The 113,530-nt window shown below is 67.3% G+C and carries 101 protein-coding genes, 1 tRNA gene, 1 other RNA gene and 2 pseudogenes (1 of these 105 cut by a window edge); 30 read left to right on the top strand and 75 right to left on the bottom strand.

What is annotated here, in order from left to right; translation table 11 throughout:
* Positions 1 to 1,802, bottom strand: the 5' portion of a protein-coding gene (locus tag QKY98_RS22100; protein WP_144957505.1) for a DNA translocase FtsK. The gene continues 682 nt to the left of window position 1, outside the view; 1,802 of the gene's 2,484 nt are visible here — the first part of the coding sequence; its start codon is at positions 1,800 to 1,802; its stop codon lies off the left edge, out of view.
* 256 nt (positions 1,803 to 2,058) lie between these two features.
* Here QKY98_RS22100 and aat point away from each other — a divergent pair, with 256 nt between their 5' ends.
* From aat to infA, 3 genes are all read left to right on the top strand, one after another.
* Positions 2,059 to 2,748 carry a leucyl/phenylalanyl-tRNA--protein transferase gene (gene aat / locus QKY98_RS22095; RefSeq protein ID WP_027597794.1) on the top strand — a complete coding sequence of 230 codons (690 nt, stop codon included), beginning with the start codon at positions 2,059 to 2,061 and terminating at the stop codon, positions 2,746 to 2,748.
* Between the two features lie 35 nt (positions 2,749 to 2,783).
* Positions 2,784 to 3,491 carry an arginyltransferase gene (locus QKY98_RS22090; RefSeq protein ID WP_007162300.1) on the top strand — a complete coding sequence of 236 codons (708 nt, stop codon included), beginning with the start codon at positions 2,784 to 2,786 and terminating at the stop codon, positions 3,489 to 3,491.
* A gap of 94 nt (positions 3,492 to 3,585) precedes the next feature.
* Positions 3,586 to 3,804: a translation initiation factor IF-1 gene (gene infA / locus QKY98_RS22085; RefSeq protein WP_002553999.1), complete on the top strand. Its 219-nt coding sequence runs from the start codon at positions 3,586 to 3,588 to the stop codon at positions 3,802 to 3,804.
* Between the two features lie 71 nt (positions 3,805 to 3,875).
* On the opposite strand, the gene clpA is transcribed toward infA, so the two are convergent.
* Positions 3,876 to 6,146, bottom strand: a complete 2,271-nt coding sequence (gene clpA / locus QKY98_RS22080) for an ATP-dependent Clp protease ATP-binding subunit ClpA (protein WP_007162299.1) — start codon at positions 6,144 to 6,146, stop codon at positions 3,876 to 3,878.
* Positions 6,147 to 6,211: 65 nt separating this feature from the next.
* The gene (clpS, locus tag QKY98_RS22075) at positions 6,212 to 6,568 is read right to left on the bottom strand and encodes an ATP-dependent Clp protease adapter ClpS (RefSeq protein WP_007162298.1); all 357 of its coding nucleotides are present in this window, start codon (positions 6,566 to 6,568) and stop codon (positions 6,212 to 6,214) included.
* 222 nt (positions 6,569 to 6,790) lie between these two features.
* On the opposite strand from clpS, the gene cspD reads away from it, so the two are divergent.
* The gene (gene cspD / locus QKY98_RS22070; RefSeq protein WP_007162297.1) at positions 6,791 to 7,066 is read left to right on the top strand and encodes a cold shock domain-containing protein CspD; all 276 of its coding nucleotides are present in this window, start codon (positions 6,791 to 6,793) and stop codon (positions 7,064 to 7,066) included.
* Between the two features lie 2 nt (positions 7,067 to 7,068).
* On the opposite strand, the gene QKY98_RS22065 is transcribed toward cspD, so the two are convergent.
* A complete protein-coding gene (locus tag QKY98_RS22065; protein WP_044342334.1) occupies positions 7,069 to 7,389 on the bottom strand; it encodes an Rdx family protein in 321 nt (106 codons plus the stop codon).
* 71 nt (positions 7,390 to 7,460) lie between these two features.
* Between QKY98_RS22065 and QKY98_RS22060 the strand changes: the two genes are divergently transcribed.
* Positions 7,461 to 9,659, top strand: coding sequence for a patatin-like phospholipase family protein (locus QKY98_RS22060; protein ID WP_284671601.1), 2,199 nt, complete (start codon positions 7,461 to 7,463; stop codon positions 9,657 to 9,659).
* Here the strand turns inward: QKY98_RS22060 and QKY98_RS22055 are convergent, their stop codons facing one another.
* The 3 genes from QKY98_RS22055 to recQ all read right to left on the bottom strand — a co-directional run bounded on the left by QKY98_RS22055 (position 9,660) and on the right by recQ (position 14,748).
* Positions 9,660 to 11,858: a FimV/HubP family polar landmark protein gene (locus QKY98_RS22055; protein WP_284671600.1), complete on the bottom strand. Its 2,199-nt coding sequence runs from the start codon at positions 11,856 to 11,858 to the stop codon at positions 9,660 to 9,662.
* 240 nt (positions 11,859 to 12,098) lie between these two features.
* Entirely contained in the window at positions 12,099 to 12,536 is a 438-nt protein-coding gene (locus QKY98_RS22050) for a MarR family transcriptional regulator (protein WP_284671599.1), read from the bottom strand.
* A 73-nt stretch (positions 12,537 to 12,609) separates the two neighbouring features.
* Positions 12,610 to 14,748 (bottom strand): DNA helicase RecQ, encoded by a 2,139-nt coding sequence (gene recQ, locus QKY98_RS22045; protein WP_284671598.1) that lies wholly within the window; start codon positions 14,746 to 14,748, stop codon positions 12,610 to 12,612.
* Positions 14,749 to 14,910: 162 nt separating this feature from the next.
* On the opposite strand from recQ, the gene QKY98_RS22040 reads away from it, so the two are divergent.
* Together QKY98_RS22040 and QKY98_RS22035 are read left to right on the top strand one after the other, a co-directional pair.
* The gene (locus QKY98_RS22040; protein ID WP_284671597.1) at positions 14,911 to 15,495 is read left to right on the top strand and encodes a UPF0149 family protein; all 585 of its coding nucleotides are present in this window, start codon (positions 14,911 to 14,913) and stop codon (positions 15,493 to 15,495) included.
* A 3-nt stretch (positions 15,496 to 15,498) separates the two neighbouring features.
* Positions 15,499 to 15,897, top strand: coding sequence for a YbaN family protein (locus QKY98_RS22035; RefSeq protein WP_007162290.1), 399 nt, complete (start codon positions 15,499 to 15,501; stop codon positions 15,895 to 15,897).
* A 70-nt stretch (positions 15,898 to 15,967) separates the two neighbouring features.
* Here the strand turns inward: QKY98_RS22035 and QKY98_RS22030 are convergent, their stop codons facing one another.
* The 5 genes and pseudogenes from QKY98_RS22030 to QKY98_RS22015 all read right to left on the bottom strand — a co-directional run bounded on the left by QKY98_RS22030 (position 15,968) and on the right by QKY98_RS22015 (position 19,440).
* Positions 15,968 to 16,135, bottom strand: a complete 168-nt coding sequence (locus QKY98_RS22030; protein WP_007162289.1) for a hypothetical protein — start codon at positions 16,133 to 16,135, stop codon at positions 15,968 to 15,970.
* Positions 16,136 to 16,194: 59 nt separating this feature from the next.
* Complete coding sequence (locus QKY98_RS22025; RefSeq protein WP_007162288.1) at positions 16,195 to 16,806, bottom strand: tRNA-uridine aminocarboxypropyltransferase; 612 nt, start codon at positions 16,804 to 16,806, stop codon at positions 16,195 to 16,197.
* A 61-nt stretch (positions 16,807 to 16,867) separates the two neighbouring features.
* Complete coding sequence (locus tag QKY98_RS22020; protein WP_502945100.1) at positions 16,868 to 18,010, bottom strand: methyl-accepting chemotaxis protein; 1,143 nt, start codon at positions 18,008 to 18,010, stop codon at positions 16,868 to 16,870.
* A 93-nt stretch (positions 18,011 to 18,103) separates the two neighbouring features.
* A pseudogene (locus tag QKY98_RS24100) lies at positions 18,104 to 18,433 on the bottom strand (PAS domain-containing protein); the annotation flags it as partial.
* Positions 18,434 to 18,540: 107 nt separating this feature from the next.
* On the bottom strand, positions 18,541 to 19,440 hold the full coding sequence (locus QKY98_RS22015) for a LysR family transcriptional regulator (protein WP_044342329.1): 900 nt from the start codon (positions 19,438 to 19,440) through the stop codon (positions 18,541 to 18,543).
* Positions 19,441 to 19,575: 135 nt separating this feature from the next.
* Between QKY98_RS22015 and speB the strand changes: the two genes are divergently transcribed.
* From speB to QKY98_RS22000, 3 genes and pseudogenes are all read left to right on the top strand, one after another.
* Positions 19,576 to 20,526, top strand: coding sequence for an agmatinase (gene speB, locus QKY98_RS22010; protein ID WP_027601158.1), 951 nt, complete (start codon positions 19,576 to 19,578; stop codon positions 20,524 to 20,526).
* Positions 20,527 to 20,663: 137 nt separating this feature from the next.
* Positions 20,664 to 22,169 carry a purine-cytosine permease family protein gene (locus QKY98_RS22005; protein WP_284671595.1) on the top strand — a complete coding sequence of 502 codons (1,506 nt, stop codon included), beginning with the start codon at positions 20,664 to 20,666 and terminating at the stop codon, positions 22,167 to 22,169.
* Positions 22,170 to 22,232: 63 nt separating this feature from the next.
* Positions 22,233 to 23,611: pseudogene (locus QKY98_RS22000) on the top strand (sodium:solute symporter family protein).
* On the opposite strand, the gene QKY98_RS21995 reads toward QKY98_RS22000, so the two are convergent.
* Positions 23,608 to 24,870, bottom strand: a complete 1,263-nt coding sequence (locus tag QKY98_RS21995) for a cytochrome P450 (RefSeq protein ID WP_284671594.1) — start codon at positions 24,868 to 24,870, stop codon at positions 23,608 to 23,610. The pseudogene QKY98_RS22000 and the gene QKY98_RS21995 overlap by 4 nt on opposite strands.
* A gap of 202 nt (positions 24,871 to 25,072) precedes the next feature.
* On the opposite strand from QKY98_RS21995, the gene QKY98_RS21990 reads away from it, so the two are divergent.
* Positions 25,073 to 25,726 (top strand): DUF2238 domain-containing protein, encoded by a 654-nt coding sequence (locus QKY98_RS21990; RefSeq protein WP_284671593.1) that lies wholly within the window; start codon positions 25,073 to 25,075, stop codon positions 25,724 to 25,726.
* Here QKY98_RS21990 and QKY98_RS21985 read toward each other — a convergent pair.
* Complete coding sequence (locus QKY98_RS21985) at positions 25,723 to 27,420, bottom strand: dihydroxyacetone kinase family protein (RefSeq protein WP_284671592.1); 1,698 nt, start codon at positions 27,418 to 27,420, stop codon at positions 25,723 to 25,725. The genes QKY98_RS21990 and QKY98_RS21985 overlap by 4 nt on opposite strands.
* Positions 27,421 to 27,631: 211 nt before the next feature.
* Between QKY98_RS21985 and msrP the strand changes: the two genes are divergently transcribed.
* Positions 27,632 to 28,642: a protein-methionine-sulfoxide reductase catalytic subunit MsrP gene (gene msrP / locus QKY98_RS21980; protein WP_027601163.1), complete on the top strand. Its 1,011-nt coding sequence runs from the start codon at positions 27,632 to 27,634 to the stop codon at positions 28,640 to 28,642.
* Complete coding sequence (gene msrQ / locus QKY98_RS21975; protein WP_093249011.1) at positions 28,642 to 29,250, top strand: protein-methionine-sulfoxide reductase heme-binding subunit MsrQ; 609 nt, start codon at positions 28,642 to 28,644, stop codon at positions 29,248 to 29,250. The genes msrP and msrQ overlap by 1 nt, the downstream gene beginning before the upstream one ends.
* 106 nt (positions 29,251 to 29,356) lie before the next feature.
* Here the strand turns inward: msrQ and QKY98_RS21970 are convergent, their stop codons facing one another.
* Positions 29,357 to 29,956 (bottom strand): START domain-containing protein, encoded by a 600-nt coding sequence (locus QKY98_RS21970; RefSeq protein ID WP_007162268.1) that lies wholly within the window; start codon positions 29,954 to 29,956, stop codon positions 29,357 to 29,359.
* A gap of 50 nt (positions 29,957 to 30,006) precedes the next feature.
* The gene (locus tag QKY98_RS21965) at positions 30,007 to 30,261 is read right to left on the bottom strand and encodes a YkgJ family cysteine cluster protein (protein WP_027597778.1); all 255 of its coding nucleotides are present in this window, start codon (positions 30,259 to 30,261) and stop codon (positions 30,007 to 30,009) included.
* A 185-nt stretch (positions 30,262 to 30,446) separates the two neighbouring features.
* Between QKY98_RS21965 and QKY98_RS21960 the strand changes: the two genes are divergently transcribed.
* Together QKY98_RS21960 and ppnP are read left to right on the top strand one after the other, a co-directional pair.
* Positions 30,447 to 30,998, top strand: coding sequence for a 3'-5' exonuclease (locus tag QKY98_RS21960; protein WP_007162266.1), 552 nt, complete (start codon positions 30,447 to 30,449; stop codon positions 30,996 to 30,998).
* Between the two features lie 82 nt (positions 30,999 to 31,080).
* On the top strand, positions 31,081 to 31,362 hold the full coding sequence (gene ppnP, locus QKY98_RS21955) for a pyrimidine/purine nucleoside phosphorylase (protein ID WP_027597776.1): 282 nt from the start codon (positions 31,081 to 31,083) through the stop codon (positions 31,360 to 31,362).
* A 110-nt stretch (positions 31,363 to 31,472) separates the two neighbouring features.
* Here the strand turns inward: ppnP and pdxB are convergent, their stop codons facing one another.
* Positions 31,473 to 32,636 (bottom strand): 4-phosphoerythronate dehydrogenase PdxB, encoded by a 1,164-nt coding sequence (gene pdxB, locus QKY98_RS21950; RefSeq protein ID WP_284671591.1) that lies wholly within the window; start codon positions 32,634 to 32,636, stop codon positions 31,473 to 31,475.
* Between the two features lie 130 nt (positions 32,637 to 32,766).
* Here pdxB and QKY98_RS21945 point away from each other — a divergent pair, with 130 nt between their 5' ends.
* The 3 genes from QKY98_RS21945 (at position 32,767) to QKY98_RS21935 (ending at position 37,114) form a co-directional block, all read left to right on the top strand.
* A complete protein-coding gene (locus QKY98_RS21945; RefSeq protein WP_150338523.1) occupies positions 32,767 to 34,128 on the top strand; it encodes an MATE family efflux transporter in 1,362 nt (453 codons plus the stop codon).
* A gap of 93 nt (positions 34,129 to 34,221) precedes the next feature.
* Positions 34,222 to 36,375, top strand: coding sequence for a mechanosensitive ion channel family protein (locus tag QKY98_RS21940; RefSeq protein ID WP_284671590.1), 2,154 nt, complete (start codon positions 34,222 to 34,224; stop codon positions 36,373 to 36,375).
* Between the two features lie 88 nt (positions 36,376 to 36,463).
* Positions 36,464 to 37,114: an SGNH/GDSL hydrolase family protein gene (locus QKY98_RS21935; RefSeq protein WP_284671589.1), complete on the top strand. Its 651-nt coding sequence runs from the start codon at positions 36,464 to 36,466 to the stop codon at positions 37,112 to 37,114.
* Positions 37,115 to 37,496: 382 nt separating this feature from the next.
* Here the strand turns inward: QKY98_RS21935 and QKY98_RS21930 are convergent, their stop codons facing one another.
* The 3 genes from QKY98_RS21930 to rlmM form a co-directional block, all read right to left on the bottom strand.
* Positions 37,497 to 38,078 (bottom strand): Sbal_3080 family lipoprotein, encoded by a 582-nt coding sequence (locus QKY98_RS21930; RefSeq protein WP_042136367.1) that lies wholly within the window; start codon positions 38,076 to 38,078, stop codon positions 37,497 to 37,499.
* 74 nt (positions 38,079 to 38,152) lie between these two features.
* The gene (tusA, locus tag QKY98_RS21925) at positions 38,153 to 38,392 is read right to left on the bottom strand and encodes a sulfurtransferase TusA (protein ID WP_284671588.1); all 240 of its coding nucleotides are present in this window, start codon (positions 38,390 to 38,392) and stop codon (positions 38,153 to 38,155) included.
* Positions 38,393 to 38,448: 56 nt separating this feature from the next.
* A complete protein-coding gene (rlmM, locus tag QKY98_RS21920; protein ID WP_027597770.1) occupies positions 38,449 to 39,510 on the bottom strand; it encodes a 23S rRNA (cytidine(2498)-2'-O)-methyltransferase RlmM in 1,062 nt (353 codons plus the stop codon).
* Positions 39,511 to 39,707: 197 nt separating this feature from the next.
* Here rlmM and acnA point away from each other — a divergent pair, with 197 nt between their 5' ends.
* From acnA to QKY98_RS21905, 3 genes are all read left to right on the top strand, one after another.
* On the top strand, positions 39,708 to 42,407 hold the full coding sequence (acnA, locus tag QKY98_RS21915) for an aconitate hydratase AcnA (protein WP_027597769.1): 2,700 nt from the start codon (positions 39,708 to 39,710) through the stop codon (positions 42,405 to 42,407).
* A gap of 159 nt (positions 42,408 to 42,566) precedes the next feature.
* A complete protein-coding gene (locus tag QKY98_RS21910) occupies positions 42,567 to 42,743 on the top strand; it encodes a YhfG family protein (RefSeq protein WP_143008566.1) in 177 nt (58 codons plus the stop codon).
* Positions 42,740 to 43,336, top strand: coding sequence for a Fic/DOC family protein (locus QKY98_RS21905; RefSeq protein WP_027597768.1), 597 nt, complete (start codon positions 42,740 to 42,742; stop codon positions 43,334 to 43,336). The genes QKY98_RS21910 and QKY98_RS21905 overlap by 4 nt, the downstream gene beginning before the upstream one ends.
* 6 nt (positions 43,337 to 43,342) lie before the next feature.
* Here QKY98_RS21905 and QKY98_RS21900 read toward each other — a convergent pair whose 3' ends face one another.
* The 16 genes from QKY98_RS21900 to QKY98_RS21825 all read right to left on the bottom strand — a co-directional run bounded on the left by QKY98_RS21900 (position 43,343) and on the right by QKY98_RS21825 (position 59,623).
* Positions 43,343 to 44,233, bottom strand: coding sequence for a LysR family transcriptional regulator (locus QKY98_RS21900; RefSeq protein ID WP_284671587.1), 891 nt, complete (start codon positions 44,231 to 44,233; stop codon positions 43,343 to 43,345).
* A gap of 75 nt (positions 44,234 to 44,308) precedes the next feature.
* Complete coding sequence (locus QKY98_RS21895) at positions 44,309 to 45,274, bottom strand: ABC transporter substrate-binding protein (RefSeq protein WP_502945099.1); 966 nt, start codon at positions 45,272 to 45,274, stop codon at positions 44,309 to 44,311.
* Positions 45,275 to 45,277: 3 nt separating this feature from the next.
* Positions 45,278 to 46,459, bottom strand: coding sequence for an acyl-CoA dehydrogenase family protein (locus tag QKY98_RS21890; protein WP_284671585.1), 1,182 nt, complete (start codon positions 46,457 to 46,459; stop codon positions 45,278 to 45,280).
* Positions 46,460 to 47,785 (bottom strand): LLM class flavin-dependent oxidoreductase, encoded by a 1,326-nt coding sequence (locus QKY98_RS21885; protein WP_284671584.1) that lies wholly within the window; start codon positions 47,783 to 47,785, stop codon positions 46,460 to 46,462.
* Positions 47,782 to 48,729 carry an ABC transporter substrate-binding protein gene (locus tag QKY98_RS21880; RefSeq protein ID WP_284671583.1) on the bottom strand — a complete coding sequence of 316 codons (948 nt, stop codon included), beginning with the start codon at positions 48,727 to 48,729 and terminating at the stop codon, positions 47,782 to 47,784. Before QKY98_RS21880 ends, QKY98_RS21885 begins: the two co-directional genes overlap by 4 nt.
* A 70-nt stretch (positions 48,730 to 48,799) precedes the next feature.
* On the bottom strand, positions 48,800 to 49,888 hold the full coding sequence (locus QKY98_RS21875) for an LLM class flavin-dependent oxidoreductase (protein WP_284671582.1): 1,089 nt from the start codon (positions 49,886 to 49,888) through the stop codon (positions 48,800 to 48,802).
* Positions 49,889 to 50,530: 642 nt separating this feature from the next.
* Positions 50,531 to 51,397 (bottom strand): ABC transporter permease, encoded by an 867-nt coding sequence (locus QKY98_RS21870; protein ID WP_027597761.1) that lies wholly within the window; start codon positions 51,395 to 51,397, stop codon positions 50,531 to 50,533.
* A gap of 15 nt (positions 51,398 to 51,412) precedes the next feature.
* Entirely contained in the window at positions 51,413 to 52,294 is an 882-nt protein-coding gene (locus tag QKY98_RS21865; RefSeq protein WP_027601178.1) for an ABC transporter ATP-binding protein, read from the bottom strand.
* A gap of 14 nt (positions 52,295 to 52,308) precedes the next feature.
* The gene (locus tag QKY98_RS21860) at positions 52,309 to 53,190 is read right to left on the bottom strand and encodes a TauD/TfdA dioxygenase family protein (RefSeq protein ID WP_058792811.1); all 882 of its coding nucleotides are present in this window, start codon (positions 53,188 to 53,190) and stop codon (positions 52,309 to 52,311) included.
* 26 nt (positions 53,191 to 53,216) lie between these two features.
* Positions 53,217 to 54,227 (bottom strand): ABC transporter substrate-binding protein, encoded by a 1,011-nt coding sequence (locus QKY98_RS21855; protein ID WP_502945098.1) that lies wholly within the window; start codon positions 54,225 to 54,227, stop codon positions 53,217 to 53,219.
* Positions 54,228 to 54,390: 163 nt separating this feature from the next.
* Positions 54,391 to 55,074, bottom strand: coding sequence for a TerC family protein (locus QKY98_RS21850; RefSeq protein WP_108582022.1), 684 nt, complete (start codon positions 55,072 to 55,074; stop codon positions 54,391 to 54,393).
* 162 nt (positions 55,075 to 55,236) lie between these two features.
* Positions 55,237 to 55,974, bottom strand: coding sequence for an ABC transporter substrate-binding protein (locus tag QKY98_RS21845; protein WP_284671580.1), 738 nt, complete (start codon positions 55,972 to 55,974; stop codon positions 55,237 to 55,239).
* A 118-nt stretch (positions 55,975 to 56,092) separates the two neighbouring features.
* The gene (locus QKY98_RS21840) at positions 56,093 to 56,809 is read right to left on the bottom strand and encodes an ABC transporter ATP-binding protein (protein WP_027597755.1); all 717 of its coding nucleotides are present in this window, start codon (positions 56,807 to 56,809) and stop codon (positions 56,093 to 56,095) included.
* Positions 56,809 to 57,615, bottom strand: a complete 807-nt coding sequence (locus QKY98_RS21835; RefSeq protein WP_037007561.1) for an ABC transporter permease — start codon at positions 57,613 to 57,615, stop codon at positions 56,809 to 56,811. The genes QKY98_RS21840 and QKY98_RS21835 overlap by 1 nt, the downstream gene beginning before the upstream one ends.
* Positions 57,616 to 57,623: 8 nt before the next feature.
* Positions 57,624 to 58,622 (bottom strand): aliphatic sulfonate ABC transporter substrate-binding protein, encoded by a 999-nt coding sequence (locus QKY98_RS21830; protein WP_027601184.1) that lies wholly within the window; start codon positions 58,620 to 58,622, stop codon positions 57,624 to 57,626.
* A 17-nt stretch (positions 58,623 to 58,639) separates the two neighbouring features.
* Entirely contained in the window at positions 58,640 to 59,623 is a 984-nt protein-coding gene (locus tag QKY98_RS21825; protein ID WP_284671579.1) for an aliphatic sulfonate ABC transporter substrate-binding protein, read from the bottom strand.
* 259 nt (positions 59,624 to 59,882) lie between these two features.
* Between QKY98_RS21825 and QKY98_RS21820 the strand changes: the two genes are divergently transcribed.
* A complete protein-coding gene (locus QKY98_RS21820) occupies positions 59,883 to 61,250 on the top strand; it encodes an LLM class flavin-dependent oxidoreductase (protein ID WP_284671578.1) in 1,368 nt (455 codons plus the stop codon).
* A 17-nt stretch (positions 61,251 to 61,267) separates the two neighbouring features.
* A complete protein-coding gene (locus tag QKY98_RS21815; protein WP_042137641.1) occupies positions 61,268 to 62,053 on the top strand; it encodes a MetQ/NlpA family ABC transporter substrate-binding protein in 786 nt (261 codons plus the stop codon).
* A 40-nt stretch (positions 62,054 to 62,093) separates the two neighbouring features.
* On the opposite strand, the gene QKY98_RS21810 is transcribed toward QKY98_RS21815, so the two are convergent.
* From QKY98_RS21810 to QKY98_RS21740, 15 genes are all read right to left on the bottom strand, one after another.
* Complete coding sequence (locus QKY98_RS21810; RefSeq protein WP_027597749.1) at positions 62,094 to 62,696, bottom strand: class I SAM-dependent methyltransferase; 603 nt, start codon at positions 62,694 to 62,696, stop codon at positions 62,094 to 62,096.
* 29 nt (positions 62,697 to 62,725) lie between these two features.
* Positions 62,726 to 63,472: an ABC transporter ATP-binding protein gene (locus QKY98_RS21805; protein ID WP_284671577.1), complete on the bottom strand. Its 747-nt coding sequence runs from the start codon at positions 63,470 to 63,472 to the stop codon at positions 62,726 to 62,728.
* Positions 63,473 to 63,475: 3 nt separating this feature from the next.
* Complete coding sequence (locus tag QKY98_RS21800) at positions 63,476 to 64,798, bottom strand: ABC transporter substrate-binding protein (protein WP_027597748.1); 1,323 nt, start codon at positions 64,796 to 64,798, stop codon at positions 63,476 to 63,478.
* 56 nt (positions 64,799 to 64,854) lie between these two features.
* Positions 64,855 to 65,901, bottom strand: coding sequence for a branched-chain amino acid ABC transporter permease (locus QKY98_RS21795; protein ID WP_350030292.1), 1,047 nt, complete (start codon positions 65,899 to 65,901; stop codon positions 64,855 to 64,857).
* 10 nt (positions 65,902 to 65,911) lie between these two features.
* Positions 65,912 to 66,793, bottom strand: coding sequence for a branched-chain amino acid ABC transporter permease (locus QKY98_RS21790; RefSeq protein ID WP_284671576.1), 882 nt, complete (start codon positions 66,791 to 66,793; stop codon positions 65,912 to 65,914).
* Between the two features lie 170 nt (positions 66,794 to 66,963).
* Positions 66,964 to 67,755 carry an ABC transporter ATP-binding protein gene (locus QKY98_RS21785; RefSeq protein WP_150338506.1) on the bottom strand — a complete coding sequence of 264 codons (792 nt, stop codon included), beginning with the start codon at positions 67,753 to 67,755 and terminating at the stop codon, positions 66,964 to 66,966.
* A gap of 3 nt (positions 67,756 to 67,758) precedes the next feature.
* Complete coding sequence (gene sfnG, locus QKY98_RS21780) at positions 67,759 to 68,850, bottom strand: dimethylsulfone monooxygenase SfnG (RefSeq protein WP_284671575.1); 1,092 nt, start codon at positions 68,848 to 68,850, stop codon at positions 67,759 to 67,761.
* 226 nt (positions 68,851 to 69,076) lie between these two features.
* A complete protein-coding gene (locus tag QKY98_RS21775; RefSeq protein ID WP_074584498.1) occupies positions 69,077 to 70,261 on the bottom strand; it encodes an ABC transporter substrate-binding protein in 1,185 nt (394 codons plus the stop codon).
* Entirely contained in the window at positions 70,258 to 71,247 is a 990-nt protein-coding gene (locus QKY98_RS21770) for a CobW family GTP-binding protein (protein ID WP_027601196.1), read from the bottom strand. The genes QKY98_RS21775 and QKY98_RS21770 overlap by 4 nt, the downstream gene beginning before the upstream one ends.
* Positions 71,244 to 71,543, bottom strand: a complete 300-nt coding sequence (locus QKY98_RS21765; RefSeq protein WP_027597742.1) for a hypothetical protein — start codon at positions 71,541 to 71,543, stop codon at positions 71,244 to 71,246. Before QKY98_RS21765 ends, QKY98_RS21770 begins: the two co-directional genes overlap by 4 nt.
* Before the next feature lie 9 nt (positions 71,544 to 71,552).
* Entirely contained in the window at positions 71,553 to 72,302 is a 750-nt protein-coding gene (locus QKY98_RS21760; protein WP_058768334.1) for an SDR family NAD(P)-dependent oxidoreductase, read from the bottom strand.
* A gap of 10 nt (positions 72,303 to 72,312) precedes the next feature.
* On the bottom strand, positions 72,313 to 73,083 hold the full coding sequence (locus QKY98_RS21755) for an SDR family NAD(P)-dependent oxidoreductase (RefSeq protein WP_042137659.1): 771 nt from the start codon (positions 73,081 to 73,083) through the stop codon (positions 72,313 to 72,315).
* Between the two features lie 11 nt (positions 73,084 to 73,094).
* The gene (locus tag QKY98_RS21750; protein ID WP_284671574.1) at positions 73,095 to 74,453 is read right to left on the bottom strand and encodes an MFS transporter; all 1,359 of its coding nucleotides are present in this window, start codon (positions 74,451 to 74,453) and stop codon (positions 73,095 to 73,097) included.
* A 25-nt stretch (positions 74,454 to 74,478) separates the two neighbouring features.
* Positions 74,479 to 75,360 carry a polysaccharide deacetylase family protein gene (locus tag QKY98_RS21745; RefSeq protein ID WP_027601201.1) on the bottom strand — a complete coding sequence of 294 codons (882 nt, stop codon included), beginning with the start codon at positions 75,358 to 75,360 and terminating at the stop codon, positions 74,479 to 74,481.
* Positions 75,361 to 75,433: 73 nt separating this feature from the next.
* Entirely contained in the window at positions 75,434 to 76,789 is a 1,356-nt protein-coding gene (locus tag QKY98_RS21740; protein WP_284671573.1) for an amidase, read from the bottom strand.
* A gap of 286 nt (positions 76,790 to 77,075) precedes the next feature.
* Here QKY98_RS21740 and QKY98_RS21735 point away from each other — a divergent pair, with 286 nt between their 5' ends.
* Positions 77,076 to 78,089 (top strand): GntR family transcriptional regulator, encoded by a 1,014-nt coding sequence (locus QKY98_RS21735; RefSeq protein WP_284671572.1) that lies wholly within the window; start codon positions 77,076 to 77,078, stop codon positions 78,087 to 78,089.
* Positions 78,090 to 78,262: 173 nt separating this feature from the next.
* Here QKY98_RS21735 and QKY98_RS21730 read toward each other — a convergent pair whose 3' ends face one another.
* From QKY98_RS21730 to QKY98_RS21700, 7 genes are all read right to left on the bottom strand, one after another.
* Complete coding sequence (locus QKY98_RS21730) at positions 78,263 to 78,916, bottom strand: methionine ABC transporter permease (protein WP_027597735.1); 654 nt, start codon at positions 78,914 to 78,916, stop codon at positions 78,263 to 78,265.
* A complete protein-coding gene (locus tag QKY98_RS21725) occupies positions 78,909 to 80,003 on the bottom strand; it encodes a methionine ABC transporter ATP-binding protein (protein WP_042137666.1) in 1,095 nt (364 codons plus the stop codon). Before QKY98_RS21725 ends, QKY98_RS21730 begins: the two co-directional genes overlap by 8 nt.
* On the bottom strand, positions 80,000 to 80,842 hold the full coding sequence (locus QKY98_RS21720; RefSeq protein WP_284671571.1) for a MetQ/NlpA family ABC transporter substrate-binding protein: 843 nt from the start codon (positions 80,840 to 80,842) through the stop codon (positions 80,000 to 80,002). The genes QKY98_RS21725 and QKY98_RS21720 overlap by 4 nt, the downstream gene beginning before the upstream one ends.
* A gap of 63 nt (positions 80,843 to 80,905) precedes the next feature.
* A complete protein-coding gene (locus QKY98_RS21715; RefSeq protein WP_284671570.1) occupies positions 80,906 to 81,934 on the bottom strand; it encodes an ABC transporter substrate-binding protein in 1,029 nt (342 codons plus the stop codon).
* A gap of 204 nt (positions 81,935 to 82,138) precedes the next feature.
* Positions 82,139 to 83,104: an ABC transporter substrate-binding protein gene (locus tag QKY98_RS21710; protein WP_027597731.1), complete on the bottom strand. Its 966-nt coding sequence runs from the start codon at positions 83,102 to 83,104 to the stop codon at positions 82,139 to 82,141.
* A gap of 5 nt (positions 83,105 to 83,109) precedes the next feature.
* The gene (locus QKY98_RS21705; RefSeq protein ID WP_284671569.1) at positions 83,110 to 84,063 is read right to left on the bottom strand and encodes an ABC transporter substrate-binding protein; all 954 of its coding nucleotides are present in this window, start codon (positions 84,061 to 84,063) and stop codon (positions 83,110 to 83,112) included.
* Positions 84,060 to 84,839, bottom strand: coding sequence for a class II aldolase/adducin family protein (locus QKY98_RS21700; RefSeq protein ID WP_267407607.1), 780 nt, complete (start codon positions 84,837 to 84,839; stop codon positions 84,060 to 84,062). Before QKY98_RS21700 ends, QKY98_RS21705 begins: the two co-directional genes overlap by 4 nt.
* Before the next feature lie 251 nt (positions 84,840 to 85,090).
* On the opposite strand from QKY98_RS21700, the gene QKY98_RS21695 reads away from it, so the two are divergent.
* Together QKY98_RS21695 and QKY98_RS21690 are read left to right on the top strand one after the other, a co-directional pair.
* Complete coding sequence (locus tag QKY98_RS21695) at positions 85,091 to 85,693, top strand: cysteine dioxygenase family protein (RefSeq protein WP_042137675.1); 603 nt, start codon at positions 85,091 to 85,093, stop codon at positions 85,691 to 85,693.
* A complete protein-coding gene (locus QKY98_RS21690; RefSeq protein ID WP_284671568.1) occupies positions 85,690 to 87,258 on the top strand; it encodes a rhodanese-related sulfurtransferase in 1,569 nt (522 codons plus the stop codon). Before QKY98_RS21695 ends, QKY98_RS21690 begins: the two co-directional genes overlap by 4 nt.
* Here QKY98_RS21690 and QKY98_RS21685 read toward each other — a convergent pair.
* Positions 87,255 to 87,902 (bottom strand): alpha/beta family hydrolase, encoded by a 648-nt coding sequence (locus QKY98_RS21685; protein ID WP_027597726.1) that lies wholly within the window; start codon positions 87,900 to 87,902, stop codon positions 87,255 to 87,257. The genes QKY98_RS21690 and QKY98_RS21685 overlap by 4 nt on opposite strands.
* 112 nt (positions 87,903 to 88,014) lie before the next feature.
* Between QKY98_RS21685 and hemN the strand changes: the two genes are divergently transcribed.
* Positions 88,015 to 89,397 (top strand): oxygen-independent coproporphyrinogen III oxidase, encoded by a 1,383-nt coding sequence (gene hemN, locus QKY98_RS21680; RefSeq protein WP_027597725.1) that lies wholly within the window; start codon positions 88,015 to 88,017, stop codon positions 89,395 to 89,397.
* A 63-nt stretch (positions 89,398 to 89,460) separates the two neighbouring features.
* Complete coding sequence (gene fnr, locus QKY98_RS21675) at positions 89,461 to 90,192, top strand: fumarate/nitrate reduction transcriptional regulator Fnr (RefSeq protein WP_007162251.1); 732 nt, start codon at positions 89,461 to 89,463, stop codon at positions 90,190 to 90,192.
* Between the two features lie 38 nt (positions 90,193 to 90,230).
* Here fnr and QKY98_RS21670 read toward each other — a convergent pair whose 3' ends face one another.
* From QKY98_RS21670 to QKY98_RS21615, 12 genes are all read right to left on the bottom strand, one after another.
* Positions 90,231 to 92,648, bottom strand: coding sequence for a TonB-dependent siderophore receptor (locus QKY98_RS21670; RefSeq protein WP_042137681.1), 2,418 nt, complete (start codon positions 92,646 to 92,648; stop codon positions 90,231 to 90,233).
* A 78-nt stretch (positions 92,649 to 92,726) separates the two neighbouring features.
* Positions 92,727 to 93,656, bottom strand: coding sequence for a DUF4880 domain-containing protein (locus tag QKY98_RS21665; protein ID WP_027597723.1), 930 nt, complete (start codon positions 93,654 to 93,656; stop codon positions 92,727 to 92,729).
* A complete protein-coding gene (locus tag QKY98_RS21660) occupies positions 93,653 to 94,162 on the bottom strand; it encodes a sigma-70 family RNA polymerase sigma factor (protein ID WP_042137685.1) in 510 nt (169 codons plus the stop codon). The genes QKY98_RS21665 and QKY98_RS21660 overlap by 4 nt, the downstream gene beginning before the upstream one ends.
* A gap of 104 nt (positions 94,163 to 94,266) precedes the next feature.
* A complete protein-coding gene (gene recR / locus QKY98_RS21655) occupies positions 94,267 to 94,866 on the bottom strand; it encodes a recombination mediator RecR (protein ID WP_007162247.1) in 600 nt (199 codons plus the stop codon).
* A gap of 62 nt (positions 94,867 to 94,928) precedes the next feature.
* Complete coding sequence (locus tag QKY98_RS21650) at positions 94,929 to 95,255, bottom strand: YbaB/EbfC family nucleoid-associated protein (RefSeq protein WP_007162246.1); 327 nt, start codon at positions 95,253 to 95,255, stop codon at positions 94,929 to 94,931.
* A gap of 33 nt (positions 95,256 to 95,288) precedes the next feature.
* The gene (dnaX, locus tag QKY98_RS21645; protein ID WP_284671567.1) at positions 95,289 to 97,295 is read right to left on the bottom strand and encodes a DNA polymerase III subunit gamma/tau; all 2,007 of its coding nucleotides are present in this window, start codon (positions 97,293 to 97,295) and stop codon (positions 95,289 to 95,291) included.
* A gap of 178 nt (positions 97,296 to 97,473) precedes the next feature.
* Positions 97,474 to 97,755 (bottom strand): hypothetical protein, encoded by a 282-nt coding sequence (locus QKY98_RS21640; protein WP_027597719.1) that lies wholly within the window; start codon positions 97,753 to 97,755, stop codon positions 97,474 to 97,476.
* Positions 97,756 to 97,941: 186 nt separating this feature from the next.
* Positions 97,942 to 98,038: signal recognition particle sRNA small type (gene ffs / locus QKY98_RS21635), an RNA gene on the bottom strand.
* Between the two features lie 88 nt (positions 98,039 to 98,126).
* Positions 98,127 to 99,893: an ABC transporter ATP-binding protein gene (locus tag QKY98_RS21630; protein ID WP_145154775.1), complete on the bottom strand. Its 1,767-nt coding sequence runs from the start codon at positions 99,891 to 99,893 to the stop codon at positions 98,127 to 98,129.
* Positions 99,890 to 101,011 (bottom strand): glycoside hydrolase family 1 protein, encoded by a 1,122-nt coding sequence (locus tag QKY98_RS21625; RefSeq protein ID WP_284671621.1) that lies wholly within the window; start codon positions 101,009 to 101,011, stop codon positions 99,890 to 99,892. The genes QKY98_RS21630 and QKY98_RS21625 overlap by 4 nt, the downstream gene beginning before the upstream one ends.
* An 8-nt stretch (positions 101,012 to 101,019) precedes the next feature.
* Positions 101,020 to 102,198: a UDP-galactopyranose mutase gene (glf, locus tag QKY98_RS21620; RefSeq protein WP_284671566.1), complete on the bottom strand. Its 1,179-nt coding sequence runs from the start codon at positions 102,196 to 102,198 to the stop codon at positions 101,020 to 101,022.
* A complete protein-coding gene (locus tag QKY98_RS21615; RefSeq protein ID WP_284671565.1) occupies positions 102,189 to 103,367 on the bottom strand; it encodes a glycosyltransferase family 1 protein in 1,179 nt (392 codons plus the stop codon). Before QKY98_RS21615 ends, glf begins: the two co-directional genes overlap by 10 nt.
* 359 nt (positions 103,368 to 103,726) lie before the next feature.
* On the opposite strand from QKY98_RS21615, the gene galE reads away from it, so the two are divergent.
* Positions 103,727 to 104,815 carry a UDP-glucose 4-epimerase GalE gene (gene galE / locus QKY98_RS21610; protein ID WP_284671564.1) on the top strand — a complete coding sequence of 363 codons (1,089 nt, stop codon included), beginning with the start codon at positions 103,727 to 103,729 and terminating at the stop codon, positions 104,813 to 104,815.
* 214 nt (positions 104,816 to 105,029) lie between these two features.
* Here the strand turns inward: galE and ligA are convergent, their stop codons facing one another.
* The 3 genes from ligA to smc all read right to left on the bottom strand — a co-directional run bounded on the left by ligA (position 105,030) and on the right by smc (position 112,121).
* Entirely contained in the window at positions 105,030 to 107,414 is a 2,385-nt protein-coding gene (ligA, locus tag QKY98_RS21605) for an NAD-dependent DNA ligase LigA (RefSeq protein WP_284671563.1), read from the bottom strand.
* A 116-nt stretch (positions 107,415 to 107,530) separates the two neighbouring features.
* Positions 107,531 to 108,430, bottom strand: coding sequence for a cell division protein ZipA (zipA, locus tag QKY98_RS21600; RefSeq protein WP_007162238.1), 900 nt, complete (start codon positions 108,428 to 108,430; stop codon positions 107,531 to 107,533).
* A 205-nt stretch (positions 108,431 to 108,635) separates the two neighbouring features.
* Positions 108,636 to 112,121: a chromosome segregation protein SMC gene (smc, locus tag QKY98_RS21595; protein WP_169854270.1), complete on the bottom strand. Its 3,486-nt coding sequence runs from the start codon at positions 112,119 to 112,121 to the stop codon at positions 108,636 to 108,638.
* Between the two features lie 167 nt (positions 112,122 to 112,288).
* Between smc and QKY98_RS21590 the strand changes: the two genes are divergently transcribed.
* Complete coding sequence (locus tag QKY98_RS21590; protein ID WP_027597712.1) at positions 112,289 to 113,284, top strand: sulfate ABC transporter substrate-binding protein; 996 nt, start codon at positions 112,289 to 112,291, stop codon at positions 113,282 to 113,284.
* A 91-nt stretch (positions 113,285 to 113,375) separates the two neighbouring features.
* Here the strand turns inward: QKY98_RS21590 and QKY98_RS21585 are convergent.
* Positions 113,376 to 113,451 (bottom strand) — tRNA-Gly (locus QKY98_RS21585).
* Positions 113,452 to 113,530 lie beyond the last annotated feature (79 nt).

The raw sequence follows: 113,530 nt of genomic DNA, 5'->3' as shown, positions 1-113,530 counted from the left end.
AGCAGCGGCGCCTCGTCGTCCATGCTCTCGCGACGATAGAGCGGATCGGTCAGCGGAGTGCCCGCTTCCTCGGCGTCCTTCACCTTGCGGTTGAAGCCGGCCAGGTTACGCACGCCCATGGCCGCCATCAGCTTGTAGCGCCGCTCCATCTCCGCCACGCTCCAGCGCAGGGCGTTGGCGGCTTCCTTCATGTCGGTGACCACCGGACAGAGCAGGTGCGGAATGCCCTCGTAGATCGAGAGTTCCAGCATCTTGGGATCGATCATGATCAACCGCGCGTCTTCCGGGCTGGACTTGAACAGGATCGACAGCAGCATGGCGTTCACGCCCACCGACTTACCGGAGCCGGTGGTACCGGCGACCAGCAGGTGCGGCATCTTGGCCAGGTCGGTGATCACCGGCTTGCCGCCGATGTCGTGACCCAGGGCCAGGGTGACGGGCGACTTGGCCGCGGCATACTCGGGCGATTCGAGCACCTCGGAGAAGCGCACCATCTGGCGATCCTCGTTGGGAATCTCGATACCCACGGTGGTCTTGCCGGGAATGACTTCCACCACCCGGACGCTGAACACGGCGAGGGAGCGCGCCAGGTCCTTGGCCAGGTTGGAGATGCGACTGACCTTGACCCCGGCCGCCGGCTGGATCTCGAAGCGGGTGATCACCGGGCCGGGATGGACGCTTTCGACCAGTACCTCGACGCCGAACTCCTTGAGCTTGACCTCCAGCAGGCGCGACATGTTTTCGAGGAATTCCGGCGAGTAGCTCTGCTGTTTCTTCTCGGCGCGATCCAGGATCGACAGCGGCGGCAGGGTGCCCTCCAGGTCCGCATCGACACGGGTGACGGCGGCTGCCGGCGCATAAGGCGCAGGGGCTGGCGCCGGCGCAGCCTTGCGCGGCGGCGGGCTGGGCATGGCCACGCTGGCAGCCGCCGCGACGGGCGTGGCAGCTACAGGGGCGGGCTCCGCCGGCTCGGCGACGAAGCGACTAGGCGCCGGCATCTCGATGCGCGGCGCGGCGCGCTCGACCCGCGGCGGGGGCGCGATGTCGAGCAGGTCGTCGAGGTCTTCGTCGGCGACCGGAACCGGCACGTCGCGCGCCTTGCTCTTGCGGGCGACCGGCGGCGACACCGGCTCGTCGAAGCCGTCCAGCTCCGGAGCCTGACGGCGACCGCCGGCCAGGCGGCTGAAGCCACCCTGCACCAGATCCAGCAGATCGAGCACGACCTTGCCGGTGAAATCCATCACCTTGAACCAGGACAGGTCGGTGAAGACGGTGAGCCCCAGCAGGAACAGCGCGAGGAACAGCAGCGTGCTGCCCTGGACATTGAGGGCGGCGACCGACAGCTGCCCGAGGCTTTCGCCCAGCGCGCCGCCGGCGGACGCCGGCAGCGCCGAGGCCGCATGGAAATGGATATAGGCCAGTACCGAACCCGAGATCACCAGCAGCACCAGGCCGGTCAGCCGCCAGGAAAACAGCCAGCCGCTCCATTCCCAGGGCAGATGCCGCTTGCGGAAGATCTGCCAGGTCTTGACGGCGAGCAGTACGGGAAACACAAAGGCGAAATAGCCGAGGGCCATGAACAGCACGTCGGCCAGCCAGGCGCCGGCGCGGCCCGCGGTGTTATGGACCTGATCGATGCGACTGGTGTGGGTCCAGCCCGGATCGGAGGGGTCGTAGCTCAGCAGAGCCATGAGCAGATACAGGCACAAGGCGGCCAGTGCGATGAGCACCACCTCCTTGAGACGATAATGCAGATGCTCACGCCATTGGTTGACGTGGCTGACAGAACTGGATTGCTTCAAGCGCGCTTTTCCCGCACACGGAACGTGTGACCGTGAATCAAAAACAGTGCGCCATTCTAGATCGCCCGGGCCCTGCTTCTACAGTCCCACGGCGAAACATGGCACGATAGCGGCCGGCCGTACCGGAACCGCCTTCAGGCACAACATTGGAGCATTCTTTCGTTGTCCTGACAAAGAGTTATGACGATTTCTTGAGCTTGTTACGCACAAGCGGCACAGCTTCGGCTCCACCCATCAGAAGGCGCCCTCCCCTACCATGGTGAAATGGCTGACCCGCGAAAGCCCTGACTTTCCGCCGCTGCAGCAGGCGCTACGCGAACCCAACGGCCTGCTGGCCATCGGCGGCGACCTGAGTGCGGCGCGCCTGATCAGCGCCTATCGACATGGCTGCTTTCCCTGGTACCAGGCCGGCCAGCCCCTGCTCTGGTGGTCGCCGGATCCGCGGACGGTGCTTTTTCCGCCGGATCTGCACGTTTCCCGCAGCCTGGCCAAGACTCTGCGCAAGACGCCGCTGCGGGTCACCTACGACCAGGCATTCGAGCGGGTGATCCTGGCCTGCGCCGGTCCGCGCCGCGATGCGGACGGCACCTGGATCACCGCGGAGATGCGTCAGGCGTACCAGCAGTTGCACACCCAGGGCTGGGCCCACTCCGTGGAGGTCTGGGACGGCGACCAGCTCGTCGGCGGCCTCTATGGCATCGCCATGGGCAAGCTGTTCTTCGGCGAATCCATGTTCAGCCACGTCGACAACGCCTCCAAGATCGGCTTCGTGACCCTGGTCCGGGACCTAGCGGCCTGGGGCTTCGTGATGATCGACTGCCAGATGCAAACCGCACATCTGCAGAGTCTCGGCGCGAGCTGTCTCTCTCGGGAACGCTTTGCCGAATACCTGGCCAAATACCTGGATCAGGCCAGCATGGCCGCCTGGCCTACCTCCTGCGGGTGACTTACACTCAGGCTAGGCTTATGTAGAGGTTCGACATGACCGAGCTGGCGAGACTCAAGTTCTACGCAACCCAGCCTCACGCTTGCAGTTACCTGCCCAACGAGCAGGCGACCACGCTGTTTCTCGACCCCTCGCAGCCCATGAACGGCCAGATCTACGCGGAGTTGTCCGAACTGGGCTTCCGCCGCAGTGGCGACCACCTCTATCGCCCTCACTGCCAGCTCTGCAAGGCCTGTGTCCCCGCCCGCATTCCCGTCGCCCGCTTTCGCCCCAGCCGCAAGCAGAATCGCGTCCTCAAGCGCAACCTCGACATCAAGGTCAGCCGCTGCGACCCGGGCTTCACCGAAGAACGCTATCAGCTGTACGCCCGCTACATCAGCGAGCGGCACGCCGACGGCGACATGTTCCCGCCGAGTCGCGGCCAGTTCTCCACCTTCCTGGTCAGCAACCTGCCCTACGCCTTCTTCTATGAGATGCGGGTGGAAGATCGTCTGATCGGAATCGCCGTCACCGATGTCCTGCCCAACGGCATGTCGGCCGTCTATACCTTCTACGATCCCAGCGAGGAGAAGCGCAGCCTCGGCGTCTTCGGCATCCTCTGGCAGATCGCGGAATCCCGGCGCCTCGGCCTGGATGCGGTTTATCTCGGTTACTGGATCAAAGGGTGTCGCAAGATGTCCTATAAGACCGAGTATCGCCCCATCGAGCTCTTCGTCAATCAGCGCTGGGTCGCCCTGGCCTGACGAAATAGCGCTTTTTCTGAATTTCTGTCAGAATATGGGCCTTTTTCGCCCGGACTGCTCTGGGCCTATCTTGTCACCGAGGGCTTTTCTATATATGTCGAAAGAAGACAGCTTCGAAATGGAAGGTACTGTCGTCGACACCCTGCCCAACACCATGTTTCGCGTGGAGTTGGAAAATGGGCACGTCGTCACCGCGCACATCTCCGGAAAGATGCGTAAGAACTACATCCGCATCCTCACGGGGGACAAGGTTCGCGTGGAGCTGACGCCTTACGATCTGAGCAAGGGCCGGATCACCTACCGCGCGCGTTAAGCGAATCCTTTCATGAAAAAGCCCGGCGATGCCGGGCTTTTTCATGAGCGATTGTAAACCGCGACCTGCCCTCAGGCAGGTTCGGCCGTGGTCTCGAACTCGAACTCCAGCTCGTCGTTCACCGCATCGATGTGCACGATACCACCATGGTCGGCCAGGTCGCCAAACAGGATCTGCTCGGCCAGCGGCCGCTTGATCTTGTCCTGGATGAGGCGCGCCATGGGACGAGCACCCATCTGCACGTCATAACCACGCTCTGCCAGCCAGCCACGGGCCGCATCGCTGACCTCGAGCTGTACACGCTTGTCCTCGAGTTGCGCCTGGAGTTCGGTGAGGAACTTGTCGACGATGCTCTTGATGACTTCGGTGCTCAGTCGGCCGAACTGGATGATGGTATCCAGACGGTTGCGGAACTCCGGCGTGAAGCTCTTCTTGATGACTTCCATGGCATCCGTGGTGTGATCCTGCAGCGTGAAGCCGATGGAGGCACGGGATGCGGTTTCGGCACCGGCGTTGGTGGTCAGGATCAGGATCACGTTGCGGAAGTCGGCCTTGCGACCGTTGTTGTCCGTCAGGGTGCCATGGTCCATGACCTGCAGGAGCAGGTTGAACACCTCGGGGTGGGCCTTCTCGATCTCGTCGAGCAGGAGCACGCAGTGCGGCGTCTTGGTGATGGCCTCGGTCAGCAGGCCACCCTGGTCGAAACCGACATAGCCGGGGGGCGCACCGATCAGCCGGGACACGGTATGCCGCTCCATGTACTCGGACATGTCGAAGCGCACCAGCTCCACACCCATGGCCTTGGCCAGCTGCCGCGCCACCTCGGTCTTGCCCACGCCGGTGGGACCTGCGAAGAGGAAGGAACCGACCGGCTTGTCCGGCGACTTCAGACCGGCACGGGACAGCTTGATGGCAGTGGACAGGGATTCGATCGCCAGGTCCTGACCGAACACGGTCAGCTTGAGGTCACGCTCCAGGTTGCGCAGCAGCTCCTTGTCGGAACTGTTGACGGTCTTGGGGGGAATCCGCGCGATCTTGGCGACGATGTCCTCGACCTGCTGCACGTCGATGCGCTCGGCGCGCCGATCCTCGGGCTGCAGGCGCTGATAGGCGCCGGCTTCGTCGATGACGTCGATGGCCTTGTCAGGCATGTGGCGGTCGTTGATGTAGCGGGCGGCCAGCTCGGCTGCCGCACGCAGCGCCTCATCGGTGTACTCGATGTGGTGATGCTGCTCGAAGCGCCCCTTGAGGCCACGCAGGATGCCGTAGGTGTCGTCCACCGAGGGCTCGACCACGTCGACCTTCTGGAAGCGCCGAGCCAGTGCCCGGTCCTTTTCGAAGATGCCGCGGAATTCCTGGAAGGTGGTGGAGCCGATGCAACGGATCTCGCCGGAGGACAGCAGCGGCTTGAGCAGGTTGGAGGCATCCATCACTCCGCCCGAGGCCGCGCCGGCACCGATGATGGTGTGGATCTCGTCAATGAAGAGCACGGCATGGGGCCGCTTCTTCAGCTCGGCCAGCAGGGCCTTGAATCTCTTCTCGAAGTCGCCACGGTACTTGGTGCCGGCCAGCAGGGCACCGAGGTCCAGGGAGTAGACCACGCTGTCCGCCAGCAGGTCGGGGACCTGACCGTCGACGATGCGCTTGGCCAGGCCTTCGGCGATGGCGGTCTTGCCGACCCCGGCCTCACCCACCAGCAGCGGATTGTTCTTGCGACGCCGGGCGAGGATCTGGGCAACGCGCTCGACTTCGTGCTCGCGGCCGACCAGTGGATCGATGCGGCCCTGCCGCGCCTGCTCGTTGAGGTTGCTGGCGTAGGCTTCGAGCGGATTGTTGGAGGAACTGGGCTCGGCACCCTCCTCCTCGGCGGCGTCCTGATCCTGTTCGGCTTCAGGGGCGGCGCCGGGCACCTTGGAGATGCCGTGGGCGATGAAGTTGACCACGTCGATCCGCGCCACGCTCTGCTGCTTGAGCAGGAACACCGCCTGGCTTTCCTGTTCGCTGAAGATGGCCACCAGGACGTTGGCCCCGGTCACTTCGCGCTTGCCCGAGCTCTGCACGTGGAAGACCGCACGCTGCAGGACCCGCTGGAAGCCCAGCGTCGGTTGCGTTTCGCGCTCGTCATCCTGCTGTGGAATCAGGGGCGTGGTGGAATCTATGAATTCCAACAGATCGCGACGAAGGCGATCGATGTTGGCGCCGCAGGCTCTCAACACGGTGGCGGCCGCTTCGTTGTCCAGCAGCGCCAGCAGGAGGTGCTCAACGGTCATGAATTCATGACGCTTCGTCCTCGCCTCCTTGAAGGCGAGATTCAGGGTGACTTCGAGCTCACGATTCAACATAGCTTCACCTCATAGCCCAAGCAGCACAGTAGCCCAAGCAGCACAGTAGCCCAAGCAGCACAGATCTAACTTTCGATTTCGATTTCACACAGCAGCGGGTGGTTGCACTCCCTCGCATATTGATTGACTTGCATGGCCTTGGTTTCAGCGACATCGCGAGTAAATGTTCCGCAGACCGCCTTTCCCTGAGTATGCACAGTGAGCATCACCTGGGTAGCCGCTTCGCGGTTCATGCTGAAGTAGCGTTCCAGCACCTCGACGACGAACTCCATCGGGGTGTAGTCATCGTTATACATCAGAACGCGATATCTGGCTGGCCGTTTTAGTGCAGGTTTGGCTTCCTGCACCGCCAGGCCACCGTTGTCGCCGTCCTGATGTTCGTTGTCGTCCGCCGCCAGTCGGATGGGGTCGATTACACGCATTCTGATCGATTCCGAATTACGGGATGAATAGCAGGAAAAAAAGAGCTTGATCCACGTCTCAGCCGCCTAGTGCCTTGCCTTGACTAAGACTGAAAGGGTGTTACAAACATCCTGTACCCGACGAGGTACCAAGGGTTCCGTTGTAGTGGCGTCTGTGTGGATTCACTGGAACTGTAGTCGAATGATACTCCAGGCTTGGAGTCCTTTGCAGAGGGAGCCGGTATGCTCAGTGGCAAGGTCAAATGGTTCAACAACGCCAAAGGATATGGCTTCATCGTTGCAGATAACAGTGATGAAGACCTATTCGCTCATTACTCGGCCATTCAGATGGACGGTTACCGCACACTCAAGGCGGGCCAGGCGGTCAACTTCAATATCGTTCAGGGTCCCAAGGGCCTGCACGCCGTCGAGATTCGCGCGGCCGAAGTGAGCGCACCCGCCGCAGCGCCAGTCACCAATACCCTCGATGTACGGGATACGGTCAGCTCGGAAGCCTGATCTCACGCCCCTTCGGGGGCGCCATCCCCGCCTTCGCGCCGCTGTCCCTCGCTGTGCCCCAGATCGCGCTCCGGAAACATCAGGTCCCTGACCCGGTTCTTCAGCGTTCTGGCATCGGGAAAGCCGCCATCCCGCTTGCGCTCCCAGAGCACCTCCCCGCCACAGGCGATCTCGAACACGCCACCGGTCCCCGGTAGCAGCGTCACCCCACCCAGATCGGTACCAAAGGTGCTGAGCAGCTCCTGAGCCAGCCACCCCGAGCGCAGCAGCCATTGGCACTGGGTGCAGTAGTGGATGGTGATGACAGGTTTGGCGTTCGCCACGGTACACCTCGCAAGGCCTGGGCTCCCTATAATACGCAGCCCTCGATCCCGTCCGCCATGTGGTCCGTCCTATGCGCCTGTTGCTGCCCGTAGTCTGCCTTCTGCTGTCCGCCCTGGCCTGGGGTGCGCCACCGCCCAAGGTGGGACTGGTGCTGTCCGGCGGCGCGGCCCGGGGGCTGGCGCATATCGGCGTGCTCAAGGCGCTGGAGGAACAGGGCATCCAGGTCGACGCCATCGCCGGCACCAGCATGGGCGCGGTGATCGGTGGTCTCTATGCCGCCGGCTACAGCGCTGAGGAACTGGAACGCATCGCGCTGGACATGGATTGGGGCCAGGTGCTCTCCGACCAGCCGCCACGCAAGGACGTGCCCTTCAGGCGCAAGCAGGACGACCGCGATTTCCTGGTCAAGCAGAAGCTGAGCTTTCGCGACGATGGCACCCTGGGCCTGCCGATCGGGGTGATCCAGGGCCAGAACCTGGGGATGATGCTGGAAAAGCTGTTCGTGCATACCAGCGACACCCGGGATTTCAACCAGTTGGCCATCCCCTTCCGCGCCGTGGCCACGGACATAACCACCGGCGAGAAGGTGGTGTTCGACCACGGCCACCTGCCCCGGGCCATCCGCGCCAGCATGTCGATTCCGGCGGTGTTCGCCCCGGTGGAGATCGACGGTCGGCTGCTGGTGGACGGCGGCATGGTCGACAACATCCCCATCGACGTGGCGCGGGACATGGGCGCGCAGCGGGTGGTGGTGGTCGACATCGGCACCGCGCTGCTCAAGCGCAAGGACCTGACCACGGTGCTGGACGTGCTCAATCAGTCCACCACCCTGATGACCCGCAACAACTCCCAGGCGCAACTGGCGACCCTGGGCAAGCAGGACCTGCTGATCCAGCCGCCGCTGGCCAGCTATACCAGCACCGACTTCAGCGAGGTCAAGGCGCTGATCGATGCGGGCTACCGGGCGACGATGGCCATGGCCGGCGAGCTCGCGGTGCTGCGCAAGGACGCGAAGAACGAACGCACCACCGCGGTGGCGGCCGCGCGTGCGCCCAGCAGCCGCACCCCGGTCATCGACGCCATCCGCATCGAAAACGATTCCAAGGTCGAGGACGAGGTCATCCGCCACTACATCCGTCAGCGCCTGGGCGAACCCCTTAACGTGGAGCGCCTGCAGGATGACATGAGCACCCTCTATGGCCTGGACTACTTCGACCAGGTGGAATACCGCATCCGCCGGGATGGCCCCGGTGACAATGTGCTGGTGATCTACGCCCGCGGCAAGCGCAGCGGCACGGACTTCCTGCGGCTGGGCCTGAATCTGTCGGATGACCTGCGAGGCGACAGCGCCTTCAACTTCGGTGCCAGCTATCGCATCAATGGCCTCAATCGTCTGGGTGGCGAATGGCTGACGCGGGTGCAGATCGGCGATCACCAGGAGCTCTACAGCGAGTTCTACCAGCCGCTGGACGTCGGCTCACGCTATTTCATAGCCCCCTATATCGGCGGCGAGGCGCGCAACATCGAGCAGCTGGAACGCAACGACCCCATCGCCGAATACCGCCGCGAACGCTATGGCTTCGGCCTGAACGTAGGGCGGCAGATCGGCAACAAGGCCGAGATACGCCTGGGCATCGGCCACGACTGGGGCAGCACCAAGGTGCATGTCGGCCCGCGAGAGACACCCGAGGAATCCTTTACCGAAGGCTTCTACGAATTGCGCTATTCGCTGGACGATCTGGACGACGTGAACTTCCCGCGGGAGGGCCAGGATCTGGCCTTGACGCTCAAGCAATTCGATCCGAGCCTGGGCTCGGATTCGCGCTATCGGCAGCTGGATCTGCACCTGAACAAGGCGCTTAGCTACGGCTACAACACCTTCGTGCTGGGTGGCGGCCTGGGCCGCACCCTGTCGACCGACAGCGACACCAATGTGGTGACCAGCAGCTTCCTGCTGGGAGGAGCCTGGCAGCTCTCGGGCTATCGGCAGGACGCCCTGTCCGGGCAGAACTACGGTCTGGCGCGGCTGATCTATTACCACCAGCTCACGCAACGCTCGCTGTTCCCACTGGACACCCCGGTGTACCTGGGTGGCAGCCTGGAGCAGGGGCGGATCTGGAACCGCGACGACGACTACGACAGCGGCAACATCAGCGCAGCCAGCCTGTTCCTCGGCCTGGATACGCCACTGGGGCCGCTCAAGTTCACCTATGGCCTGAGCGACCAGGGCGAGCACGCCTTCTACATCAACCTGGGCAACAGCTTCTGATCAGGCGATGCGGGACAGCAGGATCTCGGCCCGCTCGCGCTGACTGTCGCTGCCCTCGCTGACGATCTCCTGCAGCAACGAGGTCGCGTGCTGGACGTCGCCCTGGTCGAGACAGGCCTCGGCCTCGGCGAACCGCCGGGCGATGGTGTCGGCCATGAAGTGCTCGTCGAGACTCAGGTCCAGCTCCATGACCGCCGGCAACTCGCCCAGGCCTTCGGGGAAGTCGTCCTCGAGGCTGACCTCCAGGGCATCGACCTGCTTCCACCCGGAATCGGCATCCAGCTCCTCGGTCAGGGCAATGGCCTCATCGAGACTGAGGTCGGCCAGATCCAGGTCATAGTGCTCTTCGGTCACCGGGGCAGGCGCCGCCGGCTCGGCGAATTGCAATTCCGCCGACCACTCGCTCGCTGGCGCGTCGAACGCCGGCAGGTCGAGGTCCAGATCATCTTCCAGCAGGGGGTCCACCGGTTCGGCGGACATCCCGGGAAACTGGGCATGCAGCACTGCCAGGCTCGCCGCCACGCCGCCCAGCGCGAGAAAGCGCTGTTCGTGCTGCCGGAACGCCTGGGCCTCGCCCAGGGTGGCCAGTACCCGGAGCAGCAGCAGCCGCAGATCCTGCCGCCGATCGTCTTCGGCGAGACCGCTTTCCAGCACTTCTCGCGCCTGGCCGTAACGGCCATAGGCGATGTAGATCTCCGCACGACCGGCATGATCGTCGACCGGCGCCGAGCTGGCGACGGTCGCCGGCCTGGCCTTGGCAGGCACCGGCTGGGTAGCGGCCAGAACGGGCTCGGGCAGGGGCTCCGCCCTGTCGAGCTGCTCGACCTCGTCCTCCACGTCGACAGCAGCCTCTTCGGCCTGGCGCCGACGCCACCAGAGCACCCCGGCCAGGGCCAGAATGGCCGCGGCGCCAGCCAGCAACAGCGAGCGCAGGGACAGCAGGCCTTCGTCGGCGCTGTCGGACGTGGAACCCACAACGGGTGCCGCCTGCGGCGCTGGCGTTGCAGGTGCCGCGGGGGTGCCTACCGGCGTCGGCGCGGCCAGGGCCACCGAACGCGCCTGCTTCAACTGCTGCTGCAGACCGTCACGGTCCTGCTGAAGCTGTTCGATCATCGCCTCTTTCTGCGCCAGCAGCGCGTCGTAGCGCTCCTGCAGCTGGGTGAGCTGACCCTCCAGATCGCCGACCTGCCGACCCAGGTCCTGGGTCACCAGCAGCGGCTTGGTGTCCTCGGCAGGGCTTGCGGCGGGCTGCGGCGCCGTTACGGGTGGCGCCGCCCCTTCGCTTGCCGGGGCTGGGGCCGCGACGGGCGCTGGTGCGGCTGCCGAGGCCGCGGGTGCAGGTGCCAGCACCGGCGCGGCGGCGACCGGTGCTGCGGGCACCGGGGTGGGCGCCGGCGATGGAGCGGTCTTGGCCACCACGGGTTGCCGCGGCGCAGGCTCGCTGACCCCCACCGGCAGCCGCAGGCGCTGCCCGGCCTTGAGTCGCCCGGGATCGTTGTTGGCGAAGGACGCCGGATTGAGCGCGAACAGATCGGCCATGAGCTGCTCCGCCGACCGGTTCGCCATGGGCCCCAGGCGCTTGGAAATGCTCCAGAGGGTGTCCTTGGGACGCGTCTGGTAGACGCCTTCCCCGGCAGCCAGATCCTGCGAGGGTGCCAGCCCCTGGCGCGGCGCCGAAACGGCTTGTCGAGCCATCGAGCCCGTGGCGGGGGCCGCAGCGGCGGCGCGCGCGGGTGCAGCCTGGACCCGCGCCGGCGCCGTACTGGCGACGCTGGTAGGGGCGCCACCGCTGCGCGGGGGATCCACCAGCAGGGTGAATTCGCGCAGCTGCTTGCCGCCTGGCTGTTCCAGCTGGACGATGAAGCCGAGATAGGGCTCGACCAGCGAGCGCCGCGAGGTGACCTCGATGTAGCTGCCGGCCGCCGTGCGCAGGTGCGGGGTGAACACCAGGTCATCGAGGAACTGGGTGCGGTCCACGCCAGCCTGGGCGAACGCCTCGTTCGCCGCCAGGTGGATGCGGAAGTCCCCGGCATCGGCATCGCCGATATTGACCAGCTCTATCCGCGCGCGCAGGGGCTCGTTCAGAGCGGACTGCAGGGTGATGCCCCCCAGGCCGAGCGCGAACGCCGCTTGAGGAAGAGTGGTCAGCGCGGCGGCCGACAGGATGACAAAGGCAAGGGGACGGCGTTTCGCGACCATGGATACCGCTGCGTCAGGTATTCGAGTAAACCGGTGTTTTAGCGCGGTGGCTCACAAAAATCGCCTCCGCTACGCTGGAACGTAGCATCGATACCGACAGACGGCAAACCGATGGCCGTACGCGCCGAAAAGCCCACCGCGAAGGCGACTGGGCGCGATAGGCGATCCCAGACGCCTCGGCCGAAGCGGGTGTTGATGGCGGCGGGCGCTACCCACGCGGGGCAAGCCGCCAGACGGCAGTCAACCGCGCTCGAGATTGGCCAGGACGCGCTGGTGGACCTGTTGGCAGATGGCGATCTCTTCGTCGTCCAGGCCGCTGAGCAGCTCCTTGCGCAGGGCTTCGGCGATGGTCTCGATCTTCTCGATCAGCGGACCGGCCTCCTGGGTCAGCATGATGCGCTTGGCACGCCGGTCCTCGGTGACCGCCAGGCGCTTGACCAGCCCCTGCTTTTCCAGACCGTCCAGCAGCCGTGCCAGGGTCGGCCCCTCGATGCTGATGCTCTGGGCGAGCTCACGCTGGGTGGGCTGGACGCCCTCCATCCGCGCCAGGTTCAGCAATACCTGCCAACGCGCCTGAGACAGCCCCAGATGACTCAGGCGCCGGTCGAGCTCGGCGCGCCAGGCACGGGACACGTGGAAGATCTGGCGGCCAAACAGGTGTGGATCGGTAGGGGTCATTCAGGCTAAACCTTGTACTTGGATTTTCTCATTATTCTGTTTACCGGCATGGCGGGGCAACCGCCGCGCCTCGCTAGTCCGCCAATTCCGCCTGCAGGGCTGCCCGCACGCAGTACAGCGCACCCGCCGCCACCCGCCCTTCGAAGCGCGCGGCGACCTGGGCTACCGGCGGCAATTCGCCCTCATCTTCGAGGAAGGCATCCTGGATTTCCGCCAGCAGATCCTCCGGCAGGTCCAGCGCCTGTTCCAGGGCGATCTGCTGCCCGGCGATGGCCTCGGCCAATAGTGCATAGACATTCTTTTCCGAGCAATTGAGCTGGCGCGCCGCCTGCTCGGGCGTCATCCCGGCGCGTACCAGGGTCAGCACCTCGTGGCGCACGTCGGCGACCGGCGCGGGCGCGGCGTCGCCGTCATTGAGCGCGTCGAGAAAGGCCTGGCCATAGCGCTCCAGCTTGCGCGCGCCCACGCCGCTGACCCGGCTCATCTCGTCCAGCGAGCTCGGCTGGCTGCGCAGCATCTCCAGCAGGGTGGCGTCGGGGAAGATCACATAGGGCGGCACCGAGTGCTCCTCGGCCAGCTTGCGTCTCAGGGTGCGCAAGAGCTCCCAGCGCTCGCGTTCGTCGGCGCGCACCAACTGGCTGGCGGCACTGGCCGAACCACTGCCACTGCTGCCCCGCCCGCGCTGGGGCTTGGGATCGCGGCGCAATTCGATGCGCACTTCGCCGCGCAGCAGGGGCCGGCAGCTTTCGGTCAGGCGCAGGCCGCCGAAGCCGTCGACATCCACCTCGGCCAGGCCACGGGCGACCAGCTGGCGGAACAGGGTGCGCCATTCGTCTTCGCCGCGGGCCTTGCCCAGGCCGAACACGGCCAGGCGCTGATGGCCGAGGCTCACGATCTTTTCGGTTTCCCGACCGAGCAGGATGTCCACCAGGTGCCCTACCCCATAGCGCTGACCGCTGCGGTAGATGGCCGACAGCGCCTGGCGCGCCGGTTCGGTGGCGTCCCAGGTCTCCACGGTGTCGATGCAGTTGTCGCAATGGCCGCAGGGCTGGGGCAGGTGCTCGTCGAAATAGGCCAGCAGCACCTGGCGCCGGCAGCGGGTTTCCTCGCATAGCGCCAGCATGGCTTCGAGCTTGTGCCGCTCGATGCGCTTGTGGCGCTCGTCGCCCTCGGAGTTCTGCATCATCTGCCGCAGCAGCAGCACGTCCTGCAGGCCGTAGGCCATCCAGGCGTCGGCCGGCAGGCCGTCACGGCCGGCACGCCCGGTTTCCTGGTAGTAGGCTTCCAGGCTCTTGGGCAGATCGAGGTGGGCAACGAAGCGCACGTTGGGCTTGTCGATGCCCATGCCGAAGGCGATGGTGGCGACCATGATCAGCCCTTCCTCGTTGAGGAAACGCTTCTGGTTGGCGGCGCGCACGTCATTGGGCAGGCCGGCGTGATAGGGCAAGGCCGGAAAACCCTGGTTGCTGAGCTGCTCGGCCACCTCCTCCACCTTCTTGCGCGACATGCAGTAGACGATGCCGGCATCGCCGCGACGCTCGGCCAGAAAGGCCAGCAGCTGCTTGCGTGGCGACTCCTTGGGCACGATGCGATAGAAGATGTTGGGTCGGTCGAAGCTGGAGAGAAAGCGCTCGGCCTGCTCCAGGTGCAGGCGGCTGGCCATCTCTTCGCGGGTACGGGAATCCGCGGTGGCGGTGAGCGCCAGGCGCGGCACGCCGGGAAAGTGTTCGGCCAGCTGACCGAGCTGCATGTATTCCGGGCGGAAGTCATGGCCCCACTGGGACACGCAGTGGGCTTCGTCGATGGCGAACAGGGCGATCGGCAGGCGCTTGAGGAAATCCAGCATGCGCGGCTGGACCAGGCGCTCGGGTGCGAGATAAAGCAGCTTGATCTCGCCGCGCTCCAGCTGCGCAGCGACGGCTCGCTGCTGTTCGCCGGTCATGGTGGAGTTGAGCGCGGTCGCCGACACGCCCAGTTCCAGCAGGGTGGCGACCTGGTCGTCCATCAGCGCGATCAGCGGCGAGACCACCACGGCCACGCCGGGCCGCAGCAGGGCCGGCACCTGGTAGCACAGGGACTTGCCGCCGCCCGTGGGCATCAGCACCAGCGCATCGCCACCGCTGGCCACGCGCTCGATGATCCGGGCCTGGTTGCCACGGAACGCGTCGTAGCCAAAGACGTCTTTAAGGATGCGCAGCGCAGGTTCTGACATGAAGCCTCCTCGAATGGAACGGCCATTATACGGATGCCGAGGTCGCTGCGGCGGTGCTTTTCCGTCGGCCGGCGCCGGGCCGTCAGGTTCGACGTGACCGGGGCGCTCGTCTACAATTCCGGCCGTTCTGCCCTTTCGAATCCTTTCCGAGGTAAGTAGCCGATGTCCTTCGCCGAACAATTGACCCGTCTGCGCGATTTTCTCGATGCAGACGATCTGCACGAAGAAGCGCTCGACTACGTAGCCGCCCATGGCTACCTGACCGCCCTGTCCATCTGCCCGGAAGAGGTTCCCGAACGCGAGTGGATCGACGCCCTCTTCGCCGAGCCGCCGCAGTATCGCGACGCCGCCCAGCAGGAGGAGATCGAGCGCTCCCTGGTGCAGCTCAAGGCGCATATCCTGCGCGTGCTGGGCAGTGACGAAGAGCTGGACCTGCCCTGCGACCTGGATCTCGGCCCCGAGCCGGACGACTCCGAACTGCGCGGCTGGTGCATCGGCTTCATGGAAGGCGTGTTCCTCCGCGAAGCCGTGTGGTTCGAAGGCGCCGAAGACGAGGTCAGCGAGCTGCTGCTGCCGATCATGGTGGGTTCGGGTCTGTTCGACGAACAGCCGGAGTTCTCCGAGATCGCCCAGGACCGTCGCCTGGTCGCCGACATGATGGTGCAGATCCCGGAATTGCTGACCCAGCTGTTCCTGCTCTGCCATTCCCCCGAAGAAAAGCCGGCGCTGCTCAAGCCGCGTCACTGAGCGATGGACGAGGCCACCCCCAGACCCCGCCAGCGCAAGGGCTGGGTCCGCTACCTGCTGCTGGGCCTCGGCTGGCTCAGCGTGGCCCTGGGCATCATCGGCGCCTTTCTGCCCTTGCTGCCCACCACGCCCTTCCTGCTCCTGGCCGCAGCCTGCTTCATGCGCAGTTCGGAGCGCTTCTATCTGTGGCTGATCAACCACAAATGGCTGGGGCCCTGGGTCAAGCCCTATCTGGAAGGCGAAGGCATCCCGCTCAAGGGCAAGGTCTACGCCATCGTCGCCATGTGGATCAGCGTGGGCTTTTCCTGCTGGCTGGTGCCCTACGTCTGGGCACGGGTAGCGGCCTTCACCAGCTGCGCGGCGGTGACGGTCTACCTGCTCCGGCAGAAGACCCGGCGCTAGCCGCGCGACCGGCATGAAAAAAGGGCGATCAGTGATGATCGCCCTTTTTTCATGGGAAACGCAGCGGCGCTCAGGCGGCTCTGGCCATGGGGGTCGGCGGTGCCTGATCGGGGACGGTGGGCTCGCCCGGCTCGCTGGGCTGGATGGGCGCCGGATCGGGCTGATCGGGTTCACCGCCAGCACGGGGCATGGCAAGGCTGGCGAATTCGTCGTGCTGGCGGATCGGGAAGCGGGACATGGGGTGACTCCTCTGCTGACTCTCTCTAGGTAGAGTGGTCCGGCACCCGGGTAATTCCCTCAGTCGCGCGGCTCTGCGCCGCCATGATTGCGTGCAAAGGTTTCCGGCCCCATGGCGGCGATCTGGCCGTCGATCAGCGCCTCGAAGGGTGCCAGCAAGGCATCGAAGCGGCGCGGCGCCTCCAGCGCATTCAACGCCGCGACCACGGCCTCCACGGTCGACAGCGCATCCGGCGCCGGGGCCTTGCGCACCCGGTAGCGCGAGGGTGCGCCAGGCGGCAGGGTAAGCCTGGGCAGGGCCGCCAACAGCGGATTGGCGTGCAGCAGCAAGCGCGCCTTGCGCCAGGTGCCGTCGGGAATCACCAGCAGCCGTGGCGCTTTGGTCACGGCAGCAGGCGGCAACAGATCGACCGTGACCGCCTCGGGTCCGGGAAACAGCAGCCAGGCGTCATGGTCAGCGAGCCAGAGCGGCAGGTCGGGAAAGGTCTCGCCAATCTCCAGCTGCGCATTGTCGAGCCCCAGGGCGGCCAGGCGCGCCGTGTTGAGCGGATGGCGCCGCTCGCTGGGATGCTGCAGCAGCAGCACCCGGGTGCGACTGGCCAGGGCAGGAATCAGCGCGCACAGGCAGAGCGACAGGGGACGCTGGCAGCGGGCGCAGGCGGGACGGGACATCAGGGCTTCCGGAGCAAATCGGGGCGGCGATCATACCGGATCGCCGCCGCCCTGCTCCGCCCTAGCGATTGAAGCGCGCGGTGAGATCGTGCAGGTAGTCGGCCATGCCTTCCAGTTCGCGACTCAGTTCCGAGCCGCGACGGGCCTGGGCCGAGCTGTGGTCGGAGAGATCGGCGATGCGGCTGATCTGACGGTTGATGTCCTCGGACACGTGACTCTGCTCTTCCACCGCGGTGGCCATCTGCTGGCTCATGGCGGTGATGAGGCTGACCGAGGCACTGATGCCTTCCAGGGATTCGCGTACCGCTGCCGAGTGACGTTCGCTCTGGCGCGAGGTCTCTTCGCCACGACTGGCGGTGGCCACGGCGCGGTCGGCATTGGCCTGCAGATTGGCGATGATCTGGTGGATCTGTTCGGTGGATTCTCGGGTACGCGAGGCCAGCGAGCGGACCTCGTCGGCCACCACGGCGAAACCACGGCCAGCCTCGCCGGCGCGGGCGGCCTCGATGGCGGCGTTGAGCGCCAGCAGGTTGGTCTGTTCGGCGATGGCGGTGATGACGTCGGCAACGCTGCCGATGCTCTGGGTCGAGTTCGCCAGCTCGCCAACGGCCTGACCGATGTCGCTGACCGCCGCGCCGAGTTCGCGCATGGACGTCAGGCTCTCTTCGGCCTTGTCCCGCCCGGAGTGCACCAGGCTCTCGGCATTGGCGGCGGCCTGGGCGGTCTCCTGGACGTTCTGCGAGACCTCGTGGATGGTGGAAGTCATCTGGGTGATGGCGGCGGCGGACTGGTCGGTCTCGTGGCGCTGCTGATCCAGCAATTCGGCCTCGGACTGGGCCAGCTGGGAGGATTCGCGGGCCTTCAGGCGCACGCTGTCGCCGACATCGGCCAGGCGGGTCAGGGCCGTCTGCAGTCGCGCGGCTTCGCTGTGCAGCGCCAGGTCCAGGCGCGCCGGGGCGCCGCACTGGTCGCTGTAGGTCGGGGCGACCATGGCACTGGAAAACATCTTCGGATGATCGGCGAGGATGCGCTCGATGCTGGCGCGTTGGCGATACAGCTGATGGCCACTGATACCCAGCAGCGCCGCGACGATGAGGACCGCCTGAGACGTGTCATCAAGCAGGAAGTGGCCGCCGAGGATGACGCCAGTGGCTGCCACCGTCGACCAGCAGGCGGCGATGGCGCTGCCCAGGCGGCGAGTCATGGGCACGGGCGCCTTGCCGGCATTGATGCGGGCATAGAGTTCGCCGGCGCGACGGACTTCGCTGGCGCTGGGCAGCGAACGCACGGATTCGTAACCGATTACCCGGCCCTGCTCGAGGATCGGAGTGACATAGGCGCTCACCCAGTAGAAATCACCGTTCTTGCAGCGATTCTTGACGATGCCCATCCACGGCTTGCCTTCCTTGAGGGTCGCCCACATGTGGCCGAACACCGGCGGCGGCATGTCGGGATGACGCACCAGATTGTGCGGACTGCCGATCAGCTCCTCCCGGGTATAGCCACTGATGGCGATGAAGGCCTCGTTGCAGTAGGTGATGTTCCCCTGCAGGTCAGTGGTGGAGATGAGTCGTTCTTCTTCCTTGAAGGTACGGCCTTGCTGGGTGACCGGCAAATTCGTGCGCATGCGGGTGCCTTATCTAGCGGGTTATCTACTCCGTGCGACATCAACCAGTTCAATGGTGGCCAACTGCCGTCACAGGCGCCGACGGTAACCATTTGGTTATCGTCATACTAGCTATCGGCATGTTGCATCTGGGCTTTAAGGATGCGCTGAAAACTCTGGATAAGCGGCTCCTTTCCGCGCCCTCGACGGCTGATGAGGGAGAACGGCGCCTGATAGCCGAAGGTGGCCGGTTGCAGGGCCTTGAGCCGTCCCTGGTCGACCCAGGCGTGGACATAGTGCTCCGGGAGATAGCCAATATAGGCACCCGAGAGAATGAGGATCAACTGCGCTTCCATGCTTTCCACGGTGGCGGCGCTTTCCTTGAAGCCATGGCGAGCCAACTCCGCCTGACTCCAATAGCCGCGTCGCACCATCCGCTGGCGGGTGATCATCTCGGCCGGGATGCGCCGCTCCTGGAACAGTGGATGCCGATCGCTGCAATACAGCCAGTGCTGCTCGCGATACAGCGGCTGGTAGACCACCCCGTTCATACGGGCGGAAAAGGCGCCCACGGCGAGATCCAGCCGTCCTTCCAGGACGCCGAGCTGCAACTCATAGGGGCTGGTCACGGCCAGGTGCAGATGCACGCCGGGATAGTCATGGGTATAGCGGCCGATCACCTGGGCCAGCGGCAACGCCGGTTCGCTGGACAGCGAATCCAGCACGCCGAGGTTGAGGGTGCCGCTCAGTTCGCCCCTGAGGGTGGTGGCATAGCGTTCGAAGCCCTCGATCTCGCCCAGGATGCGCAGGGTTTCCTGATGGAAGAGTTCACCCTTGCTGGTCAGGGCGAAACCGCCCCGGCCGCGATGACAGAGGGTGACGCCGAGCTGACCCTCCAGCTGGCTCATGTAGGTGCTGATGGCCGAGGTGGACAGGTTCAATTCCTGCTGCGCCGCGGCGAACCCCTGGTGGCGGACCACGCAGGCGAACAGCTTGAGCAGGCGGATGTCGTGGAGGGCATTGGCCATGGCGGACTCCGGTGGACGCAGCCCGGCAGTCTAGCCATTAGTTCAGAAATCTCTGAAGTGATTTTTTGTCCGGGCCGATTCTTCAGCCGCCATCGGCTTTGCACAATCGGGACATCACTACGACGAGGATGACCCGTGGAAAAGATCCTGCACCAGCCGCTGGGCGGCAACGAGATGCCCCGTTTCGGCGGCATCGCCAGCATGCTGCGACTGCCCCACCTCGCCTCCCCTCAAGGCCTCGATGCCGCCTTCATCGGCATCCCGCTGGACATCGGCACCTCGCTGCGCTCCGGCACCCGCTTCGGTCCGCGCCAGCTGCGCAGCGAATCGGTGATGATCCGGCCCTACAACATGGCCACCGGCGCGGCGCCCTTCGATTCCCTGAGTGTCGCCGACCTGGGCGATGTGGCCATCAATACCTTCAACCTGCTCGATACGGTGCGCCTGATCGAGGCGCATTACGACCAGGTGCTGGAGCACGATGTCATCCCCCTCACCCTGGGCGGCGATCACACCCTGACCCTGCCGATCCTGCGCGCCATGAAGAAGAAGTACGGCAAGATCGGCCTGGTGCACGTGGATGCCCACGCCGACGTCAACGAGCACATGTTCGGCGAGAAGATCGCCCATGGCACCACCTTCCGCCGCGCGGTGGAGGAAGGCCTGCTCGACTGCGACCGGGTCGTGCAGATCGGCCTACGCGCCCAGGGCTACGCCGCCGACGATTTCGACTGGTGCCGCGAGCAGGGCTTTCGGGTGGTGCAGGCCGAGGAATGCTGGCACAGATCGCTGACGCCGCTGATGGCCGAGGTGCGCGAGCGAGTCGGGGGCGGACCGGTGTATCTGTCCTATGACATCGACAGCATCGACCCGGCCTGGGCGCCAGGGACCGGCACGCCGGAGATCGGCGGCCTGACCACCATCCAGGCGCTGGAGATCATCCGCGGCTGCCGTGGCCTCGAGCTGGTGGGCTGCGACCTGGTCGAGGTCTCGCCGCCCTATGACACCACCGGCAATACCGCGCTGCTCGGTGCCAACCTGCTCTACGAGATGCTCTGCGTGCTGCCGGGGGTCGCCTACCGCTGACGCTCCAAGGTGCGGCGACCCGCCATGATGGCCGCCCACCCGCTGTCTTTTCGCTGCCGAACACCGGCGGATCGCCTGGTCCGCCGACAACAAGAACGCGGGTCCGGCCTGCGTATAACCGTGTCGAGGCGTCATCCATGGACCATCATGACGGCATCACCCGTATCGAAACCTTTGGCGTCGAGCAGATTCCCGACCACGAACGCCATGCCACCCCCTTCGACCTGTTCCGCCTGATCTTCGGCGGGGCCAACACCTTCGCCACCGCCGTGCTCGGCAGCTTTCCGATCCTGTTCGGCCTATCCTTCCAGGCCGGGGTGCTGGCCATTGCGAGCGGGGTCCTGTGTGGCGCCCTGATCCTCGCGCCCATGGGGCTGTTCGGCGCGCTCAACGGCACCAACAACGCCGTCTCCTCCGGTGCCCATTTCGGCGTCCACGGCCGTATCGTCGGCTCCTTTCTCTCGCTGCTGACCGCCATCGCCTTCTTTTCGCTGTCGGTCTGGAGTTCCGGCGATGCCCTGGTGGGCGGTGCCCAGCGCCTGGTCGGACTGCCGGAAAACGCGCTCAGCCTGGGGCTGGCCTACGGGCTGTTCGCCGTGCTGGTGCTGACGGTGTGCCTCTATGGCTTTCGCTTCATGCTGTGGGTCAACAAGATCGCCGTGGTCAGTGCCAGCCTGCTATTCCTGCTCGGCATCCCGGCCTTCGCCGGCAGCTTCGACGCCGGTTACGCCGGCACCCTGCAAGCGGGTCAGCCGGGCTTCTGGGCAGCCTTTGTCGGCGCGGCCCTGGTGGCCATGAGCAATCCGGTGTCCTTTGGCGCCTTTCTCGGCGACTGGTCGCGCTACATTCCGCGGCAGACGCCCCGCCTGCGCATCCTGCTGGCGGTGATCGCGGCCCAGGCCGCCACCCTGATCCCCTTCCTGTTCGGCCTGGCCACCGTCTCGCTGGTGGCGACCAGGGCACCCGACTACATCGCGCAAAACAACTATGTGGGCGGTCTGCTGGCCATCGCGCCTACCTGGTACTTCCTGCCGGTATGCCTGCTGGCGATCATCGGCGGCCTGTCCACCGGCACCACCGCGCTCTATGGCACCGGCCTGGATCTCTCCAGCGTACTACCCCGGCTGCTGACCCGGGTATGGGCGACCCTGCTGATCGGGCTGGCGGCCATCGCCTTCATCTTCATCGGGCGCTTCAGCTTCAACCTGGTGCAGAGCGTCTCCACCTTTGCCGTGCTGATCGTGACCTGCACCAGCCCCTGGATGGTGATCATGATCCTCGGACTGGTGGTCCGCCGCGGCTTCTATTGCCCGGACGATCTGCAGGTGTTCACCCGCGGCGAGCAGGGTGGCCGCTACTGGTTCCACCATGGCTGGAACTGGCGCGGCATGGGCGCCTGGATTCCCAGCGCCCTGCTCGGCCTCGCCTTCGTCAATCTGTCCGGTCAGTTCGTCGGGCCCCTGGGTGAACTGGCGGGCGGCATCGACCTGAGCCTGCCGCTGGCCCTGGGCAGCGCCGCCCTGCTCTATCTGCTGCTGCTCCTGCTGTTCCCGGAACCGGCGGCCGTCTATGGCCCGACCGGCCCCCGACGCCCCAGACGCAGTCGTGCCGGCACCTCGCTCCCGGGCATCCGCGCCGCCTGATACCTGAACCCTGTCGCGGGGTCGGTGCGCCCGAGCCTGTCTAGTCCTGCAAGAGACTCCGTCATGCTCCTGGATATTTCCGTCGTTCTGGCCTACGCCCTGGCCATGCTTCTGCTCGGCTGGTACGGCATGCGCCGCGCCCGTAATCAGGAAGAATTCCTCGTCGCCGGTCGCAACCTCGGCCCGGCCTGCTACCTGGGCACCATGGCCGCCACGGTGCTGGGTGGCGCCGCCACCGTGGGCACGGTGCGCCTGGGCTACGTCCACGGGCTGTCCGGCTTCTGGCTGTGCGCCATGCTGGGTGGTGGCATCCTGGTGCTCAATCTGTTTCTCGCCAAACCCCTGCTGAAGTTGCGCATCTACACCGTGACCCAGGTGCTGGAAAGGCGCTATACGCCCCTGGCCCGGCAGGCCAGCGCCGCCATCATGTTCGTCTATGCGCTGATGCTGAGCGTGGTCTCGGTGCTGGCCATGGGCACGGTGATCCAGGTGCTGTTCGAGCTGCCCTTCTGGAGCGCCATCCTGCTCGGTGGCAGCGTGGTGGTGATCTATTCCAGCATCGGCGGCATGTGGTCGTTGACGCTGACCGACATCGTCCAGTTCGTCATCAAGACCGCGGGCCTGATGTTCGTGCTGCTGCCGATCTGCCTGACCCGGGTCGGTGGCTGGGATGCCTTGGTGGCCAAGCTGCCGGCCAGCGCCTTCGCCCTGACCACCCTCGGCTACGACACCATCTTCACCTACTTCCTGATCTACTTCTTCGGCATCCTCATCGGCCAGGACATCTGGCAGCGGGTCTTCACCGCGCGCAGCGAAGGCGTGGCGCGCGTGGCGGGCAGCCTGGCCGGCGTCTATTGCGTGATCTACGGCCTGGTGGGCGCGCTGATCGGCATGTGCGCCCGGGTGCTGCTGCCGGATCTCGCCGACGCCAACAACGCCTTCGCCGCCATCGTCCGCAGCGCCCTGCCGGACGGCATTCGCGGCCTGGTGATCGCCGCTGCCCTGGCCGCCATGATGTCCACCGCCAGTGCCGGTCTGCTGGCCGCGTCCACCACCCTTACCGAAGACCTGCTGCCGCGACTGCGCGGCGGCCGGGCCTCGACCCTGGGCATGGCCCGGTTGTTCACCCTGCTCACCGGTCTCGCCGTGCTCGCCATCGCGCTGCTGGTCAATGACGTCATCGGCGCCCTGACCTTGGCGTACAACCTGCTGGTAGGTGGCATCCTGGTGCCGCTGCTGGGGGCCATCCTTGGCCGCGCGCCACCACGGCGGGTGCCCTGGCCAGCATGCTGCTGGGTTCCGGCGCGGCCATCGTCTTCATGCTCAAGGACGGCCTGGAGGCCAATACGCCGATCTATTTCAGCCTCGGCCTGAGCCTGGTCAGCTTCGTGGTGGTAAGTCTGCTCACGGCGCGCTCCCAGGTGGCGGCGCGGGCCGCCTAGCTGACCGAACTGCGCGTCCGCTGCACCGCCTGAACCTCGCTCAGGATCAGGCCGCTGGCCGGGCGCATCGGCATCCGGGCCAGGTCGATGCGCAGGTCCTGGGTCGGTATCTGGTAGGTCATGTCCTGCAGCAGCAGGCGCAGGGCGGAGGTCATGAGCTCCAGGGCGATGCCCTCGCCCGGACAGCGGTGCTGGTGGGTCACTTCACCGCCGCCCTGGGGTACGAAGGCGGCCTCCGGAGGCTGTTCTGCGAGAAAACGCGTGGGATCGAACACCTCGGGACGTGACCAGCTGCGCGGATCGCGGTTGGTGCCATAGAGATCGAGCAAGACCCGCGTGCCGCGGGGAAAGGCGACGCCGTGCCACTCGAAGCTCTCCCGTACCCGCGCTACGGTGAAGGGAAAGAAGGCGTAGAAGCGTCGTACCTCCTGGGCAAACGGTACCCGGGCAGCGGGATCGGCTCTCAGCCGTTCGCGCCAGGCCGGCTGCTTGTACAGCGCCAGGGCGGCGAAGGTGGAAAAGCGTGCCACGGCCACCGTCGGCCGCAAGACATTGAGCAGTTCCACCGCGGCCACCCGCCGCGACAATGGCTGGCCATCCGCTTCCCGGTGCTGAGCGATCAGCGCCAGGGCGCTGCCGGCAGGCGCCGGCCGCTGACGGGCCTGCTCGACCTGGCGACCGAGCCAGAGCTCCAGCCGCTGTCGAGCGCGACGGGCGCCCAGGTTGCCCAGACCCACGCGGCCACCGCCCTCGATCAGGGCGACCAGCTCGGCACTGCGCTGCCCTTCCTCCTCCCTGTCCAGGGCGACACCCGCCCAGTCGCAGACCGCGCGGGTATAGAGGCGATGCAATTCGTCCAGCAGGACGATCTCGCCGCGGCTCTGCCAGCTGGCCAGTCTGGCGCGCCACTCCTGTTCCGCCCGGGTCACCAAGACCTCCACCCGCGTCGATCGGGTGATGTCGACGAAGAGTGCCTTGCGCTGGCGATGGGCCGCCCCGTCCAGGCCCTGGACGCCGCCTTCGCCGAAGAGCGTCTTGCGCAGCTGACGAGGCGCAGCATCCACCCGGCTGAAGCGCTCTTCGCGATAGAACAGTTCGACCGCCGCCGGGCCGCGCAGGCAGAGGGTGGGCTGCAGCAGCAGGCGCGTGGCGAAGACATCGCTTTCCAAACGTTCACAGCGATTGCTGATGAAGGCATAGCCCTCGCGTAGCAGTGCCAGGCTCGAATCGAAGGCCGGGAGCTTGGGCAGGATGGACATCGGAGAGGCTCCAGGGTAGCGGAAAGACCTGCTCGTGGGACCGCCGGCAAGCGGCGCCGGTGCCGCCGTTGCGCTTGCGGTTTTTGCCAGCGAAGCCGCGCCGACACGGGATCGCTGCGCTGGAACGGCAGCGCTCGAATGCCGGTCCATGCTGCTGGGATCGCCGTCGCGATGCTCCGCTTTCCGCACAAGGCGCTCGTGTTTGAACACCACCCGCTGCTCTCGTCTGCAACTCGCCCTGCTGCTGATGCTGGCGCTACTGACCCTGACGCTCGGCTGGGCACCCAGCGACCGTCTCACCTGGATGATCGAGCAGCTGCTGGTGATCGCTGCGCTGGCAGGCGTCGCCCTCGTGCAGCGGCGCTTCCAGCTGTCGGCCAGCGCCAGTCTGCAACTCTGCGGCTTTCTGGTGCTGCACCAGATTGGCGCTCACTACACCTATTCCCAGGTGCCCTACGAGGAGGCCTGGCAGGCGCTGACCGGCTTTCGCCTGGACGAGGCGCTGGGCCTGCAGCGCAATCACTACGACCGGCTGGTGCATTTCGCCTACGGCCTGCTGCTGGCGCGCCCCGTTCGCGAGGTGGTCCAGGGCCTGAGCGGCCTGCGTGGCTGGCGGAGCGCCTATGTGGCCCTGGAATTCGTGCTGGCCTCCTCGGCCGGCTACGAACTGATGGAGTGGCTGGGCGCCGACCTGCTCGCGGAAGACGCCGGGGAGGCCTTCGTCGGCGCCCAGGGCGATCCCTGGGATGCGCAAAAGGACATGGCCCTGGCCTTTCTCGGCGCCCTGCTCTCCCTGGGTTGCCGCCATAGCTGGCCCGGACGCCGCAGGACTAGTCAGGGCCCTGGCTCGGCCTAGCGGGCCATTACGGGTTCCAGCGCCTCCAGCCAGCAGACCACCGCGACGGCGCCGCCATCGGGAATGCCGCGGGCGCGCTCGCCCAGGTAGCTGGCACGGCCCTGGGCCGGCAGCATCTCGGCGGTGGCCTCGGCGCCCTCACGGGCAGCGGCCAGGGCTGCGGCAAAGGCCTGCGTCGGGCTGGCGCCCGCCAGGGCACCGGCCAGCAGGGCATCCGCGGCCGGGCGCAAGGCATCGAGCATGGTGCGCTGGCCCGGCTGGGCGCCACCCAATTCGGCCAGGGCCTGGACGCCCCCGTCGAACGCCTCGGCCCACTGCGCAAGGGTCGGACGTTCCACCCCATCCAGCACCTGGGCGGCGCGAACCAGGGCGCAGGCATAGAAGGGGCCGGAGCTGCCGCCAATGGCCCGGCGCAGCGCCTGACCGGTGGCGGCCAGGGCGCTGGCCGGGGTATACCAGGCACTGGCCGGCAAGGCGCGCATGGCTTCGGCGCCCCGGGCCAGGCTGGTGCCCAGGTCGCCATCGCCGGCGCGACTGTCCAGATCGGTGAGGCGGGCTTCGTGGGCCAGCAGGCTGGCGATGACGGCATCTGCCGCCGCCTGCAGCCGCGCGGCCAGGGGACCGGGGGTGCGAGGGATCGTTTCGGCTGCCGCCGCGGGTGCGGGCAACAGCGTGGGCGCCGCCGGGACCCGGCCGTCACCCGGCCAGGCTCGCGCCTGGGTCGGCGCATCGAGCAGCGCCAGGCACGCCTCATCCACTGGCATCAGCGACAGCGAACAGCCGGGCATGTCCAGGGCGCTGAGGAAGGTGCCGGTCCAGGCGCGTTCCACTACCAGTCCCCGCTGGCGCAGCTGACTCAATGCCGCCCGCGCCACCAGGGCGAGTTCCAGCGGCGGCGTCGCGCCCAGGCCATTGACCAGCAGCGCCAGGCGCGTGCCCTCTGGATAGCCGCCGTCTTCGACGAGGGTATCCAGCAGCCGCGCCACGGTGGCGTCGGCGCCCAGCCGGGGGCCGCGCTCGACGCCCTGCTCGCCATGGATGCCGAGGCCCCACTCCACCTCGTCGTCCGCCAGCTGGAAACCCGGATGCCCCACCGCCGGCACGGTACAGGCGCCCAGGGCCACGCCCATGCTGCGCAACTCGGCGCTCGCGGCGCGGGCCAGGGCGGCCACCTCGTCCAGGGGTCGTCCGGCGGCGGCTGCCGCGCCCGCGAGCTTGTGGATCAGCACGGTGCCCGCGATGCCCCGGCGCCTTTCCGGCGCCACCGTGTGGCGCAGGGCCGCGTCGTCCGCCACCAATACCGTCTCGACCGGAATGCCTTCGCTGCGCGCCAGTTCGGCGGCCAGGCCGAAGTTGAGACGGTCGCCGGTGTAGTTCTTGACCACCAGCAGGGCGCCGGCAGGACCAGCCGCGGCCCGGATCGCGGCCAGCACGGCATCCACGCTCGGTGAGGTGAAGACGTCTCCCGCCACCGCCGCGGTCAGCATGCCCTCGCCGACATAGCCGGCATGGGCCGGTTCGTGGCCGCTGCCGCCGCCGGAAATTACCGCCACCGGGCGCTCGCCCGTCGCGGCCAGGGGCTGGCGCAGGATGACCTGTTCCTCGGCCAGCAGGGCCAGGCCGGGATCCAGGCTGACGAGACCTTCGAGCAGTTCGCGAACCACGGTGGTGGGGCTATTGATCAGCTTCTTCATCGGGGACTCCTGAGGGCGAGAGGTCGCCGCAGTATGGCACGGGGTCCCGCGCCTGCCTGGCAGCGACCTGAACGGCCGACTGACAGGCGCGCAACGGCCTTCCGCCGGACCGGGACGGCAGGCTATCGTTGGCCCGGGAAGCTTTTCACGACCGGGATGTCTCACGCTGTTAGCCAGCCGCGCTCCTGCGCGCTCCCCGTCGAGGTCCGTCATGCCGATCAAGATCGTTCCACGCTCTGCCTGTCGTGGGTCGGAGATCACCCCCGAAGCCGTCTACCTGTCCCGGCGCCAGCTGCTCGGTGCCAGCGGCGCCCTGCTCGCCGGCGCCGCACTGCCCGGCTGGGCGCTGGCCGCCGCCTCCAGCTACGGCGACGTCGAAGCCGCCAAGGGTCCGGACTGGTTCGAGCGCAAGCTGCCGGATACCCGCTGGCAGGCGGCCACGGTCAAGGGCGAGGACATCACCCCCTTCAAGGACGCCACCCACTACAACAACTTCTATGAATTCGGCCCGGACAAGAGCGATCCCGCGGCCCATGCCGCCCAGTTGCCGACCCAGCCCTGGAGCGTGGTGGTCGATGGCGAGGTGGGCAAGCCCGGCACCTACGGCCTGGAAGACCTCTTCGCCCCGGACACCCTGGAAGAGCGCATCTACCGCATGAGGTGCGTCGAGGCCTGGTCCATGGTCATCCCTTGGCTGGGCTTTCCGTTGGCCAGCCTGCTCAAGCGCGTCGAGCCCACCGGCAAGGCTCGCTACGTGAGGTTCGAGACGCTCAAGGATCCGCAGCACATGCCCGGCATGAATTCCAGCTTCGCCTTGCTGGACTGGCCCTATGTGGAAGGCCTGCGCCTGGATGAGGCCATGCATCCGCTGACGCTGATGACGGTGGGCATGTACGGGCGGGTGCTGCCCAATCAGAATGGCGCGCCGCTGCGCCTGATCGTGCCCTGGAAGTATGGCTTCAAGGGCATCAAGTCCATCGTCCGCATCAGCCTGGTGGAAGAGCAGCCGCGCACCACCTGGCAGGGCATGGCGCCCAACGAGTACGGCTTCTATGCCAACGTCAATCCGGAAGTGGATCACCCGCGCTGGAGCCAGGCCCGCGAACGGCGCCTGCCCAGCGGCCTGTTCAGCCCCAACGTGCGACCGACCCTGATGTTCAACGGCTATGGCGAGGAAGTGGCTTCGCTCTATAGCGGCATGGATCTGCGGAGAAACTATTGATGGGTGTACTGCTCTGGCGGGTGGCGGTGTTCGTCGCCGCGCTCTGCCCGCCGCTGTGGTGGCTGTACCAGGCCTGGATTTTCGCCCTCGGCCCGGACCCGGGCAAGGCACTGGTGGACAAGCTGGGCACCGGCGCCCTGGTGCTGCTGTTGCTGACCCTGAGTCTGACCCCACTGTCGCGCCTCACCCGCTGGAAGCTCTGGCCGGTGATCCGCCGCCAGCTCGGGTTATGGACCTTCACCTATGCCCTGCTGCACTTCCTCGGCTACCTGGCCTTCGTGCTGGGCTTCGACCTTTCGCAGCTGGGCGTGGAATTGCAGCGCCGACCCTACATCATCGTCGGGGCCGCGGCCCTGCTGATCCTGCTGGCCCTGGCCGTCACCTCCAATCGCCCGGCCATGCGCCGCCTGGGCAAGCGCTGGAAGGAGCTGCATCGGCTGGCCTACCTGGTGCTGGGCCTGGGGCTGCTGCACTACCTCTGGATCGTGCGTTCGGACCTGGAAGAGTGGGCGATCTACGCCGCCATCGGCGCCGCGCTGCTGGCCTTCCGGCTGGTGGATGGCTGGCGTCGCAAGAGACGCAGCCATCCGGCAACCCCTGTGCGTTGATTACGGCTGTCGAAGTACAGAGGGGAACCCTGTCCGCTTCGACAGACTAGGGGTGGTATTGAACAGGCCCGGCGCCGGTGGCCAGACCGTTGCCCTAGGCGGTCGATCAGCGCTGCGCGGCCTGGCGCAGGCCCTTCAGGGTGTTGAGCGGGGCATCCACCACGAAGCTGTTGGCCAGCCAGGACGGCACGCTGCCACCCGGCTCGCTCTGGGCCTCGTAGGTCACTTCCGAGCCGCCGTTCTTCGGCACCACGCGCCACTGACCCTGGAAGCTGGCGACCCGCACATAGCCGTCGGCGGCAGGCCGATAGTCCGGCTGGCCTTCGAGGGTGCGGGTAAAGCCGCCATCGGGGGTCTTCTGCTCGGTGATGTGCAGCACCACGTCACGGGCGGTCACCGGCCAGGGCATGTCGATGCGCATGTAGGTCCAGGCCTGGTTGTCCTGGCGCTTGAGCACCTGCAGCGACTGGCAGCGGAAGATCCACTTGCAGGAACCCACGGGGTCGTCCTGCAGCTTGGCGATGGTGGCCGGATCGGCCTTGATCTGGACCACGCCGCGGTAGGCCTTGTACTTGGAGCCGGCGACCGCGCGGGTGTAGACCTGGATGCCGTCTTCCTGCTTGGCGAGTTGCCAGTCCTCGGCCTGGGCCAGGCCGGTGGCTGCGAGCAGGGTCAGGGCGAGGATGGAGCGAAGCGGCTTGTGCATGGGACGTCCCTTGTTGTTGTGGTTGTCGGAGAGCGCAATTCAAAACCGGATCAGGCGGCGGTTTCACCTTCGAGGCGCAGCAGGATGGCCATGGCTTCGGCGCTGCTGGTGCCACAGAACGCCAGCTCGGCCTGGAAGCCGCCGCACACCGCCGGGCGCAGCGGCGAGCCGAACAGGTCGCAGCGGTTGGTGCTGTCCAGGTGGGCGCAGCGCACGCCGGAGGGCTTGCCCTGGGGCATGCGTGGCAGCGGTGAGGAGATCGACGGCGCGATGCAACAGGCGCCACAACCCGGACGGCACTCCATGGGTGAAACTCGCAGAGAAAGAGGCTTCAAGCTTAAGAGCAAGGCTGGGGCCTCACAAGCGAATCGTGACCAGATGTCGCTATCGAGTCATGAATGTAACATTCATTCGCACCTCGCCACGCAACCCCGCGGCCTTTCCACCGTCTTATCTGCGACGATCGAGGCGGCTCCCCGAGGGCGTGACGATGAAGCATTGGCTGGTGCTGGACCTGGAAGCGACCACCGACGAAGGCGGCTGGCCCCTGGAGTTGATGGAGATCATCGAGATCGGCGCGGTGATGGTGGACGCCGAGGGCCAGGAGCTTGGTCGCTACCAGAGTTTCGTCCAGCCCCGGCGGCTGCCGCTGCTGACGCCCTTCTGCCGCGACCTCACCCATATCAGCCAGGCCGACGTCGATGGCGCCGAGCCGCTGGAGAGCACCTGGCCGGCGTTCGAAGCCTGGCTGGGCGCCTACGAGACCACCCTCGCCGGCTGGTGCAGCTGGGGCGATTTCGACCGTCGCCTGCTTGAACGCGCCTGGCGCGAGCACGACCTGCATACCCACCTGGCCCGGGTGCCGCATCGCAATCTCAAGCAGGCCTTCGCCAAGGCCCGTGGCCTGGCGCGCCCGTTGGGACTCACCGCCGCCCTGGAGTCGGCGGGACTGGCCTTTACCGGGGTGCTGCACCGGGCCGAGACCGACGCCCGCAACACCGCCAAGCTGTTGCCCGCCAGCCTGCCGGCCTTCGCGCGCTAGCCTCGTCTGGAGCGGTGACAGTGGGCCTCGGCCTTGGGCATACTCGCCGACGGTCCCAACCGCTTTCGCACAAGGAAATCCGATGTTCAAGGTCAACGAATACTTCGACGGCACCGTCAAATCCATCGCCTTCAGCCTCAAGTCCAAGCCCGCCACCCTGGGCGTCATGGCCCCCGGTGAATACGAATTCGGCACCAGCCAGCTGGAAGTCATGCACGTGGTGGCCGGCGCCCTGACCGTCAAGCTGCCGGGCAGCGAGACCTGGGAAACCTTCGCCGCGGGCAGCCAGTTCACCGTGCCGGCCAATGCCAAGTTCCAGCTCAAGGTCGCGGAAGACACCGCCTACCTCTGCGAATACCACTGAGTCCGAGGGAGCCATGCGGCTCCCGCGCCTTGCGCTCCCGTCATTCGGCCGTCCCGGCCGGCTGGCGGCAGGCCGCTACCCCACCTGAACGCTTGCGCCGCGCCTCGGTCCTAAACGACACCGCCGCTTTCGGAGCCGTCGCCATGTCGCCAGCTGCAGCCCAGGGCCCTCGCCAGCCGAGCCACGCCCGCCCCTTCGAGCACCAGCCCCGGAATCTCCCGACGCATGGGATAGCCCTTGCGCAGGGCGTCGAACGCCTGGGCACGCGCCAGGGCCGGCAAGCCGAGGGTCGCGCGTAGCGCCGCATCGTCGTCGCGCGGATCATAGACCGCGCGGCAGACCCGCCTGAAGACAGTCGCCTCGGGCGTATCCCCGCTGAACACCAGGCGCTCCAGCTGCTGAGGCGGCAACAGATCGCCCAGATTCAGCCGCGGTGTCTCCCCGCTCCAGGCGCAGAAGGCCTCGTAGATCTCCGCCGTGCCGCGCCATTTGCCTTCCAGGCTATGGCCGGCGATATGGGGCGTCACCAGCTGGCACAGGCGGGCCAGTTCAGGATCGATGCCCGGCTCGCCTTCCCAGACATCCAGCGCCACCCTGAGCTCGGCGCCACCGGCCAGATGCGTCCGCAGCGCGGCGTTATCGACCACCTCGCCCCGGCAGGCATTGAGCAGCCAGGTCCCCGGGCGCAGGCTGGCCAGGCGAGCGGCATCGAACAGGTGCAAGGTGCGCTGCTCGCCGTCCCGGATCAGCGGGGTATGCAGACAGAGCACGTCGCAGCGCTCGAGCAATTCGTCGAGGCTGTGGAAGTCACCCCCCTCCGCGGCCTGGCGGGGCGGATCGCAGACCAGCACCGTCCAGCCCAGTCCGCGCAGCACCTCGGCCAGGCGGCCACCGACCTGCCCGGCGCCGACGATGCCATAGGTGCGCTGGGCCAGCTCGGCGCCGGCACCATCGGCCAGTGCCAGCAGGGCGCCGAGCACCCAGTCCACCACGCCGCGGGCATTGCAGCCTGGCGCATTGCTCCAGCGGATGCCGGCCTGGTCGAGATAGCCCAGGTCCAGGTGATCGGTGCCTATGGTGCAGGTGCCGACGAAGCCGACCCTGGACCCGGCCAGCAGAGCGGCGTCGACACGGGTGATGGAGCGCACCAGCAGCGCATCGGCGCGACTCACGGCGGCGCGATCGAAGGCGCGACCGGGAAGGCGTTCGAGGGTGGCGTGGGGCCCGAAGAAGGCGTCCAGCAGCGGAATGTTTTCGTCGGCGAGAATGTGCATGCCTGGGCACTCGCAAGGGCGGGGACCGGCACTTTAGCAGGCCATCGGCGGCAGGCAACGGTCGCCGCGAGGGTTGCCACCCGGGCCATGAGGACTAGACTATCGGCCCCGAAGCTGACCGAACGATCAAGTGACCTCCTCCCTGCCCCGCATCAGACGTGAATTCGGCGCCCTGCTCTCCCTGGCCGCGCCCATCGTCATCGCCCAGCTCTCCCATTCGGCCATGGGCTTCGTCGACGCCGTCATGGCCGGCCGGGTCGGCCCGCTCGACCTCGCCGCCGTCGCCCTGGGCAACTCCGTGTGGATTCCGGTGTTCCTGCTGATGACCGGCATCCTGCTGGCGACCACCCCCAAGGTAGCCGAGCGCCACGGCGGCGGCCGCAGCCAGGAGATCGGTCCGCTGGTGCGCCAGGCGCTGTGGCTGGCCCTGGGTTGTGGCCTCGTCGCCAGCCTGCTGCTGCTCAACGCCCGCCCGCTGCTGGTGGCCATGCATGTCGACGCCCAGCTGATCGGGCCGACCCTGCTCTATCTCAAGGGCATCGCCATGGGCCTGCCCGCCACCGCCTTCTACTATGTGCTGCGCTGCTTCAGCGACGGCCTCGGGCGTACCCGCCCAGCCATGCTGGTAGGGCTCGCCGGCCTGGCGCTGAACGTGCCGCTGAACTGGATCTTCATTTACGGCCACCTCGGCATGCCGGCGCTGGGCGGCGCCGGCTGCGGCTTCGCCTCCGGTACGGTGATGTGGGCGATGCTGCTGGCCATGCTGGCGATCATCCGCACCGAGCGCTATCGCGCCTGCGCCCTTTTCGCCCGCTTCGAGCGGCCCCATGGGCCGACGCTGCGCGCCCTGCTGGCCATCGGCGTGCCCATCGGCATCGCGATTTTCGCCGAATCCAGCATCTTTTCCGTGGTGGCCCTCTTGATCGGCGAGCTGGGGCCGACCGTGGTCGCCGGGCACCAGGTGGCGCTCAACTTCTCCGGGCTGGTGTTCATGGTGCCCCTGGCGCTGGGCATGGCGGTGACGGTGCGGGTCGGTCAGGCGCTGGGGCGCGGCGAACCACGCGAGGCGCGCTTTTCCGCCGGGGTCGGCATGGCTGCTGGGCTGCTCTGCGCCTGCGTTTCCTGCACCCTGATGCTGACCGCGCGCACGGCGATCGCCGGGCTCTATTCCCAGGACCTGGCGGTGATCCAGCTGGCGGCCTCGCTGCTGGTGTTCGCCGGCATCTTCCAGTTCTCCGATGCCATCCAGGTCACCGCCGCCGGCGCCCTGCGCGGTTACCAGGACACCCGCGCGACCATGATCATCACCCTGCTGGCCTACTGGGGCGTGGGCCTGCCGGTGGGCTGGGCACTGGGCCTGAGCGACTGGTTCGGTGCCCCACGGGGTCCGGCCGGCCTCTGGCAGGGGCTGGTGCTGGGCCTGACCTGCGCGGCCATCCTGCTGTCGGTGCGGCTGGCCCGCAGCGCCCGTCGACGCATCCACAGCGCCTAGCGCGCTGCCCTTGGTACACTGGCGCCCTCCCCCCGGCCGGCGGTCCTGCCGACCGGGACGGGCGTTTCCCTCTTTCGCGAGCGTGCGGCTTCGATGATCTTTCGCCTGCTACAACTCCTCTGCCTCTGCTTCCTGCTCATCGGCCCGGCTCAGGCCGCCCTGCCCGGACTGCCGGGCGCCCAGAAGGACCAGGTCGATCCGCAATTCGGCCAGTCCCTGGACCAGGTCATCAAGACCCTGGAGAGCGATCAGCAGCGCAATCGCCTGCTGGCGGATCTCAAGAAGCTGCAGGCGGCGCAGAACAAGGCCGAGCCCAGCGCCTCCCAGGGCGTGATCGGGCTGATCACCGATACCCTGACGGTGGTCGAGCAGCAGCTGCAACGCGACAACCTGCGCGAACGCTGGCAATACCAGCTGGACCAGGCCGGCGCCGAGCTGGCCGCCCTGGCGCCGGCGCCCGAACAGCGCCTCAACCTGCTCTCCGGCTTTGTCGTCACCCTGGCCTTCTGGGCCGGTTGCGCCCTGGGCCTGAAGACCATCAGCCATCGCCTGCGGGTGAGATTCGGACTGTCCGAGGAGTTGCCGCTCAGGCCGCGCACCCTGGACCTGGTCCGTTTCGCCCTGCGCAAGCTGGCGCCCTGGCTGCTGGCCTTCATCCTGACCCTGGTGGTGTCGCTGTGGCTGCCGGATTCGCTGGGCAAGACGGTGGCCGTCGCCCTGGCCTATGCCGCCGTCACCGGCCCGCTGTTCGCCGCTACCGTGGTGGTGATCTGCTCGCTGCCCAGCGGCGCCCATCGCAGTCGCGCCCTGCTGATCCTGCGCCGCCGCGCCTTCCGCCCGCTGTGGATCATCGGCAGCCTGGCCGCGCTGGGCGGCGCCGCCAGCGATCCGCACCTGGCCGAGACCCTGGGGCCACACCTGGCCGCGGTCATCGCCATCGGCGCCAACATCTGCGCGGCGCTGCTCACCGCCCAGTTCGCCCTGAGATTCCGCCGGCCCATCGCCCACCTGATCCGCAACCAGCCGCTGGCCAAGCGCCAGGCGCTGCACGGTCTGCAGGGCGTGCGCCACCTGATCGCCCGGCTCTGGCACCTGCCGCTGCTGATCCTGGTGGGGGTCTCGGTGGTCGCCACCTTCGTCTCCGCCGGCGATACCAGCGACGCCCTGCGCCGGGCGCTGCTGTTCGCCGTGACCATGGGCGCCGCCCTGGGGCTCAACGCCCTGGTGCGGGCGCGACTGCTGCGCCGGCGGCCGCACGGCCGCATCCAGGAAGCCTATGCCGAACGGCTGCGCGCCTTCTTCGTGCTGGTGCTGGGCATCGCCATCTGGCTGGTGGGCATCGAGCTGGCCCTGCGCGCCTGGAATCTCTCGCTGCTGAGATTCAGCCAGGGTGACGGCCATGCGGTCGCCAGCAAGTTCTTCGGCCTGGGTGGCACCCTGCTGCTGGCCTGGCTGGTGTGGATCCTGGCCGACACCGCCATCCACCGCGGCCTCAACCTGCACCGCGTCAGCCCGAACAACGCCCGCGCCCAGACCATGTTGCCGCTGATCCGCAACGTGCTGTTCCTGACCATCTTCGTCATCGCCCTGATCGTCGACCTGGCCAACATGGGCGTGAACGTCACCCCGCTGCTGGCCGGTGCCGGCGTCATCGGCCTGGCGGTGGGCTTCGGCGCCCAGAGCCTGGTGGCCGACCTCATCACCGGGCTGTTCATCATCATCGAGGACTCCCTGGCCATCGGCGACTACGTCGACGTCGGCAATCACCTGGGCACCGTCGAGGGCCTGACCATCCGCACCGTACGACTGAGGGACATCGACGGCATCGTCCACACCATCCCCTTCAGCGAGATCAAGAGCATCCAGAACTACTCGCGGCAATTCGGCTACGCCATCTTCCGCCTGCCGATTCCCCAGGCGCTGTCGGTGGACAAGGCCATCGAGATGGTCCAGGAGGTCGGCCGCTCGCTGCGCCAGGATCCGCTGATGGGCCGGGACATCTGGTCGCCGCTGGAGCTGCAGGGGGTGGAAAGCTTCGATTCCGGCATGGCGATCCTCAGATTCCGCTTCAAGACCGCGCCGATCAAGCAGTGGGAGGTGTCACGGGCCTTCAACCTCAGGCTCAAGCGCTACCTGGATGACGCCGGCATCGAGCTGGCTTCGCCACGCATGAACGTGCGTTACGAGGTGGGTGGCTCGCCGCTGGATCAGGCGACGCGGGGCGGCCAGGCGCCGAGCGAGGGCTGACCCCGCTGCGCTGGCACGACCGCCGGCCCTCGCGACCGACGGGAATAGCCTCTAGGGTGAGGATGACCTGTCCCGACGAGGCTTTACCATGCCCTTGCGCACCCTGCTCTGCTATGGCGACTCCAACACCCACGGCACCCGCCCCCTGACCCAGTCCGGCGTCCTCGAACGCTTCGGCTGGGACGAGCGCTGGACCGGCATCCTGGCCCGCGGCCTGGGCGCCGACTGGCGGGTGATCGAGGAAGGCCTGCCCGCTCGTACCACGGTGCACGACGATCCCATCGACGGCCATCACAAGAATGGCCTCAGCTATCTCAGGCCCTGCCTGGAAAGTCAGCTACCGGTGGATGTCCTGCTGCTGATGCTGGGCACCAACGACCTCAAGGCGCGGCTGTCGGTGACACCGGCGGACATCGCCAGCGCCCTGCAGGTGCTGCTGGAAGAGATCAGGCGCTGCAACGCCGGACCGGACGGTGCCACGCCCAGGCTCATCGTCATGGCGCCGGTGCCCATCGAGGAAGTGGGCTTTCTCGGCGAGATCTTCGTTGGTGGTGCGGCCAAGTCCCGCGAGTTGGCCGCACGTTATCGTCAGGTGGCCGAGGCCCAGGGCGCGGCCTTCGTCGACGCGGGCGAGATCATCCAGGTGAGTCCGGTGGACGGCGTGCATTTCGAGGCGGACCAGCATCGGCGGCTGGGGGAGCATCTGGTGGGGGTGGTCAGGGGCCTAGGTGTCGTCTGAACGTAGGCGCCCACAGTGGAAAACGCTGCGCGGTTTTCCACGCTACGACTCGCTTGGCACCGGCCTGTTGGGCTTCGACGAGGAAGCCGTCTCAACCCAACCTACGCCTCACTCCCTGTGTAGGAGCGGCCCATGGCCGCGATAGGAGGTTAGGCCCTGGCTCGAAGTGACGAGATGAGCCCGCTTTATCGCGACCCTGGCGGTCCGCCGATGCGGCCGCTCCTACAGGTGCTCGACAGGCTGCGGAGCGGTGCCTGACCTCACTCCACCTTCTTGCGAATCCAGTACAGATAACGCCCTTTTCCACCAGCTTATGGCCAAGGAAGCGACGTAGATTGGGTTGAGCGCGGCGAAGCCCAACGCCACGGGTTCAACATTGAAGTCAGCGATCCAGACCATAGCGCTGCCGCAGCGCACGGTACTGATTGCTGTAGTCCTGGTAACTCAGGTTTTTTGCCTGAAGCGCAGCCAATTCGTCTTCAAAGGTCAGCCCGGCAGGTGTAGAAGACGAGACAGCAGGCGTGATCGGCCTGGTGACAGGTGCGGGACGCATCTGACCCAGGAGCTCATCTACCACCGGATTGATCTTTGTCGCGGTCCCCTGCCACTTCATAAGGGAGAAACCGCCCTTACCCCGCAGGTGATAGTCAGCCTGACCCACCAGGCGCCCACTGGCGTCGCGTAGGGTCAGTTCGGCAGCTGACAAGTAAGGCACGCCGTCCCAGGTTTGCCGCGCGGTGTACTCAAGAACGTATGGGCACTCGCGTGGCACCTGTGTATAGCTTTCGGTAGGCACACCGTGCCGAGCAAAACCGGCCCGGACCACGGGGAGAAAGTCTTTAACCCAAACAGCAGGATTCTCTTGGATACACACCACATCCGGGCGTACGGCGACGGGCTGGACCTGTACCGACGTGCACCCCGCGAGAATGAGCGAGACAACACCGAGCATCCTGGCTTTCATATGAGGCTTCCCTGCTTGCTAGATCACTGATTGTGAACCAATTCACAATAGCAAAGCGAGCCTTCGCGCGCGCCTCACTCCACCTTCTTGCGAATCCAGTACAGATAACCCCCTTCCCCTTCGCTCTTTTCCACCAGTTCATGGCCGAGGAAGACGCAGAACTTGGGGATGTCGCGCTGGGTGGAGGGGTCGGTGGCGATGACCTTGAGCAGGGCGCCGGGGGCGATGTCGCGCACCTTGTTGTGCAGCATCATCACCGGCTCCGGGCAGTTCAGCCCGCTGGCGTCGAGGGTGGCATCGGCTTCGAGGGTCATGGGGTCTCCAGGAATAGAACGGTTACAGCGATCTGCATTCAGAGCCTGACGGCGGCCTAGGGTTTCCGATCCAGCCGGCGCAGATGACAGGTCACTTCCTCGCGGTCGTGGTAGAGCTGCTTGCAGCCGATGGTGACGCGCTGGCCGCGAGCGGCGAAATGCGCGTGCAGCCGCTCGAGGATACCGGCCACTTCGCGATAGCGCTGTTTCATCGGCAGCTTGAGATTGACCACCGCCTCGCGGCAATGACCCTCGCCGATCCAGCGTTCGATCAGGGCCGCGGTGCGCGCGGGCTTCTCGACGATGTCGCAGACCATCCAGTCGACCGGGTGCTTGGGCACGAAGGCGTAGCCATCGACCTGCAGGTGCTCGACGAGGCCGCTGTCCATCAGCGCCTCGTTCATGGGGCCGTTGTCCACCGCCGTCACCAGCATCTCGCGGGCCACCAGCTGCCAGGTCCAGCCGCCCGGGGCGGCGCCCAGATCCACGGCGCGCATCTCGGACGACAGCCGCGTCTCCCAGTCTGCACGGGGGATGAAGTGGTGCCAGGCCTCTTCCAGCTTGAGGGTCGAGCGACTGGGGGCCTCGCGCGGGAATCTCAGCCGCGGGATGCCCATGGGCCAGAGCGCGGCGTTGTCCGGTTCGACCAGGCCGACGAAGACCTCGCGCCCGCTGAGAAAGGTCAGCTGCAGGCGTGGCGCCCGGGCATCGTCCACCAGGCGGCCGGCCTTGCGCAGCGCCAGGGTCAGGGGGCGTTCGAACTTCTTGCAGAAGGTGGAGAGCGCCTTGCCGTCGTTGGTGTCGGGCATCTCCAGGGCCAGGCTGCCGCAGACGGGATAGTCCGCCAGCAACTCGAGCAGCGGACCGATGCGATCCTGCTCGGGCAGGCTGAGAAAGGCGCCACGCGACCACTGGCGGGGAAAGATCAGCTCGGCGAAGCTGAGCTGCTGCATCAACCGCGCCGCGTCCGCCGCGTCGCCGCAGACGAATTCGGCATAGGCCGCACCCGGCTTGCCCTTGGCGTAGCCGGCCACGCCGAGCAGCGCCGCCCGTTCGCCGAGCTCGGCGCAGACCTCGCCTTCGAATCCGGTACGGCACAGCAGCAACAGGGTATTCACGACAGGGCTTCCTCAAGGGGTCACGCAGGGCGCGCACTATACCCCAGCGCGCCCACTGGGGAACGCCGGCGGCGCCTATCGGTCCAGTACTACACCTAGAAAAATCAGTCCGCCCAGCGCTGGTTCGGCTCTCTTTCACCTTTCGAGGCCCGAACGGCCAGCGGGCAACCGTCGAAACGTCGATTAGGAGACCCCTGATGCCAGCCCTGGACAGCCTCAATAGCCTCAAGACCCTGCAGGTCGGCGAGCGCACCTATCACTACTACAGCCTGCCCGATGCGGCCAAGACCCTGGGCAATCTCGACCAGTTGCCCAAGTCGCTCAAGGTGCTGCTGGAGAACCTGCTGCGCTGGGAAGACAACCAGACCGTCACCGGCGAAGACCTCCAGGCCCTGGCCGACTGGACCAAGACCCGCTCCGCCGACCGCGAGATCCAGTACCGCCCAGCGCGGGTGCTGATGCAGGACTTCACCGGCGTACCGGCGGTGGTCGACCTGGCTGCCATGCGCGAAGCTGTGGCCAAGGCCGGCGGCGATCCGCAGCGGATCAATCCGCTCTCCCCCGTCGACTTGGTGATCGACCACTCGGTGATGGTGGACCGCTACGCCAGCGAGAACGCCTATCACGAGAACGTCGAGATCGAGATGGAGCGCAATGGCGAGCGCTACGCCTTCCTGCGCTGGGGCCAGAACGCCTTCGACAACTTCCGCGTGGTGCCACCGGGCACCGGCATCTGCCACCAGGTCAACCTGGAATACCTGGGCCGCAGCGTCTGGACCAAGGACGAAGACGGCCGCACCTATGCCTTCCCCGACACCCTGGTGGGTACCGACTCCCACACCACCATGATCAATGGCCTGGGCGTGCTGGGCTGGGGCGTGGGCGGCATCGAGGCCGAGGCGGCCATGCTCGGCCAGCCGGTGTCCATGCTGATCCCCGAGGTGGTGGGCTTCAAGCTGACCGGCAAGCTGCGCGAGGGCATCACCGCCACCGACCTGGTGCTGACCGTGACCCAGATGCTGCGCAAGAAGGGCGTAGTGGGCAAGTTCGTCGAATTCTTCGGCGACGGCCTGGCCACCCTGCCCCTGGCCGACCGCGCCACCATCGGCAACATGGCCCCGGAATACGGCGCCACCTGCGGCTTCTTCCCAGTCGACCAGATCACTCTGGACTATCTGCGCCTGTCCGGTCGCCCCGAGGAAACCGTGCAGCTGGTGGAGGCCTACACCCAGGCCCAGGGCCTGTGGCGCAATCCCGGCGACGAGCCGGTGTTCACCGATGTGCTGGAACTGGACATGGGCGAGGTCCAGTCCAGCCTGGCCGGTCCCAAGCGGCCCCAGGACCGCGTGCTGCTCGGCGAGGTCGCCAAGACTTTTACTGACTTCACCGCGCTGGCGCCGAAAAAGGCCGAGGCCGCCAAGGTCGGCAGCAGCGTCGAGGTCCAGGTGAATGGCGAGACCTTCCAGCTGGAAGACGGCGCCGTGGTCATCGCCGCCATCACCTCCTGCACCAACACTTCCAACCCCAGCGTCATGATGGCTGCCGGTCTGCTGGCGAAGAAGGCCGCCGAGAAGGGCCTGATGCGCAAGCCCTGGGTCAAGTCGTCCCTTGCCCCGGGCTCAAAGGTGGTGACCGACTACTACAACGCCGCGGGCCTCACGTCCTATCTCAACGACCTCGGCTTCGACCTGGTCGGCTACGGCTGCACCACCTGCATCGGCAACTCCGGTCCGCTGCTCGATCCGATCGAGAAAGCCATCCAGGACGCCGACCTCACCGTAGCCTCGGTGCTGTCCGGCAACCGCAACTTCGAAGGCCGGGTGCATCCCCTGGTCCGGACCAACTGGCTGGCGTCGCCGCCGCTGGTGGTGGCCTATGCCCTGGCCGGCAGCGTGAAGGTCGACCTGACCCAGGAGCCGCTGGGCACCGGCAACGATGGTCAGCCGGTCTATCTGAAGGACGTCTGGCCCACCCAGCAGGAAGTGGCCGACGCCGTGCAGAAGCTCGACACCGCCATGTTCCACAAGCAATACGGCGCCGTGTTCGACGGCGACGAGAAGTGGCAGGCCATCCAAGTGCCGGACGCCGAGACCTACGTCTGGGACGCCGACTCCACCTACATCCAGAATCCGCCGTTCTTCGAGGGCATCGCCGGCGATCCGCCCCGCATCGCCGACATCCACGACGCCCGCATCCTGGCGCTGCTGGGCGATTCGGTCACCACCGACCACATCTCCCCCGCCGGCAACATCAAGAAGGACAGCCCCGCCGGCCGCTACCTGGCCGAGCATGGCGTGGACTACGCCGACTTCAACTCCTATGGCTCCCGCCGCGGCAATCACGAAGTCATGATGAGAGGCACCTTCGCCAACATCCGCATCAAGAATGAGATGCTCGGTGGCGAGGAAGGCGGCAACACCTTCCACGTGCCCACCGGTGAAAAGCTGTCGATCTACGACGCGGCCATGAAATACGAGCTGGAAAACACCCCGCTGGTGATCATCGCCGGCAAGGAATACGGCACCGGTTCCTCCCGTGACTGGGCGGCCAAGGGCACCAACCTGCTGGGCGTGAAAGCCGTTGTCGCCGAGAGCTTCGAGCGTATCCACAGATCCAACCTGGTGGGCATGGGCGTGCTGCCGCTGCAGTTCAAGGACGGCGTGGATCGCAAATCCCTGGGGCTGACCGGCAAGGAGAAGATCGCCGTGCTGGGCATCGACGGCGTCGAATTGCGTCCGCGCATGCCGCTGACCCTGGAGGTCACCCGCGAGGACGGCAGCCGCGAAAGCGTGGAAGTGCTCTGCCGCATCGACACGCTCAACGAGGTGAGCTACTTCAAGGCCGGCGGCATCCTGCACTTCGTGCTGCGGGAGTTCCTGGCCAAGCCGGCGGCTTGAGGTCACGCGCCCCGGTCACGCCGACCGGGGCAACCTCTCACTTCTAGCATAAGCGTTCGCGCCATCTGGGCTCGAACGGCGGGACTCCACCAGGACGCTCTGGCTGATAACGCACAGGCTTTCAGCTAAACTTGTGAGTGACCTGTGAGAGGTATCCTCATGCCCCAGCCCAATCTGGATAGGAAACGCCGCTACTTCGTACGCATGCGGCAGGCCAACTATGCAGCCAGCTTGAAACTGGAAGGCTTCGACCTGAAATCTGACGTCCCGGAAACCGTGGGGAAAGATAAGCACGCCCTACTTGCGCACTACCGACGTCTGAGCCAGGCGCAATGATCGATAAGTACGGAGCCAGCCAGGATCCGTACTGCTATCCCGGTACCACGACCTTACGCAACCTGCTCGACATCCGAGATGATGAACTCCTGGCTGCAGCCGAGCGCGACCTTTCTCGCCTCGCGGCCAGCAAGTTGACGTTCGAGCTACCGCCCTACAACCTTGACTATCTGTGCCAGTTGCATCGACTGTTGTTCCAGGACATTTACCCCTGGGCTGGCGAACTGCGCACCCTCGACATTGCCAAGGACAGCACCCGCTTCTGTACAGTGCGCCGGCTGGTACCCGAGGCCAGCAAGCTGTTTTCCAAACTGCAGGCCGAAAACTGGTTCGAAGGGCAATCTCGTGACGTACTGATCGGGCTGAGCGCCGAGCTCTACGGCGATCTGAACATGGTGCACCCTTTCCGCGATGGCAACGGCCGTGCCCAGCGCCTGCTGTTCGAGCATCTCATCATCAATGCGGGCTACGAGATCGATTGGTCACTGGTGACGCGCGATGAATGGATAGCTGCCAATATCGACGCCGTCCACTGCGACTACCTTGCACTGGAACAAATATTCTCTCGCTGCATAGGCTCAGCTATCGAGTGAGTGGCCTCAGCCCTCTAGTAAGCCTTGCGCTCCTCGCCCAAACCCCTCGACCACTTCCTGCAACGCCCCGAGAAAGGGCGGATGGATCAGCCACAGCTGGATCTCCGGCTTGAAGTCCTTCAGCGGGATCGCGGCCAGGCGGTCGCGGTGGGCGCTGCGGGCCAGCAGCGGCGCTGGGACCAGGCCGAGGCCCTGGCCGTCGGCGACCAGACCGAGCTGGAGTTCGGTGCCGTAGGTCTCCAGGTTGATGCGCAGCGCCTGGCCCTGCTCGGCCAGGGTGCGTTGCAGACTGGAGCGAAAACCGCAGCCGTCGGGATTGAGCACCCAGCCCTGGCCCTGGATGTCGGCCAGCCGCTGCGCCCTGCCCGGTACCTGGTCATGGGCACCGACTACCTGCAAGGACATGGCGCCCAGTGGCCGGGCCTCGACGCCATCGGGAAACACCTTGTTGGCCGGAAACAGCACCAGGGCGCCGTCCAGCTCACCCTGCTCGATACGGTTGACCAGCACGCTGCCCCAACCCGTCGCCACCTGGGTGCGCAGCTCCGGGTAGCGGGTGCGGATGTCTTTCACGGCCTCCAGCAACAGCGCATCGCCCAAGGTCTGGGGTACGCCCAGGCGCAGCAGCCCGGAGGGCGGCGCATCGCCCGCCACCCGCTCGCGCAGGGCGTCCATCTCGCGCAGGATGGCACGGCAATGCCCATAGACCTCCTGCCCCAGGCGGGTCGGCTTGAGCGGCTTGGTGTGGCGGTCGAGCAAGTCGACGCCGAGGTCCTGTTCGAGACTCTGCAGGCGGCGGGTGATGGCCGGCTGGGTGAGCCCCAGGGACAGGGCAGCGGCATTGAGGGAGCCGCTGCGAATCACCGCGACAAAGGCTTCGATATCGTCGGTCTTCATGAGGAGGCGTCTGACTTCCCGTTGCTGGACATGCGCCTCAAGCATAACGCAAGGCCGCCTCCGTGGGTGTCGTACTCAGCGTTGCGCGGTCTGCGCCGGGGGTTCCAGGGCTGCCTGGAAGCCGTCGTAAAACAGGCGACTGGCCTCATAGCCCTTGACCAGCCCTTCGCCGGCAAAGAAGTCGACGGTGCGCTGGGCCTGGGCGATGGCCGCAGGAGTCACCGGTCCGATAGCGGTGCGCGCCCGGGCGAACCAGGCCTGGGCGATGGCGGCGTCGGCACGGGTACGCTCGGCCCAGGCGCTGGCGTAGCGCGCCGTGTGTTCGGGATCGGCATTGGCCCAGGTCCGGGCCTGCTGCAGCCGCCGGAGAAAATCGGCGATGGCCTGGTGCCGGGCGACATCGTTCAGCGCACCCTGACTGGCCACTACGAAACTCTGCGCGGGGATCAGGCCCTCGGCGGTGGTGAGCACCCGGGCGCCGTGGCGCTGGGCCTGGGTGACATAGGGTTCCCAGGTGGCGATGGCGTCCACCGAGCCGCCTTCCAGGGCATGGGAGGCGTCCAGGGCGTTGAGATAGCGGAAGTTCACCTGCTCGCGCGGCACCCCGGCGCGGTCCAGCGCGGCCAGCGCCAGCTGCTGGCTCCAGGAGCCCTTCCAGATGGCCACCGTCTTGCCCTGCAGATCCGCCAGGCTATGGATGCTGGAGTCGCCGCGCACCAGCACTGCCACCCCTTCCAGGCTCTGGCGGCTGATGCCGACCACCCTGATCGGTGCGCCCAGGGCACCGAGGAACAGCGGCGGCGCATCGCCCAGCAGGCCCAGGTCGAGGCTGCCGACATTGAGCGCCTCGGCCACCGGCGAGCCGGCGGTGAATTGCTTCCATTCCAGTTGATACGGCAGGTTGCTCAGGACGCCGGCGGCTTCCATCACGGTGCGGGTGTTGTAGCTCTGGTCGCCCACCACCAGGGTGGTGGCCAGGGCCTGGGTAGCGGCCAGCAGGCCGAGGGTAAGGCCGACGAGGGTCTTGCGCAGCATGGAAATTCCTCAGGTGTAGGCGCGGATGTCGGGATATTGGTCGTTGACCGCATAGCGCCCGACCTCCAGCACCTTGTAGGCCAGAGGGTCGTGCAGGCTGTGGGTCCGCACATCACGCCAGAAGCGATCCAGGCCCAGGCGGTTGTGGGTGGCGCGGGCGCCCAGGGCATCGAATACCCGGGTGGTGACATCGAGGGCGGTACGGGCGGCCAGTACCTTGGCGCTGGCCACGGCGATGGCCGTCTCGCCGCGCAGCTCGGCGGTGAAGGCGTCATCGGCGGCCAGCAAGGCGTCCACCTGCCGCGCGGCCACATCGGCCAGGGCCACGGCGCCCTGCTGGGCGATCCAGAGTTCGCCCACCTGGCTCACCACCAGTTGGTCCTCGCTGGCGCTGGCGGCGAGGGAATGCACCCAGGGCCGCGCCTCGGCGTGCAGATAGCGCCGCGCCTCGCGCAGGGCGCCCTGGGCGGCGCCCAGGTAGTACTGGGTGAAGGCCGACTGATTGACCGGGGTGCGGATCACCGCGGCGAAGTCACCCGCGTCTTCCAGGTCGCAGACCTGGGCTTCCTCGGGGCTGGCCCAGACTTCCGTGAGGGTGAAGCTGCCGCTGTCGCTGCGGGCCACGCCGAAGTGGTCCCAGTCGTCGGCATAGGCCAGTCCCGGCCGGTCCGCCGGCAGGGTGACCATCAGGCGCGCCCCGCTCTCTCGATCGCGGGCGCTGATGGTGAGCCGATCGGCGAAGGCGGCGCCGCTGCAGAATCCCTTGCGCCCGGTCAGGCGATAGCCGCCACCAGCGACCGGGGTGGCGAGGATGTCGTCATCCCGTGGATTGACCACCCCGGCCAGCCACAGCCGGCCTTCGGCGATTTCCGCCAGCAGGCGGTCACGCCGCGGCTGGGGTTCGCGGCGCAGGTTCACGGTATTGAGCAGGTGATAGCCGAAGAGCAGGCCCACCGAGCCGTCACCGGCAGCGATCTCGCGCAGCACGCGCATGGCCAGCGACCAGGGCTGGCCGGCACCTCCGAGCCGCACAGGTATGACCAGGTTGGTCAGGCCGCTGTCCTTGAGTCGTTGCAGCTGGGCATCGGGACGAATGCGGTCGCGCTCGTCGGCCACCACCCGGGCGGCGAACTCCGCGCCGATCTCGCGGGCCAGCGTCAGCCAGCCCTCGGCATCCTTGGATGTGCTCATCTAGTCCTCCAATGGGCCGAGGCCCAGGTGATCTCTCAGGGTCTCGCCCTGGTACTGGCGCCGGAACAGCCCGCGACGCTGCAGGTGCGGCACCACGCTCTCGCTGAACTCGACGAAGGAACCCGGCAGGTAGCCGGGGGAAATCACGAAGCCGTCGCAGCCACCGGCTTCGAACAGCTCGGCCAGCTGGTCGGCGATCTGGGCACCGGTACCCACCAGTTGCGGTACGCGGACGCTGGCGGCGTAGCTGCGACCCAATTCGGCCAGGGTGGTGCGCGACCCCAGCGCCAGCAGCTTCTCGGCAGCGGGCGGCGGCAGGTCGGCGACCTCGACCACCTCGCCCAGGGCGGTATCCAGGGTGAAGCGCGACAGGTCGATGTTGAGCTGGGAGCAGAGGGTGATCAGCCCCACTTCCGGTTGCGCCAGGGCGTTGTGTCTTTCCTGCTTGGCACGGGCCTCGGCTTCGCTGCCGCCGATGAAGGGCATCACCGAGGTGAGGATCTTGCAGCCATCCGGCGAGCGCCCCTGCTCCAGCACCTGGCGACGGACGTCGTCGCGAAAGGCACGCATGGCGGCGAGATTGGGCTGGATGGTGAAGATGGCCTCGGCCCAGCGCGCGCCGAAGCGTCGGCCGCGGCCGCTGGAACCGGCCTGGATCAGCACCGGCCGCCCCTGGGGACTGCGCGGGATATTGAGCGGCCCTTCCACGCGGAACCAGTCGCCCTGGTGATCGAGGGCGCGCACCTGCGCAGGGTCGGCCAGCACGCCGGCGGCCCGATCCAGGCGCAGCGCGTCGGCTCCCCAACTGCGCCACAGCTTGATGGCCACCTCGACGAATTCGTCGGCGCGGTCGTAGCGCAGGTCGTGCTCCAGGTGGCGCGCCTTGCCGAACAGCCGGCCCTCGCTGTCGTTCATCGAGGTGACGATGTTCCAGGCCGCGCGCCCGCGGGACAGGTGGTCCAGAGTGGCGAAGGCCCGCGCCACATGAGCCGGCTCGTAGTAGGTGGTGGAACGGGTGCAGCCCAGGCCAAGGCGGCGGGTATGGGCCACCAGGTAGGAGAGCAGCGGCAAGGGGTCGAGCCGGGTGGCGTCCTGGGCGCCCAGGCGCAGGGCGGTCTCCCGCGAGCCGCCGAGCTGGTCGCCGACCGCCAGGCGGTCGGCGAAGAACAGGAAGTCGAACAGCCCTTCCTCTAGCGCCTTGGCCGCACGTACGTAGTAGTCCGGGTCGAGGAAGTCGCCCTGGGTCTCGGGATGGCGCCAGACGGCGTGGCTATGGACGACGGGACCGGCCAGCAGGAAGCCGGCGAGGTGCAGTTGACGGCTCATCGGCTGGCCTCCCGGGGCGTCTGCAGATAGCGGTTGAAGCTTTGGTCATAGAGCGGCTTGACGTCGTAGGGCTGCTGCAACACTCCGGCCTTGACCAGGAAATCGGCGGTCTGCTGGCCGTCGGCGAGGGTCTGGACGCTGATCGGCTCGACCCAGGTGGCGTCGCGGCGGAACCAGCTCTCGGCGATGGCCGGATCGGAGTTGTTGCGCTTGGCCCATGCCTGGGCATAGACGTCGACGTGGTCCCGCGCCCAACTGCGCGCCCGCTGCAAACGGGCGACGAAATCGCCGATGGCGGCGCGGTTCTCGTCCAGGTGGCCGGTGTTAGCCACCACATAGACTGGAGCCGGCATCAGGTCCTTGGCGGTGACCAGCACCCGTCCGCCCTGGCGTTCCACCATGCTGACATAGGGCTCCCAGGTCGCGGTGGCATCCAGGGTGCCCTGGCTTACGGCGGCGACCGCCTCGGTGGGCATCAGGTAGCTGTAGTGCGGCGCATCGCTGGGCAGGCCGGCCTGTTCCAGCGTCGAATAGACCAGTTGCTGGCTCCAGGAGCCCTTCCAGATGGCCACGCGCTTGCCAGCCAGGTCCGCCACCGTCTTGATCGGCGAATCCTTGCCGACCACGATGGCGGTGCCGTCCGGGCGGTTGCGGGTCACCGCCACTACCTTGACCGGGCCACCGCGGGCCGCCAGGGCAATCACCGGGGTGTCGCCGACGATGCCCAAGTCGATGGAGCCAACGTTGAGCGCCTCCACCACCGGCCCGCCGGCGTTGAATCTCTTCCACTCGATCTGGTACGGCAGATCCTTGAGTTCGCCGGCCTGCTCCAGCAGGGTGCTGCTGTAGTAGAACTGGTCACCGATGGTGAGGGTGACCGCCTGGGCCAGGCCGGCGGAGGTGCCGGCCAGCAGGCCGGCGGCGAATAGCAATCCCTTGATCACGAAGGCGTCTCCTCGAGGGTATCGGGAGCGCTCCGTGGGTACGGTCGCGCGGTGGGTTGGTCAGAAAGTGTCAGCCGGTGCGACGAGCGTCGGCCAGGCGCGCGGCGACCTTCTCCCTGGTCAGGGGAATCAGCTCGCGACCGTATTCGACGGCGTCGTTAAGCGGATCGAAGCCGCGGATCAGGAAGCTGTCGACGCCCAGGTCGTAGTAGTCCAGCAGGGCATCGGCCACCTGCTCGGCGGTGCCCACCAGGGCGGTAGAGTTGTGCCCACCGCCGACCAGGGCGGCGATGCCAGTCCAGAGCCGGCGATCTACCCGGTCGCCCAGGGCCACGGTATCGCGCAGGCGCTGGGCCCCGACCGCCTCCGGCTTGGCCGGATGTACGGCGCCTTCTGCGGCCAGGCGCGCCTTGGCCTGTTGGCGGATGGCCTCGGCCTTGGCCCAGGCGGCCTCCTCGGTGTCGCCGAGGATCACCCGGAAGGAGACGTTGAACCTGGGGGTACGGCCGTGGCGTGCAGCTTCGGCGCGGACCGCGGCGATGGTCTCGCGGGTCTGGGCCAGGGATTCGCCCCACAGCGCGAAGACATCGGCGTGCTTGCCGGCCACCCGCAGGGCGGCGGGCGAGGAGCCGCCGAAATAGACCGGCAGGCTCGGCTGCTGCAGCGGCTTGATGGCGGAGAAGCCGTTCGCCACCCGGTAGTGCTCGCCCTCGTGGTCGAAGGGCTGGGTGCTGGTCCACTCCTGGCGCACCACGTCGAGGAATTCCTCGGTGCGGGCGTAGCGCTGGTCGTGGTCGAGCCAGTCACCGTCCTTGCGCTGCTCCCCGTCGCTGCCGCCGCTGATGATGTGCACCGCCAGGCGGCCGTCGAGCAGATGGTCGAGGGTCGCCAGCTTGCGCGCCGCCAGGGTCGGGGCGACGAAACCGGGCCGATGGGCCAGCAAAAACTTGAGCTTCTGCGTCGCCTGCCCCGCCAGGGCGGTGACGAGGAAGCCGTCGGGTTGATCGGACCAGTAGCCGACCAGGATACGGTCGAAACCAGCCTGCTCGTGGGCCTGGGCGAAGCGGGTGACGTAGCCTTTGTCGAAGATGGGACCGGAGGGGGCGATGATCTCGGAGGTGAGGCGATGGCCGATCATGCCGAGGAATTGAACGCTCATGGTGGTGAATCCCGTGCCGAGGTAAGGGGATGCCTTCTTGGAAGGCGTTGGCTGGGGTCCACCTTAGGCAGGCAAGGCATAAGAAGGAAATTCCTTATGCGCATATCCTAATTCAAGTTTTATTTACTACACGCATTTAAGGTGGATAGCGCAGAGCTTCCTTATGTGGCCGCGCCCGCACCGTAGCGTGGAAAACGGCGCAGCCTTTTCCACTGGGGATCGGGTGCGAAGGGTGCCCTCACCCCAGCCCTCTCCCAGGGGGAGAGGGGGTGGTCCGAGCGAGGGTTGAGCTCCGTAGCGCGGAAAACGGCGCAGCCTTTTCCACTGGAGGACTTCGCTGCGAAGGGCGCCCTCACCCCAGCCCTCTCCCAGGGGGAGAGGGGGTGGTCCGAGTGAGGGTTGAGGTCCGTAGCGTGGAAAACGGCGCAGCCTTTTCCACTGGGGATCGGGTGCGAAGGGTGCCCTCACCCCAGCCCTCTCCCAGGGGGAGAGGGGGTGGTCCGAGTGAGGGTTGAATGCTGCTGCTCCCGGGGCAAAGTCGGTGGCCTGTTGGGCTTCGACGGTGGAGCCGTCTCAACCAACCTAGGTGCTATTCCGTAGGTTGGGTTGAGCGCAGCGAAGCCCAACAAAAGGTGCCAGACCCTACCGCTGCATGCCCCACTTCTTCACCGTCAGCCGTTCCAGGGTGGCGAAGACCAGGCCCTCCACCAGCAGGCCGATGATGATCACCGCGGCCAGGCCGGCGAAGACGCGGTCGGTGTAGAGCTCGTTGCGATTCTGGAAGATGTACCAGCCCAGGCCGCCCTTGCCGCTGGAGGCGCCGAACACCAGCTCGGCGGCGATCAGGGTGCGCCAGGCGAAGGCCCAGCCGATCTTCAGGCCCGAGACGATGGCCGGCAGCGCCGCCGGGATGAGGATCAGCCCGACGTACCTCAGGCCCTTGAGGCCATAGTTGCGTCCTGCCATGCGCAGGGTGTCGGAGACGCCGAGAAAACCCGAATAGGTGTTGAGCGCCATGGGCCAGAGCACCGAATGCACCAGCACGAACACCAGGCTGTTCTCGCCGAGGCCGAACCAGAGCAACGCCAGGGGCAGCAGGGCGATGGCCGGCAGCGGATTGAACATCGAGGTCAGGGTGCCGAGCAGGTCGCGACCGAACTGGGTGGAGACGGCCAGGGCGCTCAGCGCCAGGGCCAGGACCACGCCCAGCAGATAGCCCTTGAGCAGGGTGCCGAGGGAGATGGCGACCTTGGCCGGCAACTCGCCGGTCGCCAGGCCATCCCAGAAGGCGGCGGCGGTCTGCAGGAAGCTGGGCAGCAGCAGGTCGTTGCCCTGCCAGCGGGCGGCCACTTCCCAGGCCAGCATCAGGATCGCCAGGATCACCAGCTTGCGCAGCCAGGCCTGGCTCCACAGGCGCGTCGCCAGGGGTAGCTCGACCGCCAGCGGCAAATCGTCGAGGGGCGCGAGGTCCCGTTGGTATTCGGCCCGCACCGGGGGCTGTCGAGTCATGGGTCTACCTCGAAACTAGTAGGAAATGCGGCCCTGGACGATGGCCTGCTGCAGGCGCAGGCGCTCGTCGGCGACCTCCGGTGGCAGGGTCTGGACGTCGTCGGGGAACAGCAGGTTGTGGATGCGCAGTGCGGTGCTCTGGAATTCGGCGCCGCCGAAGTCCTCGAGGCCGAACTGGTGGCAGTTGAGTTCCGCGCGGACCCTGCCCGGATGGGGCGACAGGAGCAGGATGCGATTACCCACCACCAGCGCCTCTTCGATGGAATGGGTGACGAACAGCAGGGTGAAGCGCACCTCGTCCCAGAGCGCCAGCAGTTCTTCCTGCATCTTGCGCCGGGTCAGGGCGTCCAGGGCGGCGAAGGGTTCGTCCATCAGCAGGATCTTGGGCTGCATGGCCAGGGCCCGGGCGATGGCCACCCGCTGCTTCATGCCGCCGGAAAGATGATGCGGATAGGCATCGACGAAGCGCGCCAGGCCGACCTTGTCCAGGTAGTGCAGCGCCCGCTCGCGCGCCTCGCCACGACTGGCCTGGCGACTGGCGAGCAGCGGGAACATGGTGTTCTCCAGCACCGTCTTCCACGGCGGCAGCTGATCGAACTCCTGGAACACCACGATGCGGTCCGGTCCCGGGCCCTTGATCGGCTGGCCTTCCAGACGGATCTCGCCATGCAGCGGCGGCAGAAAGCCCGCCACCGACTTGAGCAGACTGGACTTGCCGCAGCCGGACGGGCCGAGCAGGACGAAACGGTCGGCGCCATGCACCTCGAAGGATACCTGGTGGGTGGCCCGCACCCGGCGCTCGCGGGTGCGGTATTCGAGGTCGAGATCCTGCACCTGCAGCAACGGCTGGGTCTGCGCCAGGGTCAGGTGTGGGCGGGAAGCGAGAGGAGCGTTCATGGTCGTCTCCTCCCTCAGAAAGGCGCATCGCCCTGGATGGTGGTGCGATACAGCTTGCGCCTCATATGGTTGGGGCAGCCGGCCGCCAGGTGCAGCAGCGAGCGATTGTCCCAGAACACCAGGTCGTGGGGCTGCCACTGGTGGCGATAGAGGTGCTCGGGCTTGACGCTGTGGGCGTACAGCTCGGCCAGCAGCTCGCGGGACTCGTCTTCCGGCAGGCCGACGATATGGGTGGTGAAGCCCTCGCTGACGAACAGCGCCTTGCGACCGTTCTCCGGATGGGTGCGCACCACCGGATGCACCACCGCCTTGACCTCGGCCAGTTGCTCGGCAGTCAGGGTCGGCCGCCAGTTGCCCTCGAACTTGGGCTTGGCATAGGTGGCGGTGTAGGAATGCTCCGCCTGCAGACCGTCGACCTGGCGCTTGAGCGCTGCCGGCAGGGTGTCGTAGGCCAGGTGCATGTTGGCGAAAATGGTATCGCCGCCCTCCTCCGGCAACTCCTGGGCATGCAGCATGGAACCCAGGCTCGGCAGCTCCTTGTAGGAGAGATCCGAGTGCCAGAACTTGCCGGCGTCGCCCAGGCCGATCGGCTGACCGTCTTCGACGATGTTGGAGACGATGAGGATCTCCGGGTGGCCGGCCAGGTGGAATTGCTTGAGCACATGGATCTGCAACTCGCCGAAGCGGCGACTGAAGGCGATCTGCTCCTCGGGGGTGATGCGCTGGTCGCGAAACACCACCACATGGTGGTCCAGGTGGGCGCGATGGACGCGGGCGAAGTCGTCGGCATTGAGCGGCCGGGCCAGATCGATGCCGAGGATCTCGGCACCCAGGTTGCCGAAGGGACGGATCTCGAAAGTCTGGCCGGCGGCCGGACGGGGGGATGCGAGAGTCATTGGAGTTTTCTCCTTGGTGGTCCAGCTCAGCTGCCGGGACGCTCGTGGGCTTCGGGGAAGAAGTAGTCCTGCCAGGAGGCAGCCTGGTGTTTCAGCACGCCCAGCTCGTGCAGCTTCTGGGCGTAGACGAAGGTGCGCTGGGGCTCGACGGTGAAGTCGATCTCCGGGTCCTCGACGATGCGCTGCACCAGGGCCAGCGGCAGCTTGGAATGCTCGACGCGGATATAGGCCTCGGCGGCCGCTGCCTTGTTGGCGCGGATGAAGGCGGCGGCTTCCACCAGGGCGTCATAGAAGGCGCGGTAGGTCTTGGGATTCTCGTCGTGGAATTTCTCGGTGGTGTAGAGCACGTTGAAGGTGCCCGGTCCGCCGAGGACGTCGTAGCTGCTGAGGATGCGGTGGACCCGGGGATTCTCCAGCGCCTGGTACTGGAATGGCGGGCTGGAGAAGTGGGTGGTGATCTCCGCGCCGCCCGCCATCACGGCGGCACTGGCATCGGGGTGCGGCAGACTCACGCTGATGGCATCGAATTTCCTGAACTGGGCATCGCCGAAGACCTTGGCCGTTTCGATCTGCAGGGTGCGCGACTGGAAGCCCACGCCCGCCGCCGGCACGGCGATGCGGTCCTGGTCGGTCAGATCCTTGATCGACCTGACCTCGGCGCGATTGCTCAGCAGGTAGTTGGGCATGGCGCCCAGGGCGGCGATGGCCTTGACGTTCTGCCGTCCGCGGGTGCGATCCCAGACGGTCAGCATCGGCGGCACCCCGGCGGAGACCACGTCCAGCGAGCCGGCCAGCAGCGCCTCGTTCATGGCGGTGGCGCCGGAGATGCTGTTCCAGTCCACCTGGATGTCCAGGCCGGCGGCCTTGCCGTGCTTTTCGATCAGCTGCCGATCGCGCACCACGTCGAGGATCAGATAGCCGATGCCGAATTGCTGGGCGATGCTGATCCTGCCTTCGGCGGCAGCACCGCCTGCGAAGCCCAGGGCACCCACCACGGCGGCGAGTACCGCCAACCCCTTCCCTACCCTGCTCATCATCCCGCTCCGTGCCGACTGGCCATCCGAAAGCGTTATAGGCTAATGAGCTGTTATAACTTTTGGTAAAGACGGAATTTGACTAACGATATGCAGTGACGGCGCAGCTCAGGTGCGCCGTCACTTGGGAGCTGCCATGGAGCGGGTCCAGGGCAGCTGGCGAAGCTCAAGCCGTGACGGCGCGCCGCGCCAGCAACTGACCCACCGCCAGCACGAAGACCGCGCCGACCGCCCCTGCCACATAGGGTACCCAGTGCACATCGGCAAAGCCCAGCCAGCCCTGCAGCAGTTCGTCGCTGGCGATCAGCTTGCCGGCGATCCAGCCCAGCAGCGCCGCGCCGGCCACCACCAGCCAGCGAAACCTTTCCATGAGCTTCAGGATGAGCTGGCTGCCGAAGATGATGATGGGAATGCTGATGAGCACCCCGGCGATGGCCAGGCCCAGGTGCCCCTGGGCGGCGCCCGCCACGGCGATGACGTTGTCCAGGCTCATCACCACGTCGGCCACCATGATGATCCAGATGGCCTGGCCCAGGGTGGTACCGGCCTTGACGTTGGCCTCGTCCTCTTCGGGCATCAGCAACTTGATGCCGATCCACAGCAGCAGCACGCCTCCGACCACCTTGAGCAGCGGCCAGCCCAGCACATAGCTGGCGACGAACAGCAGCAGGATGCGCAGGATCACGGCGCCGGCGACACCGCCGAGAATGGCCTTGCGTCGTTGCGCATCCGGCAGACGCCGGCAGGCCAGGGCGATCACCACGGCGTTGTCGCCGCCGAGCAGGATATCGATGATGACGATCTGCAGGAGACCGGTGAGAAAGGCGGGATCGGACAGGGTGGCGAGCAAGATCGACCTCGAAGCTAAGGGTGCTGGGACAGGCATTGGGCAGCAGGAGCCGTCGATGATTTCATCGGGCCCCTGCCGCGGCGCCAAGAATAGCGCCCCAAGCTGTCATCCAGCCGACGAAACGGCGCCGCGGATCGATTCCGCCTGGCGCCGGGCGGCCCTTCAGCCGCCCGTCGAGGGCGCGCCGATCCGTACGTCGCCCTGCCCGCTGGCCGCCAGCGCGCGGGCTACCAGGCCGCTGCGCAGTTGCTCATCGAGAAAGTCCTGCACGAAGGCAGCTGCGGCGGCGCGCCCCTTGGGTACGGCCATGGCCTGGCGGATCTCGGTGAAGCTGTCGGCCGGCACCCGATAGCCAGGATGAGCCGCGGCATAGGCTTCCAGGGGTTGGCGCACTCCGGCGGCGGCGTCCAGGCGCTGATCGACGAACCAGTCGATGGCCGCTGGCGAGGTGGGCGCTCGCACCAGCTCCGCCTGGGTCAGGGTGCGACTGAGATAGAGGTCATAGGCCGCGCCCTGCCCCACGGCGATGCGGCGCCCGGCCTGGTCCAGCTCGGCCACGCCCTGGGCCGGATCGTCCGCGCGCAGCAGGTAGGTGCCCTCGATGATGACATAGGGTTCGCTGAAGGCGATCTGCGCCGCGCGTACCGGTTCGATGGCGAGAAAAGCCAGGTCCCAGGCGTCTTCCTGCAGCGCGGCAAAGACCTTGCCGGCGGCGTCATGGGTCGTGAACTGCACCGGCACGCCCAGGCGCTCGGCCAGCGCCCGGGCCAGGGCCACCGAGACACCGGCCGGCTCGCCATCGGCGCCGCGTTGCGCCAGCACCGGATTACCGTAGTTGATCGCGGTGCGAAGAACGCCCTGGGGGGCCAGTTCGGCCAATACCGCTGCGGATGGGCTCATGGAAGCTCCTTGGAGGGGTCGACTGTCGGGGTGCGGCTGGGGCTCGCCGCGGCCATCCGATACTGCCCGCTCGCGGGCGATTGCGCACGCCTTCGTCGACCCTTCCGTGCTCGTTGCCTCACACCCTGAGCCGCTGCAATTCCCCATAGGCCTCGGCGGCCTGGGCCAGCAAGGCGGGGGCTCGCCTTTCACGCGGATGGGGCGCCGCCACGGCGAAGCGGCGCTGCACGCGGGAGGGCGCGCCGCCCAGGACCAGGACGCGGTCGCCCAGGTAGAAGGCTTCGTCCAGATCGTGGGTCACCAGCAGCACGCCGATGTGATACCGGGCCACCAGGCGCAGCACCAGGTCCTGCAATTGCCAGCGGGTGAAGGCGTCCACCGCGCTGAACGGCTCGTCGAGCAACAGCAGCCGTGGGCGACCATAGAGTCCGCGGGCGATGGCGACCCGCTGGGCCATGCCGCCGGAGAGTTGCTTGGGCAGCAAGGCGCCCTGCCCCTCCAGCCCGACGTCACTGAGCAACTGCGCCGTCCAGGCACGATCGAAGCGCGCGCCGTCGGCGAAACCGACATTGGCGGCCACGTCCAGCCAGGGCATCAGCCGCGGCTCCTGGAACACCACGCCGACGCCCTGGCTGGCCGCGGCCAGGGTCATGTGGCCACTGAAGGCGTCGTCCAGCCCGGCGGCGATGCGCAGCAGGGTGCTCTTGCCGCAGCCACTGGCACCCAGCAGGCTGACCACCTCGCCGGCGGCCAGGGTCAGGTCGACGCCCTCCAGCACCCGACGCCCGGCAAAGGTCTTGCCGATGCGTTCGAGAGACAGCAGGGGTTCGCTCATCACTGACCACCCTGGTAGGTGTCACGCCAGGCCAGCGCCCGACGTTCCAGGCGCAGCAGCAGTTCGTCACTGAGCTTGCCGAGCACCGCCAGCACCAGGATGGCGGCGATGACCACGTCCGGTCGCGAGGTCTCCCGACCGTCGCTGAGCAGGTAGCCCAGGCCGGCGGTGGCGGCGATCAATTCGGCGGCCACCAGGAACATCCAGCTCATGCTCAGGGCTCCGCGCAGGCCGGTGAATAGACTGGGCAAGGCGGCCGGCAGCAGGATGCGGCGGATCAGCGCCGGGCGTGACAGGCGATAGAGGCGCCCCACTTCCACCAGGCGGCGATCGACGTCGCGGATGCCGCTGACCAACGCCAGGTACAGTGGAAAGAAGGCACCCAGGGCGATCAGCACGATCTTGGGCGTTTCATCGATACCCAGCCAGAGCAGCAGCAGGGGCACCCAGGCCAGGCTGGGAATGGCGCGCAGCGCCTGGAACAGCGGATCGAGATAGGCCTCGGCGCGGCGCGACAGCCCGACCCAGGCGCCGATCAGCAGCGCCAGACCCGCGCCCAGGGCGAAGCCACTGGCGACCCGCGCCAGACTGGCCGCCAGGTGCCGCCACAACTCCCCTTCCCCCAGCAGCCACAGGGTCCGCAGCACCTCGCTCGGCGGTGGCATCTGGTAAGCCGGCAGCCAGCCCAGGCGCACCACCGCTTCCAGCGTCACCACCAGCCCCAGGGGCAGCACGGCGCCGCGCCAGCGGCCACCCGCGCCGCGAGCGGGTCGGGCGGCCTGGACCAGCGGCGCGGCCTGGGTCAGTTCATCACTCACGGCGCGGTCGCCTTGGCCACGGCGGGTTCGGCCTTGATCACCGCCTGGGCCAGCGCGGGCTGGACCAGAGCATCGACCGCCGCGACGGCGTCCACGCCGGGGCGTACCAGACCTTCTTCGGCCAGCAGCGGCGCGGCGCCCTTGAGCGCGGCGACGAATTGCGGACCGGGCAGCGGCTGGCTGAAATCGGTACGGGCGAGCTGGCGCTGGGCGACTTCCAGCGGCAGGCCGGACGCCTTGGCCAGCAACTCGGCGGTCTCCTGGGGATGGGCCAGGGTCCAGTGGCGCGCGTCCTCATAGGCGCCCAGCACCGCCTTGACCAGCTCCGGCTGGGCCTTGGCGAAGGCCTCGGTGGTGCTCAGCACGCCATAGCTGTTGAAGTCGAGATTGCGATAGAGCAGGCGCGAGCCCGCCTGCAATTCGCTGGCGGCCATGTGCGGATCGAGCCCGGCCCAGGCATCCACCTGGCCGCGCTCCAGGGCGGCGCGACCGTCCGGGTGCTGGAGATGGACGATGTCCACGTCGCCTTTCTTCAAGCCTGCCTCGCGCAGGCTGCGCAGCAGGAACAGATAGGGATCGGTGCCCTTGGTCGCGGCGATCTTCTTGCCCTTGAGATCGGCAAGGGACTTGAGCGGCGAATCCTTGGGCACCACCAGCGCGGTCCATTCCGGGCGACTGGCGAGATAGAGGGTTTCGATCGGGGCGCCATTGGCGCGGCTGAGCAGCGCTGCGAGCCCCGCGGTGGAGGCGAAATCGGTGCTGCCGCTGTTGAGGTATTCCAGCGAGCGATTGCTGCCCTGGCTGAACACCCAGCGCACGGCGATGCCCTGCTCGCCAAGGCGCTTTTCCAGCAGGCCCTGCTCCTTGAGCACCAGGCTGGTGGGGGCGTAGTAGGCGTAGTCCAGGCGGACTTCCTTGGGCGGTGCGGCCTGCGCCAGCAGCGCGCTGCCGAGCAGGGCCAGGCCGGCGGCCCAGCGTAGCGTGGTCTTGTGCATCTCGAGTTCCTTGTCGATTAGCGGGAGGTCAGGGGGGCGCTGGGGGTCCAGAGGTCCACGGCGCTGGCGTCCACGGCAGTGGGTAGCAGCTTGGCCGCATGGAAGGCATCGGCGATGCGCTGCTGCTCGCCGAGGGCGGCGCGGCTGACCGGCTGGACATCGTAGGTGCGGCGGCGGTTGGCCAGCTCGACGGTAGCCTCGTCCAGGCGACCCCACTGCGGACCGAGAATCCGTGCCGCCTCGGCGGGGTGTTGCTTCACCCACTGCCCCGTGCGCTGCAGCTCGGCGAACACCAGGCCCAGCACCTCGGGATGGGCCTGGGCATAGGGCGTGGCGGCCAGGTAGTAGCGCTGGTAGCTGGCCAGGCCCTCGCCCGAGGCGAGGATGCGAACGTGCTGCTGGCGCTGGGCGCTGGCGACGAAGGGCTCCCAGGTCACCCAGGCATCCACCTTGCCGTTCTCCAGGGCGGCGCGACCGTCCGCCGGGGTGAGATAGGCCGGCTGGATGTCGGCGAAGGTCAGCCCTGCCTTTTGCAGGGCGGCGATCAGCAGGTAGTGGCTACCGGCGGCCTTGGTCACGGCGATGCGCTTGCCCTTGAGATCGGCGAGGGTCTGCAGCGGCGAGCCCTCCGGGACCAGGATGGCCTGGGCCTGGGGCGATGGCGTTTCCCGGGCGAAGTAGGTGAGCTTGGCGCCCGCCGCCTGGGCGAACACCGGTACGGTGTCGGCGACGTCGGCGGAGAGATCCACGTTGCCGATGTTGAGGGATTCCAGCAGCGGCAGGCCGCTGGAGAACTCGTGCCAGCTGACGGTGATGCCCTGGGCTGCCAGATCCCGCTCCAGGGTGCCCTGCTCCTTGAGCAGCACCAGCAGGGTGGAGGATTTCTGGTAGCCGATACGCAGGCTGGTATCGGCCTGGGCGGCGCAGGCGAGGCCCAGCAGACCCAGGGCGAGCAGCCCCCGGCGGAGACCTGCGCGAAACGAACAGCGGATAGCGGCCATGGATGCCTCAGCGAGCGGCGAATGAATGGCCGCCACGATAAGGAATAAGCAAAGGTCAGATTAATACCGATTTGGAATTTGGTTAGAGGCGAGCGCCCTGCCGCGACGGCCCTAACGTTATTCCGAAAGGCTATTTAAAGCCTGGTCTATCTGGAAGCTAACGTATAACCACCGGACCACCGGATCTCTCCTTTCGCCTTGAACCCGAGGATCCCATGGCTGTGCTCCGGACTCTTCTCCCCATGGGGGCGCCCGCCCCATGACCGCTCCCGCCAAGCAGGTGCTGCTCAACGCCTTCAACATGAACACCGTGGGCCATATCAACCATGGCCTCTGGACGCATCCGCGTGACACCTCCAGCCGCTACCACACCCTCGGCTACTGGACCGAGCTGGCCCAGCTGCTGGAGCGCGGCCTGTTCGATGGGCTGTTCATCGCCGACATCCTGGGCGTCTACGACGTCTACGGCGGCAATGTCGACCTGACCCTGCGCGAATCCATCCAGCTGCCGGTCAACGACCCCTTCCTGCTGGTCTCGGCCATGGCTGCCAGCACCCGGCACCTGGGTTTTGGCCTCACCGCCAACCTCACCTACGAGCCGCCCTATCCCTTCGCCCGCCGCCTCTCCACCCTGGATCACCTGAGCGAAGGCCGAGTTGGCTGGAACATCGTCACCGGCTACCTGGACAGCGCCGCCCGCGCCATGGGTTTGGACCGGCAGATCGCCCACGACCGTCGCTACGACCAGGCCGACGAATACCTGGAAGTGCTCTACAAGCTGCTCGAAGGCAGCTGGGGCGACGACGCCGTGGTCCGCGATCGCGTCCAGCGGATCTATGCCCGCCCCGAGCGGGTGCGCAAGGTCGCGCACCATGGCGAATTCTTCGACGTCGAGGGCTATCACCTCTGCGAGCCCTCGCGGCAACGCACCCCGGTATTGTTCCAGGCCGGCTCCTCGGACCGCGGCCTGGCCTTTGCCGGGCGCCATGCCGAATGCGTGTTCATCTCCGGGCAGGACCAGGCCGCCACCCGCGCCCAGGTCGAGCGGGTGCGGGGCGCGGCAGTGGCCGCCGGCCGCAGCGCGGATGACGTCAAGCTGTTCATGGGGCTCACGGTGATCGTCGCCCCCACCGCTGCCGAAGCCCGCGACAAGCACGCCGAATACCTGAGCTATGCCAGTCCCGAGGCCGGCGTCGCCCACCATTCGGCCTCGGTGGGCATAGACCTCGCCGCCTATGGCCTCGACGAACCCATCCGCCCGCAACGGACCGAGGCCATCGAATCGGCGCTCAAGCGCCTGGTGGCCAAGGACGCCGGCTGGACCCGCCGCAAGCTGCTGGAGCAGCACGCCCTCGGTGGCCGCTACACCGCCCTGGTCGGCGATCCCGGGCAGGTGGCCGATGCCCTGCTCGGCTGGATCGACGAAACCGGGCTGGACGGCTTCAACCTGGCGCGCACCGTCACCCCCGAGTGCTACGGCGACTTCATCGATCTGGTGATCCCGGAGTTGCAGAGCCGGGGTCGCTACAAGACCGCCTATGCCGAGGGCAGCTTCAGACACAAGCTGTTCGGCCGCGGCGACCACCTCGACACCCGCCATTTCGGCAGCCATTTCCGCCAGGCCTGACCCTTCAAGGACGCCCCATGACCCGCCTCAAGCCCCTGCTCTTCGCCCTCGGCCTCTTCAGCACCGCAGCCCTGGCCGCGCCGCTCAAGATAGGCACCACCGCCGCCTTCGCCCCGCCGCTGGAGGTCGCGGTGCAGGAGGCCAAGGCCGCCGGGGTGGACGTGGAGATCGTCGAATTCAGCGACTGGATCGCCCCCAACACCAGCCTCGCCAACCACGACATCGACGCCAACTACTACCAGCACATCCCCTTCCTGGAAAACGCCAAGCGCACCGCCGGCTATGACCTGGTAGCGGTGGCGCCGGGGATCATCAACAACGTCGGGCTCTATTCGAAGAAGTACCGCACCCTGGCCGAGGTCCCCAAGGGCGCGCGGGTGGCCATCGCCAACGATGCCATCAATGGCGGCCGTGGCCTGTTGCTGCTGGAGAAGGCCGGCTTCATCACCCTCAAGCCCGGCGTCGGCTACCACGCCACCCTGGCGGACATCACCGGCAATCCGCGCGACATCCAGATCGTCGAACTGGAAGCCGTGCAGCTGGCCCGCTCGCTGGACGACGTCGACGTGGCCCAGGGCTATCCGCACTACCTGCGCCTGGCCAAGACCATCGACCCCAACCAGGCCCTGCTCTTCGATGGCCTCGACCACCCCGAGTACGTCATCCAGTTCGTCGCCCGCCCGGACAACAAGGACGATCCGCGCCTGGCCAAGCTGATTGATCTCTATCAGCACTCGCCCAAGGTCCGCGCCGCCCTGGACCAGGCCCACGGCACCCTCTACCAGCCGGGCTGGAAGGACTGACTGGCGCCCCATTCTGTTGGCGAGAACGGCACCTGGAGCGTCAGAGCTTCTCCACGACGAAGGCGCAGCGTCCACGGTTGCGCCCGCCGTCGGGCAGGTCCATGAATTCGTCGATGAGGATGCGCACGCCCTGCCCCAGCAGTAGGGCGCGCAGTTCCTCGGGCGGATGGGAGTCATAGAAGAACGGCTGGTCGAACATGGTATCGACGAAGGCATCCGCCGCCGAGCCGCCCGCCGTCAACATCAGCCGCCCCCCTTGCGGAAGCCCGGCGATCACCCGCGCCAGGAGCGTCGCGTGCCAGCGGCGCTCCAGATGGAACAGCGCATCCCACAGCAGCGCGCCCTGGTAGGGTTCGGCGCAGGCATAGGTTTCCAGCCGCGCCTCGATCCAGCGCTGCTTGGGAAATTCCCGCCGCGCATGGGCAAGCATGGCGGCCGCCTGATCGACCCCGAGCACGCGATGCCCCTGGGCGAGGATGGCGGCGGCGACCGGCGTGCCGGTGCCGCAGCCCAGATCGAGCAGGGTGGCGCCGGGTTCGAGCTTTTCCAGGAGCACCTCCAGGTAGCGACGCTCGTCGTCCCTGAGGCTGACGCGGGCCTGGCGAAAGCTGTCGGCGATGGCGTTGTAGGAGGTCTTGTTCATGGCGTGGGCTCCCTGGTCGTTCCGGGAGCTTAGCCCACCCCCAGGTAGGCCGCCTGCACCGTCTCGTGCGTCAGACCCATGCCGGGCACGCCGGACTGCACCACCCGCCCGCTTTCCAGCACGAAAGCCTGGTGGGCGTAGTCGAGGGCGTTGGCGCTGTTCTGCTCGGCCATCAGCACGCTCAGGCCCTCCTCGCGGTTGAGCCGGGCGACGCTTGCGAAGATCTCCTCCACCAGCAGCGGCGCCAGGCCCATGGAGGGTTCGTCCAGCAGCAGCAGGCGGGGCCGCGCCATGAGTGCACGACCCAGGGCGATCATCTGCTGCTCGCCGCCCGAGGTCAGACCCGCCAGCTGCCGGCGCTTGCCGGCCAGGCGGGGAAACCAGGCATAGATGCGCTCCAGTTCCTCACGCTGCGCGGCGCGCCCGAGGCGGCGGACGAAACCGCCGCTGAGCAGATTTTCCTCCACGCTGAGTCGCCCGAAACAGTGGCGCCCTTCCAGCACCTGGACCAGTCCGGCACGGACCCGGGCATCGGCCGACTGGCCCGCGAGGTCCCGCCCCTCGTAGCGGATGGCGCCGCGGACCAGGGCGCCGCGAGCGGCGCCGAGCAGCCCCGAGAGGGCCTTGAGGGTGGTGCTCTTGCCGGCGCCATTGGCGCCCAGCAAGGCCACGATCTGGCCCTGGCCGACCTCCAGACTGACGCCATCGACGGCGAGGATGGCGCCGTCGTAACGGACTTCGATGGCTTCGACCGCCAGCAAGGGGGTGGTCGTCATGGGTCAGCTCTCCTTGCTGCAATCACGGGGGGTTATGCCCTTTTCCTTGGCGTACTGCCGGGCCGAGGCCTCGATGATGGGCCGCAGGAAGGCGCGATCGGCCTGCACCCAGTCGCTCACCAGTTGCCACTGCTCGCCATCCCACTGCTGGATGCGGATGGCGCCGCCGCCTTCGTGGTCGGCGCAGGAAAGCGTGAGCGGCTGCACCAGTCCCTTGGCGCCCAGGGCCTGCAGGCGGGCGTCGTCCAGCTTCAGGTGTTCGAAGCCCCAGCGCACCTGCTCGCCGCTGAGGGGCTTGTCGCCATACTTGGCCTGGGCCAGGCGCAAGGCCTCGACATTGAGGATGCCGTTGACCACGCCGAGGTTGTAGTAGACGGTGCCGAAACGCTTGGGATCGGCCAGGTCGCTCTGCCCCTTGGCCACCACGTCGCGTTCGATGCCCTGCAGCACCGGGAAGGCGGTGCCCGAAGGGTGGGTGGTGATGGCCAGGAAGCCCTTGGCCGCCGCGCCAGCCGGACGCACGTCTTCCTCGGAGTTGCTCCAGATGTTGCCGATGATGTGGTCAACCGGGAAGCCGACTTTCTGCGCGGTCTTGATAGCCACCGGGTTCATCACCCCCCAGCCACGCAGGATCACCCAGTCGGGCTTGAGGCGGCGGATGTTGAGCCACTGGGACTGCTGCTCGTTACCCGGGTGCGGCACCTCCAGCAGGGTCAGCTCGAAGCCATAGCGATCCGCCAGTTTCTGCAGGACCTCGTTGGTCTCCTTGCCGTAGGGCGAGCCGTGGTAGAGGGTGACGATCTTCTTGCCCTTGAGGCTGTCGACCCCACCGCCCTGCTGGCCTATCCAGTTGAGGATGGCCGAGACCTCCGAATAGGGGTTGAGCTGCAGCGGGAAAACATAGGGGAAGACGCTGCCATCGGTGGAATCGGTACGGCCGTGGTTGATGGTGATCAGCGGCAGGTGATCGGCGGTGGAGCGCTCCAGGGTGGCATAGGCGATGCCCACCGACAGCGGATTGGTGGCAGCGGCGGGCGCGCCGTCATGGCCGTTCTTCAGGCGCTCGTAGCACTCCACGCCCTTCTCGACGATGTACTCGGTCTCGCACTCGCTCCACACCAGCTTGACGCCATTCACCCCGCCATTGGCGTTGACGTATTTCATGTAGTCGATGAAGCCACCGAAGAAGCCGGTGCCGCCGGCGGCATAGGGGCCGACGCGATAGCTCTGCAGCGGGAAGTATTGCTCGCCGGCGGCCTGGACCGGGCCGAGGGAGGTGAGGCCCAGGGCCAGGACGAGGCTGCCGAGCAGATGACGTTTGAGCATGGGGACTTTCCTTGTGGGGGTGTTGGGCCGGCGAGCCTGGCCGCCGGCGAAGGGGATCAGGCGCGGTGCAGGCGTTGCCAGCCGCGGGTGGCGAGGCGGGTCAGGCCCTCGGGTTCCTTGATCAGCACCAGGATGATCAGGGCGCCGAAGGCCATCTTCTGCAGGTTCTCCAGCTGGCCGGCGGCGATGAGGTCGGCGGGTAGCCAGCCGGCCAGGTTGGAGAGCAGCAGCGGAAACAGCACCATGAAGGCCGCGCCATAGAGGCTGCCGGCCAGGCTGCCGAGTCCGCCGAGGATGACGATGAAGAGGATCTGGAAGGAGCGACTCAAGTCGAAGCCGTGGGGCTCCACGGTGCCCAGGTAGGTAAAGGCCCAGAGCGCCCCGGCGATGCCGAGGTAGAAGCCGCTCAGGGCGAAGGCCAGCAGCTTGGCCCGCACCACCGACAGGCCCATCACCGCAGCGGCCGTCTCGCGATCGCGCACCGCCATCCAGGTGCGGCCCAATTCACCGTGCGCCAGACGCGCGGCGAAGGCGAACGCCACCAGCACCACCACCAGGGTGGCCAGATAGCGACCCAGCGGCCCACCGAAATCCTGACCCAAGAGCACCAGTGGCGGCGCGCTGATCACCCCGGAGGCATTGCCATGGGAGAACCAGTCGAAGCGGGTCAACGCCCACAGAATGAAGAACTGCGCCGCCAGGCTGGAGACGACCAGGTAGAAGCCACGGATCCTCAGGCTGGGCAGGCCGAACAGCAGCGACACCAGGGCCGCCAGCAGGCCGCCGGCGAACAGGCACAGCGGCAGGGGCCAGCCCAGGCGTACCTGCAGGTTGTAGGTGGCGAAGGCGCCGACCGCCATGAAGGCGGCCGAGCCCAGCGACAGCTGCCCGGCATAGCCGGTGAGCAGATTGAGGCCCAGCCCGGCCAGGGCCAGCACCAGGAAGGGAATCAGCAGGGCATTGAACAGATAGTCGCTGCCGACCCAGGGCAGCACGCCAAAGGCCAGCATCAGGAAGGCGGCCAACGCTAGGCGCGCGGGTCGCACAGCGGGTGCACGGGAGGCCAGCGGACGCACCGTCAGGGCGTCGAGGGAAGTGCTCATGGAAGGTCCTCTAGACGCGCTCGACCACGGGTTCGCCGAACAGGCCAACCGGTCGAATCAGCAGGAATACCAGGGCGAAGGCATAGGGAAACCAGTTCTCCAGACCACCGCCGATTAGAGGGCCGAGATAGACCTCGGCGAGTTTTTCGCTGGCGCCGATCAGCAGGCCGCCGACGATGGCCCCGGTGACCGAGGAGAAGCCGCCGATGATCAACACCGGCAGCGCCTTGAGCACGATCAGCGACAGCGAGAACTGCACGCCCAGCCGCGCACCCCAGAGCAGCCCGGCCACCAGGCCGACGCAGCCCGCCACCGCCCACACCAGCGCCCAGATCCGCGGCAGGCGGATACCCACCGCCTGCGCCGCCAGGGGGTCGTCGGCCACGGCGCGCAGCGAGATGCCCAGGCGGGTGCGCTCGAACAGCAGCGACAGTCCGATCACCAGCACCGCCGCCACCGCCGCGGCAAACAGGTCGAAGCTCGACAGCAGCAGCTCGCCCAGCTCCAGCGGACGGTCCTCGATACCCAGGTCCAGGCCGTGCACCTGGGCGCCCCACAGCGCCTGGGCGGCGCCCTCGATGAAATAGGCCAGGCCCAGGGTGGCCATGAACAGCACCAGCGGCGAGCGATTCACCAGCGGCCGCAGCACCGTGCGCTCCACCACCACCGCCAGCAGCACCATGACACCGGCGGTGGTCGCCAACGCCAGCCAGCCGGGCAGGCCGCGCTCCACCAGGCTGACGTAGGTCAGGGCGGCGAACAGCAGCATGGCGCCCTGGGCGAAATTGAAGACGCCCGAAGCGCGGTAGATGAGCACGAAACCCAGCGCCACCAGGGCATACATCACCCCGGCGAGCAGGCCGCCAAGCAAGACTTCCAAGAAAAACGCCATGGTTTTCTCCCTGAGGCGTTCAGTGTCCTTAGAAGCTGTTTACGATCTCGCGAGCTAGAGCCAAACAAGGCGGAAAGGCCTGAGGAAGCGGAGTTTACGAGTGGTAAATGAGCATTCCGAAGGTCTTTCCAACGCCGGTTGGCCGACGCGCAGCAGATCGTCAACAACTTCTAGTGACGGGTCCCGAGATAGGCGGCGATCACCGCCGGGTCGTTACGCACCGCGGCGGGTGCGCCATCGGCGATGAGGCGACCGTAGTCCAGTACCACTACGTGATCCGCTAGTTGCATCACCACCTGGATGTCGTGCTCGATCAGCACCACGGTCACTCCGCGCTCGCGGTTGATGGCCCGGATGTAGCCGCTCAGCTCGCGCTTCTCCGCGGCGTTCATCCCGGCCATGGGTTCGTCCAGCAGCAACAGCCGCGGCTCGGCCGCCAGTGCCCGGGCCAGCTCCACGCGCTTCTGCAGCCCATAGGGCAGGCTGCCCACCGGGACGTCGCGCCAGGGGCCCAGGTGCAGGAAGTCCAGCGCCCACTCGGCCACCGCCCGCTGCACCCGCTCTTCGGCCGGCGCGCGGCCCAGGCCCAGCGTCTGTTCCAGCCAGGAGGCGCGCCGATGGCGGCCGCGCCCGGCGAGCACGTTGTCCAGCACGCTCATACCCTTGAACAAGGCCAGGTTCTGAAAGGTACGCGCGACCCCGGCCCGCGCCGCCGCCTGCGGGCGGCGCAGCGCCGCGCTGCTGCCAGCCAATTGCACCCTGCCCCGCTGCGGTCGGTAGAGGCCGTTGATCACGTTGAGCAAGGAACTCTTGCCGGCGCCATTGGGCCCGATCAGGGCGCAGATCTCGCCTTCGCGAACCCGGAAGCCGACCTCGGCGAAGGCCGTGACCCCGCCAAAGGCCAGCGCCAGGCCGCTGACCTCCAGCAGCACCGGCGATGGCTTGGCCAGAGCCGCATCCATGGCCTAGGCCGCCGCCTGGGCCGCGGCCCGGGCTTCGAGGTCGCGCACCAGCGGCAGCACCCGCTTGCCGAAGTACTCCACCTCTTCCTGGAAGTGCAGGAAGCCCGCCAGCACCAGGTCCACGCCCACCGCCTTGAGGGTGACGATGCGCTCGGCGATCTGCTCGGGGGTGCCGATAAGGTTGGTCTTGAAGCCGTCGTTGTACTGCACCAGATCCTCGAAGCTGGACTTGACCCAGTTGCCCTCGCCCTCCGGACTGGCCGCGCCGGCATTGCGCGCCTCGTGGCCGAAGGCCTGGACCGCCTCCGGGTTGGCCTTGGCGATGATCTCGTCGAGCACCGCGCGGGCCTCGGCCTCGGTGTCCCGGGCGATGACGAAGGCGTTGACGCCGACCTTGATCGCGTGGCCGTTCGCCGCAGCCTTGGCGCGCAGGTCCTCGACCTGGGCGCGGATGCCCTCGGGGGTGTTGCCGTTGGTGAAGTACCAGTCGGAGACCCGTGCCGCCATGTCCCGCGCGGCCCGGGAGCTGCCGCCCTGGAAGATCTCCGGGTGCGGCTGCTGCAGCGGCTTGGGTTTCAGGGTGTAGTTGCGGAAGCGATAGAAGTCGCCGGCGAAGCTGAAGTTGTCCTGGGTCCAGATGCCCTTGAGGGCACGGATGAACTCCTCGGAACGCCGATAGCGCTCGTCGTGGTCGAGCCAGGGCTCGCCGATGCCGTGGAATTCGCCCTTGAACCAGCCGGACACCAGGTTGATGGCGACCCGGCCATTGGTGAGCTGGTCGATGGTCGCCAGCTGCTTGGCCGCCAGCGCCGGATTCCAGGGGCCGGGCAGGATGGCGGCGATCACCTTGAGACGCTCGGTGGCGGCCAGTAGCGCATGGCTGAAGGCCACCGATTCGTGCTGGTATTCGGCGCCGTAGCCGGCGGTGAAACGGATCTGCGTCAGGGCGTAGTCGAAGCCGGCCTGCTCGGCGAGCTGGGCCAGCTTGCGGTTGTAGTCGATGCCCCAGTGGGTGCGCTGCTCGATGGTGCTGACCACCAGGCCGCCGCTGACGTTGGGGACCCAATAGGCGAATTTGACGGGGTTCTGCGACATGCAAAGGCTCTCCGGGTTGGGCTCGCCGCGAGGGCGAGCGAAACAGTGACCCTGAGCCTTCAATCAAGAACCGAACCAAGTCTAAAAAGCGTTTTCAATCAATGAGTTGCGAGAAAACGTAAGACGATTTCCGTTGTAGCGCCAAGGGCAGCTGTTCAGTCGCTGTCCCCTGGGCAACAGCGCAACGAGGCGTCTGGCACGCCCTTCTCGCCCGGAAGCCGTCGGCTCAGGCCGCCGTGGTGCGCAGGAATTCGCTCCAGCGCCGCACCAGGTAGTTGTGTTCGTCCATCACCGAATTCCACACCCCGATATGGCTCATGCGCTGGGCGTAGGAACCCCCTTCGCGCCGCTGGCCCACCTCAATCAGCGGCAGGCCGTCGCTGCCGGCGAGTTCTTCCCGGGCCGGCAGGCCGCCGTACCAGAAATCCCACTCGGCGGCGCTGAGGTGATCCCGCGCACGCACCGGATTGGCGATGTAGAAGCCCTGGCGCGCCATCACCGCGCCGGGCCAGCCGGCCAGCCACCAGTTGAGGTAGGCATAGGCGGCGTCGCGCACCCGGCCTTCCGCGCAGCGCGACAGCGACAGACCGCCGAACCAGGCGCGATAGCCCTCGCGCGGGACCGCCACCCGGTAATCCACCCCCGCCCGGTGCAGCGCCATGAGCATGGGCGACCAGAGACTCTGGATGTCCACCCCGGCGGCCAGGGTCAGCTCGCCGGCGCTGCGGTCGTCGGACCAGAACGCCGCGAAGTGCCGATGGCGCTGGCGTTCCACCAGCAACTCGGCCAGGCGGTCGATCTCCTCCAGGCGCAGATTGCCGATGTCGTCAAAACGGGCGAGGCCGGCGGCCTGGATCGCCAGGGCGGCGTCCAGCGCGCCGATGGCGGCGTCGCTCTGCAGGGCGCTATGGCCGCACCAGCCTTCGTCGATCAGCCAGGCCCAGCTCTCCTGTTGACCCGCCAGGGCGGCAGGCAGGCTTTCCGGGCGATAGGCGAAGCTGTCGGCGTTGTGGGTCAGCGGCAGCATGCTGATGCGCTCGCTGGGCTGGCCGCCGAGGCTGCCGTCGTGCTGCACATAGAGGCGGTCGCACGGCCGGCAGCCGGGCGCCAGGCGATCCGTGGCATGCAGCCGGCCGCGCTTGGGCAGGTCGTTGATCTCTTCCCAGAGCGCGATGCGGCGGATGTCGATGGGCTGGATCGCCCGCGCCGGCCAGACGAAGTCGACGTTGTGGAACCACTGGTCATAGAGGTCGTAGCTGCCCGGTTCCAGCACCGCGATGCGCTGGGCGGTCTGGACGTCGTGGATCTGGTAGACCAGGCGGATGCCCAGTTCCGCCTCCGCCCGCTGGCGGATGGGTTCGAGCAGGGTCACCGAGGTGCCCAGCACCCGCAGGGTCAGCGGCGTGCTCATGCGGCCCGTCCCAGGCCGCCCATGAAGGCGGCGAAGGAGCGCCTGAGCAGCGCGGTGTCCAGCTCGCGGACGATGAACACCAGCCGCGAGCGGCGTTCGCCCGCCGGCCAGGCCGGCAGGTGCACCGGCGGATGCAGGCTGTGCTGCACGCCGTGGATGACGATGGGTTGGCTGGCGTCGATCACGTCGAGGATGCCCTTGACTCGCAGGATGCGTTGCCCGTGGCATCTTAGCAGCATCGACAGCCACACCCCGAAGGCCATCCAGTCCAGCGGACGGTCGAACTCCAGGCAGCAGACCTCGGCGCTGCCGTGGCGGCCTTCGGCGACCGCGGCGAACAGGCGCCAGCGACCGACCTCGGCCGCCGGATCGGCGGCGCGCAGGCCCTCGCCCAGCAACAGGTCATCGCCGCTGGCCACCGCCGCCGCCAGGGCGCGGGTGGCGGTGGGATTGAGCTGGGCCAGATGCCGGTCCAGCCGCTCCAGCACGGCGGGCGCGACCCGGTCGGCCTTGCTCAGCAACAGCCGGTCGGCTGCGGTGACCTGGTTGAGCCACTCCGGGTGCAGCCCTTCCTGCAAGGCGGCGTGCTCGGCGTCCACCACGGTCACCAGCAAGCCCAGGTGGAAGCGTCCGCGCAACTGGGGATCGAGATTGAGGGTGGCCAGGATCGGCCCCGGATCGGCCAGGCCGGTGGTCTCCAGCAGTACCCGGCGAAAGGCCGGGATCTCGCCGCGACTGCGCCGCCCGTGCAGGGTCAGCAGCGCCGCCTTGAGATCGCCGCGCACCGAGCAGCAGACGCAGCCGCTGGGCAGCAGCACGGTGTCCGGGGCCACCTCTTCCACCAGCAGGTGGTCGATACCGACCTCGCCGAATTCGTTGATCAGCAGCGCCGTCTCGCCCAGGGCCTCCTGGGCCAGCAAGCGGCGCAGCAGGGTGGTCTTGCCGCTGCCGAGAAAACCGGTGATGACATTGACGGCGAGGCTCAAGACACTCCCTCCAGCGGCGCCAGCACCCGCGGATCCAGGGGATCGAGCGGTCGCCCCAGCACCGCTTCGGCCTGGCGCCAGAGGTCGTCCAGCCCTTCGGCCAGGGCCTGGCGCCCGGTCGGTCCCTGGATCAGGTAGGAGGCGCCCTGGACGTCGCTCACCGTCAGCCGGAACGGCGCCACCACCCGGTTGATGGCGGCGACCCGGCGCAGGCGCTCGCGCCGCCGGGGCAGGTCGTCGCCCAGCGGATCGCTCCAGTGGAGATCCGGCCCGAGCAGGCCGCACAGTCCGCACATGGCTACCTCCTAGGGCATGACGTCGCCGGAATTGGGGCCCAGGGTCTGGCCGACGAAGAGGTTGCCCCCCGGATCGCTGGCCAGCAGCAGCGCCACCGGCGCCACCTCCTCCGCCCGGCCGAAGCGGCCCAGCGGCAATTCGCGGGCCTTGGCCGCCTTCCAGTCGGCGCTGATGCCGTCCACCAGTGGGGTCTCGATGGGTCCGGGGGCGATGGCGTTGACCAGCACGTTGTCGCGGCCCACTTCCAGCGCCAGCGACTTGGTGAAGCCGATCACCCCGGCCTTGGCCGCGGCATAGTGGCAGAGTTCGGCGCCGCCCTTGATGCCGAGCTGGGAAGCGACGTTGATGATGCGTCCCCAGCGCTGCGCCTGCATGAACGGCAGGGCGCGCTGGCTGGCGAGAAAGACACTGGTGAGGTCGACGCGCAGCATGTCGTTCCACTGCGCCAGGGTCAGGTCGACGCAGGGCGCCTGGGTCAGCATCCCGGCATTGTTGACCAGGATGTCGATGCCGCCATGGGCCGCCACGCAGGCGTCCACTCCGGCCCAGGCACCCTCCGGCTCGCCGACGTCGGCGACGGTCTCGGTTACCACGGCCCCCAGGGCGCGGCATTCCGCGGCCACCTGCGCCAGGCGCTCGCTGTCGCGGTCGGCCAGCACCAGGCGCGCCCCCGCAGCGGCGTAGCTGCGGGCGATGGCGGCGCCGATGCCGCTGGCCGCGCCGGTCACCAGGGCGCGGCGGTCTGTCAGCTCGAACATCTTCTGCTCCTCAATCGGGCCAGCGGACAGTGAGACCGCCATCGACGATCAGACTCTGGCCGGTGATGTAGCTGGCCTCGGGGCTGGTCAGGAAACGCACCAGCGCCGCCACCTCCTCGGGCTTGCCGACCCGCCCCAGGGGAATGCTGCGGGCGGCCTTGGCCAGGCCCTCCGGCCCCAGGGAGTTCTTGGCGTCCAGCGACTGGGGCGTCTCGATCAAACCGGGGATCACCGCGTTGCAGCGGATGCCCCGCGGCGCCAGTTCGACGGCCAGCGAGCGGCACAGCCCGGGCACCCCAGCCTTGGCCGCGGCGTAGTGGGCATGGTCCTGCCAGCCGTAGACGCCGCCGGCGATGGAGGAGATGGCCACCAGGGCGCCACCCTCCCCCAGGTGCCGCGCGGCGGCGCGAAAGGTGCGCATGACCCCGGTGAGGTCGACGTCGAGCATCTCCTGCCAGCGCGCGTCGCTCATTTCCAGCAGCGGCGCGGCGCGTAGGAGACCGGCATTGGCCACGGCGTAGTCGAGGCGGCCGAAGTGCGCCAGGGCGGCATCGGCCAGGGCGTCCACCGAGGCGCTGTCGCGGACGTCCAGGGGTTCGAGCAGGCAGTCGCCCCCCGCTGCAATCACCTTCTGGCGAGTCTCTTCCGGGTCATGGGGATCGCCGGGATAGTAGCCACCGACCACCCGCACGCCCCGCTGGGCATAGGCCACGGCCAGGGCCTGGCCGATGCCGCTGGCGGCACCGGTGATCAGGGCGACGGGAGAGGTATGAGCTGTCATGGAGGCTCCTGTCATTTGAGACTGGTGGGTTCGACGTGGCGCGCGGCCCACATCACCAGGCCGGAGAGAAAGCACGGCAGCGCCCCGAACCAGAGCGCGGCGCTGTGCCACTGGCCACCGCTGCCGAGCACGCTGGTGATGCCGAGGCCGGCGAGGATGGCGCCGAGCGGCCCCATGGCGTGGACGATGGCGCCACCGGTGGCGCGGATGCTGGTGGGGAAGCTTTCGCCCATGAAGAACAACATGGCCGAATAGGGTCCGGTGAGAAAGAACAGTCCCAGGCTGTAGAGCGCCACCACCGGTACCAGCTGGCTGGGCGCCTGCAGCATGGCGAAGAAGGCCAGGCCGCCACACATCCAGCCGAGGGCCACGGTGTTGCGCCGACCGATGCGATCGCCCAGCCAGCCATGGAACAGGTAGCCGATGAAGCCGACGGCGTTGGACAGCACCAGGATCCACAGCGAATTCTCGAAGCTGAGCTTGTGCACGCTGACGATCACCGAGGTCCCCAGCACGCTGAACACCTGGATCGCCGACCAGTTGAGCAGGATGGCCAGGCTCAGCACCAGGGTCGGTCGCAGGGCCTGGCCCTTGAAGGCCATGGCCACGCCGGCCTTGGCGTGCTCTTCGTAGTCCACGCCGTATTCCCGCGCCAGGCTGCGGGCGTCCTGCTCCTGGCCTTCGCGGCGCAGGCGCTGGATCCGGGCATGCACCTGGAATTGCGGGCTTTCCTTGAGCTTGCGCGCCAGCACGGCGATGACGAAGGCCGGCACGGCGGCGAACACGAAGCAGCCCTGCCAGCCGATATGTGGCAGCAGCAAGGCGGTGAGGCCGGCCGCGATCAGCGCACCGATCGGCCAGCCACTCTGCACCAGGCTGTAGATGAAGCCGCGGCGGCGAATCAGCCGCGGATCGTCCGAGGCGGCATAGACCTCGGTCAGGTAGGTGGCGTTGACCCCCTCCTCCGCATAGCCCAGGCCGGCCACCGAACGCACCAGCACCAGCGGCACCTTGCCCATGCCGGCGCACAGCGCGGTCAGTGCCGAGCACACGGCGGTGCCGCCGATGGTGACGATGATGCCGCCGCGGCGACCGATCCGGTCCACCAGCGGGCCGATGGCGAAGGCGATGATGGCCCCGCCCAGGGCTACCCAGGTGGCGAGTTCGGCCTGCTCGGCTTCGCTCCAGTTGAAGTGCCCACCCATCACCGGCAACAGGGTGCCGAACAGGATGAAGTCGTAGACGGCGAACACCCAGGCGAAGAAGGCGATCCAGGTGGCGTAGCGGACATCAGCGGAAGACAGCGGCTGCGGTTTCCAGGCAGCCGTGGGGGTTTCCGGGTGGAGCGAGCTGGCGGCAGGGAGGGTCATGGTCCTGTACCTGTGGGCTGGGCGCTTAGCGCTGGCGCGGCTGGCGCCGCAGGAAGTCGTCGGCGATCTCGTCCATGGTGGCGAAGCGCACCCCGGCGTGACCCTGGATATGCTCGATCAGGCGTTCGAGCATCAGCAGCACCTGCGGCCGCCCCGAGACATCGGGGTGGATGGTGATGGGGAAGACGGCGTAGTCCAGCTCGCGATAGACCCAGTCGAACTGGTCGCGCCACATCTCTTCCAGATGGCGCGGATTGACGAAGCCGTGGCTGTTGGGCGCCTTCTTGATGAACATCATCGGCGGCAGGTCGTCGAGGTACCAGTTGGCCGGAATCTCCACCAGATCGGTTTCCTGGCCGCGCACCAGCGGCTTCATCCAGCTCTCGGGCTGCTGGCTGTAGTCGATCTTGGTCCAGTTGTCGCCGACCCTCACGTAGTAGGGAGAGAAGTCGTTGTGCATCAGGCTGTGGTCGTACTTGATGCCCTTCTTCAGCAGCAGCTCGTTGGTCACCCGGCTGAATTCCCACCAGGGCGCGACATAGCCGGTCGGCCGCTTGCCGGCCAGGGCGGTGATCAGCTCGATGGACCGATCCAGCACCGCTTCCTCCTGCTCGGGGGTCATGGCGATGGGATTCTCGTGGCTGTAGCCATGGATGCCGATCTCGTGGCCCGCCGCGGCCACCGCCTGCATCTGCTCGGGAAAGGTCTCCACCGAATGGCCCGGAATGAACCAGGTGGTCTTGAGGCCGTAACGCTCGAACAGCTTGAGCAGCCGGGGCGACCCCACCTCGCCGGCGAACAGGCCGCGGGAGATGTCATCGGGCGAATCCTCGCCGCCGTAGGAACCGAGCCAGCCCGCCACCGCGTCGACGTCGACGCCGATGGAAACGAAGATTTCTTTGGCCATCGTTGCACTCTCCAGTACCCGGAAGAAAGCCAGGTCGATGGCGGAGCCGGGCCCCCGCCACCGCCGCTTGAATTCAGGCGCTGACCAGGGCTTCCACGGCCGTGGCGGCATCGAGCAGGCGTTCGTCCGCGGCGGCGGGGGCCACCAGCAACAGCCCGGTGGGCAGGCCCTGGGCATCGCGACCGCTGGGTAGCGAGACACCCGGCGCGCCGAGCAGGCTGCCGGCCATGGTCAGGCGCAGCAGCTCCAGATTGGTGGCGGCGAAGAGGTCGGTGTTGGCTTCCAGAGGGGCCAGCGGCGGCGCCACCCGGCCGACCGTCGGCACCAGCAGCAGCGCCTCGGCGAATTCGGCGGCAAAGGCTGCCCGCAATCGGTCGCGGCGTTCATGCAGGACCGCCAGGTGACCGTCGGGCAAGGCCCGCGCTCGCTCCAGGCGCTGCCGCACCCGCGGATCCAGGCGTTCGGCCGCGGGACCGTCGAGCACCTCGCGGTGCAGGGCGAAGGCTTCCAGGGCCCCTGGCCAACCTTCTGCGGCGAGAACGTCCAGGGCCTCGGCAAAGACCGTGCGGGCGCGGCGCTCCACGTTCACCCCGCCGCGGGCCAGCCGCTCGGCGGCGGCCAGCAGATTGGCCCGCACCGCCGGCTCCACCCGGGCGTCGTCCAGCACGCTGAGGTCCAGCACCACCCGCAGTTCCGTTGGCGCCGGCAACGGGCGGGCAGCCGCGCCCGTCAGCAGGCGATCCAGGCACTGCACATCGCGCAGGCTGCGCGCCAGCGGACCCGGTACGTCATAGGACGCGGCCAGTGGAAAGATCCCGGTCGCCGGATAGCGCCCCAGGCTGGGCCGATAGCCCACCAGTCCATTGAGAGCGGCCGGCAGGCGCACCGAACCGGCGGTGTCGGTGCCGAACGCCAGGGGCACGATGTCGGCGGCGACGGCCACCGCCGAACCCGAGGAAGAGCCCCCCGGTATGCGCACCTCGCCCTGAGTCCGGGGATTGGCGGGCGTGCCGAAATGGGGATTCGACCCGACGCCGGAATAGGCGAATTCGCTGAGATTGACCTTGCCCAGACTGACCAGGCCGGCCTGGCTCAGGCGCTGCACCAGCACGGCATCGGTGGTGGCCGGTGGCGCCAGGCGGCGCAGCTCGGCGCCGCAGGTGGTGACCTCGCCCTGCAGGTCGAAGAGGTCCTTCCAGGCCAGCGGCACCCCATCCAGCGGCGACCGCGGCTGCCCGGCCTGCCAGCGCTCGCGCGCCGCCAGGGCTTCGGCGCGTCCGCGCTCGGCGGTCAGGGTGATGAATACGGCCGAGGATGCCTGGGCGCGCGCCAGTGCCGCCTCGAAGACCGCGACCGGATCGAAGGTGCCGGCGGCATAGGCCTCGCCAAGCGCGACGGCATCCAGGGACAGGGCGTGGGCGGGTTCCATCGGCGCTCCTTAAACGTACATTTTATAATTTGGTACGTTTAACAGAGCAGGCTTTGTGCCAGCTTGAAAAAACAGGACGCCGCAGACTCGAAACGCTGACCTCTAGCGGTCGCCTGGGCCTTTTCCCGGTATCACCCTATAAAATGTACTTAAATTAAATAGATCCATTTTTGTGCAGAACCGTAACGCCTGCCCCGTTACCGTGCGTGCACCTGGCCCGGCCGGTAACGCGCGAAAGGCCGTAGGCCTGTGCCACAATTCTCATCTCGTTTCCGGAAGGTCCCCGATGTCGGCAGCAGTCCCCGCCCCCCTCGATGACAGTCGTACCGCCGCGCGCTACGCGATGATCCGCAGTGCGCTGCGCGAAGCCATCCTGGCCGGTCGCGCGGCGCCAGGGCTGGTGCTGGTCGAGGCGCCGCTGGCGCAACTGTTCGGCACCAGCCGGGTGCCGGTGCGCCAGGCGCTGACGCTGTTGCAGGAGGAAGGCCTGATCCGCCGCTTCGAGGGGCGCGGCTATCTGATCGATCCGGCCGGCACCGCGGGCGAGCCGCAGCGCCAGCCACTGACCCGCCAATTGCTCGGGCTGGACAGCAGCGATGACCTGATCGATACGCGCTCCCTGGGCGAGCGCGTCGGCGACGAGATCGCCGCCTGTGTCAGCCACGCCCTGCTCTTTGGCCATTTCCGGCTGGACGAGCAACGGGCGGCCGACCACCTGGGCGTCAGCCGCGCCGTGGTGCGCGAAGCCCTGATGCGCCTGCGTGACCGCGGCCTGGTGGAAAAGGAACCCTATGGCCAGTGGCTGGCCGGTCCGCTCACCGCCCAGGCCATCCGCGACGACTACGAGATCCGCGCCCTGCTGGAACCCGAGGCGCTGTTACAGACCGCGCCGGGTCTGGCGCGTAGCGAGCTGCTGGCGATGCTGGAACGGCTGGAGCAACTGGCCGCCCACCCTGCCCTCACCTCCTGGGCGGCGGTGGAGCGCATCGAGGCGGATCTGCATGGGCGGTGCCTGGCCGGCCTGCGCAATCGCAAGCTGGCCCAGCTGATCGCCCACAGCCAGAGTCCACTGAACGTCTCGCGCATCTTCCACCAGTCGCTCGGCACGCCGCTGGACGAGGCGGTGCTGGTGGAGCATCGCCTGGTGCTGGAATCCCTGCTGGTAGGCAGTCCGGACTCGGCGGCCAGCCAGTTGCGCAATCACCTCCTGCGCGGCCGCGATCGCACCCTGCAGCGGCTCAAGGTGCTCTCGGTATTGCCCGACCCGGAATTGCCGGCCTACCTGGAGCGCCTCAGCTAGTGTGGTGTTTCAGACGTTATCTGCACAATTTTGGCGGCGCTTTTTAGGCCCCGGCGGCGTTCCCACTCCTCGCCATAGCCCTGCTATGACTCGTCGCGGCGCCTAGCCAGCTCGGAACGCCGAACCGCCAAAAATCACTCGCCAACTCTTGCGCGAACGTCTGAAACACCACACTAGCGTGCCCGCAGGTGCCGCACGTAGCGGTCGCCGATGAACTGGATGCCGCACACCAGCACCACCAGGATGACGATCACCACGGCCATCACCTGGGTGTCGTAGCGCTGGTAGCCATAGCGGATCGCCAGGTCGCCGAGACCCCCTGCGCCTATGGCACCGGCCATGGCCGAGGCGCCGATCATGGCCACCAGGGTCACGGTGAAGCCGCCGATGATGCCGGGTAGCGCCTCCGGCAGGAGCACGTTGAAGACGATGTGGCGCCGCTCGCAGCCCAGCGCCTGGGCCGCTTCTATCACCCCACCGCCGACCTCGCGCAGGCTGACCTCGGCGATCCGGGCAAAGAACGGCGTGGCGCTGAGGGTGATGGGTACCACCGCCGCCCAGACGCCGATGGTGGTCCCGGTGATCAGCCGCGTCAGCGGGATCAGGGCCACCAGCAGGATGATGAAGGGCGTGGCGCGAAAGGCGTTGATCAGGGTGCCCAGCACCCGGTTGAGGGTGGGCGCGGCAAAGATGGCGCCGCGCCCGGTGGTGACCAGCACCACTGCCAGGGCGATGCCGGCGAACCAGACGATGGCCGCCGACACGCTGACCATGGTCAGGGTATCGAGAAAGGCCTTCCACAGCGCCTTGAGCATGAAGTCAGACATAGCCCAGCACCTCCGCCCGGGCGAACAACCCGGTCTGGGTCAGGAAGCCTGCCAGCCGCCGCTCCGGCGCCGCGGTCGCCACTAGCAGGCGGCCCAGGGCATGGCCCTGGATACGGTCGATACCGCCATGCAGCAGTTCGACCGGTGCGCCGAGGGCCTGGCCCAGCGCCTGGAAGTCGGGCTCCACGCCCTGGCCGTCGTAGCTGAGTTCCAGCACCGCGCGGGCACCCGGTTGCCGGGTGGCACCGAGCCGCCTGGCCAGATCCGCCGGCAGCTGCGCCGCCAGGGGTGCCAGTAGCGCCCGGGTGGCTTCGGCCTGGGGCGCGCCGAACAGCTGCCACACCGGGCCCTGTTCGACGATGCGGCCGTGTTCCAGCACCACCACCCGGTCGCAGATCTGGCGGATCACCGCCATCTCGTGGGTGATGAGCACGATGGTCAGTCCCAGGCGGCGATTGATGTCCTGCAACAGCGCCAGGATCGACTGGGTGGTCTCCGGATCCAGCGCCGAGGTGGCCTCGTCGCAGAGCAGCAGCTCGGGCCTCAGCATCAGCGCGCGGGCGATGCCCACCCGCTGCTTCTGGCCCCCGGACAGCCGCGAGGGATAGACCTGTTCCTTGCCCTGCAACCCGACCAGCTCGAGCAGTTCCCGCGCCCGGGCTTCGATCTCGTCGCGGCGAAAGCCGGCGGCCTTCAGCGGCAAGGCCAGATTCTCCAGCACCGTCTGCGAGGCCAGCAGATTGAAGTGCTGGAAGATCATGCCGATGCGCCGCCGCAGCGCCACCAGGCGATCCCCCTTCAGGGTGCCGATGTCGACGCCGTCGACCAGGACCTGACCGGCGCTGACGTCTTCCAGGCGATTGAGGGTGCGAATCAGACTGGACTTGCCGGCGCCACTGCGACCGATGATGCCGAAGATCTCGCCACGGGCGATGCTGAGGTCGATGTCCGCCAGGGCGGTCACCGGCAGCGCGCCGCCGGTGTAGATCTTTTGCACGCCGCTCAGGCGTAGATGCTCGCGCGCGGGAGCGGCCTGGGGTTCGGCGGGCGGCGGCGCCGGTGCGGTTCTGAGTAGTGCATTGCTCATCGGGCGGCCTCCTGCCGGTTCAGCCAGGCCAGGCTGTACAGCTGCGGATTGCCATAGGCCTGGGCGATGGCCTCGCGCACCCGCGGATCGTTCTGGAACACCTGGATGAAGGTGCGGATCGCCGGGTCATCGGCCTTGTCCGGCTTGGTCACGAATCTCAGGGCATAGAGGTGACCGCTGGCCTCGTCGTCGCTGAACAGCAGGGCGCTGTTGGGATCCGTGGTGCCGGCGGCGAGGATGTGCGAGGGATAGCTTTGCGCCAGGGTCACGTCGTCCAGCACCCGCGCCAGTTGCGGACCGGGCAGTTCGATGAATTTCAGGTGGCGCGGATTGGCGACGATGTCCTGCAGGCTGGCCTTGGGCCCGGTACCGGGCTTGAGCTGGATCAGGCCGGCCCGGGCATAGAGGTGCAGCCCGCGGCCCTGGTTGACCGGATCGTCGGCCACCGCCACGGTGGCGCCGTCCGGCACCTCGGCGAAGCTCTTCACCCGTTTGGAATAGAGACCGACCTTGTTTTCCACGCCATAGGCGATGGGCACCAGGCCGTAGCCGTTCTGGGCATTGGCGTTTTCCAGGAAGGGTTGATGCTGGAAGTAGTTGACGTCGATGTCGCCGTGGGCAAGCGCCAGATTCGGCGTGTTCCAGTCACTGAAGGCGACGATTTCCACCTCCACACCCCGCTCCCGCGCCACCTCGGCGGCGCGCTCCAGGGCGGCGTTCTGCGGACTGTCGTTGATGCCGAGGCGGATCTTCTGCGGCTCGGCGGCCTGGGCGGACAGCGCCAGGGTGGTGCTCGCCAGGAGCAGCCCGAGGCGCTGGAGAAGTGGAGGAATAGCCATGGGAGACCTCGAGATGTCGAGGGCTCGTCCGGTGGTCCGGTGGAACCCGTAAGGGAAAGGGGATCAGCTGCCCTTCTGGTCGGGCGTGTCTACGAAGAAATAGTCCTGCCAGCTGCCGGGCTGGTTGCGGATGGCCCCGATGCGGTACATGAATTCCGCCAGCTTCAGGGTGTTCTGCGGCGCCGTGTCGAAGTTGACCTCGGGGCTTTCGATGATCTGCTGGATCAGCGCCGGATCGAGGCGCGAATTCTCGACCTTCACATAGGTACGGGCGGCGGCGGCCTTGTCCTTCTCGATGATCTGTCCGGCCTCGACCAGCGCCTCGCGGAAGGCCTTGTAGGTCTTGGGATTGTCCCGGCGGAATTTCTCGGTGACGAACACCAGGTTGGGCGAGACGGCCCCACCCAGCACGTCATAGGAACTGAGCACCTTGTGCACCTTGCCGCTGGCCAGTTCCTGCTCCTGGAACGGCGGATTGGCGAAGTGGCTGTTGATCTCGGTACCACCGGAGATCACCGCCGCGGTGGCGTCCGGATGCGGCACCGCTACCGTCAGGGGATCCAGGCGATTCCAGTTCTTCTCGCCAAAGGCCTGGGCGGCGGCGTACTGCAGGAAGCGCGACTGCACCGAGACGTTGACCGCCGGCACGGCGATGCGGTCCTTGGCGGTGAAGTCGGCCAGGGTCTTCACCTGCGGATTGTTGGTGACCAGGTAGTTGGGAAAGGCCCCCAGGCTGGCCACGGCCTTGACGTTCTGCCGACCATGGGTGCGGTCCCAGAGCGTGAACAGCGGCCCGAGCCCGGCGGAGCCGACGTCCACCGCCCCCGACAGCACCGCCTCGTTGACGGCAGCGCCACCGGACAGCTTTATCCAGTCGACCTTGATGTCGACGCCCTCCTGCTTGCCGTGCTTTTCGATCAATTGCTGGTCACGCAGCACATGCAGGATCACGTAGGAGACGCCGAATTGTTCGGAGATGCGCAGGGTGCCTTCGGCCTGGGCTGCCTGGGGTGCGGCGACCAGTCCGGTGAACAGGCTGGCGGCGAGCCCCAGGGCCAGGGGACGACGGGTGAAGAGAAGACGTGGGGGCATCGGGGTGCGCTCATCCTTGGAAGTGGCTTATAGCCTACTCAAGCTGTTCAGAATTTTTGAAATAAGGATGGGTTATATGGATAGGTCGAGGGGCAGTGTGGCTTTTCCCTCACCCCAACCCTCTCCCACAGGGAGAGGGGGCGCTCCACCGTAAGCAGGTTGGCGCTGAGCGAAGCGAAGCCCAACACCACGCCGCATCCCACCCTACTCCCGCGCCGCCTGCCGCGGCGCGTCCGGCTTGCTTACCCGGAATCCCTCGGCGAAGGTCGCCCGGGCCTCCAGGCGCTGTGGAATCAGGCCGCTACGGTGGTAGAAATCCGCCGTCGCCTGCTGGTCGGCCATCACCTGCGGGTCGATGGGCTCCCAGTGCAGCTGACGGCGCTCGAATTGCAGCCGGGCCACCGCCTCGGGAAAGCCGATGATCTGCGCCAGGGTCCTGGCATAGCCATCGAGGTGGGCATAGCCCCAGCGCTGGGCGGCGGCCAGACGGTCGAGATAGTCCTGCAGCGCCGCGCGCCGGGCCGGATCGGCCAGGGCCGTGTCGGTGGCCGCCAGGAAGCTGTTGCCCGCCCAGAGCCCGCGACCACTGACCAGCACCCGGGCGCCGTCGACCTGCTCGGCCTGGGCGGTGTAGGGCTCCCAGGTCGCCCAGGCGTCCACCGAGCCATTGGCCAGGGCCATCTTGGCGTCCACCGGGCCGAGGAAGCGAAAGCTCACGTCCTGGGCGGTCAGGCCCACCGAGTCCAGCGCCTTGAGGGCGATGTAATGACCGATGGAGCCACGCCCGGTGGCGATGCGCTTGCCCTTGAGATCGGCCGCGCTACGCAGCGGCGAGTCGCGCGGCACGATCACCGCCGTGCCATAGGGATCGGACTTGTCCACGGCGATGGCCTTGACCGGCGCGCCAGCGGCCAGGGCGAACAGCAGCGGGCCATCGCCGATGATGCCGGCGTCCACCGCGCCGGCATTGAGCGCCTCGGCCAGGGGCGCGGCGGCGGGAAATTCCGCCCACTGGATCCGATAACCTGGCAGGTCGCGCAGGCCGTCGGCGGCCTCCAGCTGGGCGCGCATGTTGCCCTTCTGGTCGGCGATGCGCAGGGTCAGGGGCTCGGCGGCCAGGGCCGCGGTGGCGGCGAGCAGCAGCGGTAGCGCCAGCAGGGTACGGCGGATGAGGGTCATGGTTTGGCTTCCTGGGTAAAGACGGAGGCATCGGCCAGGGCGGCGACGTCGACCGGTTTGGGCAGCACCTGGAGTTCGCTGAACAGATCGGCCACCTGCTGCACCGCGGCGACGTCCGCCGGCTGCACCGGGCGCAGGCCACGGGAGGTGCGGGTGGAAATGGCTACCGCAGCGCCTTCCGGCAGCCGCGTCAGCTCGGCATAGACCCGCGCATAGTCCTGCGGATGGGCGACCGCCCAGGCCCGCGCCTGGGCCAGGCGCCCGGCGAAATCGGCGATGGCGGCGCGCTTGGCCGGGTCCTCCAGCGACGCCGGGGTGGCGGTGAGAAAGCCCAGCGCGGTGGTCAGCCCCTGGCCGTCACGCAGCAGCCGGGCGCCGTGTTGCTCGGCGATGCCGAGATAGGGATCGAAGGTCGCCCAGGCGTCGATCTGCCCGGCATTGAAGGCGGCGCTGGCGTCGGTGGGCAGCACGAACTTGACCGTGACGTCTTCACGCTTGAGCCCGGCCTCTTCCAGGGCGGCATAGAGCAGGTGCTGGGAGATGCTGCCCTTGGCCGAGGACACCACCACGGTGCGCCCCTTGAGATCCTTGACCGAATGGATAGGTGAATCCTTCTGTACCAGCAGGCCGTTGGCCTGGGGGTAGCCGACATTGGTGGCGATGAGCTTGAGCGGCACGCCGCCGGACGCGGCCATCAGTACCGGCAGGTCACCGGCATAGGAGGTATCCACCGCGCCGACGCGCTGCGCCTCGAACAGTGGCGCGGCGCCCTGGAAGTTGGCCCAGCGATAGTTGTAGGGCGCGCCTTCGAGGGTGCCGGCGGCTTCCATCATGGCGCGCAGACCGCGGGCCTGGTCGCCCAGCACCAGGGTCACGTCGGAGAGATCCGGCGCCGCCTGGGCCTGCCCAAGCAGCAGGGCCAGGCCCAGCGTGGCGAGCAGTCGCTTCATTGCGCGTACTCCCGGCCTTCGTGACGCTCCAGTTGACGTACCGCCGCCTCCCAGTGACGGACATGGGCGCCGCGCGCCAGATTGCCGGGGATGAGATCGCTGACCTTCTGCGCGACGGCGTCGGGCGCTATCACCAGCTTGGCGCCGCCGCTCTGGGCCGCCAGTTGCGCGGCGCAGGAGCGCTCCAGGTAATAGAGGTGCCAGAAGGCCTCCTCCAGACTCGCGCCCACGGTGAGCAGCCCATGGTTGCAGAGGATCATCGCCGGGTGCGCCCCGAGGTCGGCCACCAGCCGACTCTGCTCGTCCAGATCCAGGGCCACGCCCTCGTAGCCGTGATAGGCCAGGCGACCGAAGAACCTCATGGCGTGCTGGGAAAGCATCAGCAGGCCGCCGCGCTGGGCGGAGACACCGATGCCGGCGGCGGTGTGGGTGTGCAGCACCGCATGGAGTTCCGGCTGGGCACGGTGGATGGCGCTGTGGATTACGTAGCCAGCCGGATTGATGCCCAGTCCGGTGGGGTCGAGGACGATCTCGCCATCGATGTCCACCTTCACCAGCGAAGAGGCGGTGATCTCGTCGAAGGTCTGGCCGAAGGGATTGATCAGGAAATGCGCCTCCGGGCCTGGCACCCGCAGCGAGAAGTGGGTGTAGATGTGGTCGGTCCAGCGTTCGCGGGCAGCCAGCCGATAGGCGGCGGCGAGTTTGACCCGCGCCTCCCATTCGGCGGCGGACACCTGGGCGCGGACGCTGGCGAGGGCATTGTGGAAGGCGGTCATGCAGCGGCTCCAGAAGCAGAAGAGGCGCCAGGGCGACGGGCGTTGCCCTGGTCTGCTTAGAACCTAACGTTGGGAGTTGCCGAGACGGAAATATCGATTGCGCATAACCTAATATGCACAGCACGGATAACCTATATTGCAAATTATGTGAATTATGGTTTTCAGCACAGAACCAATCGATCTAAGGTGCTGGGCGCCGGCCTTGCTTTAATGGCCGTCATCGCCCACCCGGCTTACTCGTGGAGCCCTCCATGACCCTTAGGCTCGACCGCCTGCGCCTGTTCCTGCATGACCTCGCCACCCTGGTCGACGAACACCCTGCCGAGCCGCAGCTGCTGCAGCGCGGCGCCGCCCTGCTCGGCGAACTGGTCCGCCATGACGACTGGCTGCCCGAGGACTGCGCCCTGCCCCGCCCCGAGCGCTATAGCCAGTACCTGCTCTATGCCGATGCCCGCCAGCGCTTCTCGGTGGTGAGCTTCGTCTGGGGGCCGGGCCAGGCCACGCCGGTGCATGACCACCGCACCTGGGGCCTGATCGGCATGCTGCGCGGCGCCGAGACCGCTCAGGGCTTCGCCCGCGATCCCGCCGGCCGCCTGCAGCCGGAAGGCGCTCCCGTGCGTCTGGAGCCGGGCCAGGTGGAAGCGGTCTCGCCGCGGGTGGGCGACATCCACCAGGTCAGCAACGCCTATGCCGACCGCACCTCCATCAGCATCCACGTCTATGGCGGCAACATCGGCGCCGTGCGCCGCGCCGTCTATGCCGCCGATGGCCAGGAAAAGCCCTTCATCTCCGGCTACACCAATCGCCAGCTGCCCAACCTGTGGGACCTGTCCCAGGAGACCGCCACACCATGACCGCCATCCGCACCGCCGAGGACATCCGCCAGGCCCTGCTCGCCGGCATCGAAGTCGCCCTGCTCGACGTCCGCGAAGAAGACCCCTTCGCTGCCGGCCACCCGCTGTGGGCCGCCAATCTGCCGCTGTCGCGCCTGGAACTGGAGGCCTGGTCGCGGCTGCCGCGGCGCGATGTGGCCATCACCCTCTATGACAATGGCGAAGGCCTGGCGGAACGTGCGGCCGAACGCCTGCACGCCCTGGGCTACACCGACGTGGCCCTGCTCGAGGGCGGCCTGGCGGGCTGGCGCGCCAGCGGCGGCGAACTCTTCATCGACGTCAACGTGCCGAGCAAGGCCTTCGGCGAGCTGGTGGAAGCCCGGCGCCATACCCCCTCGCTGCCCGCCGAGGAGGTCCAGGCGCTGCTGGATCAGGACGCCGACCTGGTGATCCTCGATGCGCGCCGCTTCGAGGAATACCAGACCATGAGCATTCCCGGCGGGGTCAGCGTGCCGGGCGCCGAACTGGTGCTGCGGGTCGCCGAGCTGGCACCCGATCCGCGGACCCGGGTCATCGTCAACTGCGCCGGTCGTACCCGCAGCCTGATCGGCGCCCAGTCGCTGATCAATGCCGGCATTCCCAATCCGGTGGCCGCCCTGCGCAACGGCACCATCGGCTGGACCCTGGCCGGCCAGACCCTGGAACACGGCCAGCAACGCCGCTTCGGTGCGGTGAGTCCGGCGACCCAAGCGACCGCCGCGACCCGCGCGCGTCAGGTCGCCGATCGCGCCGGTGTCGCCCGGCTGGCCTTCAGCGAACTGAACGCATGGTGCACCGAGGCGCGGCGGACGAACTATCTGATCGATGTGCGCACCCCCGAGGAATTCGCCGCCGGCCACCTCCCTGGCGCCCGCTCGACGCCGGGTGGCCAGCTGGTCCAGGAGACCGATCACAGCGCCCCGGTACGCGGTGCCCGCCTGGCCCTGGTGGACGACGACGGCGTGCGCGCCAACATGAGTGCCTCCTGGCTGGCGCAGATGGGCTGGGAGGTGGCGGTGGTCGACGCCATCCCGGCCGGCGCCCTGAGCGTCACCGGTCCCTGGCAGCCGCCCGCCCCCGTCCCCGGGCCGGTAGAGCGCATCTCGGTAACGCGCCTGCAGGAATTGCTGGCGGAGCCCGGCACCCTGGTGGTGGATGTCACCGCCAGCGCCAACTATGTCCAGAGGCACATCCCGGGCGCCGCCTGGGTGCTGCGTGCCGATCTGCCGGCAGCGCTGCCGCCGGCCGAGCGCTATGTCTTCACCTGCGGCAGTGGCCAACTGGCCGCCTTCGCCGCCGTCGATGTCCAGGCCATTACCGACCGGCCGGTCCTGCTGCTGGAGGGCGGCCCCGCGGCCTGGCTGGCTGCGGGTCTGCCGGTGGAAGGCGGCGAAACACGGCTGCTGTCGACCCGGCGCGATCGCTACCGGCGCCCCTACGAAGGCACCGATGCCCCGCGCGCGGCCATGCAGGCCTACCTGGACTGGGAATTCGGCCTGGTCGAGCAATTGCGGCGCGATGGCACCAGTGGCTTCCGGGTGATCTAGCCGCTGCTCCGCACGAAGGCCGCCACCCAGGCCGCCGTTTCCACCAGCGCCTGGGTCTGGCTCAGGCCGCTGCTCTTGAGCGGCTTGAGATCGTGGTCGGCGGTGGCGATCCACTGCACCTCGAGCGTGGGCGCCAGGGCATAGCCGGCCACCTCCGTACGGGTGCCCAGGGCATCCCGCTCGCCCTGGACGATCAGCGTCGGCGTGGCCAGGGTCGCCAGGTGCTCGGTGCGCAGCCGCTCGGGCTTGCCGGCCGGGTGGAAGGGATAGCCCAGGCAGACGAGGCCCGTCGCGCCCAGGTCGTCGGCCAGCAGACTGGCCATCCGCCCGCCCATGGACTTGCCCGCCAGCCACAACGGACCGCTTTCTGCCGCGCGCCAGGTGGCGACCATGGCCCGCCAGTGCTCCAGCAGGACCGGCGCCGGATTCGGCGGGCGGCGCCGGCCTTCGGCGCGGGCCCGCGCCATGTAGGGAAAGTCGAATCTCAGGGTGCGGATGTCGCGCCGCGCCAGTGCCTCGGCCAGCTGCTCCATGAAGGGGCTGTCCATCCCTGCCCCCGCCCCATGGGCCAGCAACAGGGTCGCCAGCGGCGGACCCGCGGGTCGGCATTCGCGAAAGCTGTCGAGGTACAACTCGTCTGCCATGGGCTACTCCTCGTCCAAACGCCAAAGCTTAACCGGCTATCCATTGATCTGGATCAATAAAGCGCAGGCCGCGCCCCTCACACTGGGCACCTCGAAACCATTGGAGCCCGGCATGACAGCCGCCCTCGTCTGGGACGCCGACCTCATCGCCCGCTACGATCGCGCCGGCCCCCGCTACACCTCCTATCCCACGGCCGTGCAATTCCACGACGGCATCGGTCCCTTCGACCTGCTCGGCGCCCTGCGCCTGAGTCGCCAGGCCGGACGCCCGCTGTCGCTCTACCTGCACGTGCCCTTCTGCGCCAACATCTGCTACTACTGCGCCTGCAACAAGGTCATCACCAAGGACCGCAGCCGCAGCGTCGCCTACCTCCAGGCCTTGCGTCAGGAGATGGCCCTCACCAGCCGGCACCTGGACGGCGGGCAGCGGGTGGAGCAGCTGCACCTCGGCGGTGGCACCCCGACCTTTCTCAACCCCATGCAGCTGCGTGAGCTGATGGCCGACCTGCGCCGGCACTTCACCCTGGCCGACGGCGACCGGGGCGACTACTCCATCGAGATCGATCCGCGCGAAGCCGACTGGAGCACCATGGGGCTGCTCCGCGAGCTGGGTTTCAACCGCGTCAGCTTCGGCGTCCAGGACCTCGACCTGCAGGTGCAGCTGGCGATCAATCGCCTGCAGCCCTTCGACGACACCCGTACCCTGGTGGAGGCCGCTCGCGCCCTCGACTATCGCTCCATCAACCTGGACCTCATCTACGGCCTGCCGCGGCAGACCCCGGCCAGCTTCGCCCATACCGTGGAGCGGGTGCTGGAATTGCAGCCGCATCGCCTGTCGGTGTTCAACTACGCCCATCTGCCGCAGCGCTTTCCGCCGCAACGGCGCATCGAAGCCAGCGAACTGCCGGACCCCGCGGCCAAGCTGGAGATGCTGCAGCGCACCGTGGAACAGCTGCTGGCAGCAGGTTATCGCTACATCGGCATGGACCACTTCGCCCTGCCAGACGACGACCTGGCCATCGCCCAGGAAGACGGCACCCTGCAGCGCAACTTCCAGGGCTACACCACCCACGGCCACTGCGACCTGCTGGGCCTCGGCGTCTCCGCCATCAGCCAGGTCGGCGAGGTGCTCTGCCAGAACACCCCCGATCTCGCCCGCTACCAGGACCGCCTGGGCCAGGGCGAACTGGCGGTGGCCCGCGGCCTGCGCCGTTCGCGGGACGACCGCATCCGCGGCGCGGTGATCGCCCAGCTGATCTGCCATTTCCAGCTGGATTTCGCCGCCATCGAGCGCAGCTGCGAGCTGGATTTCCGCCAGTATTTCGCCGACGCCTGGCCGCACCTCGAGGCCATGGCCGCCGACGGCCTGATCCGCCTCGATGCGCGTGGCCTGCAGGTGCTGGCGCCGGGCCGCCTGCTGATCCGCGCCCTGTGCATGCTGTTCGACCGCTATCTGCCGGGCCACGACAACCAGCGCTTTTCCCGGGTGATATGACCCATGCCTGCCACGACTGCTAAAGTTAGACTTTTGGAACCAGACGAGAAGCGATCTTCCCCCATGACCGAGCCCCTCAAGCTGCGCAACGCCCAGGCCCATTGCAAGGATTGCAGCCTCGCCTCGCTGTGCCTGCCGCTGTCGCTCGATCTGAAAGACCTGGACGCCCTCGACCAGATCGTCAAGCGCGGCCGGCCGCTGGCCAAGGGTGACCACCTGTTCCGCCAGGGCGATACCTTCGGCTCGGTCTATGCGGTGCGTTCCGGCGCCCTGCGCACCAGCAGCCTGAGCGATGCCGGCGAGGAGCAGATCACCGGCTTCCACCTGCCCAGCGAACTGGTCGGCCTGTCGGGCATGGACACCGAGCGCTATCCGGTCTCGGCCCGGGCGCTGGAGACCACCACCGTCTGCGAGATCCCCTTCGAGCGCCTGGACGAACTCTCCGAGCAGCTGCCGCAACTGCGCCGCCAGCTGTTGCGGGTGATGAGCCGGGAGATCCGCGATGACCAGCAGATGATGGTGCTCTTGTCGAAGAAGAGCGCCGACGAGCGCATCGCCACCTTCCTGGTCAATCTCTCCGCCCGCTTCCATGCCCGCGGCTTTTCCGCCCAGCAATTCCGCCTGAGCATGTCGCGCAACGAGATCGGCAACTTCCTTGGCCTGGCGGTGGAAACCGTGTCCCGGGTGTTCACCCGCTTCCAGCAGAGCGGGGTGCTGGCGGCCGAAGGCAAGGAGGTGCGCATCCTCGATTCCGCCCGCCTCTGCGCCCTGGCCGGCGGTCAGCTGGAGGGCTGAGGCCAGGGGTCCTGCCTGAGCGGCAGGACCCCGAGCCCCTAGAAGCTGTAGCTGACCGTCGCGGTCACGTTGCGCTCCTCGCCGAAGTAGCAGAAATCCAGGCTGTAGCAGGACGCCACATAGTCCTTGCCCAGCACGTTGTTGGCATTGACCCGCGCCGTGAGTCCCGGCAGTCCCAGGCGGGTGAAGTCATAGGCGAGCATGGCGTCCACCAGGGTGTAGGCCGGTACCTTGCGCGTGTTGGCCTTGTCCGCCCAGCTGGTGCCCACGTAGCGGGCGCCGGCACCGACGCTGAAGCCTGCCAGGGGCCCGGCCAGCTCGTATTGCCCCCACAGCGAGGCCTGGTGCCGCGGCGCCTGATTCGGCGTATTGCCCTGGGTGCCGTCCAGCGCCTGGGTGTACTCGATATCGGTGAAGGTGTAGCTGCCCAGCAGCTTGAGCCGCTCGGCCAGTTGCAGATGGCCCTCCAGCTCCAGGCCCCGGGAGCGGATCTCGCCCACCGAGGAATAGAAGTCTTCCTGGGGCAGCTTGGTCGCCACGTTTTCCTGGGTGATGTGGAACAGCGAGGCGGTGTAGAAGCTGGCGCTGCCCGGCGGCTGGTATTTCAGGCCCAGCTCCCACTGCTTGCCCTCGGTGGGCTCCAGCGGATTGCCCGCGGCATCGTTGTAGGCATTGGGATTGAAGGAGGTGGAATAGCTCAGGTAGGGCGCCAGGCCGTTGTCGAACAGATAGAGCGCCCCGGCGCGCCCGCTGGCCTGGCCGCGGCGCGCGCTGCTGCGGGTCCCCGCCTGGCGATCCTCGATGCCGATCTCCACCCAGTCCTGGCGCAGGCCGAGCGAAAAGCGCCAGCGATCCAGTTCGATCAGATCCTGCAGGTAGACACCGGTCTGCTCCAGTTCGCGGCGGTATTCGCTGCCCGGGTAGACGGTCACCTGGCCACCGTAGCTGGGCTCGAAGGCGTCCAGCGGATCCGCCGTGCCACTGGGCCAGTCGACGTGGGTCCAGCGGCGCTGGTAGTCCAGGCCGGCCAGCAGGGTATGGCGGCTGCCGGCCCAGTCGAAGTCCGCCTGCACCAGGTTGTCCAGGGTATAGGCGTGCAGATTCTCGCGGCCGCCGGAGTAGTAGCGATTGAGCAGGTCGCTGCTGCCGACATAGCCGTAGCCATAGACCTGCTCCAGCTCGACCCGCGACTTGGCATAGCGGAAATTCTGCCGCGCGCTCCAGACGTCGTTGAATCTGTGCTCGAACTGATAGCCGACCATCTGCTGGGTCCGCTCGAACTTGTCGTGATCGGGCTCGCCGTCGAAGAAGTGGTTGCTGATGTAGCGGCCATTGCGGCGATAGAGGCTACCTTCGGCGGGGACGCCACTGTGGTAGCCACCATCCGGATCCTTTTGCAGATAGGCCTGCAGGGTCAGGGTGGTGTCGTCGCTCAGGTCGATGGCCAGACTGGGCGCCAGCGCATAGCGCTCTTCCTCCACGTGATCGAACTGGGTGTCGCTGTGCTGGGCCAGCCCCACCAGGCGATAGGCGATATGCCCCTCCTCGTCCAGCGGTCCGCCGAAATCGAAACCGGCGCCGCGCTGGCCGAGATTGCCCAGGGTGGCCTGGACCTGGTGGTAGGGCTGGTACAGCGGCTTCTTGCTGGTCAGGGCCACCAGGCCGCCCGGCAGGCTGCGGCCATAGAGCACCGAGGCCGGTCCCTTCACCACGTCGATGCGTTCGAGGAAATAGGGATCGACCTGCAGCGAGCTGAAGGTGCCGCTGTCGCCCATGGTCTTGAGGCCGTCGAGAAAGACGTTGTCGACGCTGTTGTCGGCGAAGCCGCGCATCACCACGTAGTCGTAGCGATTGGAGGCGCCGATCTGGCCGGTGAAGATCCCCGGGGTGTACCTCATGGCCTGCTGCACGGTCTTGGCGCCCTGGTCATCGATCTGCTCGCGGGTCACCACCGAGACCGACTGGGAGGTTTCCAGCAATCCCTTGCTGGTCTTGGTGGCCACGTCGCTGTGGGTCGCCAGGTAGCCATCGGTCTCGCCCAGGGCATTGCCCAGGGCGAAGCCGGTCACCGTGGTCTCGCTGAGGGAGGTCACACCGCTCGCGGGTATGGCTTCTAGGCGATAGCTGTCATCCGCCAGGCGCACCGCCTGCAGGCCACTGCCCTGGAGGATCTGCTGGAAGCCCTCGGCCGGCGTGTAGCGACCCTGCAGGCCCGGACTGCGCCGACCTTCCAACCCCTGGGCGGGCGCCGACAGCAGTACACCGCTCTGGGCGGCGAAGGTGCTCACCACCGTGGCCAGACTGCCCGCCTCGATGCGGTATTCCTGCGCCAGGGGCACCGCCTGGGCCAGGCCCTGGGACGTGGCCAGGCCGGTGATGCCCAGTGGCATGGCCAAGGCGAAGACGCGCAGGGCGCGGCGCAACGGATGCAGGGTGAAACGGGTTTGGCGATGCATGAGGGGCCTCGAAGCGGAGATCGTTTCCCCCAAGCCCCGCGAGCGCGCCAAAGGGGAACCGCTCGCCGCAAGTTTTTTTCAGGCGGGTACGATCTGCACCCACCAGGGCAGGCGTCGCTCCACCCGCACCGGCAGGCTGTCGGCCAGTGCGGCCAGGGCGCGGTCGGTGTCAGCCAGGGGATAGCTGCCCACCACCCGCAATTGCGCGACCGTGGCGGTGCAGGTCAGCAGGCCTGGGCGATAGCGCCCCAGCTCCGCCACCAGCGCCGCCAGCGACCAGTCGTCCACCACCAGCCGCCCCTGGCGCCAGAGTTGCCGCCCCGGATCGACCGGCCCCAGTGGCCGCACGGCAGTCGCGGTCATGAGGGCCCGGTGGCCCCGGGTCAGGACCTGAGCACGGGCCTGGAGTGGCGCCAGCTGCAGGGCGCCGGCATAGGCCGCGACCTCCAGCCCGTCGTCACGCAACCGCACTGCGCAGCAGCCCGGACCGGGTCTTACCTGGCCGAACGCCGTGTCCAGTCGCAGCGGCGCCGCCCCGTTACGGCCTTCCAGCAGCACCTCGCCGCGCAGCAGCCGCCAGCGGTCTGCGGCCTCCTGCGCCAACCGGCTGTCGGTGTTGAGCCAGACGCGCACCCCGGCGGTCAGGTCGAAGGCACGGATCTCGCCGACCGCCGTGCTCAGGGTGGCGCCCTCCCCCAACCGCCAGTCGTCCGGCCGCGCCCAGCCCAGGGCCAGTCCGCCCACCGCCAGACCCAGCACCTTGAGCGCCCGCCGCCGGCCCAGGGACTCGCGCCGCGCCAGGGCCAGGCGCCCGGACGGCGGCAGACCGCTGAAGCGCGCACTGATTTCCTCCACCCGCGCCCAGGCCACCGCGTGGCGGCTATCCGCCTGTAGCCAGCGCTCCCAGGCCCGCTCGGTGGCCGGATCCACCTCGTCGGCAGCCAGTTCGGCGAACCAGTCCGCCGCTTCCGCCAGAGGTCCGCCACCGCCAGGCGTCAGCGCACTCAAGACACCAGTTCCAGGCAGTGCAGCATGGCCTGGGCCATGTACTTCTTGACCATCCGCTCCGACACGCCCAGGCGCTCGGCGATGACGGCATAGGTGAGGCCATCCAGTTGCGCCAGCAGAAAGGCCTGGCGCACCCGAGCAGGCAGGCGGTCGAGCAGCGCATCGAGTTCGGTCAGGGTTTCCAGGATCAGCGCCTGGGCTTCCGGTGAGGGCTGCACGGCCTGCGGTCGGGCCGCGAGCGCGTCGAGATAGGCGCGCTCCACGGCCTGGCGCCGCCAGTGGTTGGCCAGCAGGCCCTGGGCGACGGTCGCGAGAAAGGCGCGAGGTTCGCGCAGGCGCTCCAGTTCCCCTTCCCGGGCCAGCAGCCGCACGAAGGTGTCCTGGGCCAGATCGGCCGCCTGCCCCAGGCAACCCAGTCGCCGCTGCAGCCGCTCGCGCAGCCAGCCGTGATGATCCTGGTAGAGGGTCCGGATGTGTCCATACCGGTCGGACTCGAGCGTCTGCATCACCATCCTCGGAAGCCGCTGATTTCCGATAATGATAATGCTTCTCGATCACAAGATACAGCCGTGTCGTGCGCCCGAGGTGCGCAGACAGCCAAGGTAGAGCGTTAGAGACTGATCGGCTTGCGCCCGGCGAAGGCGTGGGTCAGGGTGCCGCCATCGACCAGGTCCAGTTCGCCACCCAGGGGCACGCCATGGGCGATACGCGAGATGGTCAGGCCCTTGGGCGCCAGCAGCTGGGCGATGTAGTAGGCGGTCGCCTCGCCTTCCACCGTGGGGTTGGTGGCGATGATCATTTCGGTGAAGCCGCCCTCGCTGACGCGCCGCTCGAGTTCGGGTACGCCGATGGCGTCCGGCCCCAGGCCGTCGATGGGCGACAGGTGTCCCTTGAGCACGAAGTAGCGCCCGCGATAGCCGGTCTGTTCGACGGCGAAGACGTCCATGGGCCCCTCCACCACGCAGAGCAGACTGTCGTCACGCCGGGTGTCGGCGCAAAATCCGCAGATCTGGTCTTCGCTGAGGGTACGGCAGCGCTGGCAGTAACCGACCCCTTCCATGGCGGCGCTGAGGGCAGAGGCCAGGCGCTGGCCACCCTGGCGTTCGCGCTCGAGCAGTTGCAGGGCCATGCGCTGGGCGGACTTCTGGCCGACACCGGGCAGGACCCGGAGCGCATCGATCAATTGGCGAATCAGGGGACTGAAGCTCATGGACTACCGTACTGGAAGGCGGGAGAGACGGGTGCCCGCTGGACACCCGCAGCTGGAACAACCTAGAAAGGCATCTTGAAGCCGGGCGGCAGCTGCATCCCGGAGGTCATGCCGGACATCTTGTCCTGGCTGTTCTGCTCGATCTTGCGCACGGCGTCGTTCACCGCGGCGGCGATCAGGTCTTCGAGGATTTCCTTGTCTTCCTGCATCAGGCTGTCGTCCAGGCTGACGCGCTTGACGTCGTGTCGGCCGGTCATGACGACGCTGACCAGGCCGGCGCCGGATTGCCCGGTCACTTCGGCGTTCGCCAGCTCTTCCTGCATCTTCTGCATCTTTTCCTGCATCTGCTGGGCCTGCTTCATCAGGCCGGCCATGCCACCTTTCATCATGTCTGCTACCTCGAACTATGAATGGAAAACCGGTCAGGCTTGGGTGTCGACCGGCTCGATGGTACCCGCGCGCACCGTGGCGGCGAACTGTTGCATCATCTGGCGGATCAACGGATCGTCCTGGATGGACTGCTCCGCCTGCCGCTGACGCTCCGCCCGGCGCCGGGCGGCGGCCTGGGCGGGCGTCTCCTGCTCGGGAGTCTGGATGGTGACCTCGAGCGTGATGGGACGTCCCTGCTGCTGGTTCAGCGCATCGTTGAGCCGGCGCTGCTGGTTGGCGTTGAACAGGGCGCTCTGCGCCGGATCCAGGTGCAGGTGCCAGCGATCGCCGTCCACCGCCACCAGGGTGCAGTTGGCCGCGATGCTGGCGGTCAACCCGCCCAGCTTGAGGTCGGGGAACAGGGTCTGCCAATCGGCTGCCAGACCGGTCGCCGGCTGTACCGCCGGCGCCGGCGCCGCGGTCACCGCTTCGGCAGCCGGCTCACCCAGGCTGTCGAGATAGTCGTCCAGCCCTACCTCGTAGTAATCCTCGGCCGGCGGCGGCTCTTCGTCACCGTCCAGTTCGTCACCGGAGGTGTCCGCGGGCAATTCGGCGATCACCGTGGCCTCAGAGGTCGCCTCGACCTGGGGAGTCGGTAGCGCCCTGGGGGCGACCGGCGCACCAGCCGCTTCGACCGGAGTTCGAGCCGGAGCCGGAGCTGCAGTCGGAGCCGGAGCCGCCGTGACCGCCACGGGCGCAGGATCCTCCCAGGGGAGATCCACCGGCTCTTCTATAGGGGTGGTATTACTGGAGACAGGCGTTGCCGGCATCGGCGCAGGTGCGGCCTCGGGTGGCGACGGGCGCGCAGGCGCAGCCGCTGCCGGAACCGCCTCGGCCACCGGACGGGGGTTGGAGTCAGCCGTGGCCGGGCTGGCTCCCGTCGTCTTTAGTGCCGGTCGCTCGGCAATCACCGCACCGGCGGGCCGAAAGGCCAGCATGCGCAGCAAGACCATCTCGAAGCCATGGCGCGGATCCGGCGCCAGCGGCAGATCGCGCCGCCCGACCAGGCCCAGCTGATAGTAGTACTGGACATCTTCCGCCGGCAGCGTCTGCGCCAGGCTCAGCACCCGCTCGCGATCGCCCTGGCCATTGTCCACGGCATCGGGCAGCACCTGGGCGATGGCCACGCGGTGCAGCACATTGAGCAGCTCGGCCAGCACGCCGCCCCAGTCGGGGCCCTGCTCGGCCAGATGGCGAACCGCGTCCAGCACCGCGCGACCGTCGCCGTCCAACAAGGCCTGGAGTACATCGTAGACCTGGCCATGATCGAGGGTCCCGAGCATGGCGCGCACGTCGGCGGCCAGCACCTTGCCCTCGCCAAAGGCGATCGCCTGGTCGGTCAGGCTCATGGCATCGCGCATGGAGCCATCGGCCGCACGCCCCAGCAGCCAGAGCGCATCGTCCTCGAAGGGAATGCTTTCCGCGGCGAGTACCTGCTGCAGGTGGGAGACGACCCGCTCCGGCGGCATGTTCTTCAGCGAGAACTGCAGGCAGCGCGAGAGGATGGTGACCGGCAGCTTCTGCGGATCGGTGGTGGCGAGCAGGAACTTGACGTGGGGCGGCGGCTCTTCCAGCGTCTTGAGCAGGGCATTGAAGCTGTGGGTGGAAAGCATGTGCACCTCGTCGATGAGGTACACCTTGTAGCGACCGCGGGACGGCGCGTACTGCACGTTCTCCAGCAGCTCGCGGGTGTCTTCCACCTTGGTGCGGCTGGCGGCGTCCACTTCGATGAGGTCGACGAAGCGGCCTTCATCGATCTCGCGGCACACCGAGCAGCTGCCACAGGGCGTCGAGCTGATGCCGGTCTCGCAATTCAGGCACTTGGCCAGGATCCGCGCGATGGTGGTCTTGCCCACCCCGCGGGTACCGGTGAACAGATAGGCGTGGTGCAGCCGCTCGTTGTCCAGCGCATTGATCAGCGCCTTGAGCACATGGGTCTGGCCGACCATTTCGCGGAATGACCGCGGGCGCCATTTGCGCGCAAGAACCTGGTAACTCATCGAGACCTGATCAGGAGAAGACGTGGGGGGCGCCCATGCTAACGAAGAGGGGCCGCGAATGCATCCCGCGGCGTGGCATCGGGGCGACGCCGGGCGGGCTGTGGCTACCTCACTAGATGGAGGCGGCCTGGCGGATTTTCAAGCGATCAGGAGGGAAAACGGCGGGTAAAAAGCCGCTTCAGGCACGCCGGCAGTGGTCCTCACCGTCGGCCAGGACCACGCTTGCGACATAGGCTGCCAGGGCATCCAGCTGGCTGCGCAGGCGGGTCACGGTGGCGTTCATCTTGAAGGGATTGATCGCCTCTTCGTTGGTCAGGTCGATCCTGATCAGCAGCAGGGGCTCGCTGGGGTGGTAGATCTGCGCGACCAGCGTCGTCTCGGTGTCGCGTCGGCAGTCGACACGATAGGGATGGAGGCCATTGCTCAGGGCGCGTCCTGCGCATTCGAGTCCGTTCTTCACAAGAGATCCTTGGACATCTGTCCAGTGGTGAGGGTACGGCGCGCATGATGGCACAGAGCCATGAACCAAAACAGTGCATTTCGTCACGAAAGCCCTGTGGCGTGGTTCGCGGAGCGCTGGGAGACGAGGCGGAAAAAGAGGAGGGAAACGCGGAAGAGGAAAAGCGCGGGGCAGAAATGGAGGTGGCCCCGCCAGCCACACCCCGGCACACGACATCACCGCTGCGGCTGCTCCCTTCCGGGCCTGACCGGGTTCACGGCTGATCGTTGCGGGGGGACCGACAGAGCCACCATAACGCCTCACCCTGAGGTGAGGTGCGTCATTCTACGCGGTTGGGGCGAAGTTGCAAGCCATACAAGGACTTAGGTTCGCTAGGGTGCTGCCTGCAGGTCCCAGAGCGCAGCGAAACTGCCCTCCCCCTCGCGCAGCCGCTGCGGAGGGCCGTCCTCGACGATGACGCCCTGCTCCAGCACCAGGATGCGGTCGAAGCCGGTCAGGGTGGAGAGCCGATGGGCCACCGCCACCACGGTGCGGCCTTCCATCAACTCCAGCAGGGCCCGCTGGATGACCGTCTCGGAGTGGCTGTCCAGCGCCGAGGTGGCTTCGTCGAGGATGAGAATGGGCGCATCCTTGAGAAAGGCCCGGGCGATGCCCAGACGCTGGCGCTGACCACCGGAAAGCAGCACGCCGCGCTCGCCCACCGGGGTGTCGTAGCCCTGCGGCAACTCGCGGATGAAGTCGTCGCAATAGGCGTGACGGGCCGCTGCCTCCACCTCGGCGTCGCTGGCTTCCGGCCGGCCATAGCGGATGTTCTCGCGAATGCTGCGATTGAACAGCGCGGTCTCCTGGGGCACCACGGCGATGCGCTGGCGCAGGCTGTCCTGACTGACCGTGCGAATGTCCTCGCCATCGATGCAGATCCTCCCCCGCTGGATATCGTCGAGGCGCTGCAACAGGCCGATCAGGGTCGATTTGCCGGCGCCCGACGGCCCCACCAGCCCGATCTTCTGGCCGGCCGGCACCTCCAGATCGAACCCCTGGAACACCTGCCGACCATCGGGATAGCGATAGTGCACGCCGGTAAAGCTCAGGGCGCCGCGCGCCTGGGTCAGGGGCCGTTCGACGTCGCTCTGGCCGTGGGGCTGGATAAGGATGCGCAGGGTCTCGCCGATGGCGCCCAGTTGCTGAGTGGTGTCCACCAGCGCCAGGGCCAGGTCACGGGAGCCGTGCAGGATGCGAAAGGTCAGGGCACTGACCATGACCACGTCGCCGGCGGTGATGCTGCCGCGGCTCCACAGTGCGATGGCCCAGGCCAGCATGCCGCCGGCCATCAGCGACAGGCAGGTGTCGTGGAGTACCCGGGCCTGCTCCAGATGCATCCAGCTGCTGCGCTGGGCACGCGCCTCTACGCCGATGGCCTGGGCCAGTCGCTGCACCTCGCGCTCTCGGGCGGAAAAGGCCTTGATGGTCCAGACGTTCTGCACCAGGTCCACCAGCTCGCCGCCGACATGGGCCGACTGAGCGGCGAAGCGCTGGTGCCGCGCCCGCCCGCGAATGCCGAAGGCGGTGATCACCAGCGCCACGATCAGCACGAAGGCCACCAGCGCCCCGGCCATGCGCAGGTCCACGGTGCAGAGCACCACCACCGCGCCGATGAAGTCGACGCAGGGCGGCATGATCTTCCAGGCCAGGCCGCCGTAGATGGCCCCCGCGGCCGCTCCGGTGGCGGAGATGCGATTGCCCAGGGCCCCGGCGAAATGCTGGGAGAAGTAGTGCATCGGATGGCCGGTGAGATAGCGGAACAGATCGACGCGCAGATCGGCGCAGCTGGCCACCACCGTGCGGCAACCCAGCCAGCCACCGCTACGCCAGAACAGGTTCTCCAGCACGATCAGCGAGATGAACAGCCAGAACGGCCCCCACACCGCCGCCCGGCGTGCCGGATCGGCCATGGCATCGACCAGCAGCTTCATGCCGTATTGCACTGCCACCGCACAGGTCGCCGCGCCGACCACCAGCAACAGCAGGCCGCCGAAGTGCCAGGGTCGCAGGCGGACATAGCGCCAGAGAAAGGCGCCGACCCGTTCCGGCAGGGGCCATTCGGCGCGCCGCCGCTCGCGCCGCCGAGCTGCGCTCATCGCCCCTCTCCGCCGGCCCAGAGCTGGCGTTGGCGCTGCAGGACCTCGGCCAGAGGCTCGTGCAGCGCCCGGCGCCCTGCCTCGTCGGCCACGCCGAACAGCCCCGTGGGACAGAGGCGGTCATCGTCCCAGCCGGGATAGTCGAGTACCGGATACAGGCAGATGCCCTGCACCGGCACGCCCTGGCGCAGCGCCCGCCCGACCTGATCGGCCACGTGTTCCAGCCAGGCGGCGCGCGCCGGGCCTTCGGCCCCCGTCTCGGCGATCAGCAACGGCCGGCCATAGCGCTGGTGGACTTCGGCCAGCATGCCCTGCAAGGGTCGATAGGCCGGATCCTCCGCCGCCAGGGTACCGCCGTCCAGATACCACTGGTTGTCGGAGTAGTAGTTCAGACCCAGGATGTCCAGGTAATCGGGGCGCCCGCCCAGCCCTGGCCACTGGCGCCCGCTGAGCAGGTCCCAGGCCTCGAACTGGGCCTGGCGATAGGCCTCCGCGGCCTCGCGCTGTTCGGGGCGGCGCGCGACCACATGAATCAGCGGATCGATGGCCAGGAAGCGCGCCGCGGGCAACTCGGCCCGAATCGCCTCGATGGCGGCGATGCTGGCGCGCACCAGTTGATGCTTGAGCTCCTGACCGCGGCCGCGAGCGCCGGGATTGAACAGACCCTGATCGCCGCCAGCCCAGGCCCAGTAGGAGATCTCGTTGATCGGCGCCAGGCACGGACGGGTCTCGCCCTCCTCCCGCAACAGCCGGGCAAAGGCGGCGGCATAACGGGCGAAGGCATCGACGAAGGCCGGCCGCCAGATATCCAGGTGATCGGGCCAGCCATAGTGGCAGAGGTCCCAGATCACCTGGACGCCGGCCGCCCGCGCGACTCGCACCTGCGGCAGGACACTCGACCAGTCATGGTGCCCGGCCTGGGCCTCCACCCGGTGCCAGCGGACGCCATCGCGCACGGTGCGCAGGCCCTGGGCGGCCACCGCGCCATAGTCTTCCGCGGCCCAGCGGTCATGGCCGGTGCTGGTGAGCAGATCCAGGCGTCGGCCATCGGCGCGTCTGTGGCTGGAGCATTCGAAGCCGGCCATGAAGAAACTCTGGAAGGGCGAGCCTTCGGCTATCACGTCTCTCATGGGGCCTGCCTTGCCAGGCTTTCGTGGTGTTCGGCGCTCTCCCCCGCCGCCGGCCCGAGCTCCGCCTCCTCGATGCGCTTGTAGGCGGCCAGCGCCTGGCCCACCACCTGGTCCATGTTGTAGTAGCGATAGGTCCCCAGACGGCCGATGAAGATGACCTTGGGTGTCGCCTCGGCCAGGTGCTGGTAGCGCCGGTACAGCTCGGCGTTTTCCGAGCGTGGAATCGGATAATAGGGCTCTCCCTCCGCGCTGGGATATTCGTAGGTCAGGCTGGTGCGCTCGTGGGTCTGGCCGGTGAGGTGCTTGTACTCGGTGATGCGGGTGTAGGGCACCGCTTCGCTGGGATAGTTGACTACCGCCACTGGCTGGAAGCGCGGCGTATCGCGCGTCTCGTGCTTGAAGGTCAGGGAACGATACGGCAGGCGACCGAAGCGATAGTCGAAGAATTCGTCGATGGGTCCGCTGTAGACCAGGTGCTCATGGGGGATCAGTTCGCGGATCTCGCGGTAGTCGGTGTTGACCATCACCTTGATGTTGGGGTGATCCAGCATCCGTTCGAACATCCGGGTGAAGCCATGCAGGGGCATCTGCTGGAAGGTGTCGCCGAAGTAGCGATCGTCGGTGGTGGTCCGGGTCGGCACCCGCGCCGTCACCGAGCGGTCCAGTTGCGACGGATCCAGTCCCCACTGCTTGCGGGTATAGCCGCGAAAGAAGGTCTCGTAGAGTTCGCGCCCGACCTGGTTGATCACCACGTCCTCGGAGGTGCGGATGTCTTCGACCGGCTCGGCGCGGGCGGCGAGAAAGGCTTCGGCGCCCTGCTCGTCCAGCTCCAGGCCATAGAGGCGATTGAGGGTGGTCAGGTTGATCGGGATGGGCACCTGCTGACCCGCGACGTCGGCCAGGACCCGGTGCTCGTAGGGCCGCCACTCGGTGAAGCGCGACAGGTAGTCGACGATGCGCTGGGAATTGGTGTGGAAGATGTGCGGACCATAGCAGTGCACCAGCACCCCGGCATCGTCATAGTGATCAAAGGCATTGCCGCCGATGTGCGGGCGCCGATCCACCACCAGCACGCGCTTGCCCAGCCCCGCGGCCAACCGTTCCGCCAGCACGCTGCCGGCGAAACCGGCCCCCACGATCAGATAGTCGAAACGCTCAAGCGCCGTTACCGCCATTGGATCTTCTCCCGCATCAGGTCACAGGTGCTGTCCCAGGACATCCCGGTCAGCAGGGCATCGGCGCGCGCCAGAAAGGCTTCGCGCTGATCTTGACTGGCCAGGGCCGCCTCGCAGGCAGCGACGAAGGCCTCGGCGCCTTCGGCGATCCAGACCACGCCGCTGTCGCCGTAGGTGCGCACCACATCGGTGATGGGCGTCGACACCACCGGACAGCCGCCGGCCAGGTATTCGGGCGTCTTGGTGGGGCTGATGAAACGCGTCGCCTCGTTGAGGGCAAAGGGCATCAGGGCCACGTCCCAGCCCGCCAGATAAGCCGGCAACTCGTCATAGGTCTTGCCGCCCAGGTAATGCAGATTGGGCAGCTGCGGCAGGCTGGCTGGATCGATCTTGACCACCGGGCCCAGGATCACCCACTGCCACTGGGGACGCAGCCGCGCCACCGCGGCCAGCAGGTCGAGATCCAGGCGCTCGTCGATCACGCCATAGAAGCCCAGCCGCGGCCGCGCCAGACCGGCCTGGTCTGCAGGCTCCGGCAGGGCCGCGCGAGCCTGACCGAAGTGCGCCACGTCCACGCTGCTGGGAAAGGGAAAGACCCGCGGATGGCGGTCACGCTTGGCCTCGTAGAGGCTGTAGCCCCCGGTAAACACCAGGTCGGCGCGCTGCAGCAATTCCCGCTCCCGCTGCAGCAGGGCCGGGGGCGCGCCGCGAAAGGCCGAGAGTTCGTCCATGCAGTCGTAGACCAGGGTCTGCGCCGGGATCTCGCCGGCATAGTCCAGCGCCATGGGCGTGAAATACCAGGCCACCGCCACCGGTTGCCGCACCTCCTGCAGATAGGTCTGCAGCAGTTCCTGCTGGGCGCAGGCTCGGGCTTCCGCGGACAGGCAGCGAGGCAGATGAGGCACCAGTACCCGCACGCCGTTCTCTTCCACCCGCATCTCGAGGTGCGACCGGCCATCCGTGGCATCCAGGGGCTCTTCGCAATAGAGCACGTTGTAGTGCTCGGCGAAGCGCACCATCTCGTGCTGCGGACGCTGGTAGACGAAGCTCCAGCGCAAATGGGCCAGGCATAGCAGCAGCGGCCTGGCGGGATCCAGGGGGCGCTCCGCAACGCGCGCGGGCTGTTTGGTCTTGCCGATCGTTTCGGTATGGGGGCCGGCCCAACTCATGGTGTGCTCCTGTGAGATCGAACGCCTGGCCGAAGGCGGCACAACAGCCGCGCCTCGGCCGGCGCCTTGGCAACTTGCAAAACGTCCAGAGACCGTCCCGAAGGTATCGGCAGTCTGACTGCGCGATATCGAGCAACGTTATCGACTTATCCAATTGGCAAGGGTTCATAACTTTATCGATGAACTTCCGCTTCGCTAGAACCAATATCCTCATTCAACTTCAGAACAACGTCTGCTCGATGAATTGGCATAACTAACGCCTCGCTCGAAAATAATTAAAGCGAAGCGTTAATTGCACTCGAGTCTGCACGAAACAGTTATTTCGAATTAATGGCTACAGGCTTGGTGAGGACGGTTGCATGTTGATGATCACGGGCGGCGCAGGCTACATAGGTTCTCATACGACGCTGGAGCTGCTCCGTGCGGGCCACGAAGTGGTGATACTGGACAACCTGGTCAACAGCCGGGTGGAGGCCGTGCAGCGCCTTACCACGCTCGCCGGGCGGGCGCCTGTCTTCGTGCGCGGGGACGTCCGGGATCGCGCCCTCCTGGATCGGCTGTTTCTAGAGCTGCCGATCACCGGGGTCCTGCATTTCGCCGGACTCAAGGCGGTCGGCGAGAGCGTGCAGCATCCCCTGCGCTATTTCGACAACAACGTCGGCGGCACCCTGGTGCTCTGCCAGGCCATGGCCGCCGCCGGGGTGCACCAGCTGGTCTTCAGCTCTTCCGCCACCGTCTACGGTCACTGCATTCCACCCATCAGCGAAAGCTGCCCGACTGCCGAGCCGACCAACCCCTATGGCCAGTCGAAACTCATGGCCGAGCAGGTGCTGCGCGGGCTGGCCGGGGCCGATCCGCGCTGGTCCATCGCCGTGCTGCGCTACTTCAATCCCATCGGCGCCCATCCCTCCGGCCTGATCGGCGAAGACCCCCAGGGCACGCCCAACAACCTGGTGCCCTATCTGCTGCAGGTGGCCAATGGTCGTCGGCCCTGGCTGGATGTCTACGGCGACAACTACCCGACACCCGATGGCACCGGCGTGCGCGACTACATCCATGTCCAGGACCTGGCCCGCGGTCATCTGGCGGCGCTGAACGCCCTGGCCGAGCGCTCCGGGGTTTCGACTTGGAACCTGGGCACCGGACGCGGACATTCGGTCAAGGAGGTGGTGGCGACCCTGGAACAGCAACTGGGCCGCGACATCCCCTGTCACTTCGCCCCGCGACGCGCGGGGGACGTGGCCCAGTGCTGGGCCGATCCGGAAAAGGCTTGGCAGGAACTGGGTTGGCGCGCCGAACGCAGCCTTGCCACCATGCTGGAAGATGCCTGGCGCTGGCAGTCGCTCAATCCCCATGGCTATCGCCAGACGGCCAAGGCGGCTATCGCCGTGGAAGAAGTTCTCGAAAAAGAACAACGTGCGAGCGAACCCGCCACGCGTTCCGCTTGAACCTGGAAATTATTATGGCCGATAAATAAGGCTTCGCTTAAACCAAACGAAGCCTTATTTTTTCAGTTATTGCCTTGGCACTGCCTTGAAGCAGTTTTTAAACGAAGCGACAACTATGGGTACGTCTTTATTACCGCTTCGTTATAACCAACAACGCCTGCAGTTATTGGCAGAAGGAGTGAAGATCAGACCCTTGCGGGCCTGATCCCTGGCGCTAGCGGACGCCTTGCGCCTCGAGGATCTGCAGGAAGGCATCCTCGTCCAGCACCTTGACCCCCAGTTCGTTCGCCTTGGTCAGCTTGGAACCCGCCCCTGGCCCTGCGACCACCACGGCGGTCTTGGCCGACACCGACCCCGACACCTTGGCGCCCAGGGCTTCCAGGCGCTCCTTGGCCTCGTCGCGACTCATGGCCTCCAGGGTTCCGGTAAGCACCCAGGTCTGGCCGGCGAACGGCAAACCCTGCACCGCCTGCCGGGTACTTTCCCAATGCATGCCGAAGGCCTTGAGCTGCGCCTCGATGGCCAGCGCCTGGGCAACGTGGTCCGCCTCGGCGAAGTACTCGCGCAGCCCCTGCTTGGCTCGCTCGTTGAGGCCGGACAGGGTCTTGAAGGTCAGCCAGTCCTGCGAGCCTTCGATCAGGGCCGCCAGGCTGGGAAAGGCCGCGGCCAGGGTCTTGGCCCCGGTCTTGCCCAGGTAGGGAATGTGCAACTGGTCGAGGAAATCGGCAAAGGCCGCGTAGCCGGAAAATTCGGCATGCACCTCCCCCTCGTCGGCCAGCTCGATGCCGTTGGCCAGCAGCGCCTCCAGCACGTCGCGGTTGTGCGCGGACTGGAAGAAGTTGTGAATCTCGAAGGCCACCTCGGGCCCGATGTCCGGCAGATAGACCAGCACCTCCGGCAGGGCCTCGCGGATTCGCTGCAGACTGCCCAGGGCGCGTGCCAGGCGCTTGGCGGTCTCCTCCCCCACCTCGGGGATGCCCAGGGCGAAGATGAAGCGCGCCAGCGCTGGCCGGCGGCTGGCCTCGATGGCGGCCAGCAGATTGCGACTGGACACCTCGGCGAAGCCTTCCAGCTCGACCACCTGCTCGTAGGTCAGGGTGTAGAGATCCGCCGGCGACTTCACCAGCGCGCGATCCACCAGTTGCTCGACGATACGATCGCCCAGGCCGTCGATGTCCATGGCCCGCCGCGAGGCGAAATGGATGATCGCCTGCTTGAGTTGCGCCTGGCAGGCCAGCCGGCCGACGCAGCGATAGACCGCGCCCTCGCTCACCGACTCCTTGCCCTTGCCGCGCTTGATCAGCTGGGTACGCTCCACCGCCGACCCGCACACCGGACAGTGGGTGGGGATCTCCACCGGGCGCGCATTCGCCGGCCGCCGTTCCGGCACCACCTGCATGATCTGCGGAATGACGTCCCCGGCGCGACGCACGATGACGCTGTCGCCGATCATCACGCCCAGCCGGGCGATCTCGTCCATGTTGTGCAGGGTGGCATTGGTCACGGTGACGCCGGCCACCTGTACCGGCTTGAGGCGGGCTACCGGGGTGATGGCACCGGTGCGCCCCACCTGGAATTCGACGTTGAGCAATTCGGTCAGCTCTTCGCGCGCCGGAAACTTGTGCGCCAGGGCCCAGCGCGGCTCGCGGGCGCGGAAACCCAGCTCGCCCTGCCAGTCCAGGCGGTTGACCTTGTAGACCACGCCGTCGATCTCGTAGGCCAGGGTATCGCGGCGCTGGCCGATGTCCTGATAGTAGGCGCGGCAGCCTTCCGCGCCCTGCACCCTGCGCAACTCGCGGCTGATGGGAATGCCCCACTCACGCAGCCGCTGCAGGATGTCGTACTGGGTCTCCGGCAGTGTCCCGCCCTCGACCCGCCCGAAACCGTAGCAGCAGAACTCCAGCGGCCGCTGGGCGGTGATCCGCGAATCCAGCTGACGCAGGCTGCCAGCCGCGGCGTTGCGCGGATTGGCGAAGGTCTTGCCGCCGCTCTCAATGGCCCGGGCATTGAGCGCCTCGAAGCCGGCGCGGGACATGAACACCTCGCCGCGCACCTCCAGCACCGTCGGCCAGCCCTCGCCCTGCAGGCGCAGCGGGATGTTGCGGATGGTGCGCACATTGGCGGTGATGTCCTCCCCGGTGGTGCCGTCGCCGCGGGTGGCGCCGCGGGTCAGCACCCCTGCCTCGTACAGCAGGCTGACCGCCAGGCCATCGAGCTTGGGCTCGCAGGTGTACTCGACACCGGAGTCCGGCCCGGCGAAGTCGGTCTCGCCGAACTCCTCGCGCAGGCGTTTGCCGACGCTGCGGTCGAAGTCCTGCAGATTCTCGTCGGCGAAGGCATTGCCCAGGCTGAGCATGGGCACCTCGTGGCGGATGGTGCCAAAGGCGGCCAGGGCCGAGCCGCTGACCCTCTGGGTGGGCGAGTCGGGCGTCACCAGTTCGGGATGGTCGGCCTCCAGCGTCTTGAGTTCGCCGAACAGCCGGTCGTACTCGACATCGGGCACGCTCGGCTCGTCCAGCACATAGTAGCGGTAGTTGTGGGCGTCGATCTCGCTGCGCAGGGCGGCGATGCGGGTGACAGCATCTTGGGCGTCGGTCATGGCGGTCTCTCACTGTCGCCACCCCAGGGGGTGGCCCTGACGGCACCAGCGGCGCCGCGGCAAAACTTACAAACAAAAAGAGCAGCCGAGGCTGCTCTTGGTTCGCTCCGGCGCGATCAACGCTTGAGCATCAGACTCTTGCGTTCGAAGTCGACGATGCGCTGGCGGTAGTGTTCGATGGTCTGGGCGGTCATCACGCTGCGCTGCTCGTCCTTCAGCTCGCCATTGAGCTCCGAGGACAGCTTGCGCGCCGCGGCGACCATGAGGTCGAAGGCCTGCTTGGGATGACGCGGACCGGGCAGACCCAGGAAGAAGCTCACCGCCGGGGTGTGGAAGTCGTCGATGGCATCCAGGTCGAAGGTGCCCGGACGCACGGCGTTGGCCATGGAGAACAGCACCTCGCCATTGCCCGACATGCTCTCGTGGCGATGGAAGATGTCCATGTCGCCGAATCGCAGCCCGCTTTCGAGGATGTTCTGCAGCAGTGCCGGACCGGAGAAGCCCTTTTCGTCGCGGGAGATGACATTGATCACCAGCACCTCGTCCACCGGCGCCATGGCGGCCTGACTGCTGCCGCTGCCGACGGGCTCGCTGACGGGCTCGCGCTCGGGCGCCTTGCTGCTCAGCGGCTTTTCCTTGCGCGGCTTGTCGCGACCCCGCGTTGCCACCTCGTCGGAATCGACGGCCAGGCCCGCCAGACCTTCATCGCCCGCGGACAGATCAAAGCTGTCGGCACTGGGTTCTTCACGCCGTTCTTCGCGACGCTTGCGCTGGGTGGAGCGTGGCGGTGTCGGCTCGCCCGGATCGTCCAGCGACGGCTCCTTGGGCTCTACCACCCGCGTCGGACCGACGATTTCCGGATCCTCGTCCTCGTGATCCGGATGATTGCTCAGCGACTGGTCAAGCTTGAACTTGAGCTTGCCCTTGCCGCTCATGCGACGCCAACCATCGAACAGAATACCGGCGATGACGATGACGCCGATGATGATCAGCCACTCGCGCAGACCCATATCCATGAAAAAGACATACCCCTGTGAAAATAATGGACCGACAGCCGTCGGGAAACTTTGGAAAGTCGACGCTTGCGAGGTCTTTCCAAAACCTCCGAAACCTACGCCAAGTCAGTGTTCTTCTTAGCTTTTTCCACTTACCGCTAGCGCGGCCATAAGCTAGCACGACTGCTGCCAACTTTACACCGCCAAGCCACGAGGCTGTGGGGTACTAGGCATCGACCATGGCCACGGCCTCTTCCACATCCACCGCCACCAGCCGCGAACAGCCCGGTTCGTGCATGGTCACACCCAGCAACTGATCGGCCATCTCCATGGCGATTTTGTTGTGCGTGATGTAAATGAATTGCACCTTCTCCGACATGCTCTTGACCAGGCGGGCATAACGGCCGACGTTGGCGTCATCGAGAGGAGCATCCACTTCATCGAGCATGCAGAACGGCGCCGGATTCAACTGGAAGATGGCAAATACCAGCGCCAGTGCCGTCAGGGCCTTTTCGCCACCCGACAGCAAATGGATGGTGCTGTTCTTCTTGCCCGGCGGGCGCGCCATGATCGCAACCCCGGTATCGAGTAAATCTTCCCCAGTAAGTTCCAGGTAGGCGCTGCCGCCACCGAAAACTTTTGGGAACAGCGCCTGCAGGCCGTGATTGATCTGGTCGAAGGTGTCCTTGAAGCGATTGCGGGTTTCCCGATCGATCTTGCGGATGACGCTTTCCAGCGTCTCCAGCGCCTCCACTAGATCGGCGTTCTGGGCATCCAGATAGGTCTTGCGCTCGGCCTGCTGCTGATATTCGTCGATGGCCGCCAGGTTGATCGGTCCGAGTCGCGCGATCCGCGCCGCGACCGCTTCCAGCTGCTCTTCCCAGGCGACTTCGCTGGCCTCGGCGGGCAGGGTCGCGATCACCGTCGGCAGGTCGTAGCCATCGGCCGCCAGCTGCTCGGCGAAGCCGCTGCGCCGCGTCGCCAGCCCCTGCCATTCCAGGCGATGCTGCTCCAACTGGCCGCGCAGCAGGGTCCCCTGCTGCTCCGCCTGCAGACGCCGCCGCTCGAAATCGCGCAATTCCCGATCGGCGTCTTCCAGGGCCAGGCGCGCCGTGCGCATCTCCTCGTCCACCTGCAGGCGCCGCTCCAGCAACTCCTCCAGACGCAGCCGCACCTCATCGAGGGGCTCGCCGCCCTCTTCCAGGTTGAGCGAGAGCTGCTCGCAGCGCTCGCCGAGCCGCGCCGTCTGCAATTCCAGTCGTTCCAGGGCCTGGAGGGTCGACTGGCGCTGGGCTCTCAGGGTGGTCAGCCGCACCGTCAGCTGATGGAGTTGTTCCTGGGCCTGGCGCTGACGCTGCCGCGCCGAATCCACCGCCTGGCGATGCCGGTCGCGCTGCTCCTGCAGCTGCGCGCGCTGCTCGGTATCCACCGCCATGGCATCGAGAGCGTCCTGCAGCCGCAACCGGCATTCACCCAACTCTTCCTGCTCACGCGCCACCTGCTGCTCGACATCCCTGAGCTCCGCCTCCAGCTGCCGGCGACGAATGCTCAACTGCTCGGCCCGCGCCTGCTGCGCGGACAGCTGGGCGCGGGATTCGGCCAGGCGCAGCTGCTCCTGCTGCTGGCGCCGCCGCGCCTCTTCGCGTTCGCTTTCCAACCGCTGCTGGGCAGCGCGACGGTCCTCCAGTCGCTCTTCCTGCATGGCGAGCGCCTCGCCGAGTTCCAGGCGGCGTGCCTGCAATTCCTCCAGCTCACGCCCACGCGCCAGCACACTGCCCTCGGCCGCCTGGGCGCGGCGCACGCGCAAGAAGTGCCGGGAAAGCCAGTAGCCTTCCGGGGTGATGAGACTCTGACCCGGTGCGAGGGCCGCCCGGCGCGCCAGGGCTTCGTCGTAGCTGTGGGCGATCAGCACCTGACCCAGCCAGGGTGACAGGTCGCGCGGGGCCTGCACCTGCTCGAGCAGGCTGCCCGCGGCGACCGGCACCGCGCCGGGCAGTGCCAGATTCAGGGCGCCACTGGCGAAGCTGTCGAGACGCAGGGCCTCCAGATCATCCAGACAAACCGCCTGCAGGTCGCTGCCGAGGACGGTTTCCACCGCCAGCTCCCAGCCGGGAGTGACCTGGACCTCGTCCGCCAGCTGCGGCGCCGCGGCGAGCCCCTCGGCTTCGAGCCACTGAGCCGCGCCGGTATCGGGGGCCAGCGCCGCCTGCTGCAAGGCCTCCAGCGAGGCGATGCGGCCTTCCAGCCGCTGCAATTCGCCCTGACGCTGACTCTGCTCATTGGCCAGTCCCAGCAATTCTTCCCGCAGTCGCTGCAAGCCCTCGGCGACCTGCAATTCCTGCTCGGCCAGGCCTTCCAGCAGCAATTCGTCTTCGGCGATCTGCTCTTCCAGCATGACCAGCCGCTCGGAGGGACCATCCTCGCCCAGCAGGGTGCGCTCGTCGCGCAGCCGGCGCTGCCGCTCCATGCCGCGCTCCAGGCTCTGCTCCAGGGAGCGAATGCGCGCCTGCTGCACATCGGCCTCCCGCTGCGGCTCGACGCTCGCGGCGCTGAGCGCTTCCCAGCGTTGCTGCCAATCCGCCAGCGCCAGCTCCGCCTCTTCCAGCGCGGCGCTGCCCTCCTCGCCCAGCTCCCGGGCCGCCTCTTCTTCCGGTTCGAGCATCGCCAGCTCTTCTTCGAAGGTGGCGAGCAGCACCCGGTCGTGCTCCAGGTGGGACTCGGCTTCGCTGCGGGCCTGTTCGGCTTCGCGCAGATCGTCCTGCAACTGGCGCTGACGCTGCTGACCGTGCTGGATGGTCTGCTCCAGGCGGGCGATGTCACCCCCCAGAGAGTAGAAGCGCCCCTGCACCAGGTTGAAGGCTTCGCTCAGCTCATGATGACCGTCGCGCAGCCGCTCGATGCCGGCGTCCGCCTGGCGCTGCTCGGCGGTCAGGGCTTCGAGAGCGGTTTCCTGGTCGCGGATCACCTTTTCGCGCTGCTCGACACGGCCATCCAGCTCGCGCCAGCGCACCGCCTGCAATTGCGCCTTGAGTTGCCGCTCCTCCTGCTTGAACGCCTGGAAGCGTTCGGCCGATTGCGCCTGGCGGTGCAGCCGTTCCAGCTGGCGCTCCAGCTCTTCGCGCAGGTCGGTCAGGCGGGCGAGATTCTCCTGGGTGCGGCGAATGCGATTTTCGGTCTCGCGCCGCCGCTCCTTGTACTTGGAGATGCCGGCGGCTTCCTCGATGTAGTGCCGCAGGTCCTCGGGCCGCGCCTCGATCAGCTTGGAGATCATTCCCTGCTCGATGATCGAATAGCTGCGCGGCCCCAGGCCGGTGCCGAGGAAGATGTCGGTGATGTCGCGCCGGCGGCACTTGGTGCCGTTGAGGAAATAGGTGTTCTGGCCTTCGCGGGTCACCCGCCGGCGGATGGAGATTTCCGTATAGCTGGCGTATTCGCCCACCAGGGTGTGGTCGGAGTTGTCGAAGATCAGTTCGATGGAGGCCTGGGACACCGGCTTGCGGCTGTTGGAGCCGTTGAAGATGACGTCGGTCATCGACTCGCCGCGCAGATTCTTGGCCGAGCTCTCGCCCATCACCCAGCGCACGGCGTCGATGATGTTCGACTTGCCGCAACCGTTGGGGCCGACCACCGCTGCCATGTTGCTCGGGAAGTTCACCGTCGTCGGATCGACGAAGGATTTGAATCCCGCCAGCTTGATCGACCTCAACCGCATATCAGGAGCCCTTGTTCACCGCGCCGTGCCCAACCGCAGGCGAAAGGGCGAAAGTCTACCATTGGCGGCCCGCCTGCCGTTGCCGCGCATGAGCTTATTTCCAGGCGTTCTGCACGCCACCGGGGCGACAGGCTATAGTCCTGCACCCCCACTCGCAGGATGCCCCCATGAAGATCCTTCGCTTCACCCTGCTCGCCGCCGCCCTGGCGGCCAGCGCCAAGGTCCTGGCCGCGCCGCCGCTGCTCAACGTCTCCTACGACGTCATGCGCGACTTCTACAAGGACTACAACCCGGCCTTCCAGGCGCACTGGAAAGCCGAGCACGGCGACACCCCAGTGATCCAGATGTCCCATGGCGGCTCCAGCAAGCAGGCGCGTGCGGTCATCGATGGCCTGCAGGCCGACGTCATCACCATGAACCAGGCTACCGACATCCAGGCCCTGGCCGATCGCGGCCTGGTGCCCAAGGACTGGGAAACCCGCCTGCCCGATCGCAGCGCGCCCTTCACCTCGGCCACGGTGCTCATCGTCCGCCAGGGCAACCCCAAGGGCATCCATGACTGGTCCGATCTGCTCAAGGACGGCGTCCAGGTGATCGTGCCCAACCCCAAGACCTCCGGGAACGGTCGCTACACCTACCTCTCCGCCTGGACCTATGCGCTGCGTCAACCGGGCGGGGACGAGCAGAAGGCCCGCACCTTCGTCGCCGACCTGTTCAAGCACGTGCCCATCCTGGACACCGGCGGTCGCGCCGCCACCACCACCTTCATGAAGAACCAGCAGGGCGATGTCCTGGTGACCTTCGAGAACGAAGCCGAGATGATCGCCCGGGAATTCGGTCGCGGCGGCTTCGAGGTGGTCTATCCGAGCATCTCGGTGCAGGCCGAGCCGCCGGTGAGCGTGGTCGACAGCGTCGTCGACAAGAAGGGCACCCGCGCCGAGGCCGAGGAATACCTCAAGTATCTCTGGTCCGACCAGGGCCAGAAGATCGCCGCGGATAACTTCCTGCGCCCGCGCAACGCCCAGATCCTGGCACAGTACGCCGATCGCTTTCCCAAGCTGGAACTGATCGATGCGCAGAAGGAATTCGGCCCCTGGAGCGGCATCCAGAAGACCCACTTCGCCGATGGCGGGGTCTTCGACCAGATCTATACGCCCCAGTGACAGGCTCGCGCCCGGCCAGGTGCCGGGCGTCCGGCGGGCATGAATGACGCGCACACAAAAACACCGCCCGGAGGCGGTGTCTTTGTTTATTTGGAGCGGGAAACGAGACTCGAACTCGCGACCCCGACCTTGGCAAGGTCGTGCTCTACCAACTGAGCTATTCCCGCAATGTGGCGTCCCCTAGGGGACTCGAACCCCTGTTACCGCCGTGAAAGGGCGGTGTCCTAGGCCACTAGACGAAGGGGA

Source organism: Pseudomonas sp. HR1 (genome assembly GCF_030175875.1).
Classification (GTDB): domain Bacteria; phylum Pseudomonadota; class Gammaproteobacteria; order Pseudomonadales; family Pseudomonadaceae; genus Chryseomonas; species Chryseomonas oryzihabitans.
Note: the sequence above shows the minus strand (reverse complement) of the source record. Positions and strands in the feature narration are given on the sequence as shown.

Coding starts and splice junctions, on each gene's coding strand:
- aat (WP_027597794.1), top strand. CDS start 2,059: ATGGTGAAATGGCTGACCCGCGAAAGCCCTGACTTTCCGCCGCTGCAG.
- QKY98_RS22090 (WP_007162300.1), top strand. CDS start 2,784: ATGACCGAGCTGGCGAGACTCAAGTTCTACGCAACCCAGCCTCACGCT.
- infA (WP_002553999.1), top strand. CDS start 3,586: ATGTCGAAAGAAGACAGCTTCGAAATGGAAGGTACTGTCGTCGACACC.
- clpA (WP_007162299.1), bottom strand. CDS start 6,146: ATGTTGAATCGTGAGCTCGAAGTCACCCTGAATCTCGCCTTCAAGGAG.
- clpS (WP_007162298.1), bottom strand. CDS start 6,568: ATGCGTGTAATCGACCCCATCCGACTGGCGGCGGACGACAACGAACAT.
- cspD (WP_007162297.1), top strand. CDS start 6,791: ATGCTCAGTGGCAAGGTCAAATGGTTCAACAACGCCAAAGGATATGGC.
- QKY98_RS22060 (WP_284671601.1), top strand. CDS start 7,461: ATGCGCCTGTTGCTGCCCGTAGTCTGCCTTCTGCTGTCCGCCCTGGCC.
- QKY98_RS22055 (WP_284671600.1), bottom strand. CDS start 11,858: ATGGTCGCGAAACGCCGTCCCCTTGCCTTTGTCATCCTGTCGGCCGCC.
- QKY98_RS22050 (WP_284671599.1), bottom strand. CDS start 12,536: ATGACCCCTACCGATCCACACCTGTTTGGCCGCCAGATCTTCCACGTG.
- recQ (WP_284671598.1), bottom strand. CDS start 14,748: ATGTCAGAACCTGCGCTGCGCATCCTTAAAGACGTCTTTGGCTACGAC.
- QKY98_RS22040 (WP_284671597.1), top strand. CDS start 14,911: ATGTCCTTCGCCGAACAATTGACCCGTCTGCGCGATTTTCTCGATGCA.
- QKY98_RS22035 (WP_007162290.1), top strand. CDS start 15,499: ATGGACGAGGCCACCCCCAGACCCCGCCAGCGCAAGGGCTGGGTCCGC.
- QKY98_RS22030 (WP_007162289.1), bottom strand. CDS start 16,135: ATGTCCCGCTTCCCGATCCGCCAGCACGACGAATTCGCCAGCCTTGCC.
- QKY98_RS22025 (WP_007162288.1), bottom strand. CDS start 16,806: ATGTCCCGTCCCGCCTGCGCCCGCTGCCAGCGTCCCCTGTCGCTCTGC.
- QKY98_RS22020 (WP_502945100.1), bottom strand. CDS start 18,010: ATGACTCGCCGCCTGGGCAGCGCCATCGCCGCCTGCTGGTCGACGGTG.
- QKY98_RS22015 (WP_044342329.1), bottom strand. CDS start 19,440: ATGGCCAATGCCCTCCACGACATCCGCCTGCTCAAGCTGTTCGCCTGC.
- QKY98_RS22005 (WP_284671595.1), top strand. CDS start 20,664: ATGGACCATCATGACGGCATCACCCGTATCGAAACCTTTGGCGTCGAG.
- QKY98_RS21995 (WP_284671594.1), bottom strand. CDS start 24,870: ATGTCCATCCTGCCCAAGCTCCCGGCCTTCGATTCGAGCCTGGCACTG.
- QKY98_RS21985 (WP_284671592.1), bottom strand. CDS start 27,420: ATGAAGAAGCTGATCAATAGCCCCACCACCGTGGTTCGCGAACTGCTC.
- msrP (WP_027601163.1), top strand. CDS start 27,632: ATGCCGATCAAGATCGTTCCACGCTCTGCCTGTCGTGGGTCGGAGATC.
- msrQ (WP_093249011.1), top strand. CDS start 28,642: ATGGGTGTACTGCTCTGGCGGGTGGCGGTGTTCGTCGCCGCGCTCTGC.
- QKY98_RS21970 (WP_007162268.1), bottom strand. CDS start 29,956: ATGCACAAGCCGCTTCGCTCCATCCTCGCCCTGACCCTGCTCGCAGCC.
- QKY98_RS21965 (WP_027597778.1), bottom strand. CDS start 30,261: ATGGAGTGCCGTCCGGGTTGTGGCGCCTGTTGCATCGCGCCGTCGATC.
- QKY98_RS21960 (WP_007162266.1), top strand. CDS start 30,447: ATGAAGCATTGGCTGGTGCTGGACCTGGAAGCGACCACCGACGAAGGC.
- ppnP (WP_027597776.1), top strand. CDS start 31,081: ATGTTCAAGGTCAACGAATACTTCGACGGCACCGTCAAATCCATCGCC.
- pdxB (WP_284671591.1), bottom strand. CDS start 32,636: ATGCACATTCTCGCCGACGAAAACATTCCGCTGCTGGACGCCTTCTTC.
- QKY98_RS21940 (WP_284671590.1), top strand. CDS start 34,222: ATGATCTTTCGCCTGCTACAACTCCTCTGCCTCTGCTTCCTGCTCATC.
- QKY98_RS21935 (WP_284671589.1), top strand. CDS start 36,464: ATGCCCTTGCGCACCCTGCTCTGCTATGGCGACTCCAACACCCACGGC.
- QKY98_RS21930 (WP_042136367.1), bottom strand. CDS start 38,078: ATGAAAGCCAGGATGCTCGGTGTTGTCTCGCTCATTCTCGCGGGGTGC.
- tusA (WP_284671588.1), bottom strand. CDS start 38,392: ATGACCCTCGAAGCCGATGCCACCCTCGACGCCAGCGGGCTGAACTGC.
- acnA (WP_027597769.1), top strand. CDS start 39,708: ATGCCAGCCCTGGACAGCCTCAATAGCCTCAAGACCCTGCAGGTCGGC.
- QKY98_RS21910 (WP_143008566.1), top strand. CDS start 42,567: ATGCCCCAGCCCAATCTGGATAGGAAACGCCGCTACTTCGTACGCATG.
- QKY98_RS21905 (WP_027597768.1), top strand. CDS start 42,740: ATGATCGATAAGTACGGAGCCAGCCAGGATCCGTACTGCTATCCCGGT.
- QKY98_RS21900 (WP_284671587.1), bottom strand. CDS start 44,233: ATGAAGACCGACGATATCGAAGCCTTTGTCGCGGTGATTCGCAGCGGC.
- QKY98_RS21890 (WP_284671585.1), bottom strand. CDS start 46,459: ATGAGCACATCCAAGGATGCCGAGGGCTGGCTGACGCTGGCCCGCGAG.
- QKY98_RS21885 (WP_284671584.1), bottom strand. CDS start 47,785: ATGAGCCGTCAACTGCACCTCGCCGGCTTCCTGCTGGCCGGTCCCGTC.
- QKY98_RS21875 (WP_284671582.1), bottom strand. CDS start 49,888: ATGAGCGTTCAATTCCTCGGCATGATCGGCCATCGCCTCACCTCCGAG.
- QKY98_RS21870 (WP_027597761.1), bottom strand. CDS start 51,397: ATGACTCGACAGCCCCCGGTGCGGGCCGAATACCAACGGGACCTCGCG.
- QKY98_RS21865 (WP_027601178.1), bottom strand. CDS start 52,294: ATGAACGCTCCTCTCGCTTCCCGCCCACACCTGACCCTGGCGCAGACC.
- QKY98_RS21860 (WP_058792811.1), bottom strand. CDS start 53,190: ATGACTCTCGCATCCCCCCGTCCGGCCGCCGGCCAGACTTTCGAGATC.
- QKY98_RS21855 (WP_502945098.1), bottom strand. CDS start 54,227: ATGATGAGCAGGGTAGGGAAGGGGTTGGCGGTACTCGCCGCCGTGGTG.
- QKY98_RS21845 (WP_284671580.1), bottom strand. CDS start 55,974: ATGAGCCCATCCGCAGCGGTATTGGCCGAACTGGCCCCCCAGGGCGTT.
- QKY98_RS21840 (WP_027597755.1), bottom strand. CDS start 56,809: ATGAGCGAACCCCTGCTGTCTCTCGAACGCATCGGCAAGACCTTTGCC.
- QKY98_RS21830 (WP_027601184.1), bottom strand. CDS start 58,622: ATGCACAAGACCACGCTACGCTGGGCCGCCGGCCTGGCCCTGCTCGGC.
- QKY98_RS21825 (WP_284671579.1), bottom strand. CDS start 59,623: ATGGCCGCTATCCGCTGTTCGTTTCGCGCAGGTCTCCGCCGGGGGCTG.
- QKY98_RS21820 (WP_284671578.1), top strand. CDS start 59,883: ATGACCGCTCCCGCCAAGCAGGTGCTGCTCAACGCCTTCAACATGAAC.
- QKY98_RS21815 (WP_042137641.1), top strand. CDS start 61,268: ATGACCCGCCTCAAGCCCCTGCTCTTCGCCCTCGGCCTCTTCAGCACC.
- QKY98_RS21810 (WP_027597749.1), bottom strand. CDS start 62,696: ATGAACAAGACCTCCTACAACGCCATCGCCGACAGCTTTCGCCAGGCC.
- QKY98_RS21805 (WP_284671577.1), bottom strand. CDS start 63,472: ATGACGACCACCCCCTTGCTGGCGGTCGAAGCCATCGAAGTCCGTTAC.
- QKY98_RS21800 (WP_027597748.1), bottom strand. CDS start 64,798: ATGCTCAAACGTCATCTGCTCGGCAGCCTCGTCCTGGCCCTGGGCCTC.
- QKY98_RS21795 (WP_350030292.1), bottom strand. CDS start 65,901: ATGAGCACTTCCCTCGACGCCCTGACGGTGCGTCCGCTGGCCTCCCGT.
- QKY98_RS21790 (WP_284671576.1), bottom strand. CDS start 66,793: ATGGCGTTTTTCTTGGAAGTCTTGCTTGGCGGCCTGCTCGCCGGGGTG.
- QKY98_RS21785 (WP_150338506.1), bottom strand. CDS start 67,755: ATGGATGCGGCTCTGGCCAAGCCATCGCCGGTGCTGCTGGAGGTCAGC.
- sfnG (WP_284671575.1), bottom strand. CDS start 68,850: ATGTCGCAGAACCCCGTCAAATTCGCCTATTGGGTCCCCAACGTCAGC.
- QKY98_RS21775 (WP_074584498.1), bottom strand. CDS start 70,261: ATGAGCACGCCGCTGACCCTGCGGGTGCTGGGCACCTCGGTGACCCTG.
- QKY98_RS21765 (WP_027597742.1), bottom strand. CDS start 71,543: ATGTGCGGACTGTGCGGCCTGCTCGGGCCGGATCTCCACTGGAGCGAT.
- QKY98_RS21760 (WP_058768334.1), bottom strand. CDS start 72,302: ATGTTCGAGCTGACAGACCGCCGCGCCCTGGTGACCGGCGCGGCCAGC.
- QKY98_RS21755 (WP_042137659.1), bottom strand. CDS start 73,083: ATGACAGCTCATACCTCTCCCGTCGCCCTGATCACCGGTGCCGCCAGC.
- QKY98_RS21750 (WP_284671574.1), bottom strand. CDS start 74,453: ATGACCCTCCCTGCCGCCAGCTCGCTCCACCCGGAAACCCCCACGGCT.
- QKY98_RS21745 (WP_027601201.1), bottom strand. CDS start 75,360: ATGGCCAAAGAAATCTTCGTTTCCATCGGCGTCGACGTCGACGCGGTG.
- QKY98_RS21740 (WP_284671573.1), bottom strand. CDS start 76,789: ATGGAACCCGCCCACGCCCTGTCCCTGGATGCCGTCGCGCTTGGCGAG.
- QKY98_RS21735 (WP_284671572.1), top strand. CDS start 77,076: ATGTCGGCAGCAGTCCCCGCCCCCCTCGATGACAGTCGTACCGCCGCG.
- QKY98_RS21730 (WP_027597735.1), bottom strand. CDS start 78,916: ATGTCTGACTTCATGCTCAAGGCGCTGTGGAAGGCCTTTCTCGATACC.
- QKY98_RS21725 (WP_042137666.1), bottom strand. CDS start 80,003: ATGAGCAATGCACTACTCAGAACCGCACCGGCGCCGCCGCCCGCCGAA.
- QKY98_RS21720 (WP_284671571.1), bottom strand. CDS start 80,842: ATGGCTATTCCTCCACTTCTCCAGCGCCTCGGGCTGCTCCTGGCGAGC.
- QKY98_RS21715 (WP_284671570.1), bottom strand. CDS start 81,934: ATGCCCCCACGTCTTCTCTTCACCCGTCGTCCCCTGGCCCTGGGGCTC.
- QKY98_RS21705 (WP_284671569.1), bottom strand. CDS start 84,063: ATGAAGCGACTGCTCGCCACGCTGGGCCTGGCCCTGCTGCTTGGGCAG.
- QKY98_RS21700 (WP_267407607.1), bottom strand. CDS start 84,839: ATGACCGCCTTCCACAATGCCCTCGCCAGCGTCCGCGCCCAGGTGTCC.
- QKY98_RS21695 (WP_042137675.1), top strand. CDS start 85,091: ATGACCCTTAGGCTCGACCGCCTGCGCCTGTTCCTGCATGACCTCGCC.
- QKY98_RS21690 (WP_284671568.1), top strand. CDS start 85,690: ATGACCGCCATCCGCACCGCCGAGGACATCCGCCAGGCCCTGCTCGCC.
- QKY98_RS21685 (WP_027597726.1), bottom strand. CDS start 87,902: ATGGCAGACGAGTTGTACCTCGACAGCTTTCGCGAATGCCGACCCGCG.
- hemN (WP_027597725.1), top strand. CDS start 88,015: ATGACAGCCGCCCTCGTCTGGGACGCCGACCTCATCGCCCGCTACGAT.
- fnr (WP_007162251.1), top strand. CDS start 89,461: ATGACCGAGCCCCTCAAGCTGCGCAACGCCCAGGCCCATTGCAAGGAT.
- QKY98_RS21670 (WP_042137681.1), bottom strand. CDS start 92,648: ATGCATCGCCAAACCCGTTTCACCCTGCATCCGTTGCGCCGCGCCCTG.
- QKY98_RS21660 (WP_042137685.1), bottom strand. CDS start 94,162: ATGCAGACGCTCGAGTCCGACCGGTATGGACACATCCGGACCCTCTAC.
- recR (WP_007162247.1), bottom strand. CDS start 94,866: ATGAGCTTCAGTCCCCTGATTCGCCAATTGATCGATGCGCTCCGGGTC.
- QKY98_RS21650 (WP_007162246.1), bottom strand. CDS start 95,255: ATGATGAAAGGTGGCATGGCCGGCCTGATGAAGCAGGCCCAGCAGATG.
- dnaX (WP_284671567.1), bottom strand. CDS start 97,295: ATGAGTTACCAGGTTCTTGCGCGCAAATGGCGCCCGCGGTCATTCCGC.
- QKY98_RS21630 (WP_145154775.1), bottom strand. CDS start 99,893: ATGAGCGCAGCTCGGCGGCGCGAGCGGCGGCGCGCCGAATGGCCCCTG.
- glf (WP_284671566.1), bottom strand. CDS start 102,198: ATGGCGGTAACGGCGCTTGAGCGTTTCGACTATCTGATCGTGGGGGCC.
- QKY98_RS21615 (WP_284671565.1), bottom strand. CDS start 103,367: ATGAGTTGGGCCGGCCCCCATACCGAAACGATCGGCAAGACCAAACAG.
- galE (WP_284671564.1), top strand. CDS start 103,727: ATGTTGATGATCACGGGCGGCGCAGGCTACATAGGTTCTCATACGACG.
- ligA (WP_284671563.1), bottom strand. CDS start 107,414: ATGACCGACGCCCAAGATGCTGTCACCCGCATCGCCGCCCTGCGCAGC.
- zipA (WP_007162238.1), bottom strand. CDS start 108,430: ATGGATATGGGTCTGCGCGAGTGGCTGATCATCATCGGCGTCATCGTC.
- smc (WP_169854270.1), bottom strand. CDS start 112,121: ATGCGGTTGAGGTCGATCAAGCTGGCGGGATTCAAATCCTTCGTCGAT.
- QKY98_RS21590 (WP_027597712.1), top strand. CDS start 112,289: ATGAAGATCCTTCGCTTCACCCTGCTCGCCGCCGCCCTGGCGGCCAGC.